The sequence below is a fragment of the Pseudorhodoferax sp. Leaf267 genome, from assembly GCF_001422405.1.
Lineage (GTDB): Bacteria > Pseudomonadota > Gammaproteobacteria > Burkholderiales > Burkholderiaceae_C > Pseudorhodoferax.
This window is the reverse complement of the sequence record NZ_LMMV01000025.1, coordinates 1-111137: the sequence shown is the minus strand read 5'-3', so window position 1 is coordinate 111137 and position 111137 is coordinate 1. Positions and strand designations below refer to the sequence as shown.

Below are 111137 nucleotides of genomic sequence, written 5' to 3'. Positions count from 1 at the left end.
GGCCGCGTCATGCAGGACGCCAGCCTGGACCAGCGACTGCCGCCCGCAGCCCTGCAAGCCCAGCGCGACGCGATCCTTGCCGGGCATTGCGACCTGCTGCCCGAAGCCCAGATCGCCCCGATGACGCGCGTGCAGATCGCGCGCGACATGGCCATGGCGCAGGCCGTGGTCGACAACGCGCGCCCCGGCGGCGTGGTGCTGCTGCTGGCCGGCAGCGGCCATGTGGACCGCGCGCTCGGCGTGCCACGCTACCTGCCGCCGGGCTTTCGCGCCCAGGCCGTGCGCCTGCAGGCCGGCGGCAAGGCCGAGGCCGCAGCGGGCTTCGACGTCGTCTGGCCGACGCCGCCCGTTCCGCCCAGGGACCACTGCGCCGAGCTGCGCCCCAAGCAGCCCTGAGCCACCGCGGGCGCCTGCGACAATCGCGCGCCTATGACGACGACCAGCGCCTCCTACATCCTCACCCTGTCCTGCCCCGATCGCACCGGCATCGTGCACGCCGTGTCGGGCTTCCTGTTCGAGCGCAGCGGCAACATCGAGGAAGCCGCGCAGTACAACGACCACGCCACCGGCCTGTTCTTCATGCGCGTGCGCTTCGCCTGCGCCATGGACCGCGCAGAGTTGCAGGCACAGCTCGCGGCCTTTGCCGAGGGCTTCAAGATGCGCTGGAGCCTGCACGCCACGGCCGAGCCCATGCGCACGGTGATCATGGTCAGCAAGGAAGGCCACTGCCTGAACGACCTGCTGTTCCGCTGGAAGAGCGGGCTGCTGCCGGTGGACATCCGCGCCATCGTGTCCAACCACCGCGACTTCTACCAGCTGGCCGCCAGCTACAACGTGCCCTTCCACCACATCCCGGTGACGGCGGCGACCAAGGCGCAGGCCGAATCGCGCGCATTCGAGGTGGTGGAGAACGAGGGGGCCGAGCTCGTGGTGCTGGCGCGCTACATGCAGATCCTGTCGGACGACCTGTGCCGCAAGCTGGCTGGCCGCGCCATCAACATCCACCACTCGTTCCTGCCCAGCTTCAAGGGCGCCAAGCCCTACTACCAGGCGCACGACCGCGGCGTGAAGCTGATCGGCGCCACCGCCCACTACGTGACGGCCGACCTGGACGAAGGCCCCATCATCGAGCAGGACGTGGCCCGCGCCGACCACAGCAAGACGGTGGAAGACCTGACGGCCATGGGCCGCGACACCGAGAGCCAGGTGCTGGCCCGCGCGGTCAAGTGGCACAGCGAGCACCGCGTGCTGCTGAACGGCCACAAGACCGTGATCTTCAAGTAGCCGTCGGCCCCCAGTTCGCCATGGTCTCGCCCAGGCGGATCGGGCGGCCGCTGGTCCACTCGGTGTTGAACGCCAGCGGCCCCTGCGGGAACAGCATCACCACGGTGGAGCCCAGCAGGAAGCGGCCCATCTCCTCGCCCTGCTTCAGTGCGACGGCGCCATCGTCATAGCGCCATTCGCGCAACTCGCCCAGGCGCCGCGGGTTCACCACGCCATGCCACACGGTGGCCATGCTGCCCACGATGGTCGCGCCCACCAGCGTCAGCACGAAGGGGCCGTGCGCCGTCTCGAACACGCAGACCACGCGCTCGTTGCGCGCGAACAGCCCGGGCACGCCGCGCGCCGTGGTCGGGTTCACCGAGAACAGGTCGCCCGGCACATAGACCATGCGCGTGAGCCGGCCGTCGCAGGGCATGTGGATGCGGTGGTAGTCGCGCGGGCTCAGGTACAGCGTGGCGAAGCTGCCGTGCTGGAACTGCGCGGCCAGCGCGGCGTCGCCGCCGACCAGCGCGCGCGTCGTGAAGTTGTGGCCCTTGGCCTGGAAAATCTGGTCGTCCCGGATGCCGCCGAACTGGCTGATGGTGCCGTCCACGGGGCAGACCAGGTCGGCCTGCGCCAGCGGCCGCGCGCCGTCCTTCAGCGCCCGCGTGAAGAAGTCGTTGAAGCTGGTGTAGGCGGCGATGTCGGGCTCGGCAGCCTCGTCCATGTCCACGCCGTACTTGCCGACGAACCAGCGGATCAGCCGCGTCGTGCGATCGCCCTTGCGGCGCGAGGCGACCCAGCCCGCGAAACGGGTCAGGCGGTGTTTGGGCAGCAGGTACTGCGGCAGGACGGCAAGGCGATCAGACACGGAGGGGTCGCTTCATCGGGAGGGTTTTGGAGTGTAGCCGTGGCCTTCTCAGGCCCCCGTAGTCCGGCGGCTGCACCGACAATCGGACGATGGCCACCCCCGCTCGCATTCCGCCCATCCAGTGCCTGCTGACCTTCGAGGCCCTGGCCCGCCTGCGCAGCGTGACGCTGGCGGCCGACGAGCAGTGCGTGACGCCCAGCGCCGTCAGCCACCGCGTGCGGCAGCTGGAGCAGGTCATCGGCACCAAGCTGTTCGGCCGTGCCGACTTCTCGCTGACGACCGAGGGCAGCGAGTACCTGGCCCATGTGCGCGAGGCGCTGGCCATGCTGGAGCGCTTCCCGAGCGCGCAGCCCACGCCGGGCAAGCGCAAGCTGCGCCTGGCCGTGACACCGACCTTCGCGCGCGCCATCCTGATCCCGCGGCTGCGCCAGTTCACCGAGGCCTACCCCGAGATCGACCTGACGCTGCAGGTGAGCATCCCGCTGCTGGACGTGGTGGCCGAGGACGCCGACCTGATGGTGCGCTTCGGCACCGGCCGCTATGCCGATGTGGAACACCTGTGCCTCACGCGCGACGAGGTGACGCCGCTGGCCTCGCCGGCCTACGTGCGCGAGAACGGCCCCTATGCCGAGGCCGTGGACCTGGAGGGCGAACGCTTCCTGCGCTCGCCGCTGGAGCCCTGGCGCACCTGGTTCGCGGCCCACAGGCTGGACTGGCCCGAGCCGACCGATGGCTCGCAGTTCAACGACGTGGGCCTGATGTGCGACGCCGCCTCGGCCGGCATGGGCATTGCGCTGGTGCGCCTGAAGCTGGCCGCGCCCTGGCTGGACAGCGGCGCGCTGGTACGCCTGGGCACCACGCCGGCGTTCACCACCAACGTGCCCAGCCCGCATGCGCACTACCTGTGCTGGCGCACGGGCACGATGGAGCGCTGGGAGTGCACCGCCTTCTCGGACTGGCTGCGGCAGGTGCTGGCCTGACCGTTCGGCACCAAGCGCCTTCACGCGGCGATTGAACATTCCTCATGCTGGCCGGGCAGCCCTTGGCTTACAGTGGTCCGCCACCGAGGAAGCGCCATGCCCGACCCCAGCCCCACGAGCTACCCCCCCGCCGCGCAGGCCATCGACGCGCTGCGCCGCGTGCTGCCCGCGCACGCGCTGCTGTCGCAAACCGAAGACACCGTTCCCTATGAGTGCGATGGCCTGACGGCCTACCGCCAGCGCCCCATGGCCGTGGCCCTGCCCGAGACCTACGCGCAGGTGCAGGCCGTGCTCAAGACCTGCCATGCACTGGGCGTGCCCGTGGTCGCGCGCGGCGCCGGCACCGGCCTGTCGGGCGGGGCCATGCCGCATGCGCAGGGCGTCACGCTGTCCATGGCCAAGTTCAACAAGATCCTCAAGATGGACCCGCTCGCGCGCACGGCCGTCGTGCAGTGCGGCGTGCGCAACCTGGCCATCAGCGAGGCCGCCGCGCCGCACGGCCTGTACTACGCGCCCGACCCATCGAGCCAGATCGCCTGCACCATCGGCGGCAACATCGCCGAGAACTCGGGCGGCGTGCACTGCCTGAAGTACGGCCTGACCGTGCACAACGTGCTCAAGATCAGCGGCTTCACGGCCGATGGCGAGCCCGTCACCTTCGGCGGCGACGCGCTGGACGCGCCCGGGCTCGACCTGCTGGCCGTGGCCATCGGCTCGGAGGGCATGCTGGCCGTGGCCACCGAAGTCACCGTCAAGCTCGTGCCCAAGCCACTGCTGGCGCGCTGCATCATGGCCAGCTTCGACGACATGCGCAAAGCCGGCGATGCCGTGGCCGCCGTGATCGCAGCCGGCATCATCCCGGCCGGCCTGGAGATGATGGACAAGCCCATGACGGCGGCCGTGGAGGACTTCGTGCACGCCGGCTACGACCTCACGGCCGAGGCCATCCTCTTGTGCGAGAGCGACGGCACGCCTGAAGAGGTGGAGGAAGAGATCGGCCGCATGAGCGCCGTGCTGCGCGACTGCGGCGCCACCGCGATTGCCGTGAGCCAGAACGAGGCCGAGCGCCTGCGCTTCTGGAGCGGGCGCAAGAACGCCTTCCCCGCGTCCGGCCGCATCAGCCCCGACTACATGTGCATGGACTCCACCATCCCGCGCAAGCGCCTGGCCGACATCCTGCTGGCGATTGCCCAGATGGAGAAGAAGTACGGCCTGCGTTGCGCCAACGTGTTCCATGCCGGCGACGGCAACCTGCACCCGCTGATCCTGTTCGATGCCAACGACCCGGACCAGCTGCACCGCTGCGAGCTGTTCGGCGCCGACATCCTGGAGACCAGCGTGGCCATGGGCGGCACCGTGACCGGCGAGCACGGCGTGGGCGTGGAAAAGCTCAACAGCATGTGCGTGCAGTTCTCGGCCGAGGAGAACGCACAGATGATGGGCCTCAAGCACGCCTTCGACCCCAAGGGTTTGCTGAACCCCGGCAAGGTGATCCCCACGCTGAACCGCTGCGCCGAATACGGCAAGATGCTGGTGCGTGGCGGGCAGATCGCGCACCCGGACCTGCCCCGGTTTTGACGACAAGCGGCGCTCGAATTTGAACTACTCAATCCATTGAGTAAGATACCTCAGTCCATTGAGTAAATGATCTCAGTGGATTGAGTAATTCCAGAATGCCCCAGCAAATCCAGCGCGCTGCACTCCCCTCTTTCATCGAACGCCTGCGCGAGCCACGCCGCTTTCTGCAAGTCGTGGCCGGCCCGCGCCAGGTGGGCAAGACCACGCTGGTACGGCAAGCGCTGGCAGCATTGGCCAGCGACCGCATCGCCCAGCACAGCGTCAGCGCCGACAGCCCCGGCCTGCAGGGCACGAGCTGGCTGTCCGCCCAATGGGAGACGGCCCGCGCGCTGGCCGCGCAGACAGGCGCCTGTGTGCTGGTGCTCGACGAGGCGCAGAAGCTGCCCGGCTGGACCGAGGAGGTCAAGCGCCTGTGGGACGAAGACACTGCCGCCGGCCGCGACGTGCGCGCCGTGGTGCTGGGCTCGGCCCCGCTGCTGATCGCGCGCGGACTGACGGAGAGCATGGCCGGCCGCTTCGAGATCACGCGCATGGGCCACTGGCGCTACACCGAGATGCGCGAGGCCTTCGACTTCACGCTGGAGCAGTTCATCTTCTATGGCGGCTACCCCGGCGCCGCGCCGCTGGTGCACGACGAGACGCGCTGGGCCACCTACGTGCGCGACGCGCTCATCGAGACCACTATCAGCAAAGACGTGCTGCTGATGGCCCCGGTGCAAAAGCCCGCCCTGCTGCGCCGCGTCTTCGACCTGGCCTGCCGCTACAGCGGTCAGATGCTGAGCTACCAGAAGATGATGGGCCAGCTGGCCGATGCCGGCAACACCACCACGCTGGCGCACTACCTGGAGCTGCTGGAAGGCGCGGGCATGGTCTGCGGCCTGCAGAAGTACGCCGGCCAGGCCGTGCGCCAGCGGGCCTCCAGCCCCAAGCTGCAGGTCTTCAACACGGCGCTGATGGGGGCCCTGGCCGTGTCCGACGGCTGGGGCTTCGCGCAGCTGCGCGCCACGCCCGAGCTGTGGGGCCGCATGGTCGAGAGCGCGGTAGGCGCCGAACTGCTCGCGCGCCGGCTCACGCACAGCAGCACGCACCCCGCGTTGCACTACTGGCATGAATCTGGCAAGGAGGTGGACTATGTGTTGCCCGATGCCCAAGCCCTGTTCGCACTGGAGGTCAAGAGCGGCCGCCCACGCGGCAACCCGTCCGGTCTCGACGCGTTCCGCAACGCGTTCCCGCAGGCCAGGCCCATGGTGATCGGCTCTGGCGGCGTGCCCCTGCCAACATGGTTTGAAAGCCCATGATCGCCCTGCGCGGACTCGCCTGGCTGCTCGCCCTGCAATCGCTGGGCGAACTGCTGGCACGTGGCTTCTCGCTGCCCTTCCCCGGCCCCGTGGTCGGCATGGTGCTGCTGCTCGTCGCGCTGCGCTGGGAAGCCGTGCGCACGCCGGTGGCGGCCTGCGCCGACTTCCTGCTGGGCCATCTGTCGCTGCTGTTCGTGCCGGTGGGCGTGGGGGTGATCACGCACCTGGGTCTGCTGGCCGAATTCGGGCTGCGCATGCTCGTCGTGATCGTGCTGTCGACCTGGGTCGGCATTGTGGTCACAGTGCTGGTACTGCGCCCCGGCAAGAAGGACTGACATGGCGCAGTTCGTCGAGCTCTGGGTCTATCTTTCTGCCACGCCGCTGTTCGGCCTCACGGCCACGCTGGTGGTCTACGTGCTGGCCCAGGCCGTCTATGCGCGCTTGCGCCAGGCCCCATGGGCCAATCCTGTGTTGTGGAGCGTGCTCACGATCGCCGCCGTGCTGCTGGCCACGGGCGTGCCCTACCCCACCTACTTCGCCGGTGCGCAGTTCATCCACTTCCTGCTGGGCCCGGCCGTCGTGGCGCTGGCCTGGCCGCTGTGGCAGCGGCGTGCGGAACTGCGCGCGCGCTGGGGCCGGCTGCTGCTCGCAGCGCTGGCTGGCGGCGCGGCGGCCAGCGCTACGGCCGTGGCGCTGGGCCATGCGCTCCAGCTGCCGGCCGACGTGGTGCTGTCGTTGGCGCCCAAGTCGGTCACCGCGCCGGTGGCGATGGGCGTGGCCCAGGCCATCGGCGGCATCCCGGCGCTGGCGGCCGTGTTCGCGGTGCTGACGGGGCTGATCGGCGCGCTGAGCGGCAAGTACCTGTTCGACCTGCTGCGCATCGCGCGCGACCCGGCAGGCTGGCGCGCGCGCGGCTTCGCGCTGGGCACGGCCGCCCATGGCATTGGCGCGGCGCGGGCGATGCAGGTGGACGCGGATGCCGGGGCTTATGCGGGCCTGGCGCTCGGGCTGCAGGTGGTGCTGGCATCGTTGCTGATGCCGCTGGTGTTCCGCTGGCTCTAAAGGCGCGCGGCGTGCAGCACGTCGCGCGTGCGCTGGGCCTCGGCCCGCGCGGCCTGCGCATAGTCGTCGCCCGACGAGGCGTACAGGATGGCGCGCGATGAACTGACCACGGCCGGGCCGGTGGTCTGCCCGCCCTGCCCGCGCCAGGCGGCCCGCACCGTGGCCTCGGCATCGCCGCCCTGCGCGCCCACGCCGGGGATGAGCAGCGGCAGCGTGGGCGCCAAGGCCCGCACGCGCTCCAGCTCGGCCGGGTACGTGGCGCCGACGACCAGCCCCAGCTGGCCGTTGCGGTTCCACGGGCCCTGGGCCAGCCGCGCCACATGCTCGTAGAGCAGCGGCGCACCGTCCACCGAGGCCAGGCGCTGGTTCTGCAGATCGTCGCCGCCGGGGTTGGAGGTGCGGCACAGCAAAAAGGCGCCCTTTCCGTGGTGGCGCAGGTAGGGCTCGACCGAGTCGAAGCCCATGAAGGGCGACAGCGTGACCGCGTCGGCGCCGTAGCGCTCGAAGGCCTCGATGGCGTACTGCTCGGCCGTGGAGCCGATGTCGCCGCGCTTGGCGTCCAGGATCACGGGCACGTGCGGCGCGGCGCGGCGGATGTGGGCGATCAGGCGTTCGAGCTGGGCCTCGGCGCGGTGCGCGGCGAAGTAGGCGATCTGCGGCTTGAAGGCGATGGCCAGGTCGGCCGTGGCGTCGACGATGGCGGCGCAGAAGTCGTGGATGCGGGCCGCGTCGCCGCGCAGGCCGGCAGGGAAGCGGGCCGGGTCCGGGTCCAGGCCGACGCACAGCATGGAACCATTGCGCGTCTCCGCGTCCTGCAGCATCTCGAGAAAAGTCATGCGGGCGATTCTACGAACGCGGTCCCGCCGACTACCATCGCCGCCCATGCAGGCCCTGACCACGCGACAAGTGCTGATGCTGGTGGCGCTCACCATCGTCTGGGGCCTGAACTGGCCGGTGATGAAGGTGGGCGTGACGGGCTACCCGCCGCTGACCTTTCGCGCGCTGTCGCTGTGGATCGGCACGCCGCTGCTGGGCCTGGGGCTGCTGGCGCTGCGCATCCCCTTGCGCGTGCCGCGCCCATACTGGGGCGCGCTGTTCTGGCTGGGCGTGACCAACATGTTCGTCTGGCATGCGCTGATGGTGCTGGCGGTGCAGGCGCTGTCCAGCGGGCGCGCCGCCATCCTGGGCTATTCGATGCCGATCTTCTCGGCCGTGATCGGCGCGCTGTTTTTCGGCGAACGGCTGCGCGCGCGTGCCTGGGGTGGCGTGGCGGCGGCGGCGCTGGGCGTGCTGTTGCTGCTGTGGCACGAGCTCAGCAACATGGCGGGCCGGCCGGTCGGGGTGCTGCTGGCGTTGGCGGGCGCCGCCACCTGGGCTGTGGGCACGCAGAAGATGCGGCGCCACACGATTCCCGTGCCCACGCCCACCATCGTGTTCTGGATGACGGCCATGAGCATGCTCATCATGACGGCGTTGAGCGCCACCTTCGAGCACGCGCGCTGGGCAGCGCCCACGCCGCCGGTCTGGGGCGCGATCCTCTACAACGGCCTGTTGATCTTTGCCGTGGCGCAGGTCGTGTGGTTCACGCTGGCGCGCGCGTTGCCGCCGGTGGCCTCGTCGCTGTCGGTGATGCTGATCCCCATCCTGGGCGTGTTCAGCGGTGCCTGGTGGCTGGGCGAGGCGCTGCACTGGCAGGACTGGGCGGCCATGGGGCTGATGGTGCTGGCCATCGCCTCGGTGCTGTGGCCGCAGCGGCCGGTCACGACGCCTTGAGCGTCTCCTTGGCCAGGCACAGGTCGGCCCAGGCCTTGGCCTTCTCGGGCAGGCTGCGCAGCAGATAGGCCGGGTGGTAGCTCACGACCACAGGCACGCCCTCGTAGCGGTAGACCTTGCCGCGCAGCCGGCCCAGCGGCGTGGTCTGCACGTCGGGCACGCTGGCGGCCAGCAGCGACTGCACGGCGAAGCGGCCCACCGCCAGGATGATCTTCGGCTGCAGCAGCGCGATCTGGCGCTTGAGGAAGGGCTCGCACTGGGCCACCTCGTCCAGCTCGGGGTTGCGGTTGCCGGGCGGGCGGCACTTGAGCACATTGACGATGAAGGCCGCGCGCTGCGGTTCTGCCGCCTCGCCGTGCCGGCTGACGTGCACGGCACGCAGCATGTTGTCCAGCAGCTTGCCGGCCTGGCCGACGAAGGGCTCGCCGCGCAGGTCTTCCTGCTCGCCGGGCGCCTCGCCCACGATGAGCCAGTCCACGCGCGGCGGCGCGGCGGCGTCGGCCAGCGTGGGGCCGACGCCGAACACGGTGTTCCTGCGGGTGCCACACAGCTTGCAGGCCTGGCAGCCAGCCACGGCCTGCTGCAGCGCGGGCCAGTCCATGCCGGCAATGGCGGCGGCGCGGACGTCCTGCGCGGTGGTGGCCACGGCGTCGGCCCAGGCGGCAGGGGCCGGGCTGGGCGCGGGTGCGCGAACGGCTGGCCTGGCAGGCGGTGGCTCGGCGACGGCCGGTGCTGCAACCGGCGCGGCCGGCGGCACCACGGTCGGCGCGGGTGCCGGTTCGGCCGCGGCCTGTGGCGCCGGCGCCTCTTGCGGCCACCACACGCGCACGTGCATTTCCTCAAGCATCGCGCGTTGTCGCGCGTCCAGTTGCAAGGCCATCGGCTTAATCCATCCTCACAGCTGCAGGCTCATCACGATCGCGTCTTCACGCTTGAAGGCGGTGTCGGGGTAGTAGGCCTTGCGCAGGCCCACGCGCCGGAACCCGTGTGCGGCGTAGATCTGGAACGCGCGCAGGTTGCTGGAGCGCACCTCGAGCCACAGCCATTGCGCGTGCTGGCCGCGCGACCACAGCGCCAGCGCGTCCAGCATGACGCGGGCCCAGCCCTGGCGTTGGTGGGCAGGCGCGACCGTGATGTTGAGCAGGTGCACTTCGTCCACGCCCTTCATGGCGATGAAGTAGCCGAGCAGCGCTTCGCCGGCCACCAGCACCTGGGCCTGGTAGCCCGCGTCCAGCGCGTCGCGGAAGTTGCGCAGCGTCCACGGATGCGTGTAGGCCGTCTGCTCGACGGCGGTCACGGCGGGCAGCCAGCCCACCGTCAGCGGCTCGAAGCGCGCTTCCTGGGTCGCATCGGGCACTGCGCTCATGCCGCTGCCGCCCGTTCGGCCAGGCGCTCGGCGGTGGTCTTGGCGACCTTGTCGCGGATGTACAGCGGCAGGGCCAGGTGCGCCGCCACGGCCTGGCCGGCTGCGAGCAGCTGCGGGGCCAGGTGCAGCATGGCCTCGGCGGCCGGCAGGGCCGCGATGCCGGGCGATGCGGCCAGCCGCACGCCGTACACCGCGCCGGCGTTGCCCGCCAGCGCCCAGCCGTCGGGCACCCGCACGGCCTCGGGTGCCTGCAACGCGAATTCGCCGTCGCGCTGCCAGAGCCCATCGGCATGGATGTAGCGGCCGGTGTAGACCTCGTCCATGCGCGCATCGAGCGCGGCCACGACCTGGCAGGCGCCCGCCTGCTGGCGCGCTTGTTCCGCCACGGCCAACAGCGTGTCGACCGGCAACACCGGCACGCCACCGGTACGCTGCGCCTGGGTGCCGAACGCCAGGCCCTGCGCCACGGAACAGGCGGTGCGCAGGCCCGTGAACGAGCCCGGGCCGCAGCCGAAGGCGATGGCGTCCAGCTGCGCCAGCGCCAGGCCCGACTGCGCCAGCAGCTCCAGGATGGCCGGCAGCAAGGCGGTCGATGCGCGGGCGCCGCCCGGCTCGCTGCGCGCCAGCACGCGGCCACCGTGCGCCACCGCCACCGACAGCGTCTCGGTGCTGGTGTCGAAAGCCAGCAGTTTCAGATCGTCCAGGCCCTTGCGCATGGGGCGGATTATCGGCGGGGCCGCGCCAGGCCCGGCAGTAGACTCGCGCGCCATGCCGCCACCACGCCTGTTCCGTCGCCTGTGTCTTCTGGCGGGTCTGTGGGCCGCCTCGGGCATCGGCCCTGCACTGGCCGCGCCGGCTGGGGCCGACCAGCCACTGCCGGCCGGCGTGGCCACCGCGCTGGCGCGGGCCCGCGTGCCGCGCGATGCCGTGGCCATGCTGGTGCTGCCGCTGCACGGCGATGCCGCGCGCCTGCGCCACCGCGCCGACGAAGCCATGAACCCGGCCTCGGTCATGAAGATGGTCACCACCCTGGCGGCGCTGGACACGCTGGGCAGTGGCTACACCTGGACGACGCGCTTCTACGCCGACGGCCCGGTGCTGGACGGCACGCTGAACGGCAACCTGTATATCCAGGGCGGCGGCGACCCGAAGCTCGTGCTCGAGCGCATCGACGCGGCCTTCCGTCAGCTGCAAGCCCTGGGCGTGCGGCGCGTGCGCGGCGACATGGTGCTGGACCACAGCATCTTCGACGTGCCGGCGCACGACCCGGCCGCCTTCGACAACGAGCCGCTGCGCCCCTACAACGTCGCGCCGGACGGCCTGCTCGTGAACTTCAAGGCCCTGATCCTGCGCTTCACGCCGCAGACCGAGGGCCACACGGTGCTGGTCACCAGCGAGCCGCCGCTGGCCGGCGTCACCGTCGATGCCCAGGTGCCGCTGGCGCCGGACCAGGCCTGCGGCGACTGGCGCGCCGCGCTGCAGGCCGATTTCTCCGACCCGGCGCAGGCGCGCTTCCTGGGCCGCTACCCGGCCCGCTGCGGCGAGCGCGAATGGGCCGTGGCCTACATCGACCCGGCCAGCTACGCCAGCCGCGCGCTGCTGGCGCTGTTCCGGGTGGCGGGCGGGCAGGTGGACGGCACGGTGCGCGAAGGGCGCCCGCCGGCCCGGGCCCGCTTGTTGATGGGCGCGCCATCGTTGCCGCTGGCCGAGGTGATCGCCGATGTGAACAAGCGCAGCAACAACGTCATGGCCCAGCAACTGGTCCTGACCTTGGCCGCGCAGCGCCATGTGCCGGCGCGCATGGCCGACGGCCGCGACGCGATCACCGCATGGTGGCGCCGTTTCGTCGGTGCGGCGACGCCCGCGCCCCTGCTGGAAAACGGTGCCGGCCTCAGCCGCGATGAACGCATCACGCCGGCCGCCCTGGGCAGGATGCTGCAGCTGGCGGGGCAACACGCAGAAGCAGACGCTTACTTGCAGTCACTCTCCTTGGCCGGCGTGGACGGCACCACCGAGCGCATGCGCGAGCGCGGCCTGGTCCACGTGGTCGGCAACGCCTGGCTCAAGACGGGCTCGCTGCGCGACGTGGCTTCGGTCGCCGGTTACGCCACGGGCCGCAGCGGCCGGCGCTACGTGGTGGTGGGCATCGTGAACCACGCCAACGCGCCGGCAGCGCGCCCCGCCCTGGACGCTCTGCTGGAGTGGGCGGTCGACGACCGCTGAACCGGCCGGGCCAGGCCTCCGCACTGCCGGCAGACGCATGGCGGCGCTGGCCGCCCATTCGCCATGCCACCAGGCCGAATCAAAACCTCGGTCGCTGCCCGGGAAGCTATTAGTGCGACTTTTTCCACAAAATTGCGCATGGATATGTTACAAATTAGAACATATAGAGCGCATCGCTTGTAAATTCGCTGTGTTGTTTCAGTCACTTTGTAGCGAAATTCTTGACGGATCGATCGTATACATGTCGTTATCTGCAATAATTTTCTCAAATTTTTGTGCACTATTAATGCAAAAGAAAGGCTCCCCATGCAATTGAAGAAATCCTGGCTGGCCGTCCTGGCCTCGGTCGCGCTGGCATCGTGCGGCGGCGACGGCGACGGCGCGCGCTACACCGAACTGGTCTCGTTCGGCGACAGCCTGAGCGACGTGGGCAGCTACCGCACGCCCGGCATCGCGGCGCTGGGGGGCGGCAAATACACGGTCAACGGCATGGCCGACGGCGTCTGGGTCGAGCAATTGGCCGCCAAGTTGGCGCTGCCGACGCTGTGCGCGGCGCAGACCGGCCTGCTCGCCAGCGGCCAGTTCGCCAGCCTGGCCGGCGCCGTGGCGAACCACCCCGCCTGCTCGGCCTACGGGCAAGGTGGCTCGCGCGTCACCGACCCAATCGGCCCCTGGAACGCTGCGCTGTTGCAACTGCCGAACGACGACGCCCGGTTCATGGGCCAGCTCGGCCAGCTGACCTCGCCGGTCGTCGACCAGATCGCCCGCCACCTGGCCGCCCACAACGGCCGCTTCAGCGGCAAGGAACTGGTGACGGTGCTGGCTGGTGCCAACGACGTGTTCGTGGCAGCGGACGCTGTGGCCGTGGCGGTCGAGACGGCCGGCACGCAGGCCGCCGACGCGGCGTTTGCGCAGGCCCTGCAAAGTGGCGCGACACCCGAGCAGGCCGGGGCTGCCGCGCAGGAAGCCGCCCGGGCCGCCGCGACGCAGGTGCTGCAGACGGCTGGACCCCAGTCCGTTGCGGCGCTGGCCCAGGCCGGCGCCGAACTGGCGGCACTGATCAAGACGCAGATCGTCGCCAAGGGGGCGACGCGCGTGGCGGTGCTGAACCTGCCCAACATCAGCAAGACGCCCGCCACCGCCCGCGCCGAGTCGAATGCCCCGGGCGCCGCGCAGCTGGCCGACGCGATGACGCTGGCCTTCAACCAGGCGCTGGCTGCCGGCCTGGACGGCACGGCCGACACGGTGGTGCAGGTCAACCTGTACGCCGAAAACACCGACCACCACGCCAACCCGGCGCGCTATGGCCTGACCAACACCACCGATCCGGCCTGCAACAACCAGTTCCCGAACGCGCCGGGCTTCCTGGCCCCCTCGCTGATCTGCACCACCAGCACGCTGGTCGCCGGCGACACCTCCCACTACCTGTTCGCCGACGAGGTCCACCCCACCCCGTTCGGCCACAGCCTGCTACGCGACATGACGCTGAAGGCGCTGGCCGCCAAGGGCTGGGACTGATCCGACCGGTCGACCCAACGACAAAGAGCCCCGCGGGGCTCTTTGTCATGGGGGCTGTTCAGGGCTTACCAGCGATTGCGAATGCGGTCGTAGGCGTAGTCACCGAATTGCCGCTGTGCGGTGGGCGCGGTGTAGAGCGCGTCTGCAAACATGTAGCGGGTGTAGTTCACGCCCGCCACGATGGTCGACGGGGTGCACAGGGACGAGTCGACCTGCCCGACACCGATGCCGATCCCGACCCCGGGATTCACCGAGGTGCAGGCCACCACGCGTGAATTGTCCATGTTGAAGTTGCCCGGATCATTGGCCAGCAGATTGAAGTAATACGCCGCGTCGACGTACAGCACGTTGCTGCCCAGGTTACGGTCCACAGCGCCGATCAGGAAGGCGTCGTTGACACCGCGGCTGATCGCCTCCATCGCGTCGTACTGCCCCGATGCCTGGCCCCAGGGCGTGATGCCCAGGTTGACAGACCCCACGACCACGACCTGCTTGGCACCCGCATCGACCACGCGCTTTGCCAGCTCGGCCAGCGCAGTACCCGCCGCACGCGCATTGGTCTCGGCAACAGCCGCCGTCTGCGTGCCGGCCAGGACGGCCTTGGCCTGGAACACTGCGTCGGTCATGCCACCGCTGATGAAGATCAGGTCGTTGGCACCGAAGGTGCCGCCGCCGGCGATGAAGGCGTCGATCTGCTCGGTCACCGTCAAGGTCGCGGCATCGTCGGTCACGCTCGGCTTGCCCGCGATGCGCGCACCGAGGCGCGCATAGCCGAGCCCGCCACTGGTGGACGATGCGGCGATCGGGCGCTCGAAACGTGCCGCGACCTGCTGCAGCCAGTGGTTCGTGGTGGCGTCGTTGACCGTGTATTTGTTGTTGGTGGCGCTCTGGCCCACGTCAGAAAAGCCGTCGCCGAACGCGATCAGCCGCGACGGCGTGAGGGCGGACTCCGTGCTGCTGGAGCCACAGGCAGCCAGCAAGACCACGCTTGCACACAGGGCTGCCGCGGCCACGGCACGCCGTAACGTAAATCGACTCATCAGTCTCTCCAGATTGGGGGTTGGGGGCGAGTGTAAGGTGCGGCCTCATTCGGCCGCTGCGCGTTGCAAGCGGTCACGAACGCCTTCCCAGGCATGGGTGTCGGGCGGCGTCTCCACCCAGATCAGCCGCACGCCCAGGCCGTCCAGCTCGCGCAGCACCGCGAACAGCTGTTGCGCGGCGGCGGCGGCGTCGCCGGGCATGCGCCGCTGGACGATGCGGGCCGAGCGGCTGCGCAGCGCGCTGCGCGCATAGACGGCCACGGCGGGCGGGCCGCCGGGCGCCTGGGCCAGCTCGGTGTCGAGCAGGTCCACGGCGGTCTGCAAGGCGGGCGCCGCCATCAGCCGCACGCTGGCGCGCGGCGCGTAGTGCGAGGCCAGGGTGCCCGAGGCGCGCGGGTCGGCCGCCAGCTCGTCCTTGCCGCGCAGCGGCAGGCCGCTGACCTGCTCGATGCGGTCGCGCGCGATGCCGCCGGGGCGCAGCAGCACGGGCACGCCGCGCGTGCAGTCGACGATGGTGGACTCGATGCCGACGACACAGGGCCCGCCGTCCAGCACCAGCAGGCCGTCACCGAACTCGGAGGCCACATGCGCGGCCGTGGTCGGGCTCACGCGGCCGAACTGGTTGGCGCTGGGCGCGGCCACGCCATGCACGCCCAACGCCGCGGCGGCCTGCAACACGGCCTGCGCGACGGGGTGGGACGGGCAGCGCAGGCCGATGGAGTCCTGCCCGCCCGCCGCGGCGGCACCGACGCCGGCACGGCGCGGCACGATCAGCGTCAACGGGCCGGGCCAGAAACTGCGCATGAGCGCCTCGGCCCAGGCCGGAACGGCGTCGGCGAAACGCGCCACAGCAGCCGGCACCGCGCCGGCAACGCCGGGCGCCACGTGCACGATCAGCGGGTGGTCACTGGGCCGGCCCTTGGCTGCGAAGATCTTGGCCACGGCGGCATCGCTGCCGGCATCGGCCGCCAGGCCGTAGACGGTTTCGGTGGGCAGGCCCAGCAGCTCGCCATCGGCGAGCACCTGCGCGGCGCGGTCAATGGCGCCTGGGACGTTCGCGTCCAGGATCATCGTCAGAACGCCGCGATGCCGAGCAGCGCGGCGGCCTGCAGCGCCGTGGCACGTACGGTCTCCACCGTCGCGCCGGTGATGTTCAGGTGGCCCATCTTGCGCGCGCGCGCGGCCTTGAGCTTGCCGTACAGGTGCAGGTGCGCGCCGGGCAGCGCCAGCACCTGGTCCCAGGGGGGCGCGACGGGTGTGTCGCTGGTGCTGCTGCGCACGCCGTTCGCGTCGAACCACAGCTCGCCCAGCAGGTTCAGCATGATGGTCGGGCTGTGCTGGCGCGGCGCGACGAGCGGCAAGCCGGTGAGCGTGCGCACCTGCAGCTCGAACTGCGAGACGTCGCAGGCGTTCAGGCTGTAGTGGCCGCTGTTGTGCGGGCGCGGCGCGATCTCGTTGACGACCAGGCGGCCGTCCTGCAGCACGAAGAACTCCACGCACAGCACGCCGACGTAGGCCAGGCCCTCGGCGATGGCACGCGCGGCGGCGACGGCCTGCGCGGACTGGGCCGCGGGCAGCACGTCGTCATGCACGGTGGTCACGGCCAGGATTCCGTCGCGGTGCAGGTTGTGCTGCACGGGGAAGTGCACCATCTGCCCGTCGCGGCCACGCGCGACGATGACCGAGCACTCGGCGGCCAGCGGCAGCATCTGCTCGAGCACGCAGGTGGCACGCTGCAATTGCGCCCAGCCGGCGGCGAGTTCCGCGCGCGTCTTCACGCGGACCTGGCCCTTGCCGTCGTAGCCCAGCCGGGCGGTCTTGAGGATGCCGGGCAGCAGGCTGTCAGGCACCTGCGCCACATCGGCATCGCTGTCGATCACGGCGTAGGGCGCGCAGGGGACGCCCAGGCGCGTGAAGTGCGCCTTCTCGCTGGTGCGGTCCTGCGCGATGGCCACGGCCTCGGCGGCCGGCGTCACGGGCAGCCGCGTGGCCAGTTGCGCCAGCGCAGGCGCGGGCACGTTCTCGAATTCGGTGGTGACCGCGTCGCACAGCCGCGCCAGCTCGGCCAGGCCTTGCGCGTCCAGGTAGTCGGCCTGTACATGGTGGTGGCTCACGCGGCCCGCGGGGCTGGATGCGTCCGGGTCGAGCACGGCGGTGAAGTAGCCCATGCTCTGGGCCGCGTGCACGAACATGCGGCCCAGTTGGCCGCCGCCCATGACGCCCAACGTGGCGCCGGGCAACAGAGGAAGCTGCGTCATGCGGTGGCCGGCGGCAGCGCCATGGCGCGCGCGGCGGCGGTCTGTTCGGCGCGGAAGGACTCGAGCTTCGCGCGCAGTTCCGGGCTTTCATTGGCCAGCATGGCGACGGCGAACAGCGCCGCGTTGGCTGCGCCCGCCACGCCGATCGCAAAGGTGGCGACCGGGATGCCCTTAGGCATCTGCACGATGCTGTGCAGCGAATCCACACCCTGCAAGTGCTTGCTGGCCACCGGCACGCCGAGCACGGGCACCGTGGTCTTGGCGGCCAGCATGCCGGGCAGGTGCGCCGCGCCGCCAGCGCCGGCGATGATGGCCTTGAGCCCGCGGCCGGCGGCGGCCTCGGCGTAGGCGAACATGTCGTCCGGCATGCGGTGGGCCGAGACCACGCGTGCTTCGTGCGCAATTGCGAATTGCTGGAGAATCCCCACCGCATGTTGCATGGTGTCCCAGTCGCTGCTGGACCCCATGACGATTCCGATTTGTACTGCGCTCATGTCGCAATTTTACTTTTCACCCCCAGGTGCTCCCGATGATTGACATCACTCTCGACAATTTCCAGGCCGATCTCATCGAAGCATCCGCCAACCAGCCCGTGCTGCTGGACATCTGGGCCGAGTGGTGCGGCCCGTGCAAGCAGCTCGGCCCGGTGCTCGAAAAGCTGGAGCGCGACTACGAAGGCCGCTTCCTGCTGGCCAAGCTGGACGCCGACAAGGTGCCGCAGATCGCGCAGCAGCTGAGCCAGATGTTCGGCGTGCGCAGCATCCCGTTCTGCGTGATGTTCTCGGGCGGCCAGCCGGTAGACGGCTTTGTGGGCGCCGTGCCCGAATCGCAGATCCGCGAGTTCCTGGACAAGCACGTACCCGCCGAGGAAGAACTGGCCAGTGCCGACGATGCCGAGGCCGCGCAGGAGCTGCTGGCCTCGGGCGACACCGACGCCGCCCTCCTCAAGCTGCAGGAGGCGCTGGCCATCAACCCGGCCAACGACGATGCGCGCTACGACTATGTGAAGCTCTTGATCGGCGCTGGCCACCTGGACGACGCCGGCGCGGCGCTGCAGCCGGCGCTGGTGCAGATCCCCGTGCACCTGCGCTTCGAGGCGCTGGCCAACTGGCGTGCAGCCTTGGAAGCGGTGGCGGCCGATCCGCGCCAGGACTGGAGCGTCGAGCAGTTCGACGCCGGCATCGCCCAGAACAAGCGCGACTTCGACCTGCGCCTGGCCAAGGCCCGCGTGCTGCTGGCGCGAAGCGACTTCGTCGGCGCGATGGACGAGCTGCTCGAAATCATCATGCGCGACAAGAAATGGGGAGACGAGGCCCCGCGCAAGACCTATGTCGCCATCCTGGAACTGCTGAGCCCGGCCAAGCCCAAGGCCGGCCCCGAGGCCGGTGGCAAGACCGCCGGCGGCATCGAGCTGACCGGCAAGGCCGCGATGGTGGAAGACCCGCAGGCGGCGCTGGTCTCCAACTACCGCCGCAAGCTCAGCATGGCGCTGAACTGATCCTGCGTCAGTCGCGCCAGCCGTCGCCGGGCCGTGCCTGGTCGGGCCGGCTGTAGTCGCACACGCCCTGCGGGAAGATGCGTTTGAGCAGCGCCGCCTCGCGGGCGTTCGGGCGCCAGGCGCCGTAGCTGCCGTCCCAAATGGCGTGTTCCACCGGCTTGAGCGCGCAGCGGTAGACGCCCCCTTGCAGCGGCGCGCCGGCCACGGTGCGCGACGTGCCGTACAGCGGGAAGGCCTGCGTGCAGTTGCCGGGCGCGCGCCGGTCGAGGATGCCGTTCCACACGCCATCGCCCGCGGACATGCGCCGGCCCTCCTTGTCGTAGCAGGCGTCCACCGCCTCGGCCGGCTTGTTGCGCACGATGCCGCGGTGCGGGTACTGGCGGATATTGGCCAGCCAGCGGTCCATCACGGCCAGCGCCTGCAGCGACTGGCTGGCCTTGGGCAGGCCAGGCTGGGTGTCGGTGAACCACACGACCAGGTGGTCGTCGTCGCCCATGCGGTCGCGCACGCGCTGGCGCACGGCGAAGGACTGGTGGCTGTTGTGCATGTCCAGTTCGCGTTCCATGTACTGTCGGTGGTCGATGGCCGGCACGTCGAGCTTGCCCTGGAACACATGGCCCGATGTGTAGGCCGCACGCATGGCGCGCCCGTCGCCCACCGTGCGCGGGGCGGGCGTGTCGTCGGTGCCCAGGCGCATGTTGCGCCGGCTCCAGGGGTCGAAATAGCCAGGCACGCCCAGCGCCTTGTTGACCTCGTCCGCACCGGTGCCGAAGAACGGAAAGCCCTCCTGCACCATCTCGCTGGGCTGCTTCCATCCGCCCACGTGCCAGTTCAGGTGCAGGAACTCGGCCGGCGTGATCTGGCCCGCGCGCAGTGCCTTCAGGCCGTACTGCACGCCTACGTTGTCCCAGGTCGTGCGCGCGGCGCCGCTGGCGTCCACGCCGTAGACATTGCGCAGGTCGTCGTAGTGCGTCCAGCGGATGGCCGCGATGTCGCTCTGGGGCAGGTACTGGTCCTGGTTCGGCGCCTGGCCATACAGCGGGTTCATCGTCAATGGCGTGAGGCCGCGCCAGGCCGGCACGCATTCGGTGCTGCCCACGGCCGTGCTGTAACCGAGCGCGGTCTTGAGCGCTGCCAGCGGGTCGTTGACCTTGGGGAAGCCCTCCTCCGCGTTCATGCCGACCAGCCAGCTGCGGTTCTTGGTCACGCGCCACTTGGGGTTGGCGCGGTCGGTCGCGTCCATGTAGTGCTCCAGCAGCTCGCAGTCGCCGACATGGATGGTCTGCGTGACCATGTCGGGGTAGCTCTGCACGGGCAGCAGGCCGTCCAGCACGCCCGGGTGGTTCTGCGCAATCAGGTACTGCTGGATGGCGCCGCCCGAGCCGCCCAGGCCCACGGTGTAGAGCGGCACGCCATAGCGCTCGACGAAACGCTCCTTGGTCATCATGGCCGTCTCGCCGGCCAGGTTCATGTTGTAGTGGGTGCCGGTGTTGTTGCCGCTGGAATGCACGATGGCCCAGCCCTGGCCCAGCACATCCAGGTTCATCGAGCCGCCGTGCACCGTGCCCTGGCTGTGGCCGATGGCCACGCCGCCCTGGAACCAGTACAACAGCTTGCCGTTCCACCGGCTGGTGTCGGCCTGGGCCGCGCTGTCGGCGCCGGGCAGCGGCGCCAGCATGGCGATGCTGTAGAGAAAGCGGTTGATGCTGCCGATCTCGCGGCGTACGACGAAATCCACCGTGCGCCCGTCGGCCAGGATGGTTTGGGCCATGTCCGCCGGCCGGCCGCCGTCCGCCGCCAGCGGCTGCAGCGCGCCAGCCGTGTTGCGGTAGTGGTAGCTCACGAAGGTGTCGATCGAGCAATCGCGGCTGAAGCCGATGGGCTGGCCCTGGGCGTCGCGCACCACCGTGCCTGGCTGCATGGCGCTGTCGACCAGGGGCTGGCGCCCCACGGCGCCCTGGGTGGTGGTGCAGACGAACGGGGTCTGCTGCGGGCCGGTGAACATCGGGCCGGTGATGGGGTAGTTGGTCAGCACCAGGCGCTCGTGCAGCTGGCCGTTGCGCTGGCGCAATTCCAACGTGTTGCGGCCGGGCACCATGCCGCTGACCACGCCCTCCAGCCCCTCGTCGGTGGGCTGCAGCCCGCTATGCACGGCCCGGCCGTTGAGCCGCAGTTCCAACTGGCCGCGCAAGCCCCGCGGCGCGTGGATCGCGATGCGCGCATCGCCGCCGGAGACGTATTGCGGCGCGCTGGACAGCACGCGCAGGCGCACACCATGTTGGTCGTGGCGGCTGGATTGCGCGTCGGCGCGCTCGCTCTCGCTGCCCGCCCTGGCCTCACCGGCCAGGCTGCCCGCCAGCACGCCGAACACGGCCGCGCACGCGGCCACCGTGGTCTTCAGTCCCATGTTGTCTCCTCGCGGGCCCTGCAGGCCCTTGTTGTTGGCCATCGAACGGGCAGAGGCTAGGGGCGGACGTGACCCACGTCAACAAAAAAACGGCCGCCCGAGGGCGGCCGCAGCACGGGGGCGCGCGTGCGCTCAGCCGTTCAGGCGCTGCCAGGCCTCCTGGTACTTGGCAGCCGTCTTCTCGATGACCTCGCGCGGCATGCGCGGTGCCGGTGGCGTCTTGTCCCAGGGCTTGCCGTTGATGCGCACCGACTCCAGCCAGTCACGCACGAACTGCTTGTCGTAGCTGGGCGGGTTGCTGCCCTCCTGCCAGCTCTCTGCAGGCCAGAAGCGCGAGGAGTCCGGCGTCAGCACCTCGTCCATCAGCACCAGCTGGCCCGCCTCGTCCAGGCCGAACTCGAACTTGGTGTCGGCAATGATGATGCCCTTGGCTGCCGCGATCTCGCAGGCGGCCTGGTAGATGCGGATGCTGGTGTCCTTGATCTGCGCCGCCAGTTGCGGGCCGACGATCTCGACGACCTTCTCGTAGGTGATGTTCTCGTCGTGCTCCCCGGCCTCGGCCTTGGCGGCCGGTGTGAAGATGGGCACAGGCAGCTTGCTGGCGTTCTTCAGGCCGGGCGGCAGCGGCACGCCGCAGACAGCCTGGCCTTCCTGGTATTCCTTCCAGCCGCTGCCGGCCAGGTAGCCGCGCACCACGGCCTCGACCGGAATGGGCTTGAGGCGCTTGACCAGCATGGCGCGGCCCTGCACCTGGGCCACCTCGTCGGGCGCGACCACGCTCTCGGGCGACTCACCCGTCAAGTGGTTGGGGCACAGGTGGCCGAGCTGGTCGAACCAGTACAGCGCCATCTGCGTGAGCAGCGCGCCCTTGCCGGGGATGGGCTCGCCCATGATCACATCGAAGGCGCTGATGCGGTCGCTGGCCAGCATCAGGATGCGGTCGGTGCCGACGGCGTAGTTGTCGCGCACCTTGCCGCGCGCCAGCAGCGGCAAGGAAGTCAGCTTGGAGGTGTGCAGGGCGGAGGTCATGGTCGGAGCCGGAGGCGGTCAGGAAAACGAGAGCGCCGATTGTCCCTCAGCGCCCTGGAGACCTGAACGCAGCGCGTGCAAACCCTTGACAAGGCATGCTCGCACGAAGCGCGGGCGCGCCTGCGCGCCAGGCTGCGCTCGCAAAAAAGGCCGCGCAAGGCGGCCTCGGGGAAGTGCCCGCGGGCTCAGGCGATCGACGCCTTGTAGATCGACTCGATGCCGGCGTCCAGCGCGCTGTTGAATTCGGCATCGCTCTGCTGGGCGCTCAGGCCTTCGGTCAGCGCGCGGCTGAAGCTGGCGATGACGCCGGGGTTCTTCGCCAGCATGGCGTTCGACTCGTCACGGCTGTAGCCGCCCGACAGAGCCACCACGCGCACGACGTTGGGATGCTTGACCAGTTCGCTGTAGAAGCCGTCCACCGTCGGGATGGTCAGCTTGAGCATGACCTTGGTGCCGGCCGGCAGCGCATCCAGGCGCTTCAGGAAGCCAGCCTTCAGCAGGGCCTCGGCTTCCTTCTTGTCGGTGGCCTTGATGTTGACCTCGGGCTCGATGATGGGCATCAGGCCGCCCTTCAGGATCTGCAGGGCGACCGCGAACTGCTGGTCCAGCACGGCGTCGATGCCCTTGGCGTTGGCGCTGTTGACGACCGAGCGCATCTTGGTGCCGAAGATGCCCTTCTTGGCCGCACGCGCCACCAGTGCATCCAGCTCGGGCATGGGCTTCATGAGTTGCACGCCATCGGCCTCGTCGGCCAGGCCCTTGTCGACCTTCAGGAAGGGCACGACCTGCTTCTTCTCCCACAGGTACTGCGCGGCGTCCATGCCATCGAACTGGCGGTCCATCGTCATCTCGAACAGGATGGCGCCCAGCACGCGGCGGCCGTCGAAGGCCGGGCTGGTGACGATGCGGCTGCGCATGGCGTGCACCAGGTCGAACATGGCCGCTTCGCCGCTATAGCTCGATTCCTCGACGCCGTACAGCTTGAGTGCCTTCGGGGTGCTGCCGCCGCTCTGGTCCAGCGCAGCGATGAAACCGTTGCCGGTGGAGACTTTGTTCAGTTGTTCCTGGTTCACTGGTTCACCTTCTAGGTTCGACGCCGCAATGCGCGGCTAGAGACAAACCCGCGATTGTAGGGGGCTGGCCGCCTCGCCGTAACCACCTCGTAACCGCTCAGGCGCACAAGCTGCAACGCGAAGGCCTACATCGGTGCAGGCCGGTACGCCGCCCAGCCTGTAGGACAAGCGCCAAGCCTGCGAACGGAGCGCGCGAAGCAGGAACTGTCCGACGGGCCGGCACACCATCGACAGATTCAATCCATCTTTTTTCAAGCACCTATGAGGACCCCGCATGCAATTCGGACAAACCCGTCTCCGCACGTCCACTGCCATCGCCGCCCTGCTCGCCGCGCCACTGATGGCCTCGGCGCAGGTCACGCTCAAGCCTGACAACCAGTGGCGCTACCTGCTGACCGCCGGCGCCAACGCGTCGACCGGCAACAGCAAGTCGACCGCGGTCAACGTGACCGGCGAGGCGGCCCGCGTCAGCAGCATCGACAAATGGACCTTCATCGGCCAGGCGAACTACGCGCGCAACGACGGCACGACCGATACCGAACGCTATGCGCTGGGCACCCAGTACACGCGTGACCTCACACCCACCTGGTTCGGCTTCGGCACTGCCGATGCCTTGCGCGACAAGCCGGCCAACATCTCCAGCCGGACCTCCGTGGCGTCCGGCGTGGGCTACCACCTGATCCGCAACGAGCGCAACAACTTCGATGTGTCCGGGGGCCTGGGCTACAGCCGGGACCGCTACGACGAACCGACGGAAGTGGACGGCGGACTGCGCGACACCTATGGCCGGCTCGAATTGGTGCTGGCCGAAGAGTCCAACCACAAGCTGACCGACACGACCAGCCTGCGCCAGCGCCTGGCCGTGTTTCCCAATCTGCGCGACACCGGCGAGTACCGCGCCAGCTTCGACACCAACCTCACGGTGGCGATGACGCAGGACATGAACCTCACGGCCGGCGTGAGCTGGCGCTACAACAGCGACCCGGGCATCGGCGTGAAGAAGACCGACGCCATGTTCATCACCGGCGTCTCGTTCCGCTTCGATTGAGCGGGGTGCTCAAGCCGCGCGGCACAGCTTGAGCATGTTGGTGCCGCCCGGCGCGCCCATGGGCTCGCCGCAGGTGATGGCATAGATGTCGCCGCTCTGCACGATGCCGCGCTTCTTGAGGTGGGCCTCGGCCTGCTCGAGCGCGGTGTCGCGGTCGGTGTGCACGTCCATCAGCAGAGGGCGCACGTTGCGGTACAGCGCCAGCTTGCGCTGCGTGGCCAGGCGCGAGGTCAGCGCGTACATGGCGATGTGGGCACGGTGCCGGCTCATCCACAGCATGGTGGAGCCCGATTCCGTCAGCGCCACGATGGCCTTGGCGCCCACATGGTGCGCCGTGAACAGCGCGCCCATGGCGATGGACTGGTCGATGCGCGAGTAGTTGCGGCCGCTGAAATCGGCGTCGAGCTGCTTGTCCTCGGCGGCCTCGGCCGCTTCGCAGATGCGGCTCATCTCCTGCACGGTCTCCAGCGGGTAGCGGCCCGATGCCGTCTCGGCCGAGAGCATCACGGCGTCGGTGCCGTCCAGCACGGCGTTGGCCACGTCGCTCACCTCGGCGCGCGTGGGCACGGGGTTGGTGATCATGGACTCCATCATCTGCGTGGCGGTGATCGCCACCTTGTCCATGTCGCGTGCCATGCGGATCATCTTCTTCTGCAGCGCCGGCACGGCGGCGTTGCCCACCTCGACGGCCAGGTCGCCACGCGCGACCATGATGCCGTCGCTGGCGCGCAGGATCTCCTCGAGCTTGGGGATGGCCTCGGCGCGTTCGATCTTGGCGATCATGCCGGGCTTGTGGCCGTACTCGGCCGCCGCCACGTTGCACAGCTGGCGCGCCATTTCCATGTCGGTGGCGTTCTTGGGGAAGCTCACGGCCACGTAGTCGGCCTGGAAGCTCATGGCGGTCTTGATGTCCTCCATGTCCTTGGCCGTGAGCGCGGGCGCGGTGAGGCCGCCGCCCTCCTTGTTGATGCCCTTGTTGTTGGACAGTTCGCCGCCCAGCTTGACGGTGGTGTGCACCTGCTCGCCCTTGACGGCATCCACCGTCAGCACGATCAGGCCGTCGTTGAGCAGCAGGCGGTCGCCGGGCTTCACGTCGCGCGGCAGGTCCTTGTAGTCCAGGCCCACGCCCTCGATGTCGCCGGCCTCGGTGCGCGCGGCGTCCAGCACGAACTTCTCGCCGGATACCAGCAGCACCTTGCCCTGGGCGAACTTGCCGACGCGGATCTTGGGGCCTTGCAGGTCGGCCATGATGGCCACCTCGCGACCGGCCTTGCGCGCGGCCTCGCGCACCATGGCGGCGCGCGCGATGTGGTCCTGCGCCGTGCCGTGGCTGAAATTCAGCCGCACCACGCTGACCTTGTGGATGATCATCTGCTCCAACAGCTCGGGCGTGTTGGATGCGGGGCCCAGTGTGGCCACGATCTTGGTGGCGTGGCGGGGCAGTCGGTTCAGGGCCATCTTGTCTCCTTGGGGCTGGGATCATTCCCGCGCAGCGCCTGCGCGGGCGATGAGTGCCGATGCATTCTCACACGCGGTAACCGCGTGGAAACCAGGCCGCTGCCGAGCGGGAACGGGGCCGGCCGCTGCGTTGCGGCCGCACCGCAAGGTGGGCCGCTCCAGGCCGGAACCTGCTGGTTTTTCGGGATCGGCTGGCTGTGCATCACCGGCCACGACGGCTGCCACCAGGGACTCACGCGCGCCAGGGAACGGCGGCGCCATGCGAGGATCACAAGGCTGAACCCAAGGAGACCGCATGCCCGCACCCGACCCACGTGACCTGCATCCGCCGCGCAAGACAGGTGCTCCGCCCTGGCTGCTCATTTTTTTGGCGCTGGCACTGGCAGGCGCGGCCGCCTGGTGGTTCAAGGGGCGCAAGCCCGAACCGCCGGCACCGGCGCCTGAACCCGTCGCGGCGCAGCCCGCGCCCGCCGTGGAACCGCCGACGGCCGTGGCCTCCGGCCCGCAGCATCCGATCGAGGCCGTGCCGCCCACGCCGCTGCCAGACTTGGCCGATGCCGATGCCCATGTGACCCAGGCGCTGACCGACCTGCTGGGCCGTGGCCCGGTGCAGGCGCTGCTGCAGACCGACGGCTTCGTGCGTCGCGTGGTCGCCACCGTGGACAACCTGCCGCGTGCCAGCGCCACGGCCCGGCTGTGGCCGGTGCAGCCCACGCCGCAGCGCTTTCTGGTGCAGGGCGAAGGTGAGGCGGCGGTCATCGCCCAGGGCAACGCGGGCCGCTACGGCCCGCTGCTGTCGTTCGCCGAGGCCGTGCCAATGGAGCGCGCCGTGCAGCTCTATGCCGCGCTGTACCCGCTGTTCCAGCAGGCCTACGCGGAGCTGGGCTATCCCAAGGGATATTTCAACGACCGGCTGGTGGCGGTGCTGGACCACCTGCTCCAGGCGCCCGAGCCGCAGGGGCCGCTGCGCGTGCAACTGACCGAAGTGAAGGGCGAGATCGCCGATCCGCGCCCCTGGGTGCGCTATGAGTTCGCCGACCCCGAACTGCAGGCCCTGTCCAGCGGCCAGAAGATGCTGGTGCGCATGGGCCCGGCCAATCAAAAGCGCGCCAAGAAGCTGCTGGCCGAACTCCGACGCCATGTGGCGTCGGGGGCCGTGGCGCGCAAGTGAGCGTGGGGCTTCAGCCCGCTGCGCGCTTCTCGAGGATCTCCAGCGCCGGCAGCGTCTTGCCTTCCAGGATTTCCAGGAAGGCGCCACCGCCGGTGGAGATGTAGCCCACGTCCTTCTCGATGCCGTACTTGGCGATGGCCGCCAGCGTGTCGCCGCCGCCGGCGATCGAGAAGCCCTCGCTCTGCGCGATGGCCTCGGCCAGCACCTTGGTGCCGTTGGCAAACGCATCGAACTCGAACACACCGACCGGGCCGTTCCAGACGATGGTGCCGGCCTGCTTGAGTTGCGCGGCCAGCTGGGCAGCGGTCTTCGGGCCGATGTCCAGGATCAGGTCGTCGTCGGCCACCTCATCGGCGGCCTTCACGGTGGCCGCTGCATCGGCAGCGAAGGTCTTGGCCGTGACCACGTCCACCGGGATCGGCACGGCGGCGCCACGCGCGCTCATGGCGGCGATGACGGCCTTGGCCTGGTCGACCAGGTCGGGCTCGGCCAGCGACTTGCCGATCTTGAGGCCGGCGGCCAGCATGAAGGTGTTGGCGATGCCGCCACCCACGATGAGCTGGTCCACGTTCTTGGCCAGGGCCTGCAGGATGGTGAGCTTGGTGCTGACCTTGGAGCCGGCCACGATGGCCACCAGCGGGCGTTTGGGCGATGCCAGGGCCTTGGTGATGGCGTCGATCTCCGCGGCCAGCAGCGGGCCGGCGCTGGCAATCTTGGCAAACTGGGCGATGCCGTAGGTCGTGGCCTCGGCGCGGTGGGCGGTGCCAAAGGCATCGTTCACATAGATGTCGCACAGCGCGGCGAGCTTCTTCGCCAGCGCTTCGTCGTTCTTCTTCTCGCCCTTGTTGACGCGGCAGTTCTCCAACAGCACGACCTGGCCGGGCTGCACGGCCACGCCATCGACCCAGTCGGCCACCAGCGGCACGTCGCGGCCCAGCAATTCAGAGAGGCGCTTGGCGACGGGGGCCAGCGAGTCCTCGGGCTTGAACGCGCCTTCGGTCGGGCGGCCCAGGTGCGAAGTGACCATCACCGCGGCGCCCGCGTCCAGCGCCAGCTGGATGCAGGGCACGGAGGCGCGCACCCGCGTGTCTTCGGTGATGTTGCCGGCGTCGTCCTGCGGCACGTTCAGGTCGGCACGGATGAAGACGCGCTGGCCAGAGGCCTTGCCTTGCGCGCACAGGTCGGAGAAGCGGAGAACGTTCATGGTGAGTGGGCTGGGGAGGTTGGACAACAGCCGCGCATTGTAGGAAGCCCTACCAGCCCAGCCCCAGGTGCAGCGGCAGGTAGACCGCCATGCCGATCAGCATGGTGCCCAGCACGCCGCCGCGCCAGAAGTACCAGGCCGCGCCCACGGCCGTGGCGTACAGCCGCGCGTCCTGCCAAGTGGCGACGAAGGCGCCGTTGCTCATGAGGATCTCGGGTGCAATCACGGCCGTGAGCGCGGCCACCGGCGCGTAGTGCAGCGCACGGTGCGCCCAGTCGGGCAGGCCCCAGGGCCGGTCCAGGATGAAAAAGAAGCAGCGCGTGAGCATGGTCACACCGGCCAGGCCGACGATGATGGCCAGCGTCCAGAAGTCGGTGGCGCCGTCGTTCACTTGGCGTCCTCCTCGTCGGGGTTCAGGCCGAATTGCTTCTCCAGCCAGAAGCAGGCCAGCACGGCCATGCCGATGCCGGCCACGATGTTGAGCTTGAGCGGCAGTGCGTAGGCGACGACCGCCGTGGCGGCCGCGATCAGCGCGGCCAGGATGCGCAGCCGCGTGGTGGCCATGGAGCACACGATGGCCACCAGGCTCAGCACGCCGGCGAAGCCCAGGCCCCAGTGCGTGGGAATGAAGTTGGCCAGCGCGATGCCGACTAGGCTCATGCCCATCCAGGCCATCCAGGTCACGCAGTAGCCGCCGGTGAGGAAAGCCTCCTGCGCATCGCGCTCGGCCGGCGTGGTGCCGGGCTGCGCATAGCGGCGCGTGAACATGGCGTAGCTCATGTCGGCCGTCAGGTAGCCGTGCAGCAGCCGGCGCCAGCGCGGCATGTGCAGCAGGTAGGGCCGCAGGTGCAGGCTGAACACCACGAAGCGCAGGTTCACGCAGAAGCCCGTGGCCAGGATCACCCAGCCCGGCGCGCCAGCCACCAGCAGCGGCAACGCCGCCAGTTGCGAGCTGCCGGCGTAGACCAGGAGCGTCATGGCCACGGCCTCGGGCACGCTGAGGCCAGACTTGAGCATGGCCACGCCCGTCATGAGGCCCCAGGCGCCGATGCCCAGGGCCACCGGCGCCATCTCGCGCCAGCCCTCGCGGAACGCCGGGCGGCGCCGGATCTCGGACGACAGGAACATCAGGACGCGAAACGCTGGCCGGGTTCGACCGCAAAGCCGGCCAGCAGCGCGGCAGCGGTCATGCGCTTGCCGCCTGCGCGCTGCAGCTCGGTCAACGTGACCACACCGTCGCCGGCCGCCACCACGATGCCGCCGGTACCGGCGGCCAGCACCGTGCCCGGCGCGGCTTGCGGGACGCCGGCCTGGGCCTGGCCGGCCCAGCACTTGAGCGTCTCCCCATCCAGCACGGCCGTGGCGCCGGGGAAGGGGTCGAAGGCACGCAGGCGGCGCGCGATGGCCGCAGCGGGCTGCGACCAGTCGATGGGCGCCTCGGCCTTCTCGATCTTGTGGGCGTAGGTCACGCCGTCGGCCGGCTGAGGCTGGGCACGCAGCGTGCCGGCTTCGGCCTGGCGCAGTGCGTCCACGATCAGCCGGCCGCCCATCTCGGCGAGCCGGTCGTGCAGCTGCGCCGTGCTGTTTTCGCCAATGGCCAGTGACTCGGCCAGCAGCATGTCGCCGGTGTCCAGGCCCGCGTCCATCTGCATGATGGTGACGCCGGTCTGCGCGTCCCCAGCCTCGATGGCGCGGTGGATGGGCGCAGCGCCGCGCCAGCGCGGCAGCAGGCTCGCGTGGATGTTCAGGCAGCCCAGGCGCGGCAGGTCCAGCACCCACTGGGGCAGGATCAGCCCGTAGGCGGCCACCACCATCGCGTCGGGCCGGGCCGCCAGCAGCGCCTCACGCGCAGTGGCTGCATCGTCGGGGTATTTGCCATCGAGACGCAGGCTGCGCGGCTGGGCGACAGGCCAGCCATGCGCCAGCGCGCACTGCTTGACGGGCGAGGCCTGCAGCTTCATGCCGCGGCCGGCAGGCCGGTCGGGCTGGGTGAGGACCAGGGGAATCTCGAAGCCCGCCGCATGGAGTGCGGCCAGGGCCACGCGGGCGAAATCGGGCGTGCCCGCAAACACGATGCGCATGGGCTCTGAATCAGGAAAAAGGAAAGACGCCGGTCAAGGCCGGACTTGCCGCATGTTGCGCCAGTCGATGCCCTGGTGGGCCCTGCGCACGATGCCGGCCTGGTCGAGATAGACCCAGTAGAACAGGTCGACACCGGCATCGCGCCAGCGGTAGGTGAGGATGGGGCCGTCCCAGCTGGCGACGCGCTCGCGGTCCGGCGCCGGACCGAACTCGCGCTCGACATCGGCGCGCGACCACGAGCCATCGGTCGCGATGCGCGCGAAGTCCTGCACGGTCAGCACCTGCCGGGCCTGCGCGACACGCCCGGTGGCGTCCAGGTCGACCATGAAAGCCTGCTGGCCCGAAGGCTGCTGCGAATACTGCAGGCGCTCGCCATTGCCCAGCGCGAAGCTCCGCGTCGGCTGGCCCCAGGCGGCCAGCACCTCGTCGCGGCTCATGCCGGGCGACACGCTGGCACAGCCGGCCAGCAACGCCAGCATGGCCAGCCCGCTCCACAGGAATGCGCGCGACAGCATGGTGGTCAGGCCGACTCGCGCGCGGTCTCGCGCTGCGCCTTGAGCATCTTGGTCTTGATGCGGTTGCGCTTGAGCGGCGACAGGTACTGCACGAAGACCTTGCCCAGCAGGTGGTCCATCTCGTGCTGGATGCAGATCGCGAGCAGGCCGTCGGCCTCGATCTCGCGCGACTGGCCCGTGGCGTCCAGCGCCTGGACCTTGACGCGCGAGGGGCGCTCCACGCCATCGTAGATGCCGGGGACGGACAGGCAACCTTCCTCGTTGAGCTCGCGCTCGTCGCTGGACCAGGTGACCTCGGGGTTGATCAGCACCAGGGGCTGGTCGCGCTCCTCGGACACGTCGATCACGATCACGCGTTCGTGCACGTCGATCTGCGTGGCAGCCAGGCCGATGCCCTTGGCGTCGTACATGGTCTCCAGCATGTCGGCGACCAGCGTCTGGATGCGCGCGTCGACCGCGGCTACGGGGCGCGCCACGGTGTGGAGCCGGGCGTCGGGGTACTGAAGAATGGAAAGCAGGGCCATGGAAACGATTCGATCGGAGTTGTCGCTATTTTCGCCACTTTCGCAGCATCGAACGGGCGTGCAAGTCAATAATCGTTGCCCCTCAGGGGGCTTGCGCGCACAATCGCGCCTGATTTTCGGGCCCCTCCCAGGGGGCCGCAACCCGCACGATCAGGGGGCGTTTCTGGTGCAACGCGTGATGAATAACATGGTGGGATCCGTTGCCATCGGGGCCGCACTGCTGGCCTCGGCCCTGGCATCATCCGCAGCCGCGCAGAGCTTGCCGGTCACGCCGGCGCAGCGCGACACCGCCACCCAGGTCGCCCAGAGCGGCGTGCCCCTGGCCGAACTGGCGCCCGGCGCGCCAGACAGCTACACCGTCCGGAGCGGCGACACCCTGTGGGGCATCTCCGGCCTGTTCCTCGCGCGCCCCTGGCGCTGGCCGGAACTGTGGGGCATGAACCTGCAGGACATCCGCAACCCGCATCTGATCTTCCCGGGCCAGCAACTGTTCCTGCTCAAGAAAGACGGCCGCGCCATGCTCAGCACGCGCGGCGCCGGCGCGAGCGACCTGACCACGGTGCGCGTCTCGCCGCGCACGCGCTCGTCCTCGCTGTCGGGCAGTGCGCTGCCGACCCTGAACCCCAGCCTGATCGAGCCCTTTCTCGCCGACCCGGTGGTCGTGGACGAAAGCGTGCTGCAGCAGGCGCCGCGCATCGTGGCCACGCGCGAGCAGCGCGTGATGCTGAGCAAGGGCGACCGCGCCTATGGCCGTGGCTCGCCCGAGGCGCCGCTGGCCGACACGCAGGGCGCGCCGCAGAACTTCCGCGTGGTGCGCAACGCCGTACCGCTGAAGGACCCGGTGTCCGGCGAGATCCTGGGCTACGAGGCCTACTACCTCGGCAAGGCCGCGCTGCTGGCCGCCGAGGGCACGCGCGAGACGACCACCGACGGCAAGACCACGGTGGAAGTGGTGCCGGCCTCGCTGGACATCGTTTCCGCCAAGGAAGAGATCCGCATCGGCGACCGCCTGCTACCCGAGCCGCCGCGCGAGTTGCTGAGCTATGTGCCGCGCGCACCCTCGCAGGCCATCGAGGGCCGGGTGGTCTCCATCTACGGCAGCGGCATCACCAACGCCAACGCCGCGCAAAGCCAGGTCGTGGCCATCAACAAGGGCACGCGCGACGGCTTGCAGCATGGCCATGTGCTGACCGTGCTCACCGATGGCGGCAGCCTCGTGGACCGCACCGACCCGGGCAAGGCGCGGATGCGCCTGCCCGACGAGAGCAACGGCCTGCTCATGGTGTTCCGCACCTTCGAGCGCGTGTCGTACGGGCTGATCCTGGACATCCAGACCGGCGTCAAGGTCGGCGACCGCCTGGTCACGCCGCGCTGAGGCGCGGCCTTCCCCCACTTCGCCGGCCGAGGGTTTCGCACGCATGCAGCGCAGCGAACTGGGCCACTGGCTGCGGCTGGCCGGCACGCCCGAGGTCGGCAGCGACACGGCGCGGCGCCTGCTGACGGCGTTCGGCACGCCCGAGGCGGTGTTCGCCCAGTCGCCGCAGGCGCTGGCCCAGGTCGTCACGCCGCTGCAGCGCCAGCACCTGCTGCAGGTCGATGCCCGGCATGCGGCGCTGCTGGACAGCACCTGGCGCTGGTTGCAGGACGCCACGGTGGCCGAGCGCCGCGTGCTGACGCTGGGCGACGCGGACTACCCCGGCGCGCTGCTGAACATGGCCGACCCACCGCTGCTGTTGCACGCGATGGGCCGCTTCGACGCCTGGCCGGGCTTCATCGCCGATCCGACGTCCCCGCCCGGCATCGCCATCGTCGGCAGCCGCAACCCCACGCCGCAGGGCCTGGTCAATGCGCACAACTTTGCGCGCCACATCTGCGAAGCCGGCTGGACCGTGGTCTCCGGCCTGGCCCTGGGCGTGGACCGCGCGGCGCACGAGGGCGCGCTCGAAGGCGCGGCCGCCCAGCCCGGCATGCTGGCCACGGTGGCCGTGGTCGGCACGGGCCTGGACCGCGTGTACCCCAGGCGCAACCTGCAGCTGGCGCACGCCATCGCCCGGCACGGGGTGATCCTGTCCGAATACCTGCTGGGCACACCGCCGCTGGCGCCCAACTTTCCGCGGCGCAACCGGCTGATCGCCGGGCTCACGCGCGGCACGCTGGTGGTCGAGGCAGCGCTGAAATCCGGCTCGCTGATCACGGCCCGGCTGGCCTCGGAACAGGGCAAGGAAGTGTTCGCCATCCCCGGCTCCATCCATGCACCCATGGCCCGCGGCTGCCACGCGCTGATCAAGCAAGGCGCCAAGCTGGTGGAGACTGTCGACGACGTGCTCGACGAGTTCGCGCCCGCCGCTGCGCTGCGCCGGCCTCTGCGTGCGCCGACGCAGGCGCCGAGCGCGCCGGCCGCGGACGATGTGCTGGAGCAGATCGGCTTGGACCCGATCGGCCTGGACGCCCTGCAGGCCCGCACGGGCCTGGACACCGCAACACTGCAGGCCCGGCTGCTGGAGCTGGAGCTGGACGGCCACATCGTGCGCATGCCGGGCGCGCTGTTCCAGCGCATCGTGGTGGCCTGATCCCCCTGCCGTCGTTTTATCGGCACAGCCCCGGTCGCGCCGGCATGACAGGCTATATTGGGCCCATGTTCGAAGTGCTCGTTTTCGTCTATGAAAACTACTGGCGCGGTGACGCATGCCCCGCGCCGCAACAGCTGGGCCGCAAGCTCAGCGCCGTGGGCTTCGAGGCCGACGAGATCGAGGAAGCGCTGCAGTGGCTGCGCGGCCTGCAGATCGCGTCGCAGGGCGTGGCGCCGATCGAGGTCGAGGCACCCGCAGCGAATGCGGACAGCTTTCTCCCTTCCGACGCGATGCGCGTCTATTCCGTGGCCGAGCAGGAGCATCTGGGCGCGCAGTGCCTGGGCTTCCTGCACTTCCTCGAAGCGGCCGGCGTGCTGCCCGCCCCATTGCGCGAGATCGTGCTGGACCGCGCGATGGCCGCGCCCGGCGGCCCGGTCACGCTCGGCGACCTGAAGATCATCGTGCTGATGGTGTACTGGAGCTTCGGCACCGAGCCGGACGCGCTGGTGCTCGACGAGCTGTGCCAGGACGCCAGCGGGCGCCTGGCCCACTGAGCGCGGGCCTTCAGGCCGCCAGCAGCCGCTCGGGGTTGGCGTCCAGCTTTTCCAGGGCCTGGCGCGTGGCGCGCAGCGTCAGCGCTTCCTGCTCCTGCGGCACCAGCAGCCCCGCCTGCAGGTACACGGCGAGCCGCTTGGCCTGGATCAGGTAGCTGCGGCCGTCCATCGAAGCGAACAGGTGTAATTGCCGGCGGTCGCTGCGCCAGGCGAATTGCACCTGGCTGATCTTCTGGTTGTGGTCCAGCGTGAACCAGTGGCCCAGCTGCAGTTCGTGCGCCCACGCGACCATCGCCTCGCTGGGCTTGGCGCCGGCGTCGGCGATCACATCGATCGACGACGCGTCGATGCCCAGCATCATCTCGATGCTGTCGGCGTCCAGCGGCAGGTCGCCCATGCTCTCGTCGCTGACGAAGTCTTCGAGGTTCGCCAGGCGCTGGGCCATCACGTCGATGCGCGCCTGCGGGATGGCCTCAGTCTTGGACATGAAGGCGTCGGCCAGCGTGTCGCTCAGGCGCTTGATGTGCCCCTCCTGCACGGGCGAGGCCAGGCCCAGCAGCGTCATGCCCTGGCGCAGGCGCTGCAGCAGCTGCGGCAGGCTCTGGATCACGCGCGCCCGGTCGGCGCGGTTCGGCTTGGCGCTGGCGGCCCAGACCAGGTCGGCGGCCGAACGCTTGAGCGCGATGGTCTCGTCGTCCTGCGGGCCTTTGCGCACGGCGGCCAGCGCCAGCACTTCGGCCCAGACCTTGAACAGGAAGTCGCGCACCTCGTCGCGCACCGGGATGTCCTTGAGCATGTTGCGCAGCTCGATCGTGTACTGGATCGCCAGCGTTTCCTTCTGCTCGATCTGCTGCGCGACGCTGACCACGCGCTGGGCCGTGCCCTTTTCCGTCAGGTACTTGGACAGGAATTTCTGGAACTCGTCATAGACCAGCTGGAACACGCGACGGCCGGTTTCCGGGTACTGCTCGATGACCTGGACCACGCGCCGGATCTCGGCCTCCAGCGCCGTGCCGCCGATGGCCGTCGCGTCGAAGCCCATGGCGCACGAGCCCATGCGGTCGATCAGCTGGCGCGCCGGATGGCTCAGCGTGCCGAAGAACTCCGGCTCGGCCAGCGCCACGCGCAGCACGGGCAACTGCAGACGCGCGAACCACACCCGCACCGACGGCGGAATGCGCTCCTCGGCCAGGATGCTCTGGAACATCAGCGCCACGATCTCGATCGTGGCCTTTTCGCTGTTGGTGGAGGCCTGGCGCTTGAGCTCATTGGACCGCTCGCGCAGCACGCCGGCCACGCGGACCACGCTGGCCTGCCCATAGTCGGCCACCGTGCCCGGCCCGGTGTCGCCGATCATGAGCTCGGCGTCGGGCGCGGCACGGTGGCGGTTGATGGCGTTGGCCAGCGTCGGTGAGATCTCCAGCTTGGCGGTCGGCTCGAAGACGCTCGCAGCGTGCTCGCTCAGCACACGGCGCAACTGGCCCAGCACGCCCTGGGCGCGCCGCCGCGCCCGCGCCAGCGGCGACATGGCGGCCACCATCTGACCGTCGGCCAGGTGACGTTCGCGCTCGGGGTCGTCGCCCAGCGTCTGCGCCGTGCGCGGGCCGCGCTGCAGCTCCTGCGGGCCCGAGTCTTCGTCCTCCGGCCAGTCGGATGCGGCAGACCCTGCACCGCGGCCCGGGGCGAAGGGCCTGGATGGCGTTCCACTGCCACCGCCGGCACCACCGCCCGCGCCAGACCCACCACCGGGAGCGCCTGCACCGCTGGCGCCATCGCTGCCACCACCGCTCCGGCCATGGCCGGAAGGCGCCATGTGGCGCTGCGCATCATGCGGCGCCGAAGACTCCAGGGGCGCACCCCGGCTCGCCCCGCCCGGCAGGCTGGGCGATTCGGTGCGCCGCACACGGCTGCGCAGGTCGTCCGGTGCCGAGACGCCCGCGGCATCGAGCATCTCGTTGCACACCACGCAGGCCGACAGGGCATGGGCGCCGAGTTCGCGCTGCAGCGTGTCGGCCACCAGCGGCAGGATGCTGCGGTCCAGGCCGGCCACGCCCCACTGCTGCACCAGGAGCACGGCCAGCGTGTCCAGGCGCAGCACGTCGCGCGCGGGCAATTCGCTGACATGTTCCAGGTACTGCACGCGCGCGCACAGATCGCGGTACGCGGCGCCGGCGGCATCCTGGATCGCCACGGCCATGCGCGAGGCCAGGATCTTGTTTTCCATGACCTCGTCGCCCACCAGCTCCAGCGTGAGGCCGCCGGCCTTGGGCGCCGGTGCTGCGGCGGTGTCGACCAAGGCCTTCTTCCAGGCACTGGCCGTGCCCTCCTCCCAGGCCCGGCCATGGCTCTGGAACAGGGTCCAGGCGTCGCGCCGGTCCTGCATCTCTCGCACCGAGCTGACCTGCTCCAGCAGCTGGGTCAGCCGCTCCTTGATCAGCGCGCCGACCTCGCCCATCCTGCGGCCCATCTCGGCCACGAAGCGCTCACGCGCGCGTTGGGCCAGCAGGTGTTCTGGAGAGGCGGGGCTGCTGCTCATGGGTGAAAAATGCGGCCCTCAAACGACGGCGCCTGCATTCGGATCGTTGGGATCTTCTTCCTTCTTGACCTTCACCAGGTCCTCGCGCTTGACGCCCAGCCACATGGCGATGGCGGCGGCCACGAAGCAGGAAGAGTAGATGCCGAAGCAGATGCCGATGGTCAGCGCCAACGCAAAATAATGTAAGGTTGGCCCGCCGAAAAAGAACATCGAGAGCACCACGAGCTGTGTGGAGCCGTGCGTGATGATGGTGCGGCTGATCGTCGAGGTAATGGCGCTGTCGATCACCTCGGCCGTGGACAGCTTGCGGTAGCGCCGGAAGTTCTCGCGCACCCGGTCGAAGATCACGACCGACTCGTTCACCGAGTAGCCCAGCACGGCCAGCACGGCGGCCAGCACGGCCAGCGAGAACTCCCATTGGAAGAACGCGAAGAAGCCCAGGATGATGACCACGTCATGCAGGTTGGCCACGACGGTGGAGACGGCGAACTTCCATTCGAAGCGGAACGCCAGGTAGACCATGATGCCGATCACCACCATGGCAAGCGCCTTCAGCCCGTTGGTGGTCAGCTCCTCACCGACCTGCGGGCCGACGAACTCGACCCCGCGCAGCGTCACGCCCGGATTGACCGCCTTGAGCGCATCGACCACCTGCGCGCTCTGCTGCGTGGCGTTCATTTCCTTGCGTGCCGGCAGGCGGATCTGCACGTCGCGCGAGCTGCCATAGGCTTGCACCAGTACCTCGGCATAGCCCAGCTTGCCGATGGTTTCGCGCACCTGGCCGATGTCGGCGGACTGCTCGTAGGCCACCTCCATCACCGTGCCGCCGGTGAACTCCACAGACAGGTGCAACCCGCGGTGGAACAGGAAGAACACGGCCAAGGCGAAGGTGGCGAACGAAATGATGTTCAGCACCAGCGCGTGGCGCATGAACGGGATGGTCTTGTGGATCCGGAAGAATTCCATAGCGTGCTTCTGACTCTCTGTTGCCTTACTTGGCCTGGACCACGGCGCCGTCGGTCTTGGGGCGCCAGACGGTGCCGATCGACACGCTCTTGAGCTTCTTCTTGCCGCCGTACCACAGGTTCACGAGCGCACGCGAGAAGAACACGGCCGAGAACATCGAGGTCACGATCCCGATGCAGTGCACCACCGCGAAGCCGCGGATCGGGCCCGAGCCGAAGGCCAGCAGGGCCACGCCGGCGATCAGCGTGGTCACGTTGGAGTCCAGGATGGTGCCCCAGGCGCGCTCGTAGCCGGCGTGGATCGCGGCCTGCGGTGATGCACCATTGCGCAGCTCCTCGCGCACGCGCTCGTTGATCAGCACGTTGGAGTCGATGGCCACCCCGATGGCCAGGGCCATGGCGGCGATGCCGGGCAAGGTCAGCGTGGCCTGCAGCATGGACAGCACCGACACCAGCAGCAAGAGGTTCACGGCCAGCGCGATCGACGAGAAAACGCCGAACAGCGCGTAGTAGGCGCACATGAACACCATGATGGCGATGAAGCCGTACAGCACGCTGTTGAAGCCCTTGCTGATGTTGTCGGCGCCCAGGCTGGGGCCGATGGTGCGCTCCTGGATGATCTCCATGGGCGCGGCCAGCGAGCCGGCGCGCAACAGCAGCGAGGTGTCGTTGGCCTCGGTCGTCGTCATGCGGCCCGAGATCTGCACGCGGCCACCGGCGATCTCGGTGCGGATGACCGGCGCCGTGACAACCTCGCCCCGGCCCTTTTCGAACAGGATGATGGCCATGCGCTTGCCGACGTTCTCGCGCGTGATGTCCTTGAAGATGCGCGCGCCCTTGGCGTCCAGCGTCAGGTTGACGGTGGGCTCCTGGGTCTGGCCGTCGAAGCCGGGCTGGGCGTCGGTCAGGTTCTCGCCGGTCAGCACCACCTGGCGCTTGACGATGACGGCCTGGCCGCTGCGGTCCAGGTAGCGCTCGGAACCGAAAGGCACGGAGCCTGTACCGGTCTCGGCGCTGCGGGCTTCCGTGCTTTCGTCGACCAGGCGCACTTCCAGCGTGGCCGTGCGGCCCAGGATGTCCTTGGCCTTGGCCGTGTCCTGCACGCCGGGCAGTTGCACGACGATGCGTTCCAGGCCTTGCTGCTGGATCACGGGCTCGGCCACGCCGAGTTCGTTGATCCGGTTGTGCAGCGTGGTGATGTTCTGCTTGAGTGCGGCGTCCTGCAACCGGCGGGCGGCCTCGGGCTTGATGCTGGCCACCAGCTTCCAGGTGCTGCCGTCCTGCGACTCGGTGGTGGTGAGGTCGGGGAACTGGTCCTGCACTACGCGCTTGGCGGCCTCGCGCGCCTCGGCATCGCGGAAGGTGACCTCCACGGTCTGGCCGTTGCGGTTCACCGAGCTGCCGCGGATGCCCTTGTCGCGAAAGGCCGTGCGCAAATCGCTGGCGAAGGACTCGGCGCGCTTGTCGATGGCGCCCTTCATGTCGACCTGCAGCAGGAAGTCCACGCCGCCGCGCAGGTCCAGCCCCAGGTACATCGGGTGGGCGTTCAGCGCCGCCAGCCAGGCCGGCGAACGCGAGACCAGGTTCAGCGCCACCACGTAGGATGGGTCGGCCGCGTCGGGGATCAGCGCACGCTGCAGGGTGTCGCGCGCCTTGAGCTGCTCATCGGGCGTTGCGAAGCGCGCGCGGATCGAACCGCCATCCAGTGTCAGCAGGTCGGGCGTGAGCCCGGCATCCTTCAGGGCCTGCGCGACCCGCTCCTGGGTCGTGGCGTCCACCTTCACGCTGGACTTGCCCGCGGAGACCTGCACCGCAGGCGCCTCGCCGAAGAAATTGGGCAGGGCGTAGATCAGCCCCAAGAGCAACACGACCAGGATGATCGCGTACTTCCATACCGGATAACGGTTCATGATCGCTTTCGCCCCACGGGGCGGCTTCCTGCTGGCTTACTTGACCGAACCCTTGGGCAACACCTGCACCACGGCGTGGCGCTGCAACTGCACTTCGACGCCGTTGGCGATCTCCACGCTCAGCGTGCCTTCGCCCAGCTTGGTGACCTTGCCGATCAGGCCGCCCGCGGTGGCGATCTCGTCGCCCCTGGCCAGCGCGTCGATCATGGCGCGGTGCTCCTTCTGCTTGCGCATCTGCGGGCGGATCATGACGAAATACAGCACCACGAACATCAGCACCAACGGCAGCATGCTGCCCAGCGACGACATCAGATCCCCACCGCCGGCGGATGCGGCAGGTGCGGTTTGGGCATAAGCGGTAGAGATCAGCACGGGGTCAACTCCAAACGAAGACGCAACTTGGAAAAGCGTAATCCCGCGCACCAAAAGCGCGCGGGACGGGCGAAAAGCCTGGGATTGTATGCCGCCCTCCTGCGGCGGAGCGGAGGCCCCAGCCGGCATAAGGCCGAGCGGGCGCAAGGGCAAGCGCCCTCTGCGGGAGCCGCTCAGGCGGCGCGCGCCTGCGCGGCCGGCTGGCGGAACGCAGCCTGCAGCTGTGCCCATTTCTGCCGCGCGGCCACCAAGTTGCGCTCTTTCACATGGCCGTAGCCCTTGATCTGCTCCGGGATGCGCGCGATGTCCAGTGCCACGGCATGGTTGGCAGCGTTCAGGCCGGCCAGGACCTCGTCGATGCTGGCGCGGTACTCGGCGATCAGCGCGCGCTCGGTCTTGCGTTCCTCCGTACGGCCGAACACGTCCAGCGCCGTGCCGCGCAGGCCCTTGAGCTTGGCCAGCAGCTTGAAGCCGGTCAGCATGGACGGGCCGAACTTGCTCTTTTGCAACTCGCCCTTGGCGTTCTTCTTGGACGTGAGCGGCGGGGCCAGGTGGTAGTTGAGCGTGAAGTCGCCCTCGAACATGGACGCGATCTTGGCGTGGAAGGCCGGGTCGGTGTGCAGGCGCGCCACCTCGTATTCATCCTTGTAGGCCATGAGCTTGAACAGGTAGCGCGCCACGGCCTCGGTCAGTGGCAGGTGCTTGGGCGCACCCATGGCCTGCTCGCGGGCACGCACCTTCTCGACGAAGGCCTGGTAGTCGGCCGCGTAGGCGGCGTTCTGGTAGCCGGTCAGGAACTCGACGCGGCGCGCCACCATGTGCTCCAGCGTCTCGCGCTTCTTGAAATCGATGACCTGCACGCCGGCACCGCGCACCAGCTTCTCCACCGACGCCGCGTCGGCCGCGGCGCGGCGGCCCCACGCGAAGGCGGCCTTGTTCTGCTCGATGGCCACGCCGTTGAGCTCGATGGCGCGCATCAGCGAGTCGAATTCCAGCGGGATCCAGCCCTTCTGCCAGGCGTAGCCCAGGATCATGGGGTTCACATAAATGGTGTCGCCCATGAGCTTGGTGGCGGCCGCGTCGGCGTCGAAGCGGCCCAGCGCGTCCTCGCCCACGATCTGCGCCAGCTCAGCCGCGCAGGCATCGGCCGGGTTCTGCCATTCGATGTTCTTGACGAAGGCGGCCGTCGGTGCGCCGTGCACGTTCAGCGCCACATGGGTGCGGCCGCCGCGCATGCGCATGGTCGATTCCTTGTTGGCCGCCACCAGCGGGTCGCAGCCCAGCACCAGGTCGGCCGCGGCCATGGACACGCGGGTCGTTCGGATGTCGTCCTGGTTCGGGCCGATCAGCACATGGCTCCAGGTGGCGCCGCCCTTTTGCGCCAGGCCCGCCGCGTCCTGCGTGACGATGCCCTTGCCTTCCAGATGCGCGGCCACGCCCAGCAGCTGGCCGATGGTGATGACGCCGGTGCCGCCCACGCCCGCGACGATGATGCCCCAGGTGCCGGTGAGCGCCGGCAGCACCGGGTCGGCCAGCGCACCGAGCTCGAACGGCGATGGCGCCTGGGCCTTGGACTTGCCCTTGAGCTTGCCGCCCTCCACCGTCACGAAGCTGGGGCAAAAGCCCTTCAGGCAGCTCATGTCCTTGTTGCAGGTGCTCTGGTTGATCGTGCGCTTGCGGCCGAACTCGGTCTCCAGCGGCTCCACCGACAGGCAGTTGGACTGCACGCTGCAGTCGCCGCAGCCCTCGCAGACCAGCTCGTTGATGACCACGCGCGTGGCCGGGTCCACGGCCGTGCCGCGCTTGCGGCGGCGGCGCTTCTCGGTGGCGCAGGTCTGGTCGTAGATGATGGCCGTGGTGCCGGTGATCTCGCGGAACTGGCGCTGGATCTCGTCCAGCTGGTCGCGGTGGTGGATGGTCACGTTGTCACCGGGCACCGACACGCCCTTGTACTTCTCGGGCTCGTCGGTCACGATCACGACCTTCTTCGCGCCCTCGGCATGCAGGCTCTCGGCGATCTGCAGCACCGAATGGCCCTCGGGCCGCTCGCCGACCTGCTGGCCGCCGGTCATGGCCACCGCGTCGTTGTAGAGGATCTTGTAGGTGATGTTGACGCCGGCCGCGATGCTCTGGCGGATGGCCAGCAGCCCGCTGTGAAAGTACGTGCCGTCGCCCAGGTTGGCAAAGATGTGCTGGTCGGTGGTGAACGGCTGCTGGCCCACCCAGGGCACGCCCTCGCCGCCCATCTGCGTGAAGCCGATGGTGCTGCGGTCCATCCAGGTCGCCATGAAGTGGCAGCCGATGCCGCCCATGGCGCGCGAGCCTTCGGGCACCTTGGTGCTGGTGTTGTGCGGGCAGCCCGAGCAGAACCAGGGCAGCCGGTCCGCGCCCTGCACGCCGCCGAGCTCCAGCACCTGCATCGAACGTTCCTTGGCTTCCAGGATGGCGAGCTGCGCATCGACGCGCGCCACCATGTCGGCGCCGCCGGCTTCCAGCACGCCCGTCTTCTTCAGCCGCTGGGCCAGGGCCTTGGCGATCAGCGAGGGCGACAGGTCGGCGTTGGCGCGCAGCAAGGTGTTGGCCGTGGGGTTGGCCATCGACCATTCGCCGCCCGAGAAATCGCCCTCGACCTCGTTGAACTTGCCCAGCACGTTGGGCCGCACGTCCGAGCGCCAGTTGTAGAGCTCTTCCTTGAGCTGGTATTCGATGACCTGGCGCTTCTCTTCGACGACCAGGATCTCCTGCATGCCGGTGGCGAAGTCGCGCGTGAGCTGCGCCTCCAGCGGCCAGACCACGCCGACCTTGTGCAGGCGCAGGCCGAGCTGGCGGCAGCTGGCGTCGTCCAGGCCCAGGTCCAAAAGGGCCTGGCGGGTGTCGTTGTAGGCCTTGCCGCTGGCGATCAGGCCATAGCGGTCGTTCGGCCCTTCGATGGCGTTGTAGTTGAGCTTGTTGGCGCGGATGTAGGCCAGCGCGGCGTACCACTTGTAGTGGAACAAACGGGCTTCCTGCTCCAGCGCATGGTCGGGCCAGCGGATGTGCAGGCCACCCTCGGGCATCTGGAAGTCGGTGGGGATCTGGATCTGCACCCGGTCCGGGTCGATCATGGCCGTGGCGCTGGACTCGACGATCTCCTGGATCGTCTTCATGCCGGCCCACACGCCCGAGAAGCGGCTCATCGCGAACGCGTGGATGCCCAGGTCGAGGATCTCCTGCACGTTGGCCGGGAAGAACACCGGCAGGCCGCAGGCCTTGAAGATGTGGTCGCTCTGGTGCGCGGCCGTGGAGCTCTTGGAGATGTGGTCGTCGCCGGCCACGGCGATCACGCCACCCCAGGCCGTGGTGCCGGCCATGTTGGCGTGCTTGAACACGTCGGAGCAGCGGTCCACGCCCGGGCCCTTGCCGTACCAGATGCCGAAGACGCCGTCGAACTTGTTGGTGCCCGGCGGCGAAAAGCCCAGCTGCTGCGTGCCCCACATGGCCGTGGCCGCCAGCTCTTCGTTCACGCCGGGCTGGAACACGATGTTCTGCGCCTTCAGGAACTTGCTGGCCTTCCACAGCGCCTGGTCGTAGCCGCCCAGCGGCGAGCCGCGGTAGCCGCTGATGAAGCCGGCCGTGTTCTTGCCGACCTGCTGGTCGCGCAGCCGCTGCAGCATGGGCAGCTTGACCAGCGCCTGCACGCCGCTCATGAAGGCGCGGCCGTAGTCCAGGCTGTACTTGTCGTCCAGCGTCACTGTTTCCAGGGCTTTGCGGATGTGCTCGGGCAAGGGGGCGTTCATCGTGTGGTGTCTCCGTTGGAACCGTCGCCTCGTGGGCGACGGAGGGGCCGTGATGCGGCCCAGTGTATGCATCCGGCGCCGATATGTCCTTTCTTTTGCTTCCTCGATTTTGACCATCAAAGAAAGGATCTTGCTGTAAATTGGCAGGAATGGAAACACTGGACAAGTTCGACTTGGCGATCCTGCAAGAACTGCAGGCCGACGGGCGCCTGAGCAACGCCGAGCTCGCCAGCCGCGTGGGCTTGTCGGCCGCCCCCTGCTGGCGCCGCGTGCGCGCGCTGGAAGAGGCCGGCTTCATCAAGGGCTACCACGCCGAGATCGACCGCCGCAAGATCGGCCTCGGGGTGCTGGCCTTCGTGCGGCTGGATGCAGACCGCAACAGCGGCAACGTCACGCGCGAGCTGGAGGACGCGATCCGCAAGATCCCCGAGGTGGTGGCCTGCCATTACATCAGCGGCGCCGGCACCTTCGAGCTGCAGGTGGTCTCGCGCGACCTGGACAGCTTCGCGCAGTTCGCGCGCGAGGTGCTGATCAACCTGCCCAATGTGAAGGACCTGCACACCAGCTTCTCGCTGGGCGAGGTGAAGGACAGCAGCGCGCTGCCGCTCAAGCACCTGAAACCAAGGTGACGCCGGGCGGGGGCGGCCTACGCCACACTGCGCGGTCCACGAAGAACCAGGAGACCGACCCATGCAGCTTTCCCGCCGACAAATCCTTGCCGCCGTGGCCGCCAGCGCAGCTGGCAGCGCGTGGGCCCAGCCCGGCCAGTGGCCGGAGCGACCGATCCAGCTGCTGATCCCCTACCCGCCCGGCGGCAGCACCGATTTGATCGCGCGGCCCCTGTCGATCAAGCTGCAGGAGCGCCTGGGCCAGCCCGTGGTGCTGGACTACAAGCCGGGGGCCGGCGGCACCGTGGCCTCGCAGGCTGCCGCGCGTGCGAAGCCCGACGGCCACACCTTCATCATGGTGCTGGCTGCGCACGCCATCAACGCCAGCCTCTACCCCAAGTTGCCCTACGACACGCGCAAGGACTTCGCGCCGGTCTCGCTGGTGGCCAACCTGCCGCTGCTGGCCAGCGGCAGCCCGTCGCTGAAGGCCCGCAGCATCGCCGAGCTGATCGCCGAGGCCAAGGCCAACCCGGGCAAGATCACCTATGGCTCGGCCGGCAACGGCAACACCAGCCACCTCGCGGTCGAGTACTTCGCCAGCGTTGCGGGCATCAAGCTGAGCCACGTGCCCTACAAGGGCAGCGCGCCCATGGTCAATGCCATGCTGGCCGGCGAGGTGCAGCTGAGCTTCGACAGCGCCTCGACCTCGCTGCCGCATGTGCAGTCGGGCCGGCTGCACGGCCTGGCCGTCACGGGCAACACGCGCCTGCCCATGATTGCCAACGTGCCGACCATGGCGCAAGCCGGCCTGCCGGGCTTCGTGGTGAACGGCTGGTACGCGGTGCTGGCGCCCGCCGGCACGCCGGCGGCCATCGTCGAGCGCATGAGCCGCGAGATCGCCGCCGTCGTCGCGCAGCCCGAGATCAGGGCCCAGCTGGAGGCCGGCGGCTACCAGCTGGTCGGCTCGACGCCGGCCGCCTTGGACACGCACATCGACGCCGAGATCGAGCGCTGGGCCAAGGTGGTGAAGGACTCGGGCGCTCGCATCGATTGAGCGGGCCAGATGCCAGGCTTTCCCCGCCTTCCAAAGCGCTTTCGACCGCAGGCCCACCCCTAGAATCGCCCGCCATGCCATCAAGCTACCTGCACGACGAAAGCCCCTGGAACACGGATCTGTTGTTGCCGCGGGTGACCGAGCACTCCGATCTGCTGGAGATCCAGATCCTGCTGGGTGGCCTGTCGCTGGTGCTGAGCCGGCTGCATCCCGAATTCGCGCGCAGCAACTTTCTGGCGACCCGGCGCGTCGCCATGCGGCTGACCCGCGCCATCGAATACGGCAACCAGAGCAAGGCGCATTTCATCGGGGCCGATCTGCAGCAATCGCTGCAAGAGTGCGGCCGGGCGCTGGACCCGGGCACCGCGATGACCTTGAAGAACCTGCTCGCGCGCACGCTCAAGCGCGAGGCCGAAGCGGCCCGGTTCGAACGCCAGGACGACTTCACGATCAGCGACTTCCTGGCCGAGGAGCAGCTCAGGGCCGAGCCCGGCGCCAGCCTCGCCGGCCAGCGCGCCGTGCGCGTCTGATCCGGACTGCCGGTTGCGGCGACACTGCGGCAACAACGCCGCACACCGCACGAGACATGGCAGACCACATTTTTGACACCATCATCATCGGCGCCGGCACGGCCGGCTGCCTGCTGGCCAACCGGCTCTCGGCGAACGCCAGCCAGCGCGTGCTGCTGATCGAGGCCGGCCGCAAGGACGACTACCACTGGATCCACATCCCGGTGGGCTACCTGTACTGCATCGGCAATCCGCGTACCGACTGGCTCTACCAGACCGAGCCCGAAGCCGGCCTGAACGGCCGCAGCCTGCGCTACCCGCGCGGCAAGACGCTGGGCGGCTGCTCCAGCATCAACGGCATGATCTACATGCGCGGCCAGGCGCGGGACTACGACCACTGGGCCGCCCTCACGGGCGACGACAGCTGGCGCTGGGAGCGCTCGCTGCCCTATTTCAAGCTGCACGAGGACTTCTACAGGGGCGCGGACGCCCTGCACGGCGCCCAGGGCACACCGCCCGAGCTGCTGCGCGGCGACGAGCCGTACTGGAGGATGCTGTCGCACCGCAAGGCCGGCGGCGAATGGCGCATCGAGAAGCAGCGCCTGCGCTGGGACGTGCTGGACGCGTTCGCGCAGGCCGCCCAGCAAGCCGGCATCCCGGCCACCGAGGATTTCAACCGCGGCGACAACGAGGGTGTGGGCTACTTCCAGGTCAACCAGAAGGCCGGGCTGCGCTGGAACACGGCCAAGGCCTTCCTGCGCCCGACCTGCTATGGCCGGCCCAACTTCGAGCTGTGGAGCAACGCCCAGGTCTCGCGCCTGCTGCTGGAGCGCGACGCAGCCGGCGCCCTGCGCTGCACGGGCGCCGAGGTCTGGACCGGGACCGAATTGGTGAAGGCGCGGCTGGCCGATGGCGGCGAGGTGGTGCTGAGCGCCGGCAGCATCGGCTCGCCGCAGATCCTGCAGCTCTCGGGCATTGGCCCGGGCGCCCTGTTGCAGCAGCATGGGGTGCCCGTGCAACACGACTTGCCCGGCGTCGGCGCCAACCTGCAGGACCACCTGCAGATCCGCGCCGTGTTCAAGGTGCAGGACGTGCCCACGCTGAACGTGCTGGCCTCCAGCTGGTGGGGCAAGGCGCGCATCGGCATGGAATACGCGCTCAGGCGCAGCGGGCCCATGAGCATGGCACCCTCGCAACTGGGCGCGTTCACGCGCAGCGACCCGGCCCAGCCGTACCCCAACCTGCAGTACCACGTGCAGCCCTTGTCGCTCGATGCGTTCGGCGACCCGCTGCACAGCTTCCCGGCGTTCACGGCCAGCGTCTGCAACCTGAACCCGACCAGCCGCGGCACGGTGCAGATCTGCAGCCCGCGCTTCGAGGACGCCCCTGCGATCGCGCCGAACTACCTGAGCACCGACGCCGACCGCCAGGTGGCGGCGGATTCGCTGCGCCTCACGCGCCGCATCGTGGCGCAGCCGGCGCTGGCCCGCTTCGCGCCCCAGGAGTGGAAGCCGGGCGTCCAGTTCCAGAGCGATGCCGAACTGGCCAAGCTGGCAGGCGACATCGCCACGACGATCTTCCACCCCGTGGGCACGACGCGCATGGGCCGCGACGGCGACCCCATGGCCGTGCTGGACGCGCGGCTGCGCGTGCGCGGCGTGGCCGGGCTGCGCGTGGTCGATGCCGGCGCCATGCCGACCATCACCAGCGGCAACACCAACTCGCCGACCCTGATGCTGGCCGAGAAAGCGGCGCAGTGGATCGCCACCGATGCGCTGCGGGCCGCTGCCTGACACCAATCTGACGCGCGGGTAAGTCCTAATTCAGAAAACGGCGCAAATGCCTACAGTCCTTTGTGTTGCGCACCGGCCTAGTCCAGTGGGCGCGAGAGGCCCGAGGAGACACTTCAACCAAAACCGACAGAATTCAGGCATCCAGACGAGATGTTTTCTTCAAGCGCCGCTGATGCGGCGCTTTTTTTTGCCCGCGCGCAGCGTGCGCAACGCGCTCAGGGCCGCTGGGCGAGCTGGACCGGGCCGTTGTCGGGCACCTGGGCGGCCGACGCGCCGAGCATCGGCGGGCTGGGCAGGTCCGGCACTTCGGAGATCGGGCGCGGCTTGCCAGCCGGTGGGCCGCCCTTGCCGGCACGCACCTGGGCCAGGTCGGCCTCGCTCGGGTAGACGCCGGCCACCCAGAAGTCGAACACGCGCCGCGCGATCGGAGCGGCGGCTTCCGCGCCCCAGCCTGCGTTCTCGACGATCAGCGCAATGGCGATCTTGGGGTCGTCCGCGGGCGCGAACGCCATGTAGACCGCATGGTCGCGCTGGTGCTCTTCGAGCTTGGACGCGTTGTAGCGGCTCTTCTGGCCGATGGTCACGGCCTGGGCCGTGCCGGTCTTGCCGCCGGACAGGTAGGCCGCGCCCGAGAACACCTTGGTGGCCGTCCCCTCCTGCGTCACGCCGACCAGCGCGCGCCGCACCACGGACACGTTCTCGCGCTTGAAGCCCAGGTCCACGGGCGGCTCGCGCGGCACCGGCACGCGCTGGCCCTGCACGCTGTCTTCCACCGCCACCACCAGGTGCGGCTTGTGCTTGATGCCGTTGTTGGCCAGGATGGCCGTGGCCTGCGCCAGCTGCAGCATCGTGAAGGTGTTGTAGCCCTGGCCGATGCCCAGCGAGATGGTCTCGCCCGCGAACCACTTCTGCTGCTCGGGCCGGCGGTAGGCCTTGCGCTTCCAGGCCTGGCTGGGCAGCACGCCGCGCACCTCGCCGTTGATGTCGATGCCCGTGATCTGGCCGAAGCCCAGCGGCGCCATGAAGTTGTACATGGCGTCCACACCCATGTCGTTGGCCAGCGAGTAGTAGTAGACGTTGCTGGACTTCACGATGCTGCGGTGCATGTCGACCGCGCCCAGGCCGCCGTCGCCATGGCTGCGGTAGGTGTGGCCGCCGAAGGTCCACGAGCCGGCGTCGTAGGTGATGTCGCCGGGCCGGCGCTTGCCGGTCTCCAGCGCGGCCAGCGCCATGAAGGGCTTGTAGGTGGAGCCGGGTGGGTAGGTGCCGCGCAGCGCGCGGTTCAAGAGCGGCCGGTCCAGCGACTCGTTGAGCGCGCTCCAGCTTTCCTGGTCGATGCCTTCGACGAACAGGTTGGGGTCGTAGGTCGGCTTGCTGACGAAGGCCAGCACCTCGCCGGTCTTCGGGTCCAGCGCCACCAGCGCACCGCGGCGGTCGCCGTACAGGTCTTCCACGAGCTTTTGCAGCCGCATGTCCAGCGACAGCACGACGGTGTTGCCCGGCGTGGCCTTGCTGCTGGCCAGTCGCCGCACGGCGCGGCCGCCGGCCGAGGTCTCGATCTGCTCGACGCCGGTCTTGCCGTGCAGCTCGGCCTCGTAGCTTTGCTCCACGCCGAGCTTGCCGATGTATTCCGTGCCCTTGTAGTTGCCCTCTTCGTCGGTCTCCTCGATGCGCGCCTTCTCGGCGGCGTTGATGCGGCCGATGTAGCCGACGACATGGGCGCCGAGTTCGCCCTGGGGGTACTGGCGGAACAGCCGGGCCTTGATGTCCATGCCCGGGAAGCGGTAGCGCTGGGCCGCGAAGCGCGCCACCTCCTCGTCGGACAGCCGCGTGCGGATCGGCAGCGACTCGAAGTTGCGCGACTCCTCCAGCAGCTTCTTGAAGCGGCGCCGGTCGCGCGCCGAGACTTCGATGACCTCGGACAGCGCGTCGATGGCCGGCTCCAGCGGGCCGACCTTGGACGGCGTGATCTCCAGCGTGTAGGCCGAATAGTTGCTGGCCAGCACCACGCCGTTGCGGTCCAGGATGTGGCCGCGCGTGGGCGCCACGGGCACGATGGCCGTGCGGTTGCGCTCGGCCTGGGCGCGCAGGTCGTCGTGGCGCACGACCTGCAGATGCACCAGCCGCGCGAACAGCCCCATGAAGCACAGCACCACCACCAGGCCCACGACCAGCAGGCGCCGGCGAAAGCGCGACAACTCGCGTTCGACGTCCTTGAGTTCGGTCATGGCATGGGCTCTGGTGGCATGACGTGGGTCACAGCGGCCGGTTGGCGTCTGGATCGGGCGCGCGGCGCTGCGGCAGCAGCAGCGCCACGCTGACCACGGGCCACAGCACCGCCTCGAGCACGGGCCCGAGCAGCAGCCACAGGCCCGGGAAGGTGCCCCCACCCAGCATGCGCAGCACCAGTTCGATGGCGTGGGCCACGGCGAACAGCGGCAGCACCTGCATGGCCTGCACCGGCACCGGGAACCACAGCAGCCGCCGGTGGATGGTGATGGCCAGGTAGCTCAGCACGGTGTAGGACAGCGCATGCTGGCCGAGCCAGGAGGCCTGGTGCACGTCCATGCACAGGCCGAAGACGAACGCCGTGCCCACGCCCACGCGCTGCGGCTGGTGCACGGTCCAGAACACCAGCACCACCGCGACGATGTCCGGGATCCAGGGCGCGCGGCCCCACAGGCCCATGTTCTGCGCCATGTTCAGCAGCAGCGCGACCAGCAGGCTGGTCCAGATGAAGACCGGGCTGGCCGGCAGCAGCAGCTGTTGGCCGCGGCGCATGATCATCGGGAAGCCCCCTTGCCGGCGGGAACGTCGTCGCGCGCGCCCTCGGCCGCAGGCGGTGCCGTCAGCGGCTGCAGCAGCATCACGTGGCGCACGCCGGTCAGCTGCGCCAGCGGGCGGCAGTAGATCCGCGCGAAGGCCGAATCGGCCTGGCGCTCCACCGTCTCCACGATGGCCACGCGCAGGCCCGGGGGATAGACGCCATCCACGCCGCTGGTGGACAGCAGGTCGCCGGCCTGCACGTCGGAATTGCCGGCCATGAAGCGCAGCTCCAGCACGCCCCCCAGGAAACCCGGGTTGCCATAGGCCACGCTGCGCGCACCCGTGCGCGTGTTGAGGACGGGGATGGCCTGGTCGCGGTCGATCAGCAGCGTGACCTCGCTGACCAGCGGCAGCACGCGCGTGACCTGCCCCAGCACGCCCGAGGCGTCCAGCACCGGCGAGCCGGGCCGCACGCCATGGGCCTGGCCGCGGTCGACGAAGACCTTGCGCGTGTAGGGGTCGGCGGCGTCGTACAGCACCTCTGCCGCCTGGCCCGGCGCGGCGAGCTGCTCGCGCAGGCCCAGCAGGCTGCGCAGCCGCGCGTTCTCCAGCGCCAGCACCTCGACCTGGCCCGCGCGCTCGGACTGCTGCACGAGCTTGCGGGAAGCGGCATCGGCACGCGCCTGGATTTCCGCCATGCCGTCCAGGTAGGCCGTGCCGCCCTGGATCAGGCGCACCGGCCCCATGGCTGCCAGCTGCAGCGGGTACAGCAGCGTGGCGACGCCCGCCCGCAGCGGCCGCATGATCGCGAAACGCGCATCGGCCACCATCAGAAACAGCGCGAAAGCGCTGAAAAACGTGAGCTTGGTGAGGGCCGACGGGCCTTGCTTGAAAAACGGAGGCGGGGTTCTGTCCAGCGTACCGAGTGGCATCGCCGTCCCCTGTGCGTCAGTGGCGCGTCATTCGCTGGTGAAGATGGAACCCAGGCGGTCCATCCGCTCCAGCGCAATGCCGCAACCGCGGACCACGCAGGTCAGCGGATCTTCGGCCACCAGCACCGGCAGGCCGGTTTCCTCGGCGAGCAGGCGATCGAGGTCGCGCAACAGCGCGCCACCGCCGGTGAGCATCATGCCGCGCTCGGCGATGTCGGCGCCCAGCTCGGGCGGCGTCTGCTCCAGCGCGTTCTTGACCGAGGCCACGATGTTGTTCAGCGGGTCGGTCAGGGCTTCCAGAATCTCGTTGGACGAGATCGTGAAGCTGCGCGGCACGCCTTCGGACAGGTTGCGGCCCTTGACTTCCATCTCCTTGACTTCCGAGCCCGGGAAGGCCGAGCCGATGTACTTCTTGATGGACTCGGCCGTCGGCTCGCCGATCAGCATGCCGTAGTTGCGCCGGATGTAATTGATGATGGCGTCGTCGAAACGGTCGCCGCCCACGCGCACGCTGCCCTTGTAGACCATGCCGCCCAGGCTGATGACGCCGACCTCGGTCGTGCCGCCGCCGATGTCCACCACCATCGAGCCGCTGGCCTCGGACACCGGCAGGCCGGCACCGATGGCCGCGGCCATGGGTTCCTCGATCAGGTAGACCTGCGAGGCGCCGGCACCCAGCGCCGACTCGCGGATCGCACGGCGCTCGACCTGGGTGGAGCCGCAGGGCACGCAGATGATGATGCGCGGGCTGGGCCGGAAGACCCCGCGCGGATGCACCATCTTGATGAACTGCTTGAGCATCTGCTCGGTGACGGTGAAGTCGGCGATCACGCCGTCCTTCATCGGGCGGATGGCCTCGATGTTGCCGGGCACCTTGCCCAGCATGGCCTTGGCTTCCTTGCCCACGGCCTGGATCGTCTTCTTGCCCTGGGGGCCGCCTTCGTGGCGGATCGCGACCACGGAGGGCTCGTCCAGCACGATGCCCTTGTCACGCACGTAGATCAGGGTATTGGCCGTGCCAAGGTCGATCGCCAGGTCGGTCGAGAAATACCGACGAAAAGCACCAAACATTGAAAAATTCCTCTCGGGGCACGGCAGCGCTTCGGCATGCGGTCGCCCTCTGCATTCGGGTCGTAACTGGGGGATATCGGCGCAATTGCCGGCCCTTTGCTGACCGTTGCGCAAAGGCGGGATAATACCCGATCCCCCCGTAGAAACCCGCTGCAAAGCCTTGCGCGATGCGTTTCCACGGCATTGTTGCTTGCTTGTTTCCCATGGCCCTGACCTCCAACGACATCTCACGCATCGCCGACCTGGCGCGGCTGGAACTGGCGAGCGCCGAGAGCGCACGCATGCTCACCCAGATCAACGGCTTCTTCGACATCGTCGAGCGCATGCGCGCCGTGGACACGACCGGCGTGGAGCCGCTCGCGCACCCGACCGGCGTGCTGGCCGACGTGGCGCTGCGCCTGCGCGAGGACGTGGCGAGCGAGCACGACGACCGCGAGGCGAACCAGAAGAGTGCGCCGGCCGTCGAGCGCGGCCTGTTCCTGGTGCCCAAGGTGATCGAGTAAGCCATGGCCTTCGACCTGAACAACGCATCGGTGGTCGACCTGGCCGCCCGGCTGCAGGCCCGTGAACTGTCGGCCGTCGAGGCGGCCCAGCATTTCCTGGCCCGCATCGACACCCACCAGGCGCTGGGTGCCTTCGTCGCGCTGGACGCCGAGGCCACGCTGGCCCAGGCCCGCGCGGCGGACGCCGCCCTGGCCGCCGGCACGGCCGGCCCGCTGGCCGGCGTGCCGATCGCGCACAAGGACATCTTCGTCACGCGCGACTTCCCCACCACGGCCGGCTCGAAGATGCTGGACGGCTACCGCTCGCCGTTCGACGCGACCACGGTGGCGCGGCTGGCGCAGGCAGGGGCCGTCACGCTGGGCAAGCTCAACTGCGACGAGTTCGCCATGGGCTCGTCCAACGAGAACTCGGCCTATGGCGCAGTGCGCAACCCCTGGGACGCCACGCGCATCCCGGGCGGCTCCTCGGGCGGCAGCGCAGCCGCCGTGGCCGCGCGCCTGGCACCGGCCGCCACCGGCACCGACACCGGCGGCTCGATCCGCCAGCCGGCCTCGTTCTGCGGCATCACCGGCATCAAGCCCACCTACGGCCGCGCGTCGCGCTACGGCATGGTGGCGTTCGCCTCCAGCCTGGACCAGGCCGGCCCCATGGCGCGCAGCGCCGAAGACTGCGCGCTGCTGCTGTCCACGATCTGCGGCCCCGACCTGGACCGCGACTCCACGTCGATCGACCTGCCAGCGGAGGACTACCGCCGCCACTTGAACGACACGCTGGACGGCCTGCGCATCGGCGTGCCGAAGGAATTCTTCGGCGACGGCCTGGCGCCCGACGTGCGCGCCGCCATCGACGCCGCGCTCAAGCAATACGAAGCGCTGGGCGCGCGGCTGGTCGAGATCTCGCTGCCGCGCACCGAGCTGTCCATCCCGGTCTACTACATCATCGCGCCGGCCGAGGCCAGCTCCAACCTGAGCCGCTTCGACGGCGTGAAGTTCGGCCACCGCGCAGCGCAGTACGGCGACCTGCTGGACATGTACAAGAAGACGCGCGCCGAGGGCTTCGGCGACGAGGTCAAGCGCCGCATCATGATCGGCACCTACGTGCTCTCCCACGGCTACTACGACGCCTACTACCTGCAGGCGCAGAAGATCCGCCGCATGATCGCCGACGACTTCCAGCAGGCGTTCACGCAGTGCGACCTGATCGCCGGCCCCGTGGCGCCCACGGTGGCCTGGAAGCTCGGCGACAAGGCCGACGACCCGGTCGCCAATTACCTGGCCGACATCTTCACGCTGCCCGGTTCGCTGGCTGGGCTGCCCGGCATGAGCCTGCCGGCAGGCTTCGGCGAAGGCGGCATGCCCGTGGGCCTGCAGCTGATCGGCAACTACTTCCAGGAGGCGAAGCTGCTGAACGCGGCCCACCGCTTCCAGCAGGCGACCGATTTCCACCTCCGTGCGCCGCAGGGTTTCTGAGATGAGCGAGACGATCAACACCTTCGAGGCCGCGCAAGCCGGCCGCCCCACTGGCCCGCTGGTGCAGGGCTATGAAGTCATCATCGGCTTCGAGACGCACGCGCAGCTGTCCACCGCCAGCAAGATCTTCAGCCGCGCGTCCACCGCCTTCGGCGCCGAGCCGAACACGCAGGCCTGCGCGGTCGACCTGGCGCTGCCGGGCACGCTGCCGGTCATGAACAAGGGCGCGGTCGAACGCGCGATCCGGCTCGGCCTGGCATTGGGCTCGACGATCGCGCCGCGCAGCATCTTCGCGCGCAAGAACTACTTCTACCCCGACCTGCCCAAGGGCTACCAGATCAGCCAGTATGAGATCCCGGTGGTGCAGGGCGGCACGGTCAGCTTCTACCTCGGCGACGAACAGAAGACCGTGCGCCTGGTGCGCGCGCACCTGGAGGAAGACGCCGGCAAGTCGCTGCACGAGGACTTCATCGGCCAGAGCGGCATCGACCTGAACCGTGCCGGCACGCCGCTGCTGGAGATCGTGACCGAGCCAGACATCCGCTCGTCCGCCGAGGCCGTGGCCTATGCGCGCGAGCTGCACAAGATCGTGACCTGGATCGGCATCTGCGACGGCAACATGCAGGAAGGCAGCTTCCGCTGCGACGCCAACGTGTCGGTGCGCAAGCCCGGCGACAAGCTGGGCACCCGGCGCGAGATCAAGAACCTGAACAGCTTCAAGTTCATGCAGCAGGCCATTGACTACGAGGTGCGCTGGCAGATCGGCGAGATCGAAGACGGCCGCGCGGTCCAGCAGGCCACGGTGCTGTTCGACCCCGACACGGGCGAGACGCGCGCCATGCGCACCAAGGAAGACGCGGCCGACTACCGCTACTTCCCCGACCCCGACCTGCCGCCTCTGGTGATCGCGGCCGAGTGGGTCGAGCAGGTGCGCGGCGCCATGCCCGAGTTGCCCCGCGCGATGGCCCAGCGCTTCGTGGCCGACTACGGCCTGCCCGCCTACGACGCGGCCCAGCTCACGCAGAGCAAGGCCATGGCGGCCTACTTCGAAGAGGCGGCCCGCGCCAGCGGCCAGGCCAAGCTGGCTAGCAACTGGATCATGGGCGAGCTGTCGCGCCGACTGAACGCGGGCGAGACCGGCATCGATGCGGCGCCCGTCACGGCCGCGCAACTGGGCCGGCTGATCGGGCGCATTACCGACAACACCATCTCCAACAACGCCGCGCGCCAGGTGTTCGAGGCGCTGTGGAATGGCGAGGGCTCGGAGGTCGATGCCGTGATCGAGGCCAAGGGCCTCAGGCAGATGAACGACGACGGCGCGCTGGACGCCATCCTCGATGCCGTGATCGCCGCCAACCCCGACAACGTCGCGCAGTTCAAGGCCGGCAAGGACAAGGCCTTCAACGCGCTCGTGGGCCAGGCCATGAAGGCCAGCAAGGGCAAGGCCAACCCGGGCCAGGTCAACGCGCTGCTGCGCAAGAAGCTCGAAGGCTGAGCCGGCTCAGCGTGGCCGGCCGGGCATGGCGCGCTCGGCCCACAGCACGCGCAGCTGTGCGAGCTCTTCGTCGAAGCGCGCATTGACGCGTGCGCGCTCGGCCTGCTGCTCGGCGATGAAGCGCTGCTGCGCCGTGGCGTTCGCGGTGTTCTCCTCGGCCTGGCGCTTGAGCTTGGCAGGCGCCTTGTCGGGCGCGGCCTGGTAGAACTCCATCTCGTTGGCGATGCCGACGCGCTCCTTGGCCAGCTCGGCCAGCCGCTTGTCGGCCACCGCGAGCACGGCATCGATGTTGGCCAGCGCCGCCGCACGCTCGCGGTCGTGGGCGTCCTGGTTCTGGTAGCGCATCAACATGGCGCGGCTGCGGCGCCGCTCCTCGTTGCTGCGCGCCTGTTCCTCGGCGGCCTTCTGCGCGCGGGCCTCTTCCTGGGCGCGCTCGGCCGCGGTCAGCGAGGGGCCGACATTGCGCCGCACGGTGCCGCTGGGGTTGAGCTCCTTCTGCGTGCGGTCCATGCATTCGGTGATGGGGCGGTCCGACGTGATGCGGTTGCCGCGCCCGTCGACGCAGGTGTAGATGCCTGGCTGGGCCAGCACATGGCCGGCAGCGCCCAGGCACAGGGCGCAGGCCCATGCGCGGGCGGCGCGCTTCACGGTGCGCGTTCCTCGACCACGCCGTAGCGTTCCCGGTACGCCAGCACGCGGCCATGGTGCTCGGCCAGGCCGCCCGTGCCATCGGCCGCCAGGTACTGCAGCAGGTCTTCGAGCTTGGCGATCGCGCACACGCCCATGCCCAATTGCCGCTGCACGTACTGCACGGCGCTGTGCGGCACGTCCTGGCCGTCCTCGGTCGCCATCTCCTGGCGGTCCAGCGCGATGACGACGGCATGCGGCGTGGCACCAGCGGCGCGGATCATGGCGATCGATTCCCGCACGGCGGTGCCGGCCGACATCACGTCGTCCACCACGAGCACGCGGCCCTGGAGCGGCGCGCCGACCAGGCTGCCGCCCTCGCCATGGGCCTTGGCCTCCTTGCGGTTGTAGGCGAACGGCAGGTTGCGACCACGGCGCGCGAAGGCCACGGCCAGGGCCGCCGCCAGCGGGATGCCCTTGTAGGCAGGGCCGAACACCATGTCGAATTCGAGAGGGCTGGCCTCCAGGGCCGACGCATAGAATTCCGCGAGCCGGGCCAGCTTGACGCCATCGTCGAACAGGCCTGCGTTGAAGAAGTAAGGGCTCATGCGGCCCGCCTTGGTCTTGAACTCCCCGAAGCGCAGCACGCCGGCCTCGACCGCGAAACGCACGAAGTCCTGGGCCAAGCCATCGTTCTGGCCGCCGCGCGCCGCGCCGGCCCTGTGTTCCACCATGGGAGCTTCCTTGTTCAAGTTGACCAGCCTGAATCTCAACGGCATCCGTTCGGCCACCAGCAAGGGCGTCGAAGCCTGGATCTCGGCAACGGGGCCGGATTGTATTTGTGTACAGGAAATCAAGGCCCAGCTGCCCGACGTCCAGGGGCGTTTCGAGCAGTTGGCTGACATGCAAGGCTACTTTCATTTCGCCGAGAAGAAGGGTTACTCGGGCGTGGGGATCTACAGCCGGCATGCCCCGAGCGACGTGCGGATCGGCTTCGGCGCGCCCGAGTTCGACGCCGAGGGCCGCTACATCGAGCTGCGATTCGACACCCCGGCCCGCAAGTTCTCGCTGATCAGCTGCTACTTCCCCAGCGGCTCCTCGGGCGAGATCCGCCAGGCCGCCAAGTTCCGCTTCCTGGACCTGTTCGACCCCTACCTCGTGGCGCTTAAGCGCGAGCGCGAGTTCATCCTGTGCGGTGACATCAACATCGCGCACCAGCAGATCGACCTGAAGAACTGGCGCAGCAACCAGAAGAACAGCGGCTTCCTGCCCGCGGAGCGCGCCTGGATGGGCAAGCTGCTGGCCGAGACCGGCCTGGTCGACGTCTACCGCAGCCTGCATCCGGAGACGACCAGCGAGTGCTACACCTGGTGGAGCAACCGCGGCCAGGCCTGGGCCAACAACGTGGGCTGGCGGCTGGACTACCACCTGGCCACGCCGCCGTTGGCCGCGCACGCGCGCACGGCCGCGGTCTTCAAGGACCAGCGCTTTTCCGACCACGCGCCGTTGACGATCGATTACGACATCAACCTGTGACGCCGGTGCGGCGCGGCCGCGCAGAAAGGAGAGCATGAACGCCCCAGCCCCGATGCCCGTGAACGAGCAGGCGCGCCTGTCGCGGCTGCGCGAACTGATGGTGCTGGACAGCGCGCCCGAGCCCCTGTTCGATTCGCTGGCCCGCATGGCCTCCGAGATCTGCGGCGTGCCCATCGCGCTGGTGAGCCTGGTCGACGACGAGCGGCAGTGGTTCAAGGCCCAGGCCGGCCTCGCGGGCGTGCGCGAGACGCCGCGCGACATCGCGTTCTGCGCCCATGCCATCTTGCAGGACCAGGTCATGGAGGTGCCCGACGCCACCTGCGACGCACGCTTCGCGGCCAATCCGCTGGTCACGCAGGCGCCCGACATCCGCTTTTACGCCGGCGCACCGCTGAGCCTGCCAAGCGGCGAGCGCGTGGGCACGCTGTGCGTGCTCGACCACGCGCCGCGTCAGCTCACGGCGGAGCAGACGCGCCAGCTCGGCCAGTTGGCCGAGCTGGTGACGCAGGCCCTGGTCATGCGGCGCGACCTGATCGAACGCGCGCTGTCGGTGCGCAGCGCGCACGAGCTGGCGCTGTCCGACAGCGAGGCGCAGCACCGCGCGCTCGTGGAGGGGCAGTCCGAGCTGGTCTCGCTGTCCAGCGAACAGGGCGAACTGCTCTACGTGAACCCGGCCTATGCGCGCCACCTGGGCCACGCACCGCAGGACCTCGTGGGCGCCAACCTGTACGACTACATCGCAGCGGCCGACCGGGACAGCGTGCGCGCGCGGCTCACGCAGGTGCTGCGCACCGGCAACACCCAGACCGGCGAGAACCGCATGGTCGAGCCCGACGGCCAGGAGCGCTGGATCGCCTGGGCCAACACGCGCCGCCACGACGCGCAGGGCCGCGCCGTGCTGCACTCGGTCGGGCGCGACGTGACCGCGCGCAAGCAGGCCGAGCTCGCACTGGCCGCCAGCGAACGCTTCCTGCGGCTGATCACCGACAGTCTGCCCGTGCGCATCTCGTACATGGACCGCACCTACCGCTACCGCTTCGCCAACCGCGCCCAGGCCGATCGCTTCCATCTGCCGCGCGACCAGGTGCTGGGCCACAGCCGCAGCGAACTGCTGCAGCGCGAGACCGACCCGGACGTGCGCGCCCGCACCGACGCCGCACTGGCCGGCCAGGCCCAACGCTTCGAGTTCGAGGAAGAGATCGACGGCCAGCTGCGCCGGCTGGACAGCCAGATGATTCCGGACGTCGCCGACGACGGCACGGTGCGCGGCATCTTCATCACCGCGATCGACATCACCGAGCGCGCCGAGACCGACCGCGCCCTGCTGCGCCAGACGGCCACGCTGCAGTCGGTGGCCGAGGCCATCCCGGCCATGGTGGCCGTGGTCGGCGCCGACGGCCGCTACCGCTTCGTCAACGGTGCGTTCGAACGCTGGCACGGCCGCGCGCGCGCCGAGGTGCTTGGCCGGACCCTGGACGAGGTGCTGGGCCACGACGAGTACAACCCGGCCCGCCCCTGGCTGGCCCGCGCCATGGCCGGCGAAGCCGTCGACTACAAGATCGGCTTTCCCACGCGCGGCGACGTCCACCTGGCCGTGAGCTACATCCCGCTGCGCCTGGACAACGGCACGCCGGACGGCTTCGTCGCCGTGGGCCAGGACATCACCGAGCACCGCAACGAGGAACTGCGGCTGCTGGACCTGAGCCAGCGCGACGCGCTGACGGGCCTGTTGAACCGGGCCGGCTTCGAGGCCTGGCTGGACCGGCAGCTGCAGCACCCGACCGGTGAAGGCCTGGCCATGCTGTGCATCGATCTGGACCGCTTCAAGCCCGTGAACGACCAGCACGGCCACCCGGCCGGCGACGCCGTGCTGCGCCAGTTCGGCGAACGGCTGCGGGCCCTGGTGCGGCCCACCGACGCCGTCGCGCGGCTGGGCGGCGACGAGTTCGCGGTGGTGCTGGCCGGCGTGCGCGATGCGGCGCCGATCGCCGCCGTGGCCGACAAGATCCTGCAGGCGGCGCACGCACCGTTTGCATTTGGCGCGCTGCAGTTGCAGATCGGTGCCAGCGTGGGCACGGCCTACGGGGCGCACCCCCTGCCCGGCTGGCAGGAGCTGCTGGCGCGCGCCGATGCGCTGCTGTACCAGGCCAAGGGCGAGGGCCGCGGGCGCCACGCGGGCCACGGGCGCTGAGCGCGCCGCGCCTCAGCGCGGGCCGCTGTACCCCGCCTGGCGCGCCAGGTGCACCTGGTGCAGCGTGATCTTGCGCACCTCGCTCTGGCTGGTCTCGATGTGGGCGCGCAGCAGCATGGCGGCCTGGTCGCCGCGCTTGCGCTGCACGGCCTTGAGGATCTTGGCGTGCTCGTCGTAGGTCGCGTCGATGCGCGGCTGCTGCGTGAAATCGAGCCGGCGGATGATGCGGATGCGGTCGGTCACCTCGCGGTGCACGCGTGCCATCTCGCGGTTGCCGGCAGCCGCGACGATCTGACAGTGGAACTCTTCGTCCCATTGCGCGATCTGGCCCATGTCGCTGCTGCGCGCGGCGGCTGGCACGAGCCAGATCGCAGCCAATGCATCGAGCAATGCGTGGTCCACGCGCACCGCGTCTTCGCACAGGCGGTGGATGGCCGTGGTCTCCAACACCATGCGCAGGTCGTAGAGCTGCTCGAACTGGTCGAAGTCGAACGGCAGCACGCGCCAGCCGCTGCGGAACAGCACCTCGACGAAGCCCTCCTGCTGCAAGCGGAACAGCGCCTGGCGCACGGGCGTGCGCGAGACGCCCAGGCGCTCGCTGATCTCGTTCTCGGTGAAGCGGTCGCCCGGCACGAGCTGGAAGTCGGCCACATCGCGCTTGAGCTGTTCGTAGACCTCGTCGGCGCGGGAGCGGAAGGCGGGGGCCGGCGTGGCCAGTGGCTTCTTGGTGACGGTGGAGGGCACGGGACGCTCGGGGATCGGAAAAACGGCGGGGAGCCCGACCTTACCCCGAATGCAGCGCCGCCAGCAGCTCGGCGCTCCCGGCCGTCCAGCCCACGATGCCGCCCTGCGCGCGGATCATCGCCAGCGCAGCGGCCTTGAACGCCGGGAAGTAGCTCTCGGTGCAGTCTTCCAGCACCAGGCATTCGTAGCCGCGGTCGTTGGCCTCGCGCATGCTGGTCTGCACGCAGACCTCGGTCGTCACGCCCATGAACAGCAGCGTACGGATGCCGGCCTGCTGCAGCAGCAGGTCGACCGGCGTCGCGTGGAACATGCCCTTGCCGGGCTTGTCGACCACGATCTCGCCGGGCAGCGGCGCCAGCGCCGGGATGATCTGCACGCCGGGCTCGCCGCTGACCAGCACGCGGCCCATGGGGCCGGCATCGCCGATGCGCAGGCTGGGGTTGCCGCGCAGGCGCTTGGCCGGCGGGCAGTCGCGCAGGTCGGGCCGGTGCGCCTCGCGCGTGTGCAGCACCAGGCCGCCCTGGGCGCGCCAGGCCTGCAGCACGGTGCGGCAGGCCGGCACGATGGCCGCGAGCAGGCTCACGTCGTTGCCCAGGCTGGCGCCGAAGCCGCCGGGCTCGATAAAGTCGCGCTGCATGTCGATGATGACCAGCGCGGTGCTGGCCACCTCGAACGGAAAGTCGAAGGGCTGGGCCTCGACCACGAGGGTGCGCGCGTCGCGCACTTCGCCACTGTTCATCTTGTTGCTCCTAATGCCCGCCGCCCATGTGGGCACCTAGAACGTGCCGCTCGGCGGTGGAGGCCGGGGTTTCGTAGACGATGCGGCCTTCGCTCATGACCACGATGCGGTCGGACAGCTCCAGCAGCTCGTCCAGGTCTTCGCTGACCAGCAGCACCGCGCCGCCCTTGCCTGCCACCTGCACGATGCGGCCATGGATCTCCTTGACGGCCGCGAAGTCCAGGCCGAACACGGGGTTGGCCGCGATCAGCACGTTGATGTCGCCAGCCAGCTCGCGCGCCAGCACGGCGCGCTGCACGTTGCCACCCGACAGGCTCTTGATCGGCGCGCCCTCGCCCTGCGTCTTCACGCCGTACTCCTTGATCCACGCGCGCGCGCGGCGCTTCCACTGGCCGAAGCGCAGCCAGCCGCCGGCCGACAGAGGCGGTTGGTCGTAGTCGCGCAGCGCCATGTTCTCGGCCACCGACAGGTCGCCCACGCAGGCATTGCGCAGCGGCTCCTCGGGCAGGCTGCGCACCTTCAGCCGGCCGTTCTCGGCGCGGCGCGCACCGTAGGGCTCGCCCATCACGCGCACGCTGCCGGCATGGCGCGGGCGCTGGCCGACGAGCGCCTCCACCAGCTCGCGCTGGCCGTTGCCCGAGACGCCGGCCACGCCCAGGATCTCGCCGCTCCTGACGGTCAAGGCCACGTCGTGCACGGCCAGCGTGCCGCGGTCGCCCATGGCACTCAGGCCCTGCACCTGCAGCGCCTCTTGCGCACCGGCTGGCACGGGCGCGCGCGCCGCGGCAGCGCCGTGGTCCGACTCCGCGTGGAGCACCTCGGCCGGCGTCGCGGCCTCGCCCATCATGGCGGCGGCGAGGCGCGCCGGGTCGGTGTCGGCCACGCGGCAGTGGTGCACGGCCCTGCCCCGGCGCAGCACGGTCACGGCGTCGGTGTAGGCCATGACCTCGCGGAACTTGTGCGTGATGATGAGCACGGTGCACTGGCCGCTCTGCGCGAAGGCGCGCACATGGCCCAGCACCTCGTCGGCCTCCTGGGGCGTCAGCACCGAGGTGGGCTCGTCCAGGATCAACAGGCGCGGCTTCAGGTAGAGCTGCTTGAGCAGTTCGAGCTTCTGCTTCTCGCCGGCCGCCAGCTCGGCGGGACGGGCATCCAGGTCGAGCCGGAATGGCGTGGTGGCGAGAAAGGCTTCGAGCTCGGCGCGCTTGGCCTTCCAGTCGATCACGGCGGGCGTGTCGCCGCCGGCCAGCAGCAGGTTTTCGGCCACGGTCATGCCGGGCGCCAGCGTGAAATGCTGGTAGACCATCCCGATGCCGAGTGCGCGCGCCACGATGGGGTTGGCGATGTCGCGCTCGCGGCCGTCGATGAGGATGGCCCCCTCCTCGGCGCGCTGGAAGCCGGCCACGCACTTGACCAGCGTGCTCTTGCCCGCGCCGTTCTCGCCCAGCAGCGCGTGCACGGTGCCGGCGTCCACGCGCATGTTCACGTGGTCCATGGCCGTGAAGGCGCCGAAGCGCTTGGTCAGGTTGTAGGTTTCGAGGGCGAGCGCGCCTTCGGCCGGCGCTGCGGATTTGATGGGGGCGATCATGCCAATGCCTCGATCAGGGCCGAGGACGTCGCATGCGCGCCGAACACGCCGCCCTGCATGGTCACCATGTTCAGCGCGGCCTGGTGGTTGGCCGGGTCGGTGGCGGCCGTGCAGTCCGACAGCAGCAGGCATTCGAAGCCGCGGTCGTTCGCGTCGCGCATGGTGGTGTGCACGCACACGTCGGTGGTGATGCCGGCGAGGATCAGGTTGGCGATGCCGCGCGTGCGCAGCACCATCTCCAGGTCGGTCGCGTAGAACGAGCCCTTGCCGGGCTTGTCGATGACGATCTCGCCGGGCCGCGGTGCGAGTTCGGGAATGATCTCCCAGCCCGGCTCGCCGCGCACCAGGATGCGGCCGCAGGGGCCGGCGTCGCCGATGCCCAGCCCGCCCTGGCCGATCTGCCGCGAGCGCCAGCGCTTGTTGGCCGGCAGGTCCGACAGGTCGGGCCGGTGGCCCTCGCGCGTGTGGATGATGGTGTAGCCCAGCGGGCGCATCGCCTCGAACAGCCGCTTGATCGGCGCGATGGGCGCCTGCGTGAGCGACAGGTCGTAGCCCATCACGTCCACGTAGCCGCCTTTGCCGCAGAAGTCGGTCTGCATGTCGATCACGACCAGCGCGGTGTTGTCCGGGCGCAGGCTGCCGTCGTACGGCCAGGCGTAGGGCTTGGCGTTCACATGGCGTGCGGTCATGGTCAGGCCACCTTTCTCACGGGCAGGGGATCGGGCTCGGCGCCAGCGTAGGGGCGCGTGGGCGGGGCGAAGCCGCAGGAGGTGCCGTCGGTCACCTGCACCGTGTCGGCCCACGGCAGCCGGTAGCGCCCCGCCACCATGTCCTGCATGAAGGTGTACGGGCAGTCCTGCGCGCCACCCTGCACCGCCACGTAGCCGCGGTGCCAGAGCTGGTAGGGGTTGTTCTCCACACCCCAGCCGGCGCGCGCCTCGCGCACGAGGTCGGGCCGCAACTCGGCGGTGACGATCTCGTCGGGGCGGCCTCCGCCCTGCACCATCACCGTGCCGTCGAAGCTGCAGAACATGCCTTCGCCCATCGAGTCGAAGCTGCCGTCGCTGCCGCACATGCACACGCTGGCCGTGTAGGCCAGGTTCTGGAAGGCGTTGCTCTGGTTGGTGATGCGCCAGGCGTGGCGGATGGGCGCGGTGTAGCCGGCAGTGCGCAGGATCACCTCCGCGCCCTTGTATGCGGCCTCGCGCGCCATCTCGGGGAACATGCCGTCGTGGCAGATGATGAGCGACAGCTTCACCCCGTTCGGCCCCTCGCAGACCGGCACGCCCAGGTTGCCCGGCTCCCAGGGCTCCACGGGCACCCAGGGGTGCAGCTTGCGGTAGTAGAGCTGGATGGCCCCCAGGTCGTCGATGATGAGGCCGCTGTTGTAGGGGTTGCCGCCGGGGTTGGCCTCCATGATGGAAAAGCACCCCCAGATGCGGTGTTCCACACAGGCCGCCTTGAAGGCCGCCACTTCCGGCCCGTCCAGCGTGCACAGGATCTCGGGGTTGGTGTCCATCGACAGGCCGTGCAACGCGTATTCGGGGAACACCACCAGGTCCATGGTCGCCATGTTCCGGCGCGCCTTGCCCACCAGTTCGCAGATGCGCCGCGTCTGCGCCGCGAGATCCGCGGGCGTCACGACCACCGGCAGCTGCAGCTGCACCAGGCCCAGCACCACGCCGGCCTTGGACTTGTTCAAACCACCGAGACCACTCATCTTTGCGCTCCTTTTTATCGTGCCGACGACAGCTCGCCGGGGCTGCCCGTGGCCACGCTGCCGGGCTTGCAGGTGATCACGAGAATCAGCAGCGTCAGCACATAGGGCACGGTGTTGAACAGGTGGTAGCCGTAGCTGATGCCGATGGACTGCATGGCTGGCGCGATGGCCCCGGCGCCGCCAAACAGCAGCGCCGCGCCCACGCAGCGGATGGGGCTCCAGCGCGCGAAGATCACGAGCGCCACGGCGATCAGGCCCTGGCCGCTGGAGATGCCCTCGTTCCAGCTGCCCGGGTAGAACAGCGTGAGCGAGGCGCCGCCCAGCCCGGCGATGGCGCCGCCGGCCGCGGTGGACGCGATGCGGATGCCGTTGACCGAATAGCCCAGCGCGCGCGTGGCGTTGGCCGAGTCGCCCGCCAGCCGCACCAGCAGGCCGGCGCGCGTGCGGCCGAAGGCCCAGCCCAGCAGCAGCGCCAGCACGATGCCGATGGGCAGCAGCGCGTTGACCTGCAGCGCGGCCTGCACCACGGGCGAATCGCTCCAGCCGCCCAGCGCGATCGCCGGCAGCTGCGGGGCCTGCGGCTGGATCAGCGGCTTGCCGAGGTAGAACGCCAGGCCCGTGCCCAGCAGCATCAGCGCGATGCCGGTGGCCACGTCGTTCACGCCGGGCAGCGAGCACAGCAGGCCGTGCAGCGTGGCCAGCGCGGCACCGGTCAGCGCGCCGATCAACACGCCGACCCAGGGCGAGCCGCTCCAGTACGCGCCGCCGAACGCCGCCATGGCCGACAGCACGAGCACGCCCTCCAACCCCAGATTGATGCGGCCGGATTTCTCGGTCAGGCATTCGCCCAGGCTGACGAACAGAAAGGGCACGCCCACGCGCAGCGCGCCGCCGACGATGGCGGCCACCAGGGCGACCCATTGGTCTTCGGTCATGTGGATACCTCCGTGCTGCGCACTGCGGTGCGAGCTTGCTTGGGGCGGCCCGGCGCGTCGCTCATGCAGTCGCTCCCTTCAACGCGGGCCGGTGTTCGAGTTCTTCATACGGCCGCGCGAACAGCTTGGCCAGCACGGCCTGGCCGGCCACGCCGCGCAGCGCCTCGCTGGCCAGGATCAGCACGAAAGCGATGCCCTGCAGCACCAGCACCGAGGCGTCGGGCAGGCCCACGCGCCGCTGCAGCAAACTGCCGGCCGCGCCGAAGCCGCCGAACAGGATGGCCACCGGGATGATGGCGATGGGGTTGTGCCGTGCCATGAAGGCCACCAGGATGCCGGCGTAGCCGTAGCCCGCGATCAGCGAGGCATTGGCATTGGTGTGCACGGCCGCGACCTCCACCGCGCCCGCCAGGCCGGCGCAGGCCCCGCCCAGCGCGCAGGCCAGCAGGATCAGCCGGGAGGCCGGCAGGCCCATGAGCTGCGCGGTGCGCGGGTTGCCGCCGACCACGCGCACCGAGAAGCCCGAGGCCGTGCTGCGCAGCCAGATCCAGAACGCCAGGCAGGCTGCCACCCCGATGGCCAGGCCCCAGTGCACGTCGGAGCCGAACATGCCGCCGATGCGCAAGCTTTCGTCCAGCGCCAGCGTGGAGGGCTTGTTCAGGCTCGCAGGGTCGCGCAACGCGCCCTCCACGAAATGCTTGAACAGGCCGATGGCCACGTAGGCCAGCAGCAGGCTGCTGATGGTCTCGTTGATGCCGCGCACCTGGCGCAGCCAGCCGGCCAGCGCGATCCACAGCGCGCCGCACAGCGCACCCGCCGCGCAGACCAGCACCGTGCCCAGCACGTTGGTGGGCAGCGGCATCAGGTAGGGCAGGGCCGCGCAGCCCAGGCCGCCCAGCACCAGCGCGCCTTCGCCGCCGATGATGACCAGGCCGGCGCGCGCGGGGATGGCCACGCACAGGGCCGTGAGCATCAGCGGCGCGGCGCGCTGCAGCGTGTTCTGCCAGCTGAACCAGTCGCCGAACGCGCCCTTGAACAGCAGCGTCCAGACCTCGATCGGGTCGACGCCGGCGAACGCGACGAAGATGCCGAACAGCAGCAGGGCCGCGGCGATCGCGAAGACCGGCAGGCCGATGTCCTTGGCGAGGGTGTTCATGCCAGAGCCTGGTAGGTCAGAAGGACCCGTTCACGCCTTCGACCAGGTAGTTCATGTTCTCCAACGCCAGATCCGTCTGCTTCTGCACCTGGCCGGCGCCGAGGACTTCCTTGCCCTTGTTGTCCTTGAGCGGGCCCTTGAAGATGTCGAACTGGCCGGCGAGCATCTTGGCCTTCGTGTCGTCGGCCTGCTTCTTGGCCGCATCGGTCACGGCCGGGCCGTAGGCGGACATCTTCACGAAGCCTTCCTTCAGGCCGCCGCGCAAAAAGTTCGGGTGCGGCTTGCCGGTGCGCGCTGCGTCGATGATGGTCTTGTACGCGGTGATCCAGTTCCACTCGGCGCCTGTCAGGTAGGCCTGCGGCGCGAGTTTGGCCTGGCTGGCGTGGTAGCCGCAGACCATCTTGCCGCGCTTGGCGGCGGTCTCCACCACCACCTTGGGGCCGTCCACGTGCATGGTGAACACGTCGCAACCCTGGTCGGCCAGGCTGTTGGTGGCCTCGGCTTCCTTGACGGCCATGGACCAGTCGCCCGTGAAGATCACGCTGCAGGTGATGCCGGGCTTGACCGAGCGCGCGCCCAGCGTGAACGCGTTGATGTTGCGCAGCACCTGCGGGATGGGCTTGGCCGCGACGAAGGCGATCTTGCCGCTCTTGCTCAGGTGGCCGGCGACCACGCCGTTCAGGAACTGGGCCTCGTCGATGTAGCCGAAGAAGCTGCCCGCGTTCTTGGGGTGCTTGCCCTCGGTCCACATGCCGCCGCAGTGCGAGAAGCGCACGTCGGGGTACTTGGCGGCCAGCGCCAGCAGATGCGGGTCGTAGTAGCCGAAGGAGGTGGGGAACAGCAGCTTGGCGCCGTCCTGCGCAATCATGCCGGTCATGCTCTTTTGCACGGCGGCCGTCTCGGGCACGTTCTCTTCCTCGACGACCTTGATGCCCGGCATCTTCTTGACCTCGGCCGCGGCCTGGGCGTGGGCCTGGTTGTAGCCGTAGTCGTCGCGCGGGCCGACGTAGATCACCCCGATGGTTATCGGCGCCTGCGCTGCCGCGAGGCCGTGCAGGCCCCCGAGCGTGCCGACCGCGCCGAGCGCGGCCAGGGACTTGAGCGAGTCGCGGCGATTGGGATGGTGCAAGGGCATGGCGGGTTCTCCGGTCAGGTGTGATTCAAAACGGTGCAGGGATGATGGATTTCCACTTGGATACAAGTGGATGTGCAAATTCCATGCCCAGGTTTTTGGGCGCTGTGGGGACGGGATGCTTGGGTGGGCGGGCCGAGGACGCCCTGCCTCTGCGCGGTTGGACAGACGCTCTGGCCCCGCCCTGAGGGCAGCTCAGTCCAGCTTGGCCACGGGCGCATGCACCACGCCGGCGCTTTCCAGCGCTGCCGCCACGCGCAGCGTGAGGTCCTCGCGCCAGGGCGCCGCGATGACCTGCACGCCGATGGGCAATTGCGCATGCGCGCCCCACACCGGCACGGCGCACACGGGCAGGCCGATGCACGAGATCGGCTGCGTCAGCACGCCCATGTTGGGGCGCACGGGCAGGCGCTGGCCTTGCAGTTCGAACCACTCCGCGCCGATGGGCGTGGCCGCGCAGGGCGTGGCCGGGGCCAGCAGCACGTCGAAGCGTTCGAAGAGTTTGGCGACCTGCTGGGCATAGTGCTGGCGCACGCGCTGGGCGCGCGCGACCCAGGCGGCAGGCAGCAGCGCGCCGGCCAGGAAGCGGTCGCGCGACAGCGGCTCGAAGTCGCCCGCGCGCTGGCGCAGGTTGGGCAGGTGCAGGGCCGCGCCCTCGGCGTTGGTGACCAGGAACGCGGCGGCGCGGCCGGCTTCGACCAGGGGCAGCTCGACGGTCTTGGTGGCGCCCAGTGCCTCGGCCACGCGGTCCACGGCGCTCGCGGCCTCGGGCAGCGCGCGTTCGCGGAAGTAACCGCCCAGCACGCCGATGCGCAGGCCCGTGACGCCGTGCCGCAGTTGCAGCGCGGTGGGCTCGATGGCGCGTTGTGCGCAGCCGGGATCGTGCGGGCCGTGGCCCTCGGGGCCTTGCATCGCGTCGTAGGCCAGCGCGAGGTCGCGCGCCGAGCGTGCGAAGGGGCCCAGGTGGTCCAGGCTGCTGATGAACGGGAAGCTGCCCGTGCGCGGCAGGCGGCCGAAGGTGGGCTTGAGGCCAAAGACGCCGCACAGCGAGGCCGGCACGCGGATGGAGCCATTGGTGTCCGAGCCCAGCGTCAGAGGCACTTGGCCGGCCGCCACGGCCGCGCCCGAGCCGCCGGACGAACCGCCCGCCACGCGCGTGAGATCGTGCGGGTTGTGCACGGCGCCGACATGGCTGTTCTCGGTTGTGAAGCCGTAGGCGTACTCGTCCATGTTGAGTGCGCCGACCAGCACGGCGCCGGCGCTCTCCAGGCGGCGCACCAGCGTGGCGTCGCTGCGCGCGGGCTCGCTGCCCTTTTCGATCTTCGAGCCCGCCAAGGTCTGCAGGCCCGCGATGTCGAACAGGTTCTTGACCGCGAACGGCACGCCCAGCAGCGGCAGCTCGCGCGTGCGTGCGCCCTTGGCCGAGGCCAGCGAGGCATCGACCTGGGCGGCACGGCGCAGCGCGCGCTCACGCACCACGTCGGTGAAGGCGTTGATGCGGCCATCGGTGTCGGCGATGCGGTCCAGGCTGGCCTGCACGAGCGCCACGGCCGTGACGGCGCCGCCGCGCACCGCCGCGGACATGGCGAAGGCATCCTGCTGCAGGAAGGTCGATGCCGTCATGCCTCGTTCTCCTTCGGCGACACGGGCGTGAAGTGCACGGCGGACTCCACATGCGGGCCCAGCGGCACGGCTTCGACGATGGCGGCGAACTCGGCTGCCAGCGCCAGGTAGCGGACGACACCGGGGCGGTGCGCGGGGCTCAGCGGCAGGTTCAGCGCGGCGCTGGCCGCGCTCACGTAGGCGTCGACTTGGGCGGGTGTCATGGCGAAGATCCAGTGGCTGCTAACGCCGCACCTCGCGCTGGAAGATCTCCAGGCTGCGTTTCTTGGCGTGGATGAAACTGGGCTCGGACAGCGTTTCCACCGTGCGCGGCCGTGCGTCCTCGTATAGCAAGATCTCGGCCACGCGCGTGGGCCGCTTGGTCAGCAGCAGCACCTGGTCGGCCAGGTACACGGCCTCTTCCAGGTCGTGCGAGACCAGCAGCATGGTGGTGCCGGTCTGCATGAACACCTCCTGCAGCTTCTCGCGGATGAAGAGGGTCATCTCGAAGTCCAGTGCCGAGAAGGGTTCGTCCAGGAACAGCACCTCGGGGTTGGGCGCCAGCGCGCGCATGATGGACGCGGTCTGCTGTTGGCCGCCCGACAGCTCGTAGGGGAAGCGGTGCAGGTCGAACTTCACGTCGAAGCTGGCCACCAGCTCGGCCATGCGCCGGTCCACCTCGGCCTTGCTGCGGCCCTCGAGCAGCAGCGGGTAGGCGATGTTGTCGATGGTGCGCATCCACGGGAACATGGCCTCGCGGTAGTTCTGGAACACGTAGCCGATCTTGGTGTCCTTCAGGCTCTTGCCGTCGAACAGGATCTCGCCCGCGTCGATAGGGATCAGCCCCGCGATCATGTTGATCAGCGTGCTCTTGCCGCAGCCGTTGGGGCCGAACACGGACACGATCTTGTGCTTCGGGATGTCGAGGTCGAAGTTCTCGTACAGCGGCCAGCCCGCGAAGTACTTGGTCAGGCCGCGGATGGTGATGTGCGTGCCGGCGGGGCCGGGCTGGAAGGGGGCCTTGGGGACATCGGCGAACGCCGGGGCGTTGAGGACGGCGCTCATGACAAGCCCCCGCCGGGCCGCCCCAAGGGGGCTTGGGCCCCCCCGGGGGGCAGCGTAGTACACGTAGTGACAAGCGTGGGGGTCATCTTCCACTCCAATGCACGATGCGGCGTTCGAGAACCAGGAACAGAATGTTCAGCGCATAGCCCAGCGCGCCCGCGGCCAGGATGGACGCGTACATGTCCTTCACGTTCATGACCTGCTGCGAGTTGATGATGCGGTTGCCCAGGCCGCTGTCGGCGCCGATGAACATCTCGGCCACGATCACGATGACCAGCGCCATGGACACGGCCGAGCGCAGGCCGACGAAGCTGGGCTGCAGGCTCTCCCAGACCAGCACGTCCTTGAAGATCTGCCAGCGCGTGGCGCCCATGACCTTGGCCGCCATCACGCGCTGCTTGCGCGCGTTGATCACGCCATAGGCGCTGTTGAACACCACGATCAGCAGCGCGCCGAAGGCCGCGATGGCGACCTTGTTCACGTCCGACACGCCGAAGATCATGAGGAACAGCGGGATCAATGCCGACGAGGGCGTGGAACGGAAGAAGTCGATCAGAAACTCCACGCTGCGGTAGGCGCGCTCGTTGCTGCCCAGCAGCACGCCCAGCGGCATGCCGACGGCGGCCGCGATCAAGAAGGCCTGCACTGTGCGCCAGACCGTGACCGTGAAGTCGATGAGCAGCGGGCCACCGGCCAGCCCCGACACCAGCACCAGCAGCGTGTCGCCCGGGCTGGGCAGCAGTATGGCCTTGATGAGGCCGAAGCGCACCACCAGGTCCCAGACGATGAACAGCACCACCGGGCCGATGGCGGGCAGGAACTTGTCCCACAGCGGCGGCTTGGGCGCGTGACCCGCGCCGCTCTGCGGGGCCGGCGGTGTCCAGGGCTTTGCAGCCGCGGGTGATGTGGCGGCCATCACTCAGCCCTTGTAGAGCATCGAGTCGACCATGAGCCGCGACGAGAAGATGCCCTTCTCACTGAACAGGTCGAAGAACTTCTGGAAATGCGCGACGTCGGCGGGCTTGAATTCGTCGAACATCATGTAGGCGGCCAGCGGCACCTCGCCGGTGAGCGGGCCTTCGATGGCGGTGTAGCCCTTGAGGTACTGGCGCGCCGCGTCGGGCTGGCTGCGCACGTAGGCCACGCCCTTGGCGTAGGCGGCGATGAACTTCTTCGCCTCGGCCGGGTTCTTCTTGATGAAGGCCGAGGTCAGCGATGCCGAGCCGCCGAACCACGGTGCCATCGGGTCGCCCAGCACGTACTTGGCGATCACGCCGGCCTCCAGCACCTTGGTGGTGCCGTTCAGGCGGCCGATGGTGCCGGTGGGCTCCAGCGTGTAGCAGCCGTCGAGCTGGCCCGCGGCCAGGGCCGCGACATGCTGGCCGATGGGCAGCTCGACCACGGTGGCACCGGTGGCGCCGCCGCGCTCGAGCACGGTCTTGGCCAGCGTCACGTTCTGGATGCCGGGGCCGGAGCCCACACGCTTGCCCTTGAGGTCGGCCATCACCTTGGCGCTGCTGCCGGCCGGCACGATGACCTCGTCCAGCACATGCCTGGCGTTGCTGGGGTTGGAGCAGAAGATCTTGAACGTGCCCGGCGCGGCGATCTCGCCGATGGCGATGTTGGCCGAGCCCGTGCCGTTGGCGCTGCCGTCGCAGCGGTCGGACAGCATGCCCTCCATGATCTGCTGCGCACCGGCAAACTTGAGCGGCTCCACGTTCAGGCCGGCTTCCTTGAAGTAGCCCAGCTCCACGGCCGCGTAGAACGGCAGGCCGGCCGCGATGGGCCAGTAGCCGACGCGGATCTTGGGGCCGACCTGCGCGCGCACGGCTGGCGCGCCCAGCAGCGCCAGCGCGGCGCCGGCCTGTTGCAGCACGCGGCGTCGCGAGGGCTTGGAGGATGCGGAAGCTGGAACCATGGGACTCTCCCTGAGAACGAACGGTGGATGGATGGCGGCGCGCCGCGGCTCACTGCTGCTGTGCCTGCGCCTGAAGGAACGCGCGCCAGCCGCCGTAGGCGCTGATGTCCTGCGCGCCCTGCAGCGCCTGCGGCTCGCAGACGAAACCCTGGGCCTGGCTGCCATCGGCGAGCCGCAGCGTGCCGATGCCCAGCGGCGGCGGAATCAGCGCGACGAAGCTGCCGTACTGCGCGACCGGCATGCGCCAGACCTCCACCGCGATGGCGTGGCCCTGGCCGGGCGCCACGCGCAGTAGGCCGGGCTTGGGCGGCACGGTGCCGGGCAGTGCGTAGAAGCGGTAGTCAGGCGCGGTTTCCGTCGCGCGCACGAGCCAGGCGCCGCGCTCGGTGAGCTGGCTGTTGAGCGGCAGGCCGGCCAGGTGCGCGCCGACCACGACGACATCGACGGTGGCCGGTTTCGCGACGGCCGCAATGGGGCGCGGCGGTGGCAATGGCAGGCCCGTGGCGCCCTGCGCCAGGCCCGTGGCATGGTGGTAGCGCTGGCCCAGGTCGGCCAGCTGCCAGTCGCTGCCGCACGGGCCGATCAGCGTGATGCCGAAGGGCAGGCCGTCCGGCCGCAGGCTGCTCGGCACCGAGATGGCGGCGTAGTCGAGCAGGTTGACGAAGTTGGTGTAGGTGCCCAGGTGGCGGTTGAGCACCACGGGGTTGGCCTGCATCTGCGCCACCGTGTAGTGCGTGGGCGCGGTGGGCACCAGCAGCACGTCGATGCGCTCCCAGATCGCGGCGGCCTGCTGGCCGAAGGCGCGCAACTTCGTCTGGGCCTCGACCAGGTCGGCCGCGCTGTAGGCCTTGCCGGCGTTGAGGATGCCGCGCACCGGTTCGATGATCTGCGCGTCGTGGGCGTCGACGAAGCCGCGCACGGCGGCGTAGCGCTCGGCCACGAGCGCGCTCTCGTACAGCAGGTCGGCCGCACCGGCCAGCGGCGTGTAGTCGATGGAGACTGGCGTGCCGCCCAGCTCCATGAGCTGCGCGATCGCCTGGTCGAACGCGTCGGCCGCGGCCTGGTCGCCCTGGAAGGCCAGCAGCGAGGGCACGCCGAAGCGAAACGCGGCCGGGAACGGCGTGTGGGCCAGCAGGAGGCGGCGGCTGTAGGGGTCTTGCGCGTCAAAGCCCTGCGCCACGGCCAGCACGCGCGCGGCCATGTCCACCGTGCGCGCGAAGATCGACACGCAGTCCACGCTCTGCGCGGCCGGCACTACGCCGCGCGTGCTGATCAGGCCCTTGCTCGGCTTGATGCCCACGATGTTGTTGAGACCCGCCGGCACACGGCCCGAGCCGGCCGTGTCCGTGCCCAGCGCGAAGTCGACCTGGCCCGTCGCGACCACATAGGCCGAGCCGGAGCTGGAGCCGCCCGACACATAGGCCGGGTCGATGGCGTTGGGCACCGGCCCATAGGGCGAGCGCGTGCCGTTCAGGCCGCAGGCGAACTGGTCCAGGTTGGTCTTGCCGTGCAGCGCCGCACCGGCATCGAGCAGGCGCTGCACCACCGTGGCGTTCGCGCCCGGCTCATAGGCGAAGGCCGGGCAGGCGGCCGTGGTCGCGAAGCCTGCGGCGTCGATGTTGTCCTTGGCCGCGAAGGCCAGCCCGGCCAGCGGGCCGCGGGCGGCGCCGGCAACGGGCTGGGCGGCCCTGGAGATCCAGGCGTTCTCGGGCTCGGCGGTCGTGACGGAGGGGCCGGGAAGGGAAGGGTTGAGTTGCACCACTTTGACGCATCCATTCATGTGTACAAGATGAGATGCAAGCAATGTGCCAATTGCTGATGGCTTCGTTGCACTGGCCTTTTGCAATCCAAACGCAATACACTGGCCGGCATGAAGACCGCGGTGATTCCCCAGGTTCGTGTCGATCCCGGTTTGCGGGCTGATCTCGAGACCGTGCTGGTGCCAGGTGAGACGCTGTCCGAGTTCGTCGAGGCCTCGGTCCGGCGTGCCGTGGAAGTTCGACGCGCGCAAGCCCATTTCCAGGCACGGGGTCAGGCCGCCTGGGAGAACTACGAGCGCAGCGGGGTGGCCGTGCCGGGGGACGCAGTGCTCGCCAGACTGCAGGCCAAGCTGGATGCCCGGCGAGCCCAATTGGGCGGTTGAAGCCAGGGCCGCACGGCCAAAGCCAGCATGGAGGCCCCCATGAGCTTCCAGGTTCTGTTCACCCCGGAAGCAGATGACGATCTGGAGCGCCTCTACGACTTCCTGCTGGACGGTGCCGAGACGCTGGAAGACCTGCACCAGGCCGAAGCTGCAATGCAGTCCATCCGAGCCGCCGTGCTGACCCGCCTGACCACCACGCCGTACATCTTTCGCAAAGTGGGCGCGAGCCCCACACGGCGCGAGTTGATCGTCCCGTTCGGGGCTTCGGGCTACGTCGCCCTGTACGAGATCGCCGACGCCTCGCGGGTGCTCGTGCTGGCGGTCCGGCACCAGCGCGAAGAGGACTACCACTGACACACGCCAGCCGGCGCCGATCCCGGTCTCCTCGCGCACGCGTTTACGATGCGGTCCCCCACGGAGCACACCCATGACCGCCCCTACGATCGCCGCCCTGCGCGCCCGCCTCGACGCCAGCCATGTCTCGCACGAAGCCCTCGTCACACAGGCACTCGACGGCGCGGCCGGAGCGGCAGCGACGCACGTCTTCACGCGGCTCTACGCCGACGCCGCACTGGCCGCCGCGCGCCATGCCGACGCGGCGACGAAGGCCGGCGTGCAGCTGCCGCCGCTGGCCGGCCTGCCGGTCTCCATCAAGGACCTGTACGACGTGGCCGGCGAGACCACGCTGGCCGGCTCCGTCGTGCGACGCGGCGAACCGCCCGCCGCGCAGGACAGCGTCGCCGTGCAGCGCTTGCGTGCGCAAGGCGCAGCCATCGTGGGCAAGACCAACATGACCGAGTTCGCGTTCTCCGGCGTGGGCATCAACCCGCACCACGGCACGCCGCGCAACCCGGCCGATGCGGACATCGCGCGCATCCCGGGCGGCTCGTCCTCGGGCGCGGCCGTGTCGGTGGCGCTGGGCCTGGCGGTCGTCGGCCTGGGTTCGGACACGGGCGGCTCGATCCGCATCCCGGCCGCGCTGTGCGGCATCGTGGGCTTCAAGAGCACGCAGTCGCGCACGCCGCGCACGGGCGCGTTCCCGCTGTCGCAGACGCTGGACACGGTCTGCGCGATGGCGCGCTCGGTGCAGGACTGCCTGGTCGCCGATGCCGCGCTGGCCGACGCGCCACTGCAGGTGCGCCGACGCCCGTTGCAGGGCCTGCGCCTGGCGGTGCCGGCCACGCTGATGTTCGACGGCGTCGACCGGCCCACGGGCCGTGCGTTCCAGCGCGCCGTGTCCAGGCTCTCGGCGGCCGGCGCGCAGATCGTCGACATCACGCTGGCGGAGCTGGCCGAGATCGCCAAGATCAACGCGCCGGGCGGCTTCTCGCCCATCGAGGCCGCGGCCGTGCACCGCGACACCATCGCCGCGCGCCGGGCCGGCTACGACAGCCGCGTGGCGGCGCGCATCGACCTGGGCATGACCGTGGGCGCTGCCGACTACATCACCATGCAGCAGCGCCGCGCCGACTGGATCGCCCGCATGGAAGGCGCGCTGGAGGGATTCGACGCGCTGCTGTGCCCCACGGTGCCGATCGTCGCGCCGCCCATCGCCTCGCTGGCGACCGACGAGGCCTTCTTCCAGGCCAACGGCATGCTGCTGCGCAACACCTTCGCGATCAACTTCCTGGACGGCTGCAGCTTCAGCCTGCCGTGTCAAGAGGCGGGCGCGATGCCGGCGGGACTGATGCTGTCGTCGGTGCGCGGCGACGACGCGCGGCTGGCGGCCGTGGCGCTGGCCGTGGAGGCGGCGCTGGGCTGATCGCCGGGGCGGTCAACGGCTCTGCGGGCGGCGCACTACGCGGCGTTCCACTGCGCCAGGCCGCCGGCCAGGCTCCAGGTGTTGGCATGGCCCTGGCGGCGCAGGGCGGCCGCGGCCTGGGCGCTGCGCCGGCCGCTACGGCACACGAAGATCACGGGCGTGGTGGCCGGCAGCCCCTGCCAGCGCGGCAGCGCCTCGTCCAGCGACGACAAGGGCACGGCTTCGGCAGCCAGTCCGGCGGCGGGCTGCAGGCTTTGCTCATCGGCCTCGCGCACATCGACGACCAGCGGGCTCGGCCGTGCCTGCAGCGCCTGGCGCACGGCTGACGCATCCATCTCGCATGCCGCCTCGCCCTGCGCACCCGCCGCACGCAGGGCGGCACCGCAACCGCGCAGCCGGTCGCAGGCCTGCGCCACGAACGCCGCATCGTCCACCGCGCCGAACGACAGGCGCACGGCCGACGCAGCCTGCCAGGCCGGCAAGCCCATGGCCTGCAAGACGTAGCTCGGCTCGGCGCGCGCGGCGCTGCAGGCAGACCCGCCGCTCACGCGCAGCCCCGCGGCGTCGAACAGGCCGATCAAGGTCTGCGCAGGGACACCGGGCACGGCGATGTTGAGCGTGGTCGGCAGGCTGGTGGCGAACGGGGCGTTGAACACCACGCCCGGGAACGCGTCCTGCAGTGCGGCGGCGAGCTGCGAGCGGTGGGCCTGCAGCACGGCCGGCGCGGCGAACACATCGCCCGCGTCCAGCGCCTGCAGCACCGCGCCGAAGGCGGCAATGCCGGCCATGTTCTCGGTGCCGGCGCGCTGGCCGTCCTCCTGGCCGCCACCGGCCTGCAGCGGCGTGAACGGCGCACCCTCGCGCACATACAGCAGGCCGATGCCCTTGGGCGCGTAGAGCTTGTGGCCCGAGAACGGCGCGTAGTCGATGCGGCGCGCCTGCAGTTGCAGGTCCAGCTTGCCCAGTGCCTGCACGCCATCGACCAGCCACAGCGCCGGGCTGCCCGCCAGCGCGTCGGCGATGCCGTCCAGGTCGCTGATGGCGCCCGTCTCGTTGTTGGCGGCCATGGTGCAGACCAGGCCGGCGTGCGCGGCGTGGCTGCGCAGCCAGGCCAGGTCGTGCCGGCCGTCCAGGCCCACCGGGATCGCCTGCACGCGCAGGTGCAGGCCGAGCAGCGCGTTCCAGTGCCTGATCGCCTCGGGCACGGCCTTGTGCTCGGTGGCCCCGTAGAGCAGCAGCGCGGGAACCGTCTGGCCGGCATCGCGCCGCTGGCGCAGCGCGTGCAGGGCCGACAGCACGGCCGTCTGGATGCCCTCGGTGGCGCCGCTCGTGAACAGCAGCCGGCCGCTCGGCACGGCCAGCACGCGGCGCGCGGCGGCGCGCACGCCATCGAGCAGCGCGCGCGCCTTCAGGCCCGCGCCATGCGTGCTGCTGGGGTTGCCGAACAGGTCGGCCATGGTGGACAGCGCCGCGGCGCGGGCTTGGGGCAGCACGGGCGTGGTCGCATTGGCGTCGAGGTAGATTTCCATGGGCAAAATTTTGCAAGCCATGCCGCGCAACATGGGTCCAAAATGCAGCGCTTCCTCGTGCGTCAATGGAAACTTCTTCTCCAAAAAGCCACATCAAGAGAAAATTCACTCTCATGGACTCAAGCCAGCCCCTGGACAAGATCGACAAGGCCATCCTCGACGCGCTGCAGACCAACGCCATGGCCTCGCTGCAGGAAATCAGCGCGCTGGTGCACCTGTCGGCCACGCCGTGCTGGCGCCGCATCCAGCGGCTGGAGCGCGAAGGCTTCATCCTGCAGCGCGTGGCCCTGCTGAACCCGGCCCGGCTCAACGTGGGCGTGACGGTGTTCGTCTCGGTGCGCACCAGCCAGCACAACGAGGCCTGGGCCAGGCGCTTCACCGAGGTGGTGACGGCCATTGCGGAGATCGTCGAGTTCTACCGCATGAGCGGCGAGATCGACTACCTGCTGCGCGTGGTGGTGCCCGACATCAAGGGCTACGACGCGGTCTACCAGCGGCTGATCCGCGAGGTGGAACTGTCCGACGTGAGCTCCAGCTTCGCCATGGAGCAGATCAAGTTCACGACCGCACTGCCGCTGGGCTACGCCTGATCAGGCTGCGCCTGGGGTGTCCTGCCGGCGCGCCGTCGCCTCGATCTCGATCTTCATGCGCGGATCGGCCAGCCCGGCGCTGATCATCATCGCGGCCGGCTTCACCTCGCCCAGGTACTGGCGCATCACCGGCCAGCACTGCGGGAACAGGCTGGCGTCGGGCAACACGTAGGTCACGCGCACCACGTCGGCCAGGCTGCTGCCGGCCTGCGCCAGCGCGGCGGCGATGTTGCGGAAGCACTGGTCGGCCTGCGCCACGATGTCGTCGGCAATCGTCATGGCGGCGTAGTCGAAGCCGGTGGTGCCGGACACGAAAACCCACTGGCCGTCGACCACGGCGCGTGAATAGGCCATTTGCTCCTCGAAGGTGGAGCCGGAACCGATGCGGATGCGCGTACTCATGGGATCTCCCTTGGCAAATCGCCCACGGCCTGCGCGATCAGGGCCAGGGCTTGCTGGTGCAAGGCGCTGCCGGGGTCGATCAGGACGTCCAGCAGGCTGAAGTGGTCGGCGCCCGCCACCACCAGGGCCTGGCTGTGGTTGCCCGCGCCCTGCCAGGCCTGGTGCATGGCCGCGTTCTGCGCGAGGAAGGCCGCCGTCTCGGCGCCACCCACGGCGAACAGGGCCGGCGGCGCGCCGCCGGCCACACGCAGCAGCGGCGAATGGCGCCGCGCGCTGGCCGCGTCCAGGCCCAGGTTCGCATTCAGCGTGACGCCCAGCAGCGGCGCCAGGTCGTACACGCCCGACAGCGCCAGCACGCCCGCGATGGCAAAGCCGTGCGCGCCCCAGTCCGACAGGCCCAGCTCGGCGGCGATGTGGCCGCCGGCCGAATGCCCGGCGGCAACCATCGGCAGCGGGCCGCCCGGCAAGGCCCGCGCATGCCGGTGCACGGCCAGCGTTGCGCGGCGCGTGGCGGCCAGCAGGTCACCCATGGACACGTGCGGGCACAGCGGGTAGTTGACCAGTGCCACCTGCACGCCCGCGCGCGTGAAGGCCGGCGCGATGAAGCGGAACAGGGACTTGTCGCGCGACTGCCAGTAGCCGGCGTGGAAATACACCATCGTTGCGCGCGGCGTGCCCTGGGCCGCAAAGAAGTCGAAGGTTTCGCGCGCGGCCTCGCCGTAGCGGATGTCGCGCTGGCCGGCCGCGCTGGCCGTGGCGCTGTCGGCCTCGAAGCGCTCGAGCAAGGCCGCGAAATGGGGCCGGCCCTGGCCCGTCAGGTACTGGAACTGGGCATCGTCGGCAGGCGGCGTGTCGGGGGGCATGGGCGGGCTCCGGGTGGCGTGCGAGGGCGGGGGCCGCAGCTTACGCGAGCCGTCAGTGCTGGCCGATACGGGCGCCCCATCCACCACACCGGCAACCGGCAATGATCAAAGTCAGCGTGATGTACGCAGACCCGCCGGGCGCGCGGTCGACCACGCGTATGACCGCGACCAGCACATGCCGCTGGTGCAGGCCCGCAGGGTGCACATGTGAATTTCTACGCTGTGGACAAGAGCCTGTCCGGCGGCGCACCGGGCGAACCAGCCACCTGCTCCCTCTTCCCCCCTGGGAGAGGGCTGCGGTGAGGGCTCTGCGGCGATGAACATCCACACCGCATCCCCACCCCATCCACCGCTTGTGCGTCCTGCCATCCACAGCCTTGTCCACAGCGCGCTGCGCGACGATGGCTACGAGCCTGCGTGGTGCGCCTGTTCCGCATCGGCAGACGCGAACAACCACTGCAGGAACTCGCGCAGGAACTTCGGCTTGTCCGAGTCCATGGGCACCATCGCGTAGTAGAGGCTGCCAGGGATCTGGCAAGCAGGAAACGGAGTGGCGATGCGCGACTGCGTGCAGTCATTGGACAGCGTGGGAAACGGACCGATGCCCAGCCCCATGCCGTCCACCACCGCTTGCAGCGTGACGAAGAAATGGTCGAAGCGCAGGTGCTGCGTACCGCGCAGGCCGCCGCATCCAGCCGCCTCGAGCCACGCTTCCCAGTCGCCGGGCCGCGTCTCGGTCGACAGCAGGACGGCCTTGGCCAGGTCGCGCGGCTTCTTCAGCGACACCGACTGCAGCAGCGCCGGGCTGGCGATGACGGTGGCCGATTCGTGGAACAGCGGCGTGGTCTCGAACTGGGTCTCGTCGCTCGGCGTGCGGCGGATGGCCACGTCGAAGCTGCCCTTGAGCACCGGCTCGCTGCTGAACGCCGTGGACACCCGCACCTCCGTCTGCGGATGGCTGCGCCGGAATTCCACCAGCCGCGGGATCAGCCAGCGCATCGCCAGCGTCGCCGGTGCGTTGACACGGATCACCTTGCTCGTGGCCGCCTTGCCGTAGCGGCGTGAGGCGTCGCCGATGTGGTCGAACGCCGCGCTGATCTCGCGCGCATAGGCCCTGGCATGGGCCGTGGCCACCATGCGCTGGCCCTCCTTGCGGAACAGCGGCTGGCCCAGCGCGCGCTCCAGCAGCTGGATCTGCCGGCTGACGGCGCCGTGCGTCAGATGCAGCTCGCGCGCAGCGTCGGTGTAGCTGCCGGCGCGCGCCGTCACTTCGAAGATTCGCAAGGCGTTGAGAGGGGGGAGCTGGTGCGGCATCTGTGAGCTTTCATCACGTGACTGCCATTATTTGTCGATGGTGTGAGCAAGTTCAACACCATAAGCTTCCTCACATGCAAAACCCAACCCCCGCACCAGACGCGATCCGCGTCAACGAACGCTCCTACCAACTGCCGCACGTGCCGACCGTGATCGTCTGCATCGACGGCTGCGAGCAGGAGTACATCAACCAGGCCGTGCAGGCCGGCGTCGCGCCGTTCTTCGCGAGGCTGGCCACCGACGGCACGGTGCTGTCCGGCGACTGCGTGATGCCGTCCTTCACCAACCCGAACAACCTGTCCATCGTCACCGGCGCGCCGCCCAGCGTGCACGGCATCTGCGGCAACTACTTCTTCGACGCCGAGCAGAACGCAGAGGTGCTCATGAACGATGCGCGCTACCTGCGCGCACCCACGGTGCTGGCAAAAATGGCCGCCGCCGGCCAGAAGGTCGCCGTCGTCACCGCCAAGGACAAGCTGCGCAGCCTGCTCGGCCATGGATTGCAGGGCATCTGCTTTTCCGCCGAGAAAGCCGATACCGCCACGGTGCAGGCCAACGGCATCGACGATGTGCTGGCCAAGGTCGGCAAGCCCCTGCCCTCGGTCTACAGCGCCGACCTGTCCGAATTCGTTTTCGCGGCCGGCGTGATGCTGCTGGAGACGGTGCGCCCCGACCTGATGTACCTGTCCACCACCGACTACGTGCAGCACAAGTTCGCGCCGGGCACGGAGGGCGCCAACAGCTTCTACGCCATGATGGACCGCTACCTGCGGCGCCTGGACGAAGCAGGCGCCGTCATCGGCATCACGGCCGACCATGGCATGAATGCCAAGACCGACGCGCTGGGCAGGCCCAACATCGTCTTCCTGCAGGACTGGCTCGACGCGGCCTTCGGCCCTGGAAAGGCCCGGGTGCTGCTGCCCATCACCGACCCCTACGTCGTTCACCACGGTGCGCTGGGTTCGTACGCCACCGTGTATGTGCCGAACGCTGCGGATCTCCCACGGGTGACGGGCGCGCTGCAGCAACTTCCGGAGGTGGAACAGGTGCTCTCACGGCATGAGGCGGCGCAACGCTTCGAGCTGCCGCCGGACCGCATCGGCGACCTCGTCGTGCTGAGCAGCCGGCTGTCGGTGCTGGGCACATCCGCCTCGCAGCACGACCTGTCCGGCCTGACGGTGCCGCTGCGCTCGCATGGCGGCCTGTCCGAGCAGCGGGTTCCGGTGCTGCTGAACCGCCGCCTGCAGGGCGCGGCTCCCGCCCGGCTGCGCAACTTCGACGTCCTCGCCCTGGCGCTGAACCAGACCGCCTGAGACAGCGGCGCTGCTGGACGGCCAGCGGCCACCACACCCACAACGACCGGAGACAACCACGATGGATCGACATGTCACCCAAGCACTGCTCTGCCTCGCGCTGGCCGCTGGCGGCCCCGCCACAGCCCAGTCCTATCCGGACAAGCCGGTCCGCCTGGTGGTGGGCTTCGCGGCGGGCGGTTCCACCGACAAGCTGGCGCGCGTGCTGGCGATGCGCATGACCGAACTGCTGGGCCAGTCGGTGGTCGTGGACAACCGGCCCGGTGCGGCAGGCAACCTGGCGGCCGAGGCCGTGGCCGCAGCGCCGGCAGACGGCTACACGCTCTTCATGTCGACCGTCAGCAGCCAGGCGATCAACCCGCACCTGTACAAGCTGCGTTTCGATCCGGCCACGGCATTCGAGCCGGTGGCGCTGGTGGCCAAGTACCCGCTGCTGCTGGTGGTGCCGCAGCAGCTGCGGGTCAACACCGTACTGGAACTCGTCGCCTACGCCAGGAACAACCCCGGCAGGACCTTCTTCGCCTCGTCGGGCAGTGGCTCGCCAGCCCACCTGGCCGGCGAGATGTTCAAGGCGATGGTCGACGTCGATGTCCAGCATGTGCCGTACCGCGGTGGCGGCCCCGCCATGCTGGCGCTGATGTCCAACGAGGCGCAGTTCGGCTTCGAGACCATTCCCAGCGCCATCGGCTATGCGCGCAGTGGCAAGCTCAAGGGCCTGGGCGTCACGTCCGACGAGCGCTCCACGGCGGCGCCCGACCTTCCGACCATGCAGGAGGCCGGCCTCAAGGGCTTCTCGGTGACATCCTGGGCCGGGCTGGTGGCCCCGGCGGGCACACCCAAGGCTGTGGTGGACAAGCTCGCGCAGGCCACGGTGGCGGCCATCAACAGCCCATCGGTCGGCACCGCGCTGGCGGCCGACGGCGCGCAACCGGGCGGTGGCACGCCGGCCGAGTTCGGCAGGTTCATGCGCGATGAACTCAAGGCCTGGGCCGGCGTGGTCCGTGCCTCCGGCGCCAAGGTCGACTGACCACCGCCGACACCCCCACGCGCATGCAGCACCTGTTGAATCTTCTGGCCGCGATCGCCCTGCTGGTCTGGGGCACGCACACCGTGCGCACCGGCATCCTGCGCGTGTTCGGCACCAACCTGCGCCAGGTGCTGGCGCGCAGCATCCGCAACCGCGGCACGGCAATGGCCTCGGGCATCGCCGTCACGGCCCTGGTGCAGTCGAGCACGGCCACGGCCCTGATCGTGGCGTCGTTCGTGGGCCAGGGCCTTGTCAAGCTGCCTCTGGCGCTGGCCGTCATGCTGGGCGCCGACGTGGGCACCAGCCTGATGGCAGTGGTGTTCTCGTTCGACCTGTCGTGGCTGTCGCCGCTGTTCATCCTGGTCGGGGTGGTGCTGTTCATCGCCCGCCCGGCCACGGATGCCGGCCGCATCGGGCGCATCCTCATCGGCCTGGGGCTCATGCTGCTGGCGCTGCGGCTGGTGTCGGCATCGGCCGCCGCCGTCACGCAATCGTCCGCGGTCAAGGCCATGCTGGGCTCGCTCGGCAGCGACCTGTTGCTGGAGATCACGCTGGGCGCCGTACTGGCCATCGTTGCGTACTCGAGCCTGGCCATCGTTCTGCTGACCGCCACGCTGGCCGCGTCGGGCGCCGTGTCGCTGGACGTGGCGCTCGGCTTGGTGCTCGGCGCCAACCTGGGCAGCGGGTTGCTCGCCGTCCTGACCACCGCCCGGTCCGCTGTGGAGGTGCGCCAGGTGCCACTGGGCAATCTGGTGTTCAAGGTGATCGGTGTCGCGACCATCGCGCCTTTGGCGGGCCTGTGGTCGCACCATGCGCGCCCCGCCCTGGGCGACGATGCCACGGCGGTCGTGCTGTTCCACCTCGGCTTCAACGCGGCGGTGGCGGTGCTGCTGCTGGGCTTCACACAGGTGGCGGCCGGCTGGGTGCAGCAGTGCCTTCCTCCGCCCGAGCCGGCCCCCGCGGCCGGCCGGCCACACCATCTGGACCCGTCCGCACTGGCGACACCGTCGCTGGCGATCGCGTGCGCCACGCGCGAGGCCTTGCACCAGGCCGACGTGGTGGAGACCATGGTACGCGGGCTGCTGCAGGTCATCCAGCGCAACGACCTGCGGCTGGCGCAGGAGCTGCGCCAGCTGGACGACACGGTGGACGCGCTCTACTCGGCCATCAAGTACTACCTGACGAAGATCTCGCGCGAGGCCCTGGCCGAGGCCGAAAGCCGGCGCTGGGCCGACATCATCAGCTTCACGATCAACATGGAGCAGATCGGCGACATCGTCGAACGCGTGATCACCGACATCGAGGACAAGAAGATCCGCAAGGGCTACAGCTTCTCGCAGGCCGGCATGGCCGAGATCTGCGAGCTGCACGCCCGCCTGGTCGGCAACCTGCGGCTCAGCATGGGCGTGTTCCTGCACGGCACGGAGCGCGATGCACGCAAGCTGCTGGAGGAGAAGGCCCGGTTCCGCGACCTGGAGCGCGCCTACGCCGGCACGCACCTGGCACGCCTGCGCAACAACACGGCGCAGAGCATCGAGACCAGTTCGCTGCACATCGACCTCATCAGCGAGCTCAAGCGCATCAACTCGCACATCTGCTCCATGGCCTATCCGATCCTCGAGTCGGCCGGCGCACTGGCGCCGAGCCGCCTGCAGGCGGCGGCGTCCAGCACGGCCCTGGCGCCTGCCGACCTCGGTTGAGGTGGCGGGCGCCGTACCATGCCGGCATGCAACCGCCCGCCCCCGACAGCCGCGCCCGCATCCTGATCGCCGAAGACGAATCCGGCATCGCCGACACGCTGCGCTACGTGCTGCGCGCCGACGGCTACGAGCCGGTGTGGTGCGCCACGGCCGGCGAGGCGCTGGCGCAGTTCCGCGCCCAGGTGCCGGCACTGGCCATCCTGGACGTGGGCCTGCCGGACATGAACGGCTTCGAGCTGTTCCGCCGCCTGCACGAGCTGCCCGGCGCCGACGCCGTACCCATGCTGTTCCTCACCGCGCGCAGCGACGAGATCGACCGCGTGGTCGGGCTGGAGCTGGGCGCGGACGACTACATCGCCAAGCCCTTCTCGCCGCGCGAGCTGGTGGCGCGCGTGCGCACCATCCTGCGGCGCAGCGCGCGTGGCGGCGGCGTGCCCGCGGCACCGGTGGCCGCCACGCCACCCGTGTTCCAGATCGACGGCGAGCGCCGGCAGATCCGCTACTACGGCCGCGCCCTGGACCTGTCGCGCTACGAGTACGGCCTGCTGGCCCTGCTGGTGCAGCGCGCCGGCCGCGTCTACACGCGCGACGAGCTGCTGGAGATGGTCTGGGACGACGCCGCGCAGAGCCTGGACCGCACGGTGGACGCCCACATCAAGACGCTGCGCGCCAAGCTCAAGGCCGTGGCGCCGGAGGTCGAGCCGATCCGCACGCTGCGCGGCACCGGCTACGCGCTGCACGAGAACCTGCCCGCGACCTTGCCGTGAGCCGCCGCACGCGCATCTTCGTGGGCATGCTGGCGATCTACGTCGCCGGCATCGCCTTCCTGCTGGTCCGCGTGGTCGGCGACATCGACCCGCGCTACCGCGAGTCGGCCGAGGAATCGCTGGTCGACACGGCCAACCTCATGGCCAGCCTGATCGAGCAGGACGTGCACGGCGAGCGCATCGAGCCGGCGCGGCTGGAGCCGCTGCTGCGCAACCTGTACGCGCGCCAGTTCGACGCCGAGATCTACGGCCTGCGCAAGACGCGCGTGGACCTGCGCCTGTACGTGACCGACGCTGACGGCCGCGTGATCTTCGACGCGCAGCGCGAGCGCACGGGCCAGCACCTGGGCGAGAACTTCGTCGAATGGCGCGACGTGCGCTACACGCTGGACGGCCTGTACGGCGCGCGCACCTCGCGCGACGTGGCGCACGATGCCACCAGCTCGGTCATGTACGTGGCTGCGCCCATCCGCAGCCGCGATCGCGTGACCATCGGCGTGGTCAGCGTGGGCAAGCCGGTGCAGAGCTTCGGCAAGTTCGTGCAGGACGCGCGCTGGCGCACGATCTGGGTCGGCGTGGGCTCTGCGCTCGCCCTGCTGGTGGGGGCCGTCATCGTGTCGGTGTGGCTGGTGCGGCCGTTCGGCCTGGTGCGCGACTACCTGGCCTGGACGCGCACGCAGCCGCGCCTGCGCCCCGGCCCCATGGCGCGCCATGCAGTGGCCACCTTGCGCAGCGGCGTGCACGAGATGCGCGACGCGCTGACCGGCCGCAACACGGTGGCCGACTACGTGCAGACGCTCACGCACGAGATCAAGAGCCCGCTGTCGGCCATCCGCGGTGCGGCCGAGCTGCTGGAAGACCCTGCCATGCCGGCGGCCGACCGCGAGCGCTTCCTGGCCAACATCACGCGCGAGACGCAGCGCGTGCAGGAGATCGTGGACCGCATGATGGAGCTGACCGCGCTGGAGAGCCGCCGCGTGCTGGAGCACGCGCAGGCCGTGCCGCTGGCGCCGCTGCTGGAGGAACTGGCCGCCAGCCACCAGGCCGCCGCGGCAGCGCGCGGGCTGCGCCTCGACCTCGCGCTGCAGGACCAGCCCGTGGTCTGGGGCGACCCCTTCCTGCTGCGCCGCGCCGTCGCCAACCTGCTGGCCAATGCGATGGACTTCGCGTCCGCGGGCAGCGCCATCGAACTGGGCTTGCACGCCACGGGCCGCCGTGTGCGCATCACCGTGCGCGACCACGGCCCCGGCATCCCGGCCTATGCCCAGGCCCAGGTGTTCCAGAAGTTCTATTCGCTCGCGCGGCCCGCCAGCGGCAAGCGCAGCACGGGGCTGGGCCTGGCGTTCGTGCAGGAGATCGCGCAGCAGCACGGCGGCAAGGCCACGCTGGAGAACGCGGCTGGGGGCGGAGCGCTGGCGACGCTGGGGCTACCTGCGCGAAAGCCCGACTAAGCCGGTGCAGCGGGCCCAGGCTGCGCGCGCGCCGCATCGCGCAAGCATTGCGCCAGCATGCCGGTCAAGGGTGAGGACTGCGCGCCGTGCCGCGTGACGATGCCGTAGCCCTCGTGGCGCGCGGTGATGGCGATCGGTAGCCGCGCGGCGACGCCGTGGTGCTCGCAGAAGGCCATGGTGGCCTCGGTCATCAGCGCCACGGCCTGGGTGTCCTCGCGCAGCAGCAGCATGGTGGCGAAGGTGGACGCCGTCTCCACCGCGTGGCGCGGCAGCGCCAGGCCGGCCTCGTGGAAGGCACGCTCCAGCAGCGAGCGCAGCGGCAGATGGGCCGGGTAGAAGATCCATGCGCAGCCGGCCAGCTGGTCCAGCGTGACAGGGCCGGCCTGCAGCAGCGGGTGGCGCGGGTGGGCCGCCACGGCCACGTGCTCGTCCAGCAGCGGCTCGTAGTGGAACTGCTCGGGGTACGGCAGCACCGTGGTACGGCAAACCGCCAGGTCCAGCCGGCCCTCGCCCAGCAGTTGCAGCAGCTCCACGCTGGTGGCCTCGCGCACCTCGACCGACAGCGCCGGCTGCTGCGCGCGCAGCCGGCCGATGGCCGCCACCAGCACGCCGTGCAGCGCGCCCGCGATGGCGCCGACCGCGATGCGCCCGCCGCTGCCGCGCAGCACGCCCTCGATCTCTTCACGCAGCTGGCCCACGTCGGCCGCGATCAGCCGGGCATGGCGCAGCACGCATTGCCCCAGCTCGGTGGCGGCCATGCCACGCGCCGAGCGCGTGAACAGCGGCGCGCCGAAGGTCAGCTCGATCTCGTGCAGCGCGCGTGTGAGGCCCGGCTGCGTCATGCCGGTGCGCTGAGCGGCCTTGTGCAGGGAGCCGTGCTCGTCCAGCGCGATCAGCAGCGACAGGTGGCGAAAGCGCAGGCGCGCCAGGATGGAGGGCAGGCTGGGGACCATGGGTAATGACAGTTTGTTATCAGGCGATCATAGGTCGTCACTATGCAAACCGTGCCGCCGGCCGTCCAATGCGCGCTCGCATATTGACTCTGGAGACCTGCCTTGAAACTGCTGCGCCACGGCCCCGCCGGCCAGGAAAAGCCGGGGCTGCTCGATGCGTCCGGCGCATTGCGCGATCTGTCCGCCCATGTGGACGACATCCATGGCGCCACGCTGGACGCCGCCACCCTGCAGCGCCTGCGCGCTCTAGACCCCACCACGCTGCCGCGCGTGGAGGGCCAGCCGCGGCTGGGGCCGTGCGTGGGCCGCATCGGCAAGTTCGTCTGCATCGGCCTGAACTACGCCGACCACGCGGCCGAGTCCAACATGCCCGTGCCCAGCGAGCCGGTGATCTTCAATAAGTGGACCTCGGCCATCGTCGGCCCGAACGACACCGTGCTGATCCCGCGTGGCTCCGAAAAGACCGACTGGGAAGTGGAGCTGGGCGTGGTGATCGGCCGCACCGCCAGCTACGTCGAGGAAGCCGACGCCATGGACTACGTGGCCGGCTACTGCGTGGTCAACGACGTGTCCGAGCGCAGCTACCAATTGGAGCGCGGCGGCACCTGGGACAAGGGCAAGGGCTGCGACACCTTCGGCCCCATCGGCCCCTGGCTGGTGACGGCCGACGAGATCCCCGATCCACACGCGCTGCCGATGTGGCTGGACGTGGACGGCCACCGCTACCAGAACGGCAACACGCGCACCATGGTGTTCCGCGTGCCGCAGCTGATCGCCTACCTGAGCCGCTTCATGACGCTGCAGCCCGGCGACCTGATCTCCACCGGCACGCCGCCCGGCGTGGGCATGGGCTGCAAGCCGCCCGTGTATCTGCGCGCGGGCCAGACCATGCGCCTCTCCATCGAAGGCCTGGGCGAACAGCAACAGACCACGGCGCAGGCCTGACCACACCAGGAATCCACATGATCCAGTACGACTACGAAGGCGGCCATGCCGTCGTGACCGGCGGCGCCCAGGGCATTGGCTACGCCATCGCCCAGCGGCTGCTGGCCGGCGGCGCGCGCGTGACGCTGTGGGATGCCGACGCCGCCGCACTGCGCGATGCGCGCGGCACCCTGGGCGAGGGCGTGCACACCGAGCAGGTGAACATCACCGACCTGGCGGCCGTGGAAGCCGCCGTGCGCGCCAGCGAGGCGCAGCAGGGCCCGGTCGCCATGCTGGTCAACAGCGCCGGCATCGCCGGGGCCAATGCGCCGCTGGCCGACTACCCCGCCGCCGAATGGAACCGCGTGATCGAGGTCAACCTCACGGGCACCTTCCACGTGAACCGCGCCATCGTGGCCGGCATGGTGGCGCGCAACTACGGCCGCATCGTCAACATCGCCTCGGTGGCCGGCAAGGAGGGCAACCCCAACGCCGCGGCCTACAGCGCGTCCAAGGCGGCCGTGATCGCGCTGACCAAGAGCCTGGGCAAGGAGACCGCGCAGCACAATGTCGCGGTCAACGCCATCACGCCCGCCGCCGCGCGCACCAAGATCTTCGAGCAGATGTCGCAGCAGCACATCGACTACATGCTGTCCAAGATCCCGCGCGGGCGCTTCGTCGAGGTGACCGAGGTCGCCGAGATGGTGGCCTGGCTGCTGTCGAGCGAGAACTCGTTCACCACCGGTTCGGTGTTCGACCTCTCGGGCGGCCGCGCCACCTACTGATTCCATTCACCATCGTTCAGGGAGACAAGCCCATGCAAGGCAACCGCCGCCATTTCCTCGCCACCACCGGCGCCATCGCGCTGGCCGGCGCACCGGCCTTCGGCGTCCACGCCGCGGACTACCCCAGCCGCCCGATCGAACTCATCGTGCCGGTTGCCGCCGGCGGCGGCACCGACATCGTGGGCCGCGCCTTCGCCGATGCCGCCAAGCGCTACCTGCCGCAGCAGCCCATCGTGGTCATGAACAAGCCGGGCGCCAGCGGCTCGGTCGGCACGGCCGAGGTGATCAACGCCAAGGCCGACGGCTACAAGATCGGCCTGATCATCTGCGAGATCACCATCATCCCGAACCTGGGCATCACCAAGCACACGGCATCCGACGTGCGGCCCATCGCGCGGCTCAACGCCGACCCCTCGGCCATCACCGTGCGCGCCGACGCGCCCTGGCAGACGGTGGAGGAGTTCCTGGCCGATGCGCGCAAGCGCAAGGACCCGGTCACCATCGGCAACGCGGGCCCGGGCTCGATCTGGCACATCGCGGCCGCGGCGCTGAGCGACAAGACCGGCATCGCGTTCAACCACGTGCCCTTCCTGGGTGCGAGCCCGGCCGTGCTGGCGCTGCTGGGCGGCCATGTGGATTCGGTGACCGTGAGCCCGGGCGAGGTGGCCCAGCACGTGGCGGCCGGCAAGCTGCGCACGCTGGCGCTGATGGCCGACCAGCGCATCCGCAACCCCGGCTTCGAGAACGTGCCCACGCTCAAGGAGCGCGGCATCGACCTCACGGTGTCGGTGTGGCGCGGCCTGGCCGCCCCCAAGGACACGCCGTCCGACGTGGTGGCCACACTGGCCGACGTCGCCCGCAAGGTGGCCGAGGACCAGGGGTTCCGCGACACGCTGGCCAAGGCCAACCTGGGGCTGGCCTATGCCGATGCGGCCGGCTTCCAGCAGACCATCGACCGCGACCGGGCGTTCTACAAGGACTTGATTCCGAAGCTCAAGATCCAGAGTTGATCGCGCGCGCAGGCGGGCGCCCCCGACGGCCGCGCACCGCTTTGAGCGGGGTCATGGCTTGCAACTGCTTCGGCGTGAGAGATTGCGCATCCGGGTCGGCCTTGGCCGTCTCCGTGATGGCGCGGTCTTCGGCAACAGTCGGCATGACGATGGTTGGCCGCTTGGTCACTTTGGACATCGTGCTTCACCACGCCTCAGATGGGGTGCGCCGTGAATCGAACCCCCAGCGCACGCGCCACCTTGAGGATGGTGTCCAGCCGCGGCTTGGCGCCTGGGGCCAGGGCCTTGTACAGGCTTTCCCGGCCCAAGCCCGCATCCTTGGCCACCTGCGCCATGCCCTTGGCGCGCGCCACATCACTGAGCGCGAGCAGCAGCAGATCCGTATCCTCGGTTTCAAGCACGGCCGTCATGTATTCGGCAATGGCGGCGTCGTCGGTCAGGTAGCGCGCGGCATCGAAGGGAAGAAGCTTCGGCTTCGTCTTGGAGGTCACCATCATTCAAGCTCCAGTTGCTGCAGGATTTTCTGTGCCCGCTTGATGTCTCTTGCCTGTGTGGACTTGTCGCCGCCCGCAAGCATGACGACGAGGATGTTCTGGCGCTTCGTGCAATACAGGCGGTAGCCAGGACCGAACGCGATACGCATTTCTGAAATCTCGTGGCCCACCGACTTCCAGTCGCCGAGATTTCCGGCTTCGGCCAGACGCAGCCTGGCAACGATGCGGAGCTGCGCCTTGACGTCTTTCAGGCCATCAAGCCACGCCTGAAACCCCTGCGTCTGCTGCACCGTGAACATGGTCGAACTGTATCTACATGGATACGATTGTCAATGCAGCCGGCGCATTGGCCGACATCTGGGTCGGCACACTGCCGGCATCTCCACTCCCTGGCGGACCCTAACGTCAACCATCTTCAACTTTGCCAGGAGACACACATGAAAGACCAAGACAAAACCGCCACGGGCCTGGGCGCCGCAGTCGGCGGCATGACGGGTGGCGTGGCCGGCGGTGCGGCCGCGGGCGCGGCCATCGGCGGCGTGACAGGGCCGGTGGGCATCGCCGCAGGGGCCGTGATCGGCGCCGCCGTGGGCGCGATGGCGGGCAAGGGGCTGTCCAAGACCGCCGACCTCGCGGCCGAAGATGCCTACTGGCGCGACAACTACAGCGGCCGGCCCTACGCCAGCGGCGGCAGCTACGACGACTACGGCCCCGCCTACATGCACGGCGCGACGGCGTATGGCAAGTACGCCGGCCGCTCGTTCGACGATGTGGAACCAGAGCTGAGCCGTGACTGGAGCAGCGCGCGGGGCCGTTCGTCGCTGGAGTGGGAGCACGCACGCCATGCCTCGCGCGACGCCTGGCAGCGCGTGAGCGATGCCATCGAGCGTGCCGTGCCCGGCGATTCGGACCGCGACGGCAAGTAGCCCGACCTGCATCTAGCCTCCTGCCCGCACCGCGCGGGCTTTTTTTTTCGCCCGGACTTCACACAGGCTTCACACAGCCGCGATCACTTCTCACCCGCTTCGCAGGCGCCGCCGAAAGTTGCCACCGTGCACCGTCGCACAGCCAGCACCCAGCGAAAAGAAAGTGACCGCCACCATGTCCACCAACCGAAGCGCCGCCTGGCGATGGGCCGCCACGATGGCGCTGGCCGTCGTCGCCGCCCTGTCCCACCGGCCTGCCGCCGCGATCGACGCCGGCCCGCGCCAGCAGACCGAGAGCCCCTACTTCTTCGTGCGCGGCGGCCTGCCCGGCGTGGACGCATTGCCGCTCAAGCGCACGGCCGTGGACGTGCAGGTCTCCGGCGTGATCGCCGAGGTGCGCGTCACGCAGCACTACCGCAACGAGGGCCAGCGCGCCATCGAGGCCGACTACGTGTTCCCGGGCTCCACGCGCGCGGCCGTGGGCGGCATGCAGGTGCGCATCGCCGACCGGCTCATCACGGCGCAGATCCGCGAGAAGCAGCAGGCGCGCATCGAATACGCCGCCGCCAGGCAGGAAGGCAAGACCGCCGCGCTGCTGGAGCAACAGCGCCCCAACGTGTTCCAGATGCGCGTGGCCAACATCCTGCCCGGCGACGAGGTGCAGGTGGAGCTGCGCTACACCGAGCTGCTGCTGCCCGAGGCCGGCCGCTATGCGTTCGTCTTCCCCACCGTGGTCGGCCCGCGCTATGCCGGCGCGCCCACGGCCGACGGCCGCAACGCCTGGGCCGCGCAGCCCACGCTGCGCGAGGGCGAGGCGCCTGCCAGCGCGTTCACACTGCAGGCCAGGATCGCCGCGCCGCTGGCGATCCACGACATCCGCTCGCGCACGCATGCCATCGAGGTGCAGCAGTCGGCTGACCAGCCCACGCAGGCCACCATCCAGCTGGCCGATGGCCGCGGCCCTGCGAACAACCGCGACTTCGTGCTCGACTACCGCCTGGCCGGCGACCAGCTCGCCGCGGGCCTGATGCTGTCGCAGGGCCAGGGGCCGGATGCGGAGAACTTCTTCCTCGCGCTCGTGCAACCGCCCAAGGCCGTGGCCGCCACGCAGATCGCGCCGCGCGAATACATCTTCGTGGTCGACATCTCGGGCTCCATGCACGGTTTTCCGCTGGACACGGCCAAGGCCATGCTGCAGCGCCTGATCGGTGGCCTGCGGCCCAGCGACCGCTTCAACGTGCTGCTGTTCTCGGGCAGCAGCCGCATGCTGGCGCCCAAGGCCGTGCCGGCCACGCAGGCCAACATCGAGCGCGCGCTGGCCGCGCTGGGCCAGACCCAGGGCAGCGGCGGCACCGAGCTGATCCCCGCGCTGCGCCGCGTCTACGCCGAGCCCAAGGCGCCCGATGTGTCGCGCAGCATCGTGGTCGTGACCGACGGCTACGTGACGGTCGAGCAGGAAGCCTTCGCGCTCGTGCGCAAGCACCTGGACCAGGCCAACCTGTTCGCGTTCGGCATCGGCTCGTCGGTGAACCGCGCGCTGATCGAAGGCCTGGCCCGCGCCGGCCGCGGCGAGCCCTTCATCATCACGGACCCGGTGCAGGCGCCCGAGCAGGCGGCGCGCTTTCGCCAGATGGTGGAGTCGCCCGTGCTGACCAGCGTGAAGCTGCGCTTCGAGGGACTGGACGTGTACGACCTGGAACCGGCCGTGCAGCCCGATGTGCTGGGCGAGCGCCCGGTGCTGGTGTTCGGCAAGTGGCGCGGCCAGCCGCAAGGCCGTTTGCTGGTGCAAGGCCACACGGCCGCCGGCCCCTGGCAGCAGGCCATCGACGTGCCGGCCATGCCGGACGCGCAAGGCGCTGCCCTGCCCGCACTGTGGGCGCGGCATCGCATCGCGCAGCTGTCCGACCAGGAAGCGCTGGAAGGCGGCGACGCGTTCCGAAGCGCCATCACGCAGCTGGGCCTGCGCTACACGCTGCTCACGCCCTACACCAGCTTCATCGCCGTGGACCAGGTGGTGCGCAACCCCAACCCGGCCGACAGCACCCGCGTGCAGCAGCCGCAGCCGTTGCCACAGGGCGTGAGCGCTTTGGCCGTGGGCGAGACGGCCACCGTGGTCGCCGGAGCCGAGGTGCCGAGCACACCGGAGCCCGAGACGCTGGGCGCCGTGCTGCTGGTGCTGTCGATGCTGGCCATGCTGCATCGGCGGGCTCGGCGGGCCAAGGCCGGGAGGTTCACGGCATGAACTCGCACACCTTGGTTCGCAACCCGCGCTTCGTGCGCTGGGGCATTGCCATCGATCGGCTGCCGTCCTGGAGCTGGATGGCTCTGCAGGCCCTGGCCCTGCTGCCGGCCTGGGCCTGGATGGCACGCCGGCTGGCCGATGGGTCGGACGACCCGCTGGGCCTCCTGGCACTGGCCGGCCTGGCGCTGCTGGTGGGCGTGCACCGCCGCAGCCTGCGCGCCTCGCCCGCCCTCGCATGGCTGGGCGCGGCGCTGCTGCTGACGCTGGCCGCCACCGTGGCGCGCGGCCCCATCGCCCCGCTGCTCGCCAGCCTGCTGGCCGTGCTGGCATTGGCGGCGGGGCTGCTGGCCTTTCTGCCACGCCAGGTGGCGGCCACGCCGGTGCTGGGCCTGGCCGTGCTGGCGCTGCCGCTGCTGTCGTCGCTGCAGTTCTATGCCGGCTACCCGCTGCGCGTGCTGACGGCCGAGGCTTCGCGCTGGCTGCTGGCACCGGCCTTCGAGGTCTGGCGCCAGGGCAGCACCCTGCTGGTCGACGGCCGGCTGGTGATCGTGGACGCGCCCTGCTCCGGCGTGCAGATGGTCTGGCTGGGCTACTTCACGGCCTGCGCCGTGGCACTGTGGGCGCGGCATGCGGACCGCACGGTGCTGGCGCGCCTGCCGGGCGTGGGCCTGGCGGTGCTGGCCGGCAACATCGTGCGCAACAGCCTGCTGGTGGCGGCCGAAGGCGCGGGCCGGCCGCTGCCGGCCTGGGGCCACGAGGCGCTGGGCCTGGCCGTGCTGGCCGCCGTGTGCGGCGCCATCGCCTGGTGGATGGCGCGGCCGGTCCGTTCTTCCTGCACCTTCACCCCGGGAGCCCGCCATGCCCACGCGGCTTGAAACCCTGTTCGCCAACCGCTTCGTGCAGCGCGTGCTGCACAAGACGGCCTTCGCCGCCGCGCTGGGCCTGTGCGCCGTGTGGTCGCTGGCCCAGGCCCTGTGGCCTGCCGACGCGCAGCCCACCCACGCGGCGGCCTGGGAATGGCCCACGCAATGGGACGGCGCCGCGCTGCGCCCGCTGGCCCTGAGCCCTGTCGAGCAGCGCTTCGCACGCCAATTCCCCGGGCAACTTGCGCGCCTGACCGACGAGCGCCATGTGCTCGTGATGCGCCATGTCAACGCGCCCACCCGCATGCTGCACCCGGCCGTGGACTGCTACCGCGCGCTGGGCTACCGCATCGACGACATCCGGCTCGAAGACGACGCGCAGCAGCGCCGCTGGCGCTGCTTCGTCGCCACGCGGGCGGGCGCTGCGCCACTACGCGTTTGCGAGCGCATCACCGATGCGCAAGGCCAGGCTTTCACCGACACCTCGGCCTGGTACTGGGCCGCGCTGGGCGACCAGTCCACCGGCCCCTGGCTGGCCGTGACCACTGCCGTGCCGCTGGCGCGCGGAGCGCTTCCGTGACCCGGCCCCGCGCGCTGTGCCTGCTGCTGGCCTGCGTGCTCGCACTGCCACTCACGGCGCTGCTGGCCGGCGCGCTGGTGGTGCGCGCGCTGGCGCCGCAGCCCGGCGAATGGGCGGCGCCGCTGCGCATCGGCCCGTGGTCGACCCAGGTCGGCGTGCTGCAGGTCTTGCGCGTGGCAACCGCACCGCCGTTCGCGTACTGGCTCGACGGCCTGCGCCTGCAGACGCGCTGGGGCCCCGTGCGGCTGCAATGGATGGCGGCCGACCGCAGCCTGCACCTGCAGTGCGCGCCTTGCCGCGTGCGGGTGCCGGCACTGGGCAGCGACCCGGTGCAGGTCCCGCAACTCGACCTGGCCGTGTTCCGCGACTTCGAGCAGTTGCACGGCACGCTGCGCGCCAGCACCGGCGCGGCCGACGGCTCGCGGCTGCAGGCCTGGTTCAGCGGCCGGCTGCAGGGCGGCGGCGTGGCCTTGCGCGCCCACCTGCCCGACACCTCCATCGCCGACGCCTACGCCGTGCTGGCCCCGCAACTGCCCGAGCTGCGCCAGGCACGCATCACGGGCACCGTCGCGCTGCAGGCCCGTTGGGACTTGCCGGCCGGCGCGCTGCGCCTGGTGCCGCAGGTCGAGGGGTTCACGGTGCAAGGCCTGGGCACCGAGGTGCTGGCCCACGCGGCCTCCAGCTGTGGGCCGGCAAGCGGGCTGCGCCGTAGCGACTGGCTGGCGCGCGCCGTGCTGGCGGCCGAGGACCAGCGCTTCTTCGAACACCCGGGCTACGACCTGCGCGAGCTGCAGGCCGCGCTGCACGCCAACCGGTCCGCCGGCGAGGTGCAGCGCGGCGGCAGCACGCTGACGCAGCAGCTGGCCAAGCGCCTCGTGACCGGCGATGAACGCAGCGCCAGCCGCAAGCTGCGCGAGCTGCTCTACGCCGTGGAGATGGAGCAGACGCTGGGCAAGGCCCGCATCCTGCAGCTGTACCTGGACAACGCGCCCTGGGGCGGCGGCGTGTGCGGCGCCGAAGCCGCGGCGCAACACCACTTCGGGCGCGGCGCGCGGCGGCTGGCGCCGGCGCAGGCCGTGTGGCTGGCGGCCATGCTGCACAACCCCGAGGCCGAATCCCGCCGGCGGGCGGCCCAGGACGATGCCGCTCTGGCGCGCGCCGGCTGGGTGGCCCAGGGCTTGCGCGGGGGCACGCGCGAACGCGAACGCGCCGCCCTGCGGCAGGCCTTGCCGGCGACGCAGCCCCACTGATCACGATCAGGCCCGCCGCATCCGCGCCGCCGCCCGGTGCAGCCCGAACATCACCACCGCCCGCGCCCCCACCACGCAGGCACGGCCGGCCCACGACCAGGACGCGGACGATGAGCGGATGGCCGGCTTGGCCACGCAGCTTGCACGCAAAGACTGCCCCAAGGCACGGTGGACACGTCACAATCCGGCGCCGGCTGCCCGGCGCCGAATCCCCCGCATCGCCAGCCGAATCACCATGGACGCCACCAGCCCACTGCCCGTCATCGCCGTGACGCTTGTCGCGTACGCAACGTGCGCGGCCATTCGTCGGCTGGGCCCGCCGCTGCCGAGCGCCAACCGCTTCGAAACGATCGACGGATTGCGCGGCTACCTGGCGCTGTTCGTGTTCCTGCACCATGCGTGCATCTGGTACTTCTATGTCCGCACCGGCCAGTGGCGTGTGCCGCCTTCCCACCTGTACACGCATCTGGGGCAGAGCGGCGTGGCGGTGTTCTTCATGATCACCGGCCTGCTGTTCTACGCCAAGGTCCTGGACGCGGCGACGAGGCCCATCGACTGGACGCGGCTGTACGTCGGGCGCCTGCTGCGGCTGGCGCCGCTCTACTTCGCAACCATCGCGCTCGTGCTGCTGCTGGTGATGCACGCCTCGCACTGGACCTTGCACGAACCCGTCGCCAAGCTGGCCAGCAACACCGCTCGGTGGCTGACGTTCACGGTGCTCGGCAGCCCCGACATCAACCGCTTGAGCGGCACCGGCCTGCTGACGGCCGGGGTGACCTGGTCTCTGCCCTACGAATGGTTCTTCTACCTGGCACTGCCCGTGATCGCGCTGCTGGCCGGGCGGCGCGCTCCGTGGCCCGCGCTCGTGCTGTCGCTCGTGTCGCTCCTGGGCTTGTTGAAGTGGCAGCCGGTCCTGCTCCACCTGTGCGCCTTCGGCGGTGGTATGGCGGCGGCGGTACTGGTCCGGCAACAGGCGTTCGTGGCACTGTGCCGGCACCGGCTCACGTCGTGCGTGGTGGTCGGGCTGCTGGCGGCGGTGGTGGTGCTCTTCCCCAACGCCTACACACCGTCCGCGATGCTGCTGCTGGCGTGCGCCTTCGTCCTGATCGCCGGCGGGTGTGCGGTCTTCGGGCTGCTGCGCCTGCCGACGTCGCGGCTGCTGGGCGAGATGACCTACAGCATCTACCTGCTGCATGGGCTCATGCTTTTTCTCGCGTTCCAGATGCTGCGGGCCCCCGACGGTGCGCGGCAACTTTCCGCCGTGGCGCACTGGGGCACGGTGCTCGCGCTGACGCCCGTGCTGGTCGTGGCCTGCTACGGCACGTTCCGCTGCATCGAGCAACCCGCCATGCAGAAGGCGGGCCCCCTGACGGCCGCCATCCGATCGCTGGCCGCGAGGGCCGCGGGCCGCGACAGGCTGGCCCGGCCCTGACGGACCTTCACGTCCCTTCGAATTGCGCCCCCGGCGTCAACGGCGCATGCCGATAACTCGCCGGCGTGCGGCTCAGCTTCACCGGCGACCCCAGCCCGCGATAGCCGCCCTCCAGCTCCACCACCATGCCGCGGTGCACCGTGTGCGGATGCGTGAGCGCGGCGTCCACGGGCAGCACGGGGGCGGCCGGCACGCCGGCGGCCATGAGGTCGTCGACGAGCTGGCGGCCGTCGAGGCCGGCCATGGCGGCTTGCAGCTTGTCCTTGAGCGCGTCGCGGTGGACCGAGCGCCCGCCGGCTTCGCGGTAGTCAGGGTTCTCGGCCAGTTCGGGCACGCCCACCACGCGGCAGAAGGCGGCGAACTGGCGGTCGTTGCCCACGGCCAGGAAGATCGGGTCGGTGCCGGTGGCGAGCGCGTCGTAGGGGTAGATGTTGGGGTGCGCATTGCCGGTGCGGCGCGGCGCGCGGCCGTCCATGAACCAGTTGGCCGCGTGCGGGTGCAGCAGCGACAGGCCGCTGTCGTACAGCGCGGCCTCGACGAACTGGCCCTTGCCGCTTTTGTGGCGCTCCTGCAGCGCCAGCAGCACGCCGATCACGGCGTTCAGCCCGGTCACCATGTCGACCACCGGCAGGCCCACGCGCAGCGGGCCGCCATCGGCCTCGCCGTTCACGCTCATGATGCCGGTCATGGCCTGCACGGCGGCGTCGTAGCCGGGTAGTGCGCCCAGCGGGCCATCGGATCCGAAGCCGGAGACGCGGGCCCAGATCAGCCGCGGGAACTGCTGCGACAGCTGCGCGTAGCCAATGCCCCAGCGCTCCATGGTGCCGCTTTTGAAGTTCTCCACCAGCACGTCGGCCTGCGCCACCAGCGCCAACAGCTTCTCGCGGTCCTCGGGCGTGGTCAGGTCCAGGTGCTGGATGCGCTTGTTGCGGTTCAGGCCGTGGTAGTAGGACGCCACGCCCTCGCGGAACGGCGGCCCCCAGGTGCGCGTGTCGTCGCCGCCGGGCGGCTCGACCTTGAGCACGTCGGCGCCGTGGTCGCCCAGGATCTGGCCGCAGTACGGGCCGCCGAGGATGCGCGAGAGGTCGAGCACGCGAATGCCCGCGAGCGCGCCGGGGGTAGTGGTCATGGGGTTCTCCGGGGAAAGGTCAGGCCGGTGGCTGCCGCTCGACGAGCTTGAACGTGCCGGTGGCCAGCGTGAGCAGGTTGCCATCGGCATCGTGCGCCTCGCCACGCACGAAGCACAGCGACTTGCCGCGCCGCTCGCAGCGGGCCGTGGCCACCACGTCGCCACGCGTGCCGGCCACGTAGTGCAGCGACATGTCGACCGTGATGACGCCGAAGCGCGCAGGCTCGTGGGCGCGCGCGGCGCACGACAGCACGCAGTCCATCAGCACCGCGAACGCGCCGCCGTGCACGTCGCCGCGGCTGTTGGTGTGGAGCGGGTTGGCCGGCATCAACACCGTGGCCTGGTCATCGCCGATGCGCACGCCCTGCAGGCCAAAGGCCTGGACCATGGGCATGCGCAGGCTGAACAGGGTGTCGGGGGCTTCGTTGCTGAAAAAAGTCATCTGGCGGGAAGTAGAAAACGAACGAATCCGCAGGGTAACCGAGTGCCGCGGCCGCTCAATCGAGCTGCGCGCCGGACTGCTTGACCACGCCGGCCCAGCTGGCTTTCTGCGCCACGATGAACCGGGCGAGTTGCGCCGGCGCATGGTCGGGTGCGCTCTCCAGGCCCTGGGCAGCGAACAGCTCCTTGACCTTGGGGCTGGCCAGCACCTCGACGAAGGCCTGGTTGAGCTTGGCGATGCGCTCGGGCGGCGTGCCGGCGGGCGCCACGATGCCGAAGAACACGCTCACGTCGTAGCCCGGTACGCCCTGCTCGGCGATGGTGGGCAGCTGCGGCAGCGCCTGCGAGCGCGTGGCCGTGGCGATGCCCAGCGCGCGCAGCTTGCCGGCCTTCACATAGGGCAGTGCGGTCAGCACGTCGGTGAAGCTCATCGCCACCTGGCCGCCCAGCAGGTCGTTGAGCGCCGGGCCCGTGCCCTTGTAGGGAATGTGCTGCAGGTCCACGCCGGCCTTCTCGTTGAACAGCACGCCGGCCAGGTGCGACGAAGCGCCGTTGCCCGACGAGGCGTAGCTGAGCTTGCCGGGGTTGGCCTTGGCATAGGCGACGAGTTCCTTCACGTCCTTGGCCGGCACGCCGGGGTGCACGACCAGGATGTTGGGCAGATGGCCGACCTGGATCACGGGCGCAAAGCTCTTGACCGGGTCGTAGGTGGACTTGCGGTACAGGCTGGCGTTGATGGCCAGCGGGCCCGAGGTGCCGAACAGCAGGGTCTGGCCGTCGGCCGGCGCGCGCGCCACGAAGTCGGCACCGATGTTGCCGCCCGCGCCGGCACGGTTCTCCACGATCATGGGCTGGCCGAGCTTGTCCTTCATCTCGGCGGCCAGCGTGCGGGCCATGGCGTCGGTGGGGCCGCCGGGCGGGAAGGGCACGACCAGCATGACGGGCTTGTCGGGGAAGGACTGGGCCTGGGCGGCGGGCATGGCGGCGAGCAGCGCGGCGGTCAGCAGGGTGGCGAGGATGCGCATGGGGTCTCCAGATTCAAACGGGTGGGGTTCTTGCTCCCTCTCCCCCTGGGAGAGGGTTGGGGTGAGGGCTCTGCGGCCCCTGGATGTTCAAGTCGTCTCAGGCGCAAGCCGGCACGGCGCTGGCCGCCAACGCCCAGTCCGCCGGGATGTCGCCCACCGCCAGCGGGTCGCGCGGCAGCACGCGGTGCAGCAGCACCAGCTGGGCCCAGCGCAGCCGGTCGGCCGAGCCGCTGCGCTGCGCCTCGTGGGCCATGGCGATGGCGCTCACGCAGTGGTACAGGCCCGATGCAGCCTGGCGCGCCAACACGTGGCCACCGTCAGCCGCAGCCGTCTGAGCGAGCGCGGCAGCCCGGTCCAGCGCGCCCTGCAGTGCCTGCGCGAAGGCCGGCGCCAGGCCGGCGTCGCCCAGCAGCGCCTCGAAGTGCTGCTGCAGCACGGCCAGCGCGCCTTCGCGCTGGATGGCGCGGACCACGTCGAGCGCCACGATGTTGCTGGTGCCTTCCCAGATCGAGCCCAGGTGCGCGTCGCGCACGAGGCGCGGGTCGGCCCATTCCTCGATGTAGCCGCAGCCGCCGCGCACCTCCATGGCGTCGCCCGTGACCTTGCGCGCATCGCGGCAGGCGCGGAACTTGATGAGCGGCGTGAGGATGCGCAGCAGCGGGTAGGCGCCCTCTTCGCCCGCGTCCGAACGCGCCAGCGCCAGCGCGGTCTGGAACACCATGCTGCGCGCCTGCTCGGACGGCAGGCGCAGCTTGTCGAGCTGCCGCTGCATGAGCGGCATGTCGGCCAGGCGCCTGCCGAAGGCCTGGCGCTGGCTGGCGATGTACTCGGCCTCGGCCACGGCGCGGCGCATCAGGCCGGCGGCGCGCACGCCGTTGGACAGCCGCGAGTTGTTGACCATGTCGGCCATCTGCACGAAGCCGCGGCCGCGCTCGCCCACCAGGTAGGCCACCGCGCCCTCGAGCGTGATCTCGCCCGAGGCCATGGAGCGCGTACCCAGCTTGTGCTTGAGCCGCACGATGCGGTAGTGGTTCAGCCGGCCGTCGTCGAGCCGGCGCGGCAGCAGGAACAGCGAGACGCCCTTGATGCCGGCCGGCGCATCGTCGGGCCGGGCCAGCACCATCGCGAAATCGGCGTCGGGGTTGGAGCAGAACCACTTGTCGCCGGTCAGCGCCCAGCTGCCGTCGGCCAGCGGCGTGGCGCGCGTCTGCGTGGCGGCGATGTCGGAGCCGGCCGCCTGCTCGGTCATGAACATCGCGCCCTGGGCCAGTTCGTCGAAATCCAGCGAGGTCAGGCGCGGCAGGTAGCGGGCCACGAGCTCGACGTCGCCGAATTTCTTGAGTGTGCGCGTGAGCGAATCGGTCATCGAGACCGGGCAGCACAGGCCGAACTCGGCCTGCACGAAGAGGTAGGTCAGCACGTACTTGACGAGTGGCGGCATCTTGCCTTGCCAGCCCAGCGTCTCGTCGCGGTGCGACATGGCGCCCAGGCCGAATTCGCTGAGCGCCAGGCGCTCCATCTCCACGTAGGCCGGGTGCTTGACGATGCGCTGCTCGTCCAGCCCGGTGCGCGTGCGCGATTCGAGCACCGGGGGGTTGTGGTCGGCGACGCCGGCCAGCTCGTCCAGCCGGCTGCCAGCCAATGCGCCCAGGCGCTCGAAGTGGGGCTGCATGTGGCGGCGCAGCGCGTCAGGCAGGTACAGCGCCAGCAGGCCCTGCAGTTCCAGGTCGGTGGTGAACAGGTTCTGGCCGTGGCGGTCCGGGATCGGATGGGCGGCGGGGGCGTGGCTCATGCGGGTCTCCTGCGTGCAAGGCTCGGGGGAAAACGCGATGGTGCTGCCGGCAACGATGCGTGTCCAATATCGTTCATGACTTGATCGATAGGGAATTCGTATCCATGGAACTGCGCCACCTGCGCTATTTCTCGGTGCTGGCCGACGAGCTGCACTTCGGCCACGCGGCCCAGCGGCTGGCGATCTCGCAGCCGCCGCTGTCGGTGGCGATCCGTCAGCTGGAAGACGCCGTGGGCGCGCGGCTGTTCGAGCGCAACAGCAAGGGCGTGCGGCTCACGCCGGCCGGCCAGGCGCTGCGCGCATCGGCACGCCGGCTGCTGCGCCAGGCCGAGGAGGCCGCGCTGGAGGCGCGAGACGTGGCCGCGGGCTCGGCCGGGCGGCTGCGCATCGGCTTCGTCGGTGCCATGCTGTACCGCGGCATGCCGCAGGCACTGCGCGCGTTCCAGGCCCGGCACGCGGGCGTGCGCATCAGCCTCATGGAATTGAACTCGGCCGAACAGATCACCGACCTGCTGCACGACCGGCTGGACCTGGGCTTCATGCACACGGCGCGCCTGCCGGGAGACCTGCAGGCCCGGCTGCTGCTCAGCGAGTCCTTCGTTGCCTGCCTGCCGCAGGGCCATGCGCTGGCGGCGGGCAAGCGGCTCGCGCCCGCCACGCTGCGCGATGAACCCTTCGTGCTGTTCTCGCGCGCCGCCTCGCCCGACTACCACGAGCGCATCCTGGCGATCTGCGCGCAGGCCGGCTTCCTGCCCGAGGTGCGCCACGAGGTGCGGCACTGGCTGGCCGTGGTGTCCATGGTGGCGCAGGGCCTGGGGGTGGGGCTGGTGCCGCAGGCCATGCAGCGCTGCGCCCTGCAGGGCGTGGTCTTTCGGCCGCTGGCGGGCGTGGCGGCGCAGTCCGAGGCCTATGGCGTGTGGCGCGCGGACGTGCACAACGTGCTGGTCGAGGGCCTGCTGCACCACATGGCAGCGGCCGTGGCGCCGTAAAGCCCGCACGCGCCCGCTGCGCGGTCTGCGACAAATGGCACACACCCGCGCCCTACGCACGCGCAGGCCGCGCAACTGCCAAGAGCTCGCTGGCCTGCGCGCGCCAGACTCGCTACCGTACGCGCGCCGGCATCTCCCATGTGCCACGCCAGCACCGATCCATCTCCATGATCCGCATCCAGTTCATGCCCGCCGGGACGACCACCGGCATCGCGCGCTTTTACCTGCAGGACGACGCAGCGCCCATGAGCGACTACCAACTGGTCTGCACGCTCAACTGGGAGAGCCCGAATGTGGTCTGGGTCCACGGCCTCATGGGCCGCGGTTCGCGCAAGCTGTGGCGCGATTTCGCAGCCAAGTTGCACGAGGTGGGCGTGGAGCAGATCCGCGCCACCCGCGCCGAGGGCCGGGTGCTGCCGCGCGCCCGGCCGCACCCGGACGGCAACGGCCTGGTGATGCATTTGAAAGACCTGATCGACCAACCGGTGGACAGCGGTTTCGTGACGCTGTGGCGCCGCTGCACAGTCTGCGTGCAACCACGCGTAAGCATTGGATCGGGCGCCTTACCAACGCGTGACACTGTACAAACAACCAGTTAATATGACTGCCAAGCGGCCGCTGGTGGCCACTTTTTTGGACGCTCCACGCACCTGCCATGACTTCGGCCGCCGTTCCCGCCATCGCCCAGATCGCCGCCAGTGCCCCGGCGCCGGCCGGTGGGTCGCAGGTGTTTTTCGGCTGGCTCAGCCTGCCGCTGCTGACGGCCATGATCCTGGCCTGCTCGGCCACCGTGGCCTTCGTGGGCCTGTCGTTCACGCTGCTGGCCTCGCGTGCCGATACCTTCCGCAACCTGCGCGTGGGCTTCAACGCGCTGCGCGCGTCCATGCCCGCGCGCTTCTGGACGCTGACCGAGATGCCCGAGCCAGCGCAGTTCGCCTACCTGGTGAAGTACTGGCAATACGCGTTCGACGAGTGGATCATCACGCGCGAGCTCAACCCCATCGTGTTCGGCCGCTTGTGGCGCGCCTACTACCGGGACGTGATCCGCGTCTCGTGCAAAAGCCCGGTGATGGTGGCCGCGCTGTTCCAGGCGGCCGAAGGGGCCACGGCGCCGGTGGACCACAAGTTCATCGCGCTGGTGCTGGGGCCGCGCTTCACCGAGCCCAGGGTGCTGGCGCGCGCCAAGGAGCTGGCGCGGCAGCACCAGATCGCGGTGCCGGCCGGCTGCCCGTAGCAGGTGTTCAGCGCCGCGCCACGCCGGGCAGCACGCACAGCATCTCGTACAGCAGGTTGGCCGCCAGCTGCGCCGTGTTGCCGCTCTGGTCGTAGGGCGGCGACACCTCCACGAGGTCGCCGCCGACCAGTTGCAGCCCCTGGCAGCCGCGCACGATCTCCAGTGCCTGGATGCTCGTGAGCCCGCCCACCTCGGGCGTGCCGGTGCCGGGCGCCCAGGCCGGGTCGATGCCGTCGATGTCGAACGTGAGGTAGACCGGCTCGCTGCCCAGCTGCGCGCGCACCTCGAGCCCACCACCGGCGCCTGGCGGCGCTGCTGCAGCAGGCCATCCTGTCGGGCCGGCTGGCCAGCGGCGTGAAGCTGCCCTCCTCGCGCGCGCTCGGCGCCGACCTGGGCATCGCCCGCAACACGGTGACCCAGGTCTACGAGCAGTTGCTGGGCGAGGGCTATGTGCACGCGCAGACCGGCAGCGGCACCTACGTGGCCGACACCAGCCCGCACGGCGTGCTGGACGGCGGCGCGCGGCCGGGCCGGCGCGCGCTGCGCGACCACCAGCGCCTGTCGCGGCGCGGGCGCCGCACCATCGAGATGGCCGGCGTCGGCAAGCGGCAATGGGGCGCCTTCATGCCCGGCGTGCCGGACGTGACCGAGTTCCCGCTCAAGACCTGGAACCGGCTGCAGAACCGCATGTGCAAGCAGATCCGGCCCGAGCTCATGACCTATGCGCCCGGCGGCGGCTACCGGCCGCTGCGCCGCGCGCTGGCCGACTACCTGCGCGTGACGCGCGCCGCTCATTGCCAGCCCGAGCAGGTGATCGTGACCACCGGCATCCACCAGTCGGTGGACCTGGCGATCCGGCTGCTGTGCGACGTGGGCGACGAGGTCTGGGTTGAGGAGCCCTGTTACTGGGGCATCCGCAACCTGCTGCTGTCCTCGGGGCTGAAGCTGGTGCCGATCCCGGTGGACGCCGAGGGCATGAACCCAGGGCCGCGCCAGCGCGCGCGGCCACCGCGGCTCATCATCTGCACGCCCTCGCACCAGCGCAGCCTGTACGCCGAGCGGCGCGCGCTGCTGCTGGCCCAGGTGCGCGCGCGCTACGGCGAGCGCCTGCCGGTGCTGGGCGGCGAATCGGGACTGCACATGGTGCTGGCGCTGCCGCACCTGAAGGACGACCTGGCCGTGGCCCAGGCAGCCCTGGAAAGCGGCGTGCTGGTGCGCGCGCTCAGCGGCTACTACAGCAGCGCGCGGGCTGCGCGCAACGGCCTGCTGCTGGGCTATGCCAGCGTGCCGCCCGCGCAGATCGGGCCGGCGTTCGAGACCCTGGCGCAGGTGATCGACGGGTTCGGCTGACGCTTCCACCGGTAGTATTCACGAAATACTTGGGGTGTCGCAACAAAGTGTTCGCATACACTTTTGGCCGCTTTGCCCGCCGCAGCCCTATGCTTTCCCTCCCAATCCCCTCGCAGATCCAGCGCCTGCTCACCGACACCACGCGCTTGTACCGCCTGCAAGGCGATGGATCGCTGGACGCGCTGCTCGTCCAGGCCTGGAGCCTGCAAGAGGCGCTGGACACGCCCTGGCGGCTGCAGCTCATCACCCTGTCCACGCAGGTCGGCCTGGACCCGCACGCCATGCTCGGCCAGCCGCTGCAGCTGCACACCCGGCTGGCCGATGGCAGCGAGTTCGCGCGCGGTGGCCTGGTCACCGAGGCCCGCGCCGAGAGCGCCGACGGCGGCTTCGCGCGCTACTGCCTAACGGTGGAGCCCTGGCTGGCCCTGCTCGCCCATACCACGCGCAGCCAGGTCTGGCAGGAGCGCAGCGTCACCGAGATCGTCGAAAGCCTGTTCGCGCTGTACCCGCTAGCCACGTGGCGCTGGTCGCCTTGCGTGGCCCAGCACCTCGCCACGAGCACCAACGCCGGCCTGCGCAGCTACACCGTGCAGTACCGCGAGAGCGACCTGGCCTTCCTGACCCGCCTGCTCGCGCGCGAAGGCATCTGCATGCGCGTGGCACCCGACGGCACGCTGGTGCTGCTGGCCGACAGCGTCTCGCGCGAGGCCTGTGAGCAAGACGTCGTCAGCGCCAGTGCCCTGGGCGGCGCAGGCGTGCGCTACCACGCCAGCGGGGCGCAGGAGCACCAGGACGCCATCCAGGCCTTCGGCGCCACGCGCACGCTGCCCTCGGCCAGCACCACCGTGCTGAGCTGGGACTACCAGGCCAAGCGCGCCGTGGCCGCCGAGGTCCCCACGGCGCACGCCTGGGGCGGCGCCAACGCCCCGGCGCTTCAGGACTACGCGCTGCCCGGCGCCTATGCCCACGCAGACACCGAGCAGGCCGCGCGCGCGGCCCTGCTGCAACGCCAGTCGGTCGAGGCGCGCCACAAGACCTGGCAGGGCCGCAGCACCGTGCGCAGCTTCACGGCCGGCCACTGGTTCCAGCTGACCGAGAGCGATATGGACGCCCTGGACGCCCTGGGCCAGTCCGAAGAGGACAAGCGCTTCGTGCTCACCGCCGTCACCCACGCGGGCCTGAACAACCTGCCGCAGAGCCTGGCCGAGCAGGTCGTGCAGCAACTAGGCCACGCCGATGTCGGCGAGGGCCTGCCGGCCGCCCTCATCGCCCAGGCCCGCGCCACCGGCTACGGCAACACCTTCGAGGCCATCCGTGCCCAGGTGCCCTGGCGCCCGCAGCCCGCACCGCCGCGCGAGTACCCCGGCATGCTCACCGCCACCGTGGTCGGCCCGCAAGGGGAAACCCAGGCCAGCGGCGCCGAGGAGATCCACATGGACCGCCTGGGCCGCATCCGCATCCGCTTTGACTTCCAGACGCTGACCCAGGGCCCGCACACCAGCAGCGCCAGCAGCTGGGTGCGCGTGCTGCAGCGCTGGGCCGGTGCCGCCATGGGCACCCAGGCCAGCGGCGCCGAGGAGATCCACATGGACCGCCTGGGCCGCATCCGCATCCGCTTTGACTTCCAGACGCTGACCCAGGGCCCGCACACCAGCAGCGCCAGCAGCTGGGTGCGSGTGCTGCAGCGCTGGGCCGGTGCCGCCATGGGCAGCCAGTTCATCCCGCGCATCGGCCAGGAGGTGCTGGTGGACTTCTTCGAGGGCGACATCGARCGCCCCATGGTGGTGGGCGCGCTGTACAACGGCCAGGGCGAGGCCGGGCGCCGGCCCACGCCGGGCGGGCAGGCTGCGCAGGACGATCTGTCCCCGCTGGCCTCAAGCGGCGACCACCGCCCCGGCGCGCAGGGCAACCTCGCGGGCGGSCACAGCCCGGCCTGGCACGGTGCSGGSGCCGGCGCCGTCGAGGCCGGCGGCCAGGCCAACGCCGCCGCGCTGTCGGGCATCAAGACCAAGGAGTACGGCGGCTGGGGCTACAACCAGCTGGTCTTCGACGACAGCGACCAGCAGCTCAGAACCCAGCTGGCCACCAGCCAGTACGACACCCAGCTGAACCTGGGCCACCTGATCCACCAGGCCTGGGCTTTGAGCTGCGCACCGGGGCCTACGGGGCCGTGCGCGCCGGCCAGGGGGTGTTGATCAGCAGCTATGGCACGCAGCCGGGCGAGCCGGCCGGCGACAACGCACCGGGCATCGCGCTGCAGGGCCAGCTGGCGAACCTCATCAAGACCTTCAGCCAGGCCGCCAGGACGCACCAGACGGTGCAGCTGGCCGACGCCATCGGCAGCACGCAGGCGGGCACGGCTCAACAAGCCGAGGAACTGCGCCGGCGCGGTTGGGGTGAAGTCGGCGCGATGAGCTATGCGCCGTTTCTCGTGTGGCTGGAGAACGCCCTGAACGACGTCGACGATCCACATGCGGGCTTGCGGGTTCCAACGCGATCAAGCGCATTGCTCCATTTGGAAGCGAAGGCAACTACGCGCACCATTTGCAACAGCACGCGGCGAAACTGAGGAATGCCAAGCACGAGACGGAGGGCTCGCTGTTGAAGTCTGTCGGCAAGTTCGAGGACGGGCGGCAGATGGTGTTTGTGTCCCGACCGGAGGCAAATGACACGTTCACATACCTGGTCGAGTCATTTGTTCATGCTCCGGGTGCGGGATGGCACATTTCACACCGAGTTGCAAGCGAAGATCAGCTCACAGTTGTGCAACAAGTGGGTGAGATCGCCCAAGCCCTCAGCTACCGCGAACCTGCAGCCATCCCGACCACTCCCGGGGCCTGCCTGGCCGATGGCCTGCTGAACCGAACACCGCTTGAAGTGGAGTCGTTCCAAGGCGGCGCCCGTATTGAAGCGCTGTCCTGGAGCCTGAGCTTCAGTTCCGAGACCTCCGGTCCGCGCGACAACAAGCTGCACTCGGACCTGTTCAGGCGTGTCGATCGGGCCATCGACATGGCGGGAGCAGGATCGGGCATTCGGAAGCTGCGCCGCGCTGAAGTTTCAGCGGATGGCCGTACCGGGCAGGAATACGTCGGCTTGTACCCGAGCGACGAGGCCGTCATCCTGGACGCGAAGCTGGAGCTGTACGGCAATGCCAAGCCGCAGTTGCCCACCATCAAGCTGCTTATGGAAACCGGCTGGCCAATCAACAAGCACCCCGAAGACCCACGCCGCTTTCTGAGCCAGGAGGAGGCGCTGGCGGTTTGGGATGCAGTTGTCAAAAGCATTCGCCCAAGACCCGGGGCGTTCTGACCCACCCTGCGCTGCTGTGCCATCAAGGGAAGTCTGCGCGCAGACTGGGCAACGGCCACCGTTACAACTGCGCAAGCCCACGGCCGGCCAGTGACTTCGGTGCCGGCACGCGGGTGTTGCCCGCGGTCACCACCACGACGCTCAGCTGGGACTCCAAGGCCGAGCGCGCCGCCACGCTGGCCCAGCAGGCCATCGAGGCGCGCCACAAGCGCTGGCAGGGCCGCGCCAGGGTGCGCACCTTCACCGCAGGCCAGTGGTTCCAGCTCGCCGGCAGCGATCTGCAGGCCCTCGATGCCACCGTGGTCGGCCCGGACGGCCTGACCCAGGCCAGCGGCGCCGAGGAGATCCACATGGACCGCCTGGGCCGCATCCGCATCCGCTTTGACTTCCAGACGCTGACCCAGGGCCCGCACACCAGCAGCGCCAGCAGCTGGGTGCGGGTGCTGCAGCGCTGGGCCGGTGCCGCCATGGG

105 protein-coding genes and 2 pseudogenes (1 of these 107 running past the window's edge) are annotated in these 111137 nt (G+C 69.9%); 50 read left to right on the top strand and 57 right to left on the bottom strand.

Annotated elements, in window-relative coordinates:
• Positions 1 to 396, top strand: the 3' portion of a protein-coding gene (locus ASF43_RS25675) for a ChaN family lipoprotein (RefSeq protein ID WP_056188552.1). Its footprint begins 426 nt before the window's first position; 396 of the gene's 822 nt are visible here — the last part of the coding sequence; its start codon lies beyond the left edge, outside the window; the stop codon is at positions 394 to 396.
• 33 nt (positions 397 to 429) lie between these two features.
• Entirely contained in the window at positions 430 to 1284 is an 855-nt protein-coding gene (purU, locus tag ASF43_RS25670) for a formyltetrahydrofolate deformylase (protein WP_056187760.1), read from the top strand.
• Here purU and asd read toward each other — a convergent pair.
• Positions 1277 to 2134: an archaetidylserine decarboxylase gene (asd, locus tag ASF43_RS25665; RefSeq protein WP_056187757.1), complete on the bottom strand. Its 858-nt coding sequence runs from the start codon at positions 2132 to 2134 to the stop codon at positions 1277 to 1279. The genes purU and asd overlap by 8 nt on opposite strands.
• 89 nt (positions 2135 to 2223) lie before the next feature.
• Between asd and ASF43_RS25660 the strand changes: the two genes are divergently transcribed.
• The 5 genes from ASF43_RS25660 to ASF43_RS25640 all read left to right on the top strand — a co-directional run bounded on the left by ASF43_RS25660 (position 2224) and on the right by ASF43_RS25640 (position 7052).
• Positions 2224 to 3114, top strand: coding sequence for a LysR substrate-binding domain-containing protein (locus ASF43_RS25660; RefSeq protein WP_056187755.1), 891 nt, complete (start codon positions 2224 to 2226; stop codon positions 3112 to 3114).
• A gap of 96 nt (positions 3115 to 3210) precedes the next feature.
• The gene (locus ASF43_RS25655) at positions 3211 to 4692 is read left to right on the top strand and encodes an FAD-linked oxidase C-terminal domain-containing protein (protein WP_056187752.1); all 1482 of its coding nucleotides are present in this window, start codon (positions 3211 to 3213) and stop codon (positions 4690 to 4692) included.
• A 95-nt stretch (positions 4693 to 4787) separates the two neighbouring features.
• On the top strand, positions 4788 to 5990 hold the full coding sequence (locus ASF43_RS25650) for an ATP-binding protein (protein ID WP_056187749.1): 1203 nt from the start codon (positions 4788 to 4790) through the stop codon (positions 5988 to 5990).
• Positions 5987 to 6325, top strand: coding sequence for a CidA/LrgA family protein (locus ASF43_RS25645; RefSeq protein ID WP_056187747.1), 339 nt, complete (start codon positions 5987 to 5989; stop codon positions 6323 to 6325). The genes ASF43_RS25650 and ASF43_RS25645 overlap by 4 nt, the downstream gene beginning before the upstream one ends.
• 1 nt (position 6326) lies before the next feature.
• Positions 6327 to 7052, top strand: a complete 726-nt coding sequence (locus ASF43_RS25640) for an LrgB family protein (RefSeq protein ID WP_056187744.1) — start codon at positions 6327 to 6329, stop codon at positions 7050 to 7052.
• Here the strand turns inward: ASF43_RS25640 and pyrF are convergent.
• On the bottom strand, positions 7049 to 7888 hold the full coding sequence (pyrF, locus tag ASF43_RS25635; protein WP_056187741.1) for an orotidine-5'-phosphate decarboxylase: 840 nt from the start codon (positions 7886 to 7888) through the stop codon (positions 7049 to 7051). The two genes, ASF43_RS25640 and pyrF, sit on opposite strands and share 4 nt — an antisense overlap.
• A 46-nt stretch (positions 7889 to 7934) precedes the next feature.
• On the opposite strand from pyrF, the gene ASF43_RS25630 reads away from it, so the two are divergent.
• Positions 7935 to 8825, top strand: coding sequence for a DMT family transporter (locus ASF43_RS25630; RefSeq protein ID WP_056187738.1), 891 nt, complete (start codon positions 7935 to 7937; stop codon positions 8823 to 8825).
• Here the strand turns inward: ASF43_RS25630 and ASF43_RS25625 are convergent.
• Genes ASF43_RS25625 through tsaB form a run of 3 tightly spaced genes read right to left on the bottom strand, consistent with a single transcriptional unit; the run spans position 8812 to position 10886 of the window.
• Positions 8812 to 9705 (bottom strand): uracil-DNA glycosylase family protein, encoded by an 894-nt coding sequence (locus ASF43_RS25625; RefSeq protein ID WP_056187735.1) that lies wholly within the window; start codon positions 9703 to 9705, stop codon positions 8812 to 8814. The two genes, ASF43_RS25630 and ASF43_RS25625, sit on opposite strands and share 14 nt — an antisense overlap.
• 15 nt (positions 9706 to 9720) lie before the next feature.
• Positions 9721 to 10191 (bottom strand): ribosomal protein S18-alanine N-acetyltransferase, encoded by a 471-nt coding sequence (gene rimI / locus ASF43_RS25620; RefSeq protein ID WP_056187734.1) that lies wholly within the window; start codon positions 10189 to 10191, stop codon positions 9721 to 9723.
• On the bottom strand, positions 10188 to 10886 hold the full coding sequence (gene tsaB, locus ASF43_RS25615; protein WP_056188549.1) for a tRNA (adenosine(37)-N6)-threonylcarbamoyltransferase complex dimerization subunit type 1 TsaB: 699 nt from the start codon (positions 10884 to 10886) through the stop codon (positions 10188 to 10190). Before tsaB ends, rimI begins: the two co-directional genes overlap by 4 nt.
• A 73-nt stretch (positions 10887 to 10959) precedes the next feature.
• On the opposite strand from tsaB, the gene dacB reads away from it, so the two are divergent.
• Complete coding sequence (gene dacB / locus ASF43_RS25610; RefSeq protein ID WP_082498174.1) at positions 10960 to 12414, top strand: D-alanyl-D-alanine carboxypeptidase/D-alanyl-D-alanine-endopeptidase; 1455 nt, start codon at positions 10960 to 10962, stop codon at positions 12412 to 12414.
• Between the two features lie 306 nt (positions 12415 to 12720).
• The gene (locus ASF43_RS25605) at positions 12721 to 13932 is read left to right on the top strand and encodes an SGNH/GDSL hydrolase family protein (RefSeq protein ID WP_056187731.1); all 1212 of its coding nucleotides are present in this window, start codon (positions 12721 to 12723) and stop codon (positions 13930 to 13932) included.
• Between the two features lie 65 nt (positions 13933 to 13997).
• Here the strand turns inward: ASF43_RS25605 and ASF43_RS25600 are convergent, their stop codons facing one another.
• From ASF43_RS25600 to purE, 4 genes are read right to left on the bottom strand one after another with little or no spacing between them, the layout of a single operon-like run.
• Positions 13998 to 14972, bottom strand: a complete 975-nt coding sequence (locus tag ASF43_RS25600) for an SGNH/GDSL hydrolase family protein (protein ID WP_056187728.1) — start codon at positions 14970 to 14972, stop codon at positions 13998 to 14000.
• A 45-nt stretch (positions 14973 to 15017) separates the two neighbouring features.
• Entirely contained in the window at positions 15018 to 16043 is a 1026-nt protein-coding gene (locus ASF43_RS25595) for an L-threonylcarbamoyladenylate synthase (protein ID WP_056187726.1), read from the bottom strand.
• Between the two features lie 2 nt (positions 16044 to 16045).
• Positions 16046 to 17230 (bottom strand): 5-(carboxyamino)imidazole ribonucleotide synthase, encoded by a 1185-nt coding sequence (locus tag ASF43_RS25590; protein WP_056187722.1) that lies wholly within the window; start codon positions 17228 to 17230, stop codon positions 16046 to 16048.
• Entirely contained in the window at positions 17227 to 17724 is a 498-nt protein-coding gene (gene purE / locus ASF43_RS25585) for a 5-(carboxyamino)imidazole ribonucleotide mutase (RefSeq protein ID WP_056187720.1), read from the bottom strand. Before purE ends, ASF43_RS25590 begins: the two co-directional genes overlap by 4 nt.
• Before the next feature lie 35 nt (positions 17725 to 17759).
• On the opposite strand from purE, the gene ASF43_RS25580 reads away from it, so the two are divergent.
• The gene (locus ASF43_RS25580) at positions 17760 to 18728 is read left to right on the top strand and encodes a tetratricopeptide repeat protein (protein WP_056187717.1); all 969 of its coding nucleotides are present in this window, start codon (positions 17760 to 17762) and stop codon (positions 18726 to 18728) included.
• A gap of 7 nt (positions 18729 to 18735) precedes the next feature.
• On the opposite strand, the gene ASF43_RS25575 is transcribed toward ASF43_RS25580, so the two are convergent.
• The 3 genes from ASF43_RS25575 to ASF43_RS25565 form a co-directional block, all read right to left on the bottom strand.
• Positions 18736 to 21135 carry a DUF6351 family protein gene (locus ASF43_RS25575; protein WP_082498201.1) on the bottom strand — a complete coding sequence of 800 codons (2400 nt, stop codon included), beginning with the start codon at positions 21133 to 21135 and terminating at the stop codon, positions 18736 to 18738.
• A 132-nt stretch (positions 21136 to 21267) separates the two neighbouring features.
• The gene (locus ASF43_RS25570) at positions 21268 to 22164 is read right to left on the bottom strand and encodes a phosphoribosylaminoimidazolesuccinocarboxamide synthase (protein ID WP_056187714.1); all 897 of its coding nucleotides are present in this window, start codon (positions 22162 to 22164) and stop codon (positions 21268 to 21270) included.
• A 185-nt stretch (positions 22165 to 22349) separates the two neighbouring features.
• Entirely contained in the window at positions 22350 to 23237 is an 888-nt protein-coding gene (locus ASF43_RS25565) for a fructose bisphosphate aldolase (protein WP_056187711.1), read from the bottom strand.
• Between the two features lie 274 nt (positions 23238 to 23511).
• Here ASF43_RS25565 and ASF43_RS25560 point away from each other — a divergent pair, with 274 nt between their 5' ends.
• Positions 23512 to 24285: a YdiY family protein gene (locus tag ASF43_RS25560; RefSeq protein WP_056187708.1), complete on the top strand. Its 774-nt coding sequence runs from the start codon at positions 23512 to 23514 to the stop codon at positions 24283 to 24285.
• 9 nt (positions 24286 to 24294) lie between these two features.
• Here ASF43_RS25560 and pyk read toward each other — a convergent pair whose 3' ends face one another.
• Positions 24295 to 25743, bottom strand: a complete 1449-nt coding sequence (gene pyk, locus ASF43_RS25555; RefSeq protein WP_056187706.1) for a pyruvate kinase — start codon at positions 25741 to 25743, stop codon at positions 24295 to 24297.
• Positions 25744 to 26038: 295 nt separating this feature from the next.
• Between pyk and ASF43_RS25550 the strand changes: the two genes are divergently transcribed.
• Entirely contained in the window at positions 26039 to 26914 is an 876-nt protein-coding gene (locus ASF43_RS25550; RefSeq protein WP_056187704.1) for a DUF3014 domain-containing protein, read from the top strand.
• Between the two features lie 10 nt (positions 26915 to 26924).
• Here ASF43_RS25550 and ASF43_RS25545 read toward each other — a convergent pair whose 3' ends face one another.
• Genes ASF43_RS25545 through def form a run of 6 tightly spaced genes read right to left on the bottom strand, consistent with a single transcriptional unit; the run spans position 26925 to position 31239 of the window.
• A complete protein-coding gene (locus tag ASF43_RS25545) occupies positions 26925 to 28118 on the bottom strand; it encodes a phosphoglycerate kinase (RefSeq protein WP_056187702.1) in 1194 nt (397 codons plus the stop codon).
• Between the two features lie 49 nt (positions 28119 to 28167).
• Positions 28168 to 28509 (bottom strand): AzlD domain-containing protein, encoded by a 342-nt coding sequence (locus tag ASF43_RS25540; RefSeq protein WP_082498173.1) that lies wholly within the window; start codon positions 28507 to 28509, stop codon positions 28168 to 28170.
• Positions 28506 to 29246 (bottom strand): AzlC family ABC transporter permease, encoded by a 741-nt coding sequence (locus ASF43_RS25535; protein WP_056187698.1) that lies wholly within the window; start codon positions 29244 to 29246, stop codon positions 28506 to 28508. Before ASF43_RS25535 ends, ASF43_RS25540 begins: the two co-directional genes overlap by 4 nt.
• Positions 29246 to 30199: a methionyl-tRNA formyltransferase gene (gene fmt / locus ASF43_RS25530; protein ID WP_056187696.1), complete on the bottom strand. Its 954-nt coding sequence runs from the start codon at positions 30197 to 30199 to the stop codon at positions 29246 to 29248. Before fmt ends, ASF43_RS25535 begins: the two co-directional genes overlap by 1 nt.
• A gap of 33 nt (positions 30200 to 30232) precedes the next feature.
• Positions 30233 to 30715 (bottom strand): hypothetical protein, encoded by a 483-nt coding sequence (locus ASF43_RS25525; protein WP_056187693.1) that lies wholly within the window; start codon positions 30713 to 30715, stop codon positions 30233 to 30235.
• A gap of 5 nt (positions 30716 to 30720) precedes the next feature.
• Positions 30721 to 31239 (bottom strand): peptide deformylase, encoded by a 519-nt coding sequence (def, locus tag ASF43_RS25520; protein ID WP_056187690.1) that lies wholly within the window; start codon positions 31237 to 31239, stop codon positions 30721 to 30723.
• A gap of 178 nt (positions 31240 to 31417) precedes the next feature.
• On the opposite strand from def, the gene ASF43_RS25515 reads away from it, so the two are divergent.
• The 3 genes from ASF43_RS25515 to ASF43_RS25505 all read left to right on the top strand — a co-directional run bounded on the left by ASF43_RS25515 (position 31418) and on the right by ASF43_RS25505 (position 34363).
• Entirely contained in the window at positions 31418 to 32614 is a 1197-nt protein-coding gene (locus ASF43_RS25515) for a LysM peptidoglycan-binding domain-containing protein (protein WP_056187686.1), read from the top strand.
• 43 nt (positions 32615 to 32657) lie between these two features.
• A complete protein-coding gene (gene dprA / locus ASF43_RS25510) occupies positions 32658 to 33809 on the top strand; it encodes a DNA-processing protein DprA (protein WP_056187684.1) in 1152 nt (383 codons plus the stop codon).
• Positions 33810 to 33874: 65 nt separating this feature from the next.
• On the top strand, positions 33875 to 34363 hold the full coding sequence (locus ASF43_RS25505; protein WP_056187682.1) for a DUF494 family protein: 489 nt from the start codon (positions 33875 to 33877) through the stop codon (positions 34361 to 34363).
• A gap of 10 nt (positions 34364 to 34373) precedes the next feature.
• Here ASF43_RS25505 and ASF43_RS25500 read toward each other — a convergent pair whose 3' ends face one another.
• From ASF43_RS25500 to ASF43_RS25480, 5 genes are all read right to left on the bottom strand, one after another.
• Positions 34374 to 36899 carry a DUF1631 family protein gene (locus ASF43_RS25500; RefSeq protein ID WP_056187678.1) on the bottom strand — a complete coding sequence of 842 codons (2526 nt, stop codon included), beginning with the start codon at positions 36897 to 36899 and terminating at the stop codon, positions 34374 to 34376.
• Positions 36900 to 36917: 18 nt separating this feature from the next.
• Positions 36918 to 37865 carry a protein translocase subunit SecF gene (gene secF, locus ASF43_RS25495; RefSeq protein ID WP_056187676.1) on the bottom strand — a complete coding sequence of 316 codons (948 nt, stop codon included), beginning with the start codon at positions 37863 to 37865 and terminating at the stop codon, positions 36918 to 36920.
• 25 nt (positions 37866 to 37890) lie between these two features.
• Positions 37891 to 39774 carry a protein translocase subunit SecD gene (gene secD, locus ASF43_RS25490; RefSeq protein ID WP_056187673.1) on the bottom strand — a complete coding sequence of 628 codons (1884 nt, stop codon included), beginning with the start codon at positions 39772 to 39774 and terminating at the stop codon, positions 37891 to 37893.
• Positions 39775 to 39810: 36 nt separating this feature from the next.
• A complete protein-coding gene (yajC, locus tag ASF43_RS25485) occupies positions 39811 to 40146 on the bottom strand; it encodes a preprotein translocase subunit YajC (RefSeq protein WP_056187670.1) in 336 nt (111 codons plus the stop codon).
• A 173-nt stretch (positions 40147 to 40319) separates the two neighbouring features.
• Positions 40320 to 43922, bottom strand: coding sequence for an indolepyruvate ferredoxin oxidoreductase family protein (locus tag ASF43_RS25480; RefSeq protein WP_056187667.1), 3603 nt, complete (start codon positions 43920 to 43922; stop codon positions 40320 to 40322).
• A 149-nt stretch (positions 43923 to 44071) separates the two neighbouring features.
• Between ASF43_RS25480 and ASF43_RS25475 the strand changes: the two genes are divergently transcribed.
• The 4 genes from ASF43_RS25475 (at position 44072) to ASF43_RS25460 (ending at position 47886) form a co-directional block, all read left to right on the top strand.
• Positions 44072 to 44551 carry an Lrp/AsnC family transcriptional regulator gene (locus tag ASF43_RS25475; RefSeq protein WP_056187664.1) on the top strand — a complete coding sequence of 160 codons (480 nt, stop codon included), beginning with the start codon at positions 44072 to 44074 and terminating at the stop codon, positions 44549 to 44551.
• 61 nt (positions 44552 to 44612) lie between these two features.
• Complete coding sequence (locus ASF43_RS25470) at positions 44613 to 45584, top strand: tripartite tricarboxylate transporter substrate binding protein (protein ID WP_056187661.1); 972 nt, start codon at positions 44613 to 44615, stop codon at positions 45582 to 45584.
• A 74-nt stretch (positions 45585 to 45658) separates the two neighbouring features.
• The gene (locus ASF43_RS25465; RefSeq protein WP_056187658.1) at positions 45659 to 46114 is read left to right on the top strand and encodes a hypothetical protein; all 456 of its coding nucleotides are present in this window, start codon (positions 45659 to 45661) and stop codon (positions 46112 to 46114) included.
• 56 nt (positions 46115 to 46170) lie between these two features.
• The gene (locus tag ASF43_RS25460) at positions 46171 to 47886 is read left to right on the top strand and encodes a GMC family oxidoreductase (protein WP_056187655.1); all 1716 of its coding nucleotides are present in this window, start codon (positions 46171 to 46173) and stop codon (positions 47884 to 47886) included.
• Between the two features lie 215 nt (positions 47887 to 48101).
• Here the strand turns inward: ASF43_RS25460 and mrdA are convergent, their stop codons facing one another.
• The 4 genes from mrdA to ASF43_RS25440 are packed head-to-tail and all read right to left on the bottom strand — an operon-like array spanning position 48102 to position 52655.
• A complete protein-coding gene (gene mrdA / locus ASF43_RS25455) occupies positions 48102 to 50114 on the bottom strand; it encodes a penicillin-binding protein 2 (RefSeq protein WP_056187652.1) in 2013 nt (670 codons plus the stop codon).
• A 28-nt stretch (positions 50115 to 50142) separates the two neighbouring features.
• Positions 50143 to 50673, bottom strand: a complete 531-nt coding sequence (gene mreD / locus ASF43_RS25450) for a rod shape-determining protein MreD (RefSeq protein WP_056187648.1) — start codon at positions 50671 to 50673, stop codon at positions 50143 to 50145.
• Positions 50670 to 51584: a rod shape-determining protein MreC gene (gene mreC / locus ASF43_RS25445; RefSeq protein WP_056187645.1), complete on the bottom strand. Its 915-nt coding sequence runs from the start codon at positions 51582 to 51584 to the stop codon at positions 50670 to 50672. Before mreC ends, mreD begins: the two co-directional genes overlap by 4 nt.
• Positions 51585 to 51611: 27 nt before the next feature.
• Positions 51612 to 52655: a rod shape-determining protein gene (locus tag ASF43_RS25440; protein ID WP_056187642.1), complete on the bottom strand. Its 1044-nt coding sequence runs from the start codon at positions 52653 to 52655 to the stop codon at positions 51612 to 51614.
• A gap of 203 nt (positions 52656 to 52858) precedes the next feature.
• Here ASF43_RS25440 and gatC point away from each other — a divergent pair, with 203 nt between their 5' ends.
• From gatC to gatB, 3 genes are read left to right on the top strand one after another with little or no spacing between them, the layout of a single operon-like run.
• The gene (gatC, locus tag ASF43_RS25435) at positions 52859 to 53158 is read left to right on the top strand and encodes an Asp-tRNA(Asn)/Glu-tRNA(Gln) amidotransferase subunit GatC (RefSeq protein WP_056188537.1); all 300 of its coding nucleotides are present in this window, start codon (positions 52859 to 52861) and stop codon (positions 53156 to 53158) included.
• A gap of 3 nt (positions 53159 to 53161) precedes the next feature.
• On the top strand, positions 53162 to 54628 hold the full coding sequence (gene gatA / locus ASF43_RS25430) for an Asp-tRNA(Asn)/Glu-tRNA(Gln) amidotransferase subunit GatA (RefSeq protein ID WP_056187641.1): 1467 nt from the start codon (positions 53162 to 53164) through the stop codon (positions 54626 to 54628).
• Between the two features lies 1 nt (position 54629).
• Complete coding sequence (gene gatB, locus ASF43_RS25425; protein WP_056187638.1) at positions 54630 to 56123, top strand: Asp-tRNA(Asn)/Glu-tRNA(Gln) amidotransferase subunit GatB; 1494 nt, start codon at positions 54630 to 54632, stop codon at positions 56121 to 56123.
• Between the two features lie 6 nt (positions 56124 to 56129).
• Here the strand turns inward: gatB and ASF43_RS25420 are convergent, their stop codons facing one another.
• Together ASF43_RS25420 and pyrE are read right to left on the bottom strand one after the other, a co-directional pair.
• A complete protein-coding gene (locus tag ASF43_RS25420; protein WP_056187636.1) occupies positions 56130 to 56771 on the bottom strand; it encodes a DUF4124 domain-containing protein in 642 nt (213 codons plus the stop codon).
• Positions 56768 to 57484 carry an orotate phosphoribosyltransferase gene (gene pyrE, locus ASF43_RS25415; RefSeq protein WP_056187632.1) on the bottom strand — a complete coding sequence of 239 codons (717 nt, stop codon included), beginning with the start codon at positions 57482 to 57484 and terminating at the stop codon, positions 56768 to 56770. Before pyrE ends, ASF43_RS25420 begins: the two co-directional genes overlap by 4 nt.
• Between pyrE and ASF43_RS25410 the strand changes: the two genes are divergently transcribed.
• Together ASF43_RS25410 and ASF43_RS25405 are read left to right on the top strand one after the other, a co-directional pair.
• Positions 57483 to 58286, top strand: coding sequence for an exodeoxyribonuclease III (locus tag ASF43_RS25410; protein WP_200932613.1), 804 nt, complete (start codon positions 57483 to 57485; stop codon positions 58284 to 58286). The two genes, pyrE and ASF43_RS25410, sit on opposite strands and share 2 nt — an antisense overlap.
• 34 nt (positions 58287 to 58320) lie before the next feature.
• Complete coding sequence (locus ASF43_RS25405; RefSeq protein ID WP_082498172.1) at positions 58321 to 60477, top strand: PAS domain-containing protein; 2157 nt, start codon at positions 58321 to 58323, stop codon at positions 60475 to 60477.
• Between the two features lie 12 nt (positions 60478 to 60489).
• Here the strand turns inward: ASF43_RS25405 and ASF43_RS25400 are convergent, their stop codons facing one another.
• The 14 genes from ASF43_RS25400 to atzF all read right to left on the bottom strand — a co-directional run bounded on the left by ASF43_RS25400 (position 60490) and on the right by atzF (position 74856).
• Complete coding sequence (locus ASF43_RS25400; RefSeq protein WP_056187624.1) at positions 60490 to 61221, bottom strand: GntR family transcriptional regulator; 732 nt, start codon at positions 61219 to 61221, stop codon at positions 60490 to 60492.
• Between the two features lie 40 nt (positions 61222 to 61261).
• The gene (locus ASF43_RS25395) at positions 61262 to 61960 is read right to left on the bottom strand and encodes a cysteine hydrolase family protein (RefSeq protein ID WP_056187621.1); all 699 of its coding nucleotides are present in this window, start codon (positions 61958 to 61960) and stop codon (positions 61262 to 61264) included.
• A 10-nt stretch (positions 61961 to 61970) separates the two neighbouring features.
• Positions 61971 to 63548, bottom strand: coding sequence for an ABC transporter ATP-binding protein (locus ASF43_RS25390; protein WP_056187618.1), 1578 nt, complete (start codon positions 63546 to 63548; stop codon positions 61971 to 61973).
• Entirely contained in the window at positions 63545 to 64237 is a 693-nt protein-coding gene (locus ASF43_RS25385; protein ID WP_056187616.1) for a cysteine hydrolase family protein, read from the bottom strand. The genes ASF43_RS25390 and ASF43_RS25385 overlap by 4 nt, the downstream gene beginning before the upstream one ends.
• Before the next feature lie 2 nt (positions 64238 to 64239).
• Positions 64240 to 65268, bottom strand: coding sequence for a formamidase (locus tag ASF43_RS25380; protein ID WP_056187613.1), 1029 nt, complete (start codon positions 65266 to 65268; stop codon positions 64240 to 64242).
• A 14-nt stretch (positions 65269 to 65282) separates the two neighbouring features.
• Complete coding sequence (locus ASF43_RS25375; RefSeq protein WP_056187610.1) at positions 65283 to 66203, bottom strand: ABC transporter permease; 921 nt, start codon at positions 66201 to 66203, stop codon at positions 65283 to 65285.
• A gap of 61 nt (positions 66204 to 66264) precedes the next feature.
• The gene (locus tag ASF43_RS25370; RefSeq protein ID WP_056187607.1) at positions 66265 to 67359 is read right to left on the bottom strand and encodes an ABC transporter permease; all 1095 of its coding nucleotides are present in this window, start codon (positions 67357 to 67359) and stop codon (positions 66265 to 66267) included.
• A gap of 16 nt (positions 67360 to 67375) precedes the next feature.
• Positions 67376 to 68494 (bottom strand): BMP family ABC transporter substrate-binding protein, encoded by a 1119-nt coding sequence (locus ASF43_RS25365; RefSeq protein ID WP_082498170.1) that lies wholly within the window; start codon positions 68492 to 68494, stop codon positions 67376 to 67378.
• A 192-nt stretch (positions 68495 to 68686) separates the two neighbouring features.
• The gene (locus tag ASF43_RS25360) at positions 68687 to 70114 is read right to left on the bottom strand and encodes an AtzE family amidohydrolase (protein ID WP_056187604.1); all 1428 of its coding nucleotides are present in this window, start codon (positions 70112 to 70114) and stop codon (positions 68687 to 68689) included.
• Positions 70111 to 70317 (bottom strand): DUF4089 domain-containing protein, encoded by a 207-nt coding sequence (locus ASF43_RS25355; RefSeq protein WP_056187601.1) that lies wholly within the window; start codon positions 70315 to 70317, stop codon positions 70111 to 70113. The genes ASF43_RS25360 and ASF43_RS25355 overlap by 4 nt, the downstream gene beginning before the upstream one ends.
• A 19-nt stretch (positions 70318 to 70336) precedes the next feature.
• Positions 70337 to 71158 carry an ABC transporter ATP-binding protein gene (locus ASF43_RS25350; RefSeq protein WP_056187597.1) on the bottom strand — a complete coding sequence of 274 codons (822 nt, stop codon included), beginning with the start codon at positions 71156 to 71158 and terminating at the stop codon, positions 70337 to 70339.
• Positions 71159 to 71240: 82 nt separating this feature from the next.
• A complete protein-coding gene (locus tag ASF43_RS25345) occupies positions 71241 to 72074 on the bottom strand; it encodes an ABC transporter permease (RefSeq protein ID WP_056187595.1) in 834 nt (277 codons plus the stop codon).
• 3 nt (positions 72075 to 72077) lie between these two features.
• Positions 72078 to 73076, bottom strand: a complete 999-nt coding sequence (locus tag ASF43_RS25340) for an ABC transporter substrate-binding protein (RefSeq protein ID WP_056187592.1) — start codon at positions 73074 to 73076, stop codon at positions 72078 to 72080.
• Positions 73077 to 73125: 49 nt separating this feature from the next.
• On the bottom strand, positions 73126 to 74856 hold the full coding sequence (gene atzF / locus ASF43_RS25335; protein ID WP_082498169.1) for an allophanate hydrolase: 1731 nt from the start codon (positions 74854 to 74856) through the stop codon (positions 73126 to 73128).
• A gap of 90 nt (positions 74857 to 74946) precedes the next feature.
• On the opposite strand from atzF, the gene ASF43_RS25330 reads away from it, so the two are divergent.
• From ASF43_RS25330 to ASF43_RS25320, 3 genes are all read left to right on the top strand, one after another.
• The gene (locus ASF43_RS25330; protein ID WP_056187589.1) at positions 74947 to 75219 is read left to right on the top strand and encodes a YlcI/YnfO family protein; all 273 of its coding nucleotides are present in this window, start codon (positions 74947 to 74949) and stop codon (positions 75217 to 75219) included.
• 39 nt (positions 75220 to 75258) lie between these two features.
• Complete coding sequence (locus ASF43_RS25325; RefSeq protein ID WP_056187586.1) at positions 75259 to 75573, top strand: type II toxin-antitoxin system RelE/ParE family toxin; 315 nt, start codon at positions 75259 to 75261, stop codon at positions 75571 to 75573.
• 73 nt (positions 75574 to 75646) lie between these two features.
• Positions 75647 to 76981 carry an amidase gene (locus ASF43_RS25320; protein ID WP_056187583.1) on the top strand — a complete coding sequence of 445 codons (1335 nt, stop codon included), beginning with the start codon at positions 75647 to 75649 and terminating at the stop codon, positions 76979 to 76981.
• A gap of 35 nt (positions 76982 to 77016) precedes the next feature.
• On the opposite strand, the gene ASF43_RS25315 is transcribed toward ASF43_RS25320, so the two are convergent.
• Positions 77017 to 78510, bottom strand: a complete 1494-nt coding sequence (locus ASF43_RS25315; protein WP_082498168.1) for an aminotransferase class V-fold PLP-dependent enzyme — start codon at positions 78508 to 78510, stop codon at positions 77017 to 77019.
• Positions 78511 to 78641: 131 nt separating this feature from the next.
• Here ASF43_RS25315 and ASF43_RS25310 point away from each other — a divergent pair, with 131 nt between their 5' ends.
• Positions 78642 to 79100, top strand: coding sequence for an Lrp/AsnC family transcriptional regulator (locus ASF43_RS25310; RefSeq protein ID WP_056188524.1), 459 nt, complete (start codon positions 78642 to 78644; stop codon positions 79098 to 79100).
• On the opposite strand, the gene ASF43_RS25305 is transcribed toward ASF43_RS25310, so the two are convergent.
• From ASF43_RS25305 to ASF43_RS25295, 3 genes are all read right to left on the bottom strand, one after another.
• On the bottom strand, positions 79101 to 79502 hold the full coding sequence (locus ASF43_RS25305; RefSeq protein WP_056187580.1) for a RidA family protein: 402 nt from the start codon (positions 79500 to 79502) through the stop codon (positions 79101 to 79103).
• On the bottom strand, positions 79499 to 80365 hold the full coding sequence (locus ASF43_RS25300) for an alpha/beta hydrolase (RefSeq protein ID WP_082498167.1): 867 nt from the start codon (positions 80363 to 80365) through the stop codon (positions 79499 to 79501). The genes ASF43_RS25305 and ASF43_RS25300 overlap by 4 nt, the downstream gene beginning before the upstream one ends.
• Positions 80366 to 80770: 405 nt before the next feature.
• Positions 80771 to 81679: a LysR substrate-binding domain-containing protein gene (locus ASF43_RS25295; RefSeq protein ID WP_056187578.1), complete on the bottom strand. Its 909-nt coding sequence runs from the start codon at positions 81677 to 81679 to the stop codon at positions 80771 to 80773.
• A gap of 74 nt (positions 81680 to 81753) precedes the next feature.
• On the opposite strand from ASF43_RS25295, the gene phnA reads away from it, so the two are divergent.
• From phnA to creC, 5 genes are all read left to right on the top strand, one after another.
• Positions 81754 to 82992, top strand: coding sequence for a phosphonoacetate hydrolase (gene phnA, locus ASF43_RS25290; protein WP_056187576.1), 1239 nt, complete (start codon positions 81754 to 81756; stop codon positions 82990 to 82992).
• 61 nt (positions 82993 to 83053) lie between these two features.
• Positions 83054 to 84019, top strand: coding sequence for a tripartite tricarboxylate transporter substrate binding protein (locus ASF43_RS25285; protein ID WP_056187574.1), 966 nt, complete (start codon positions 83054 to 83056; stop codon positions 84017 to 84019).
• A 23-nt stretch (positions 84020 to 84042) separates the two neighbouring features.
• A complete protein-coding gene (locus tag ASF43_RS25280; RefSeq protein WP_056187572.1) occupies positions 84043 to 85719 on the top strand; it encodes a Na/Pi cotransporter family protein in 1677 nt (558 codons plus the stop codon).
• 26 nt (positions 85720 to 85745) lie between these two features.
• The gene (creB, locus tag ASF43_RS25275) at positions 85746 to 86486 is read left to right on the top strand and encodes a two-component system response regulator CreB (protein ID WP_056187569.1); all 741 of its coding nucleotides are present in this window, start codon (positions 85746 to 85748) and stop codon (positions 86484 to 86486) included.
• The gene (gene creC / locus ASF43_RS25270) at positions 86483 to 87937 is read left to right on the top strand and encodes a two-component system sensor histidine kinase CreC (protein ID WP_056187566.1); all 1455 of its coding nucleotides are present in this window, start codon (positions 86483 to 86485) and stop codon (positions 87935 to 87937) included. Before creB ends, creC begins: the two co-directional genes overlap by 4 nt.
• Here the strand turns inward: creC and ASF43_RS25265 are convergent.
• A complete protein-coding gene (locus tag ASF43_RS25265; RefSeq protein WP_056187563.1) occupies positions 87934 to 88890 on the bottom strand; it encodes a LysR family transcriptional regulator in 957 nt (318 codons plus the stop codon). The two genes, creC and ASF43_RS25265, sit on opposite strands and share 4 nt — an antisense overlap.
• A gap of 102 nt (positions 88891 to 88992) precedes the next feature.
• Here ASF43_RS25265 and ASF43_RS25260 point away from each other — a divergent pair, with 102 nt between their 5' ends.
• From ASF43_RS25260 to ASF43_RS25250, 3 genes are read left to right on the top strand one after another with little or no spacing between them, the layout of a single operon-like run.
• A complete protein-coding gene (locus ASF43_RS25260; protein WP_056187559.1) occupies positions 88993 to 89835 on the top strand; it encodes an ureidoglycolate lyase in 843 nt (280 codons plus the stop codon).
• 17 nt (positions 89836 to 89852) lie between these two features.
• A complete protein-coding gene (locus tag ASF43_RS25255) occupies positions 89853 to 90599 on the top strand; it encodes an SDR family NAD(P)-dependent oxidoreductase (RefSeq protein WP_056187556.1) in 747 nt (248 codons plus the stop codon).
• Positions 90600 to 90631: 32 nt separating this feature from the next.
• Positions 90632 to 91609: a tripartite tricarboxylate transporter substrate binding protein gene (locus tag ASF43_RS25250; protein ID WP_056187553.1), complete on the top strand. Its 978-nt coding sequence runs from the start codon at positions 90632 to 90634 to the stop codon at positions 91607 to 91609.
• Here ASF43_RS25250 and ASF43_RS30180 read toward each other — a convergent pair.
• Genes ASF43_RS30180 through ASF43_RS25240 form a run of 3 tightly spaced genes read right to left on the bottom strand, consistent with a single transcriptional unit; the run spans position 91593 to position 92402 of the window.
• Positions 91593 to 91787: a hypothetical protein gene (locus ASF43_RS30180; RefSeq protein WP_082498166.1), complete on the bottom strand. Its 195-nt coding sequence runs from the start codon at positions 91785 to 91787 to the stop codon at positions 91593 to 91595. The genes ASF43_RS25250 and ASF43_RS30180 overlap by 17 nt on opposite strands.
• Positions 91788 to 91803: 16 nt before the next feature.
• Positions 91804 to 92103, bottom strand: a complete 300-nt coding sequence (locus ASF43_RS25245) for an addiction module antidote protein (protein WP_056188521.1) — start codon at positions 92101 to 92103, stop codon at positions 91804 to 91806.
• Complete coding sequence (locus tag ASF43_RS25240) at positions 92103 to 92402, bottom strand: type II toxin-antitoxin system RelE/ParE family toxin (RefSeq protein WP_056187550.1); 300 nt, start codon at positions 92400 to 92402, stop codon at positions 92103 to 92105. The genes ASF43_RS25245 and ASF43_RS25240 overlap by 1 nt, the downstream gene beginning before the upstream one ends.
• Before the next feature lie 138 nt (positions 92403 to 92540).
• On the opposite strand from ASF43_RS25240, the gene ASF43_RS25235 reads away from it, so the two are divergent.
• The 6 genes from ASF43_RS25235 to ASF43_RS25210 all read left to right on the top strand — a co-directional run bounded on the left by ASF43_RS25235 (position 92541) and on the right by ASF43_RS25210 (position 99396).
• Positions 92541 to 93029 (top strand): hypothetical protein, encoded by a 489-nt coding sequence (locus ASF43_RS25235; protein WP_056187547.1) that lies wholly within the window; start codon positions 92541 to 92543, stop codon positions 93027 to 93029.
• Positions 93030 to 93204: 175 nt separating this feature from the next.
• The gene (locus ASF43_RS25230; protein ID WP_156373522.1) at positions 93205 to 95271 is read left to right on the top strand and encodes a VIT domain-containing protein; all 2067 of its coding nucleotides are present in this window, start codon (positions 93205 to 93207) and stop codon (positions 95269 to 95271) included.
• Complete coding sequence (gene xrtQ, locus ASF43_RS25225; protein WP_056187542.1) at positions 95268 to 96146, top strand: exosortase Q; 879 nt, start codon at positions 95268 to 95270, stop codon at positions 96144 to 96146. Before ASF43_RS25230 ends, xrtQ begins: the two co-directional genes overlap by 4 nt.
• Positions 96130 to 96714 (top strand): hypothetical protein, encoded by a 585-nt coding sequence (locus tag ASF43_RS25220; RefSeq protein WP_056187539.1) that lies wholly within the window; start codon positions 96130 to 96132, stop codon positions 96712 to 96714. The genes xrtQ and ASF43_RS25220 overlap by 17 nt, the downstream gene beginning before the upstream one ends.
• Entirely contained in the window at positions 96711 to 97964 is a 1254-nt protein-coding gene (locus tag ASF43_RS25215) for a biosynthetic peptidoglycan transglycosylase (protein ID WP_056187536.1), read from the top strand. Before ASF43_RS25220 ends, ASF43_RS25215 begins: the two co-directional genes overlap by 4 nt.
• A 235-nt stretch (positions 97965 to 98199) precedes the next feature.
• Positions 98200 to 99396 (top strand): acyltransferase, encoded by a 1197-nt coding sequence (locus ASF43_RS25210; RefSeq protein WP_056187534.1) that lies wholly within the window; start codon positions 98200 to 98202, stop codon positions 99394 to 99396.
• 7 nt (positions 99397 to 99403) lie between these two features.
• On the opposite strand, the gene ASF43_RS25205 is transcribed toward ASF43_RS25210, so the two are convergent.
• From ASF43_RS25205 to ASF43_RS25190, 4 genes are all read right to left on the bottom strand, one after another.
• A complete protein-coding gene (locus tag ASF43_RS25205; protein WP_056187532.1) occupies positions 99404 to 100525 on the bottom strand; it encodes a CaiB/BaiF CoA-transferase family protein in 1122 nt (373 codons plus the stop codon).
• A gap of 19 nt (positions 100526 to 100544) precedes the next feature.
• Positions 100545 to 100967, bottom strand: a complete 423-nt coding sequence (locus tag ASF43_RS25200) for a PaaI family thioesterase (protein ID WP_056187530.1) — start codon at positions 100965 to 100967, stop codon at positions 100545 to 100547.
• 55 nt (positions 100968 to 101022) lie between these two features.
• Positions 101023 to 101991 (bottom strand): tripartite tricarboxylate transporter substrate binding protein, encoded by a 969-nt coding sequence (locus ASF43_RS25195; protein ID WP_056187527.1) that lies wholly within the window; start codon positions 101989 to 101991, stop codon positions 101023 to 101025.
• Between the two features lie 97 nt (positions 101992 to 102088).
• The gene (locus ASF43_RS25190; protein WP_056187524.1) at positions 102089 to 103783 is read right to left on the bottom strand and encodes an acyl-CoA dehydrogenase family protein; all 1695 of its coding nucleotides are present in this window, start codon (positions 103781 to 103783) and stop codon (positions 102089 to 102091) included.
• Positions 103784 to 103887: 104 nt separating this feature from the next.
• On the opposite strand from ASF43_RS25190, the gene ASF43_RS25185 reads away from it, so the two are divergent.
• From ASF43_RS25185 to ASF43_RS25175, 3 genes are all read left to right on the top strand, one after another.
• On the top strand, positions 103888 to 104772 hold the full coding sequence (locus tag ASF43_RS25185; protein WP_056187521.1) for a LysR family transcriptional regulator: 885 nt from the start codon (positions 103888 to 103890) through the stop codon (positions 104770 to 104772).
• A gap of 167 nt (positions 104773 to 104939) precedes the next feature.
• Entirely contained in the window at positions 104940 to 105371 is a 432-nt protein-coding gene (locus ASF43_RS25180; protein WP_056187519.1) for a hypothetical protein, read from the top strand.
• Between the two features lie 56 nt (positions 105372 to 105427).
• Entirely contained in the window at positions 105428 to 106006 is a 579-nt protein-coding gene (locus ASF43_RS25175) for a hypothetical protein (protein WP_056187517.1), read from the top strand.
• 7 nt (positions 106007 to 106013) lie between these two features.
• Here the strand turns inward: ASF43_RS25175 and ASF43_RS31000 are convergent.
• Positions 106014 to 106292, bottom strand: a pseudogene (locus ASF43_RS31000) (arginase family protein); the annotation flags it as partial.
• A 17-nt stretch (positions 106293 to 106309) separates the two neighbouring features.
• Here ASF43_RS31000 and ASF43_RS25165 point away from each other — a divergent pair.
• The 4 genes and pseudogenes from ASF43_RS25165 to ASF43_RS25145 form a co-directional block, all read left to right on the top strand.
• On the top strand, positions 106310 to 107356 hold the full coding sequence (locus ASF43_RS25165) for a PLP-dependent aminotransferase family protein (protein WP_156373520.1): 1047 nt from the start codon (positions 106310 to 106312) through the stop codon (positions 107354 to 107356).
• 89 nt (positions 107357 to 107445) lie between these two features.
• Positions 107446 to 109925: pseudogene (locus ASF43_RS31850) on the top strand (type VI secretion system Vgr family protein).
• Positions 109901 to 110665 (top strand): T6SS immunity protein Tli4 family protein, encoded by a 765-nt coding sequence (locus tag ASF43_RS25150; RefSeq protein WP_056187507.1) that lies wholly within the window; start codon positions 109901 to 109903, stop codon positions 110663 to 110665. Before ASF43_RS31850 ends, ASF43_RS25150 begins: the two are co-directional and overlap by 25 nt.
• Before the next feature lie 116 nt (positions 110666 to 110781).
• A partial coding sequence (locus ASF43_RS25145; protein ID WP_056187504.1) for a hypothetical protein occupies positions 110782 to 111137 on the top strand: 356 nt, incomplete at its 3' end.

Bases quoted from the DNA above. Each gene is read 5' to 3' on its own strand.
- purU (WP_056187760.1), top strand. From the start codon at position 430: ATGACGACGACCAGCGCCTCCTACATCCTCACCCTGTCCTGCCCCGAT.
- ASF43_RS25660 (WP_056187755.1), top strand. From the start codon at position 2,224: ATGGCCACCCCCGCTCGCATTCCGCCCATCCAGTGCCTGCTGACCTTC.
- ASF43_RS25655 (WP_056187752.1), top strand. From the start codon at position 3,211: ATGCCCGACCCCAGCCCCACGAGCTACCCCCCCGCCGCGCAGGCCATC.
- ASF43_RS25650 (WP_056187749.1), top strand. From the start codon at position 4,788: ATGCCCCAGCAAATCCAGCGCGCTGCACTCCCCTCTTTCATCGAACGC.
- ASF43_RS25645 (WP_056187747.1), top strand. From the start codon at position 5,987: ATGATCGCCCTGCGCGGACTCGCCTGGCTGCTCGCCCTGCAATCGCTG.
- ASF43_RS25640 (WP_056187744.1), top strand. From the start codon at position 6,327: ATGGCGCAGTTCGTCGAGCTCTGGGTCTATCTTTCTGCCACGCCGCTG.
- pyrF (WP_056187741.1), bottom strand. From the start codon at position 7,888: ATGACTTTTCTCGAGATGCTGCAGGACGCGGAGACGCGCAATGGTTCC.
- ASF43_RS25630 (WP_056187738.1), top strand. From the start codon at position 7,935: ATGCAGGCCCTGACCACGCGACAAGTGCTGATGCTGGTGGCGCTCACC.
- ASF43_RS25625 (WP_056187735.1), bottom strand. From the start codon at position 9,705: ATGGCCTTGCAACTGGACGCGCGACAACGCGCGATGCTTGAGGAAATG.
- rimI (WP_056187734.1), bottom strand. From the start codon at position 10,191: ATGAGCGCAGTGCCCGATGCGACCCAGGAAGCGCGCTTCGAGCCGCTG.
- dacB (WP_082498174.1), top strand. From the start codon at position 10,960: ATGCCGCCACCACGCCTGTTCCGTCGCCTGTGTCTTCTGGCGGGTCTG.
- ASF43_RS25605 (WP_056187731.1), top strand. From the start codon at position 12,721: ATGCAATTGAAGAAATCCTGGCTGGCCGTCCTGGCCTCGGTCGCGCTG.
- ASF43_RS25600 (WP_056187728.1), bottom strand. From the start codon at position 14,972: ATGAGTCGATTTACGTTACGGCGTGCCGTGGCCGCGGCAGCCCTGTGT.
- ASF43_RS25595 (WP_056187726.1), bottom strand. From the start codon at position 16,043: ATGATCCTGGACGCGAACGTCCCAGGCGCCATTGACCGCGCCGCGCAG.
- ASF43_RS25590 (WP_056187722.1), bottom strand. From the start codon at position 17,230: ATGACGCAGCTTCCTCTGTTGCCCGGCGCCACGTTGGGCGTCATGGGC.
- purE (WP_056187720.1), bottom strand. From the start codon at position 17,724: ATGAGCGCAGTACAAATCGGAATCGTCATGGGGTCCAGCAGCGACTGG.
- ASF43_RS25580 (WP_056187717.1), top strand. From the start codon at position 17,760: ATGATTGACATCACTCTCGACAATTTCCAGGCCGATCTCATCGAAGCA.
- ASF43_RS25575 (WP_082498201.1), bottom strand. From the start codon at position 21,135: ATGGGACTGAAGACCACGGTGGCCGCGTGCGCGGCCGTGTTCGGCGTG.
- ASF43_RS25570 (WP_056187714.1), bottom strand. From the start codon at position 22,164: ATGACCTCCGCCCTGCACACCTCCAAGCTGACTTCCTTGCCGCTGCTG.
- ASF43_RS25560 (WP_056187708.1), top strand. From the start codon at position 23,512: ATGCAATTCGGACAAACCCGTCTCCGCACGTCCACTGCCATCGCCGCC.
- pyk (WP_056187706.1), bottom strand. From the start codon at position 25,743: ATGGCCCTGAACCGACTGCCCCGCCACGCCACCAAGATCGTGGCCACA.
- ASF43_RS25550 (WP_056187704.1), top strand. From the start codon at position 26,039: ATGCCCGCACCCGACCCACGTGACCTGCATCCGCCGCGCAAGACAGGT.
- ASF43_RS25545 (WP_056187702.1), bottom strand. From the start codon at position 28,118: ATGAACGTTCTCCGCTTCTCCGACCTGTGCGCGCAAGGCAAGGCCTCT.
- ASF43_RS25535 (WP_056187698.1), bottom strand. From the start codon at position 29,246: ATGTTCCTGTCGTCCGAGATCCGGCGCCGCCCGGCGTTCCGCGAGGGC.
- fmt (WP_056187696.1), bottom strand. From the start codon at position 30,199: ATGCGCATCGTGTTTGCGGGCACGCCCGATTTCGCCCGCGTGGCCCTG.
- ASF43_RS25525 (WP_056187693.1), bottom strand. From the start codon at position 30,715: ATGCTGTCGCGCGCATTCCTGTGGAGCGGGCTGGCCATGCTGGCGTTG.
- def (WP_056187690.1), bottom strand. From the start codon at position 31,239: ATGGCCCTGCTTTCCATTCTTCAGTACCCCGACGCCCGGCTCCACACC.
- ASF43_RS25515 (WP_056187686.1), top strand. From the start codon at position 31,418: ATGAATAACATGGTGGGATCCGTTGCCATCGGGGCCGCACTGCTGGCC.
- dprA (WP_056187684.1), top strand. From the start codon at position 32,658: ATGCAGCGCAGCGAACTGGGCCACTGGCTGCGGCTGGCCGGCACGCCC.
- ASF43_RS25505 (WP_056187682.1), top strand. From the start codon at position 33,875: ATGTTCGAAGTGCTCGTTTTCGTCTATGAAAACTACTGGCGCGGTGAC.
- ASF43_RS25500 (WP_056187678.1), bottom strand. From the start codon at position 36,899: ATGAGCAGCAGCCCCGCCTCTCCAGAACACCTGCTGGCCCAACGCGCG.
- secF (WP_056187676.1), bottom strand. From the start codon at position 37,865: ATGGAATTCTTCCGGATCCACAAGACCATCCCGTTCATGCGCCACGCG.
- secD (WP_056187673.1), bottom strand. From the start codon at position 39,774: ATGAACCGTTATCCGGTATGGAAGTACGCGATCATCCTGGTCGTGTTG.
- ASF43_RS25480 (WP_056187667.1), bottom strand. From the start codon at position 43,922: ATGAACGCCCCCTTGCCCGAGCACATCCGCAAAGCCCTGGAAACAGTG.
- ASF43_RS25475 (WP_056187664.1), top strand. From the start codon at position 44,072: ATGGAAACACTGGACAAGTTCGACTTGGCGATCCTGCAAGAACTGCAG.
- ASF43_RS25470 (WP_056187661.1), top strand. From the start codon at position 44,613: ATGCAGCTTTCCCGCCGACAAATCCTTGCCGCCGTGGCCGCCAGCGCA.
- ASF43_RS25465 (WP_056187658.1), top strand. From the start codon at position 45,659: ATGCCATCAAGCTACCTGCACGACGAAAGCCCCTGGAACACGGATCTG.
- ASF43_RS25460 (WP_056187655.1), top strand. From the start codon at position 46,171: ATGGCAGACCACATTTTTGACACCATCATCATCGGCGCCGGCACGGCC.
- mrdA (WP_056187652.1), bottom strand. From the start codon at position 50,114: ATGACCGAACTCAAGGACGTCGAACGCGAGTTGTCGCGCTTTCGCCGG.
- mreD (WP_056187648.1), bottom strand. From the start codon at position 50,673: ATGATCATGCGCCGCGGCCAACAGCTGCTGCTGCCGGCCAGCCCGGTC.
- mreC (WP_056187645.1), bottom strand. From the start codon at position 51,584: ATGCCACTCGGTACGCTGGACAGAACCCCGCCTCCGTTTTTCAAGCAA.
- ASF43_RS25440 (WP_056187642.1), bottom strand. From the start codon at position 52,655: ATGTTTGGTGCTTTTCGTCGGTATTTCTCGACCGACCTGGCGATCGAC.
- gatC (WP_056188537.1), top strand. From the start codon at position 52,859: ATGGCCCTGACCTCCAACGACATCTCACGCATCGCCGACCTGGCGCGG.
- gatA (WP_056187641.1), top strand. From the start codon at position 53,162: ATGGCCTTCGACCTGAACAACGCATCGGTGGTCGACCTGGCCGCCCGG.
- gatB (WP_056187638.1), top strand. From the start codon at position 54,630: ATGAGCGAGACGATCAACACCTTCGAGGCCGCGCAAGCCGGCCGCCCC.
- ASF43_RS25410 (WP_200932613.1), top strand. From the start codon at position 57,483: ATGGGAGCTTCCTTGTTCAAGTTGACCAGCCTGAATCTCAACGGCATC.
- pyrE (WP_056187632.1), bottom strand. From the start codon at position 57,484: ATGGTGGAACACAGGGCCGGCGCGGCGCGCGGCGGCCAGAACGATGGC.
- ASF43_RS25405 (WP_082498172.1), top strand. From the start codon at position 58,321: ATGAACGCCCCAGCCCCGATGCCCGTGAACGAGCAGGCGCGCCTGTCG.
- ASF43_RS25395 (WP_056187621.1), bottom strand. From the start codon at position 61,960: ATGAACAGTGGCGAAGTGCGCGACGCGCGCACCCTCGTGGTCGAGGCC.
- ASF43_RS25390 (WP_056187618.1), bottom strand. From the start codon at position 63,548: ATGATCGCCCCCATCAAATCCGCAGCGCCGGCCGAAGGCGCGCTCGCC.
- ASF43_RS25385 (WP_056187616.1), bottom strand. From the start codon at position 64,237: ATGACCGCACGCCATGTGAACGCCAAGCCCTACGCCTGGCCGTACGAC.
- ASF43_RS25380 (WP_056187613.1), bottom strand. From the start codon at position 65,268: ATGAGTGGTCTCGGTGGTTTGAACAAGTCCAAGGCCGGCGTGGTGCTG.
- ASF43_RS25375 (WP_056187610.1), bottom strand. From the start codon at position 66,203: ATGACCGAAGACCAATGGGTCGCCCTGGTGGCCGCCATCGTCGGCGGC.
- ASF43_RS25370 (WP_056187607.1), bottom strand. From the start codon at position 67,359: ATGAACACCCTCGCCAAGGACATCGGCCTGCCGGTCTTCGCGATCGCC.
- ASF43_RS25365 (WP_082498170.1), bottom strand. From the start codon at position 68,494: ATGCCCTTGCACCATCCCAATCGCCGCGACTCGCTCAAGTCCCTGGCC.
- ASF43_RS25360 (WP_056187604.1), bottom strand. From the start codon at position 70,114: ATGACGGCATCGACCTTCCTGCAGCAGGATGCCTTCGCCATGTCCGCG.
- ASF43_RS25355 (WP_056187601.1), bottom strand. From the start codon at position 70,317: ATGACACCCGCCCAAGTCGACGCCTACGTGAGCGCGGCCAGCGCCGCG.
- ASF43_RS25350 (WP_056187597.1), bottom strand. From the start codon at position 71,158: ATGAGCGCCGTCCTCAACGCCCCGGCGTTCGCCGATGTCCCCAAGGCC.
- ASF43_RS25345 (WP_056187595.1), bottom strand. From the start codon at position 72,074: ATGGCCGCCACATCACCCGCGGCTGCAAAGCCCTGGACACCGCCGGCC.
- ASF43_RS25340 (WP_056187592.1), bottom strand. From the start codon at position 73,076: ATGGTTCCAGCTTCCGCATCCTCCAAGCCCTCGCGACGCCGCGTGCTG.
- atzF (WP_082498169.1), bottom strand. From the start codon at position 74,856: ATGAATGGATGCGTCAAAGTGGTGCAACTCAACCCTTCCCTTCCCGGC.
- ASF43_RS25330 (WP_056187589.1), top strand. From the start codon at position 74,947: ATGAAGACCGCGGTGATTCCCCAGGTTCGTGTCGATCCCGGTTTGCGG.
- ASF43_RS25325 (WP_056187586.1), top strand. From the start codon at position 75,259: ATGAGCTTCCAGGTTCTGTTCACCCCGGAAGCAGATGACGATCTGGAG.
- ASF43_RS25320 (WP_056187583.1), top strand. From the start codon at position 75,647: ATGACCGCCCCTACGATCGCCGCCCTGCGCGCCCGCCTCGACGCCAGC.
- ASF43_RS25315 (WP_082498168.1), bottom strand. From the start codon at position 78,510: ATGGAAATCTACCTCGACGCCAATGCGACCACGCCCGTGCTGCCCCAA.
- ASF43_RS25305 (WP_056187580.1), bottom strand. From the start codon at position 79,502: ATGAGTACGCGCATCCGCATCGGTTCCGGCTCCACCTTCGAGGAGCAA.
- ASF43_RS25300 (WP_082498167.1), bottom strand. From the start codon at position 80,365: ATGCCCCCCGACACGCCGCCTGCCGACGATGCCCAGTTCCAGTACCTG.
- ASF43_RS25295 (WP_056187578.1), bottom strand. From the start codon at position 81,679: ATGCCGCACCAGCTCCCCCCTCTCAACGCCTTGCGAATCTTCGAAGTG.
- phnA (WP_056187576.1), top strand. From the start codon at position 81,754: ATGCAAAACCCAACCCCCGCACCAGACGCGATCCGCGTCAACGAACGC.
- ASF43_RS25285 (WP_056187574.1), top strand. From the start codon at position 83,054: ATGGATCGACATGTCACCCAAGCACTGCTCTGCCTCGCGCTGGCCGCT.
- ASF43_RS25280 (WP_056187572.1), top strand. From the start codon at position 84,043: ATGCAGCACCTGTTGAATCTTCTGGCCGCGATCGCCCTGCTGGTCTGG.
- creB (WP_056187569.1), top strand. From the start codon at position 85,746: ATGCAACCGCCCGCCCCCGACAGCCGCGCCCGCATCCTGATCGCCGAA.
- ASF43_RS25265 (WP_056187563.1), bottom strand. From the start codon at position 88,890: ATGGTCCCCAGCCTGCCCTCCATCCTGGCGCGCCTGCGCTTTCGCCAC.
- ASF43_RS25255 (WP_056187556.1), top strand. From the start codon at position 89,853: ATGATCCAGTACGACTACGAAGGCGGCCATGCCGTCGTGACCGGCGGC.
- ASF43_RS25250 (WP_056187553.1), top strand. From the start codon at position 90,632: ATGCAAGGCAACCGCCGCCATTTCCTCGCCACCACCGGCGCCATCGCG.
- ASF43_RS30180 (WP_082498166.1), bottom strand. From the start codon at position 91,787: ATGTCCAAAGTGACCAAGCGGCCAACCATCGTCATGCCGACTGTTGCC.
- ASF43_RS25245 (WP_056188521.1), bottom strand. From the start codon at position 92,103: ATGGTGACCTCCAAGACGAAGCCGAAGCTTCTTCCCTTCGATGCCGCG.
- ASF43_RS25240 (WP_056187550.1), bottom strand. From the start codon at position 92,402: ATGTTCACGGTGCAGCAGACGCAGGGGTTTCAGGCGTGGCTTGATGGC.
- ASF43_RS25235 (WP_056187547.1), top strand. From the start codon at position 92,541: ATGAAAGACCAAGACAAAACCGCCACGGGCCTGGGCGCCGCAGTCGGC.
- ASF43_RS25230 (WP_156373522.1), top strand. From the start codon at position 93,205: ATGTCCACCAACCGAAGCGCCGCCTGGCGATGGGCCGCCACGATGGCG.
- xrtQ (WP_056187542.1), top strand. From the start codon at position 95,268: ATGAACTCGCACACCTTGGTTCGCAACCCGCGCTTCGTGCGCTGGGGC.
- ASF43_RS25220 (WP_056187539.1), top strand. From the start codon at position 96,130: ATGCCCACGCGGCTTGAAACCCTGTTCGCCAACCGCTTCGTGCAGCGC.
- ASF43_RS25210 (WP_056187534.1), top strand. From the start codon at position 98,200: ATGGACGCCACCAGCCCACTGCCCGTCATCGCCGTGACGCTTGTCGCG.
- ASF43_RS25205 (WP_056187532.1), bottom strand. From the start codon at position 100,525: ATGACCACTACCCCCGGCGCGCTCGCGGGCATTCGCGTGCTCGACCTC.
- ASF43_RS25200 (WP_056187530.1), bottom strand. From the start codon at position 100,967: ATGACTTTTTTCAGCAACGAAGCCCCCGACACCCTGTTCAGCCTGCGC.
- ASF43_RS25195 (WP_056187527.1), bottom strand. From the start codon at position 101,991: ATGCGCATCCTCGCCACCCTGCTGACCGCCGCGCTGCTCGCCGCCATG.
- ASF43_RS25190 (WP_056187524.1), bottom strand. From the start codon at position 103,783: ATGAGCCACGCCCCCGCCGCCCATCCGATCCCGGACCGCCACGGCCAG.
- ASF43_RS25185 (WP_056187521.1), top strand. From the start codon at position 103,888: ATGGAACTGCGCCACCTGCGCTATTTCTCGGTGCTGGCCGACGAGCTG.
- ASF43_RS25180 (WP_056187519.1), top strand. From the start codon at position 104,940: ATGATCCGCATCCAGTTCATGCCCGCCGGGACGACCACCGGCATCGCG.
- ASF43_RS25175 (WP_056187517.1), top strand. From the start codon at position 105,428: ATGACTTCGGCCGCCGTTCCCGCCATCGCCCAGATCGCCGCCAGTGCC.